At 61.8% G+C, this 111073-nt stretch carries 113 protein-coding genes, 2 tRNA genes and 3 pseudogenes (2 of these 118 running past the window's edge); 57 read left to right on the top strand and 61 right to left on the bottom strand.

Annotation, left to right across the window (positions count from 1 at the left end; genetic code table 11):
• On the bottom strand, nt 1-374 hold the start of the coding sequence (locus ACZ5TH_RS09570) for a class I SAM-dependent methyltransferase (RefSeq protein ID WP_464793748.1). 913 nt of this gene lie to the left of the window's left edge; 374 of the gene's 1287 nt are visible here — the first part of the coding sequence; the start codon lies at nt 372-374; the stop codon falls past the left edge of the window.
• A 103-nt stretch (nt 375-477) separates the two neighbouring features.
• Between ACZ5TH_RS09570 and dgcA the strand changes: the two genes are divergently transcribed.
• Nucleotides 478-1455: an N-acetyl-D-Glu racemase DgcA gene (gene dgcA / locus ACZ5TH_RS09565; protein ID WP_464793747.1), complete on the top strand. Its 978-nt coding sequence runs from the start codon at nt 478-480 to the stop codon at nt 1453-1455.
• Here the strand turns inward: dgcA and ACZ5TH_RS09560 are convergent.
• The 5 genes from ACZ5TH_RS09560 to ACZ5TH_RS09540 form a co-directional block, all read right to left on the bottom strand.
• The gene (locus ACZ5TH_RS09560) at nt 1449-1847 is read right to left on the bottom strand and encodes a hypothetical protein (RefSeq protein ID WP_464793746.1); all 399 of its coding nucleotides are present in this window, start codon (nt 1845-1847) and stop codon (nt 1449-1451) included. The genes dgcA and ACZ5TH_RS09560 overlap by 7 nt on opposite strands.
• Before the next feature lie 88 nt (nt 1848-1935).
• The gene (locus tag ACZ5TH_RS09555) at nt 1936-3099 is read right to left on the bottom strand and encodes a mechanosensitive ion channel family protein (RefSeq protein WP_464793745.1); all 1164 of its coding nucleotides are present in this window, start codon (nt 3097-3099) and stop codon (nt 1936-1938) included.
• A gap of 25 nt (nt 3100-3124) precedes the next feature.
• Nucleotides 3125-4129 (bottom strand): DNA topoisomerase IB, encoded by a 1005-nt coding sequence (locus ACZ5TH_RS09550; protein ID WP_464793744.1) that lies wholly within the window; start codon nt 4127-4129, stop codon nt 3125-3127.
• A gap of 68 nt (nt 4130-4197) precedes the next feature.
• Nucleotides 4198-4917, bottom strand: a complete 720-nt coding sequence (locus ACZ5TH_RS09545) for a hypothetical protein (protein ID WP_449474180.1) — start codon at nt 4915-4917, stop codon at nt 4198-4200.
• Nucleotides 4917-6284, bottom strand: coding sequence for a putative O-glycosylation ligase, exosortase A system-associated (locus ACZ5TH_RS09540; RefSeq protein WP_464793743.1), 1368 nt, complete (start codon nt 6282-6284; stop codon nt 4917-4919). Before ACZ5TH_RS09540 ends, ACZ5TH_RS09545 begins: the two co-directional genes overlap by 1 nt.
• Nucleotides 6285-6484: 200 nt before the next feature.
• On the opposite strand from ACZ5TH_RS09540, the gene ACZ5TH_RS09535 reads away from it, so the two are divergent.
• Nucleotides 6485-7714 carry a TIGR04063 family PEP-CTERM/XrtA system glycosyltransferase gene (locus tag ACZ5TH_RS09535; RefSeq protein ID WP_464793742.1) on the top strand — a complete coding sequence of 410 codons (1230 nt, stop codon included), beginning with the start codon at nt 6485-6487 and terminating at the stop codon, nt 7712-7714.
• Between the two features lie 8 nt (nt 7715-7722).
• Nucleotides 7723-8580 (top strand): hypothetical protein, encoded by an 858-nt coding sequence (locus tag ACZ5TH_RS09530; protein WP_464793741.1) that lies wholly within the window; start codon nt 7723-7725, stop codon nt 8578-8580.
• A gap of 10 nt (nt 8581-8590) precedes the next feature.
• Here the strand turns inward: ACZ5TH_RS09530 and ACZ5TH_RS09525 are convergent, their stop codons facing one another.
• Nucleotides 8591-8962, bottom strand: coding sequence for a hypothetical protein (locus tag ACZ5TH_RS09525; protein WP_464793740.1), 372 nt, complete (start codon nt 8960-8962; stop codon nt 8591-8593).
• Nucleotides 8959-9144: a hypothetical protein gene (locus ACZ5TH_RS09520; RefSeq protein WP_097092364.1), complete on the bottom strand. Its 186-nt coding sequence runs from the start codon at nt 9142-9144 to the stop codon at nt 8959-8961. Before ACZ5TH_RS09520 ends, ACZ5TH_RS09525 begins: the two co-directional genes overlap by 4 nt.
• A gap of 115 nt (nt 9145-9259) precedes the next feature.
• On the opposite strand from ACZ5TH_RS09520, the gene ACZ5TH_RS09515 reads away from it, so the two are divergent.
• Nucleotides 9260-9931, top strand: a complete 672-nt coding sequence (locus ACZ5TH_RS09515; RefSeq protein WP_464793739.1) for a S24 family peptidase — start codon at nt 9260-9262, stop codon at nt 9929-9931.
• 51 nt (nt 9932-9982) lie between these two features.
• On the top strand, nt 9983-10900 hold the full coding sequence (locus ACZ5TH_RS09510) for an XdhC family protein (RefSeq protein WP_464793738.1): 918 nt from the start codon (nt 9983-9985) through the stop codon (nt 10898-10900).
• Between the two features lie 9 nt (nt 10901-10909).
• Here the strand turns inward: ACZ5TH_RS09510 and ACZ5TH_RS09505 are convergent, their stop codons facing one another.
• The 4 genes from ACZ5TH_RS09505 to ACZ5TH_RS09490 all read right to left on the bottom strand — a co-directional run bounded on the left by ACZ5TH_RS09505 (nt 10910) and on the right by ACZ5TH_RS09490 (nt 14075).
• Entirely contained in the window at nt 10910-11095 is a 186-nt protein-coding gene (locus ACZ5TH_RS09505; protein WP_464793737.1) for a YbdD/YjiX family protein, read from the bottom strand.
• Nucleotides 11092-13140 (bottom strand): carbon starvation CstA family protein, encoded by a 2049-nt coding sequence (locus ACZ5TH_RS09500; RefSeq protein WP_464793736.1) that lies wholly within the window; start codon nt 13138-13140, stop codon nt 11092-11094. The genes ACZ5TH_RS09505 and ACZ5TH_RS09500 overlap by 4 nt, the downstream gene beginning before the upstream one ends.
• A gap of 64 nt (nt 13141-13204) precedes the next feature.
• Nucleotides 13205-13663 carry a DoxX family protein gene (locus ACZ5TH_RS09495; protein WP_464793735.1) on the bottom strand — a complete coding sequence of 153 codons (459 nt, stop codon included), beginning with the start codon at nt 13661-13663 and terminating at the stop codon, nt 13205-13207.
• Nucleotides 13641-14075: a pyridoxamine 5'-phosphate oxidase family protein gene (locus ACZ5TH_RS09490; protein ID WP_464793734.1), complete on the bottom strand. Its 435-nt coding sequence runs from the start codon at nt 14073-14075 to the stop codon at nt 13641-13643. The genes ACZ5TH_RS09495 and ACZ5TH_RS09490 overlap by 23 nt, the downstream gene beginning before the upstream one ends.
• Before the next feature lie 115 nt (nt 14076-14190).
• Here ACZ5TH_RS09490 and ACZ5TH_RS09485 point away from each other — a divergent pair, with 115 nt between their 5' ends.
• Nucleotides 14191-14748, top strand: coding sequence for a 2'-5' RNA ligase family protein (locus ACZ5TH_RS09485; RefSeq protein ID WP_464793733.1), 558 nt, complete (start codon nt 14191-14193; stop codon nt 14746-14748).
• Nucleotides 14749-14832: 84 nt separating this feature from the next.
• On the opposite strand, the gene yihA is transcribed toward ACZ5TH_RS09485, so the two are convergent.
• From yihA to ACZ5TH_RS09440, 9 genes are all read right to left on the bottom strand, one after another.
• The gene (yihA, locus tag ACZ5TH_RS09480) at nt 14833-15480 is read right to left on the bottom strand and encodes a ribosome biogenesis GTP-binding protein YihA/YsxC (protein WP_460986789.1); all 648 of its coding nucleotides are present in this window, start codon (nt 15478-15480) and stop codon (nt 14833-14835) included.
• Nucleotides 15481-15493: 13 nt separating this feature from the next.
• Nucleotides 15494-17194, bottom strand: a complete 1701-nt coding sequence (gene yidC / locus ACZ5TH_RS09475) for a membrane protein insertase YidC (protein WP_464793732.1) — start codon at nt 17192-17194, stop codon at nt 15494-15496.
• A gap of 36 nt (nt 17195-17230) precedes the next feature.
• Nucleotides 17231-17443: a membrane protein insertion efficiency factor YidD gene (gene yidD, locus ACZ5TH_RS09470; protein WP_066526720.1), complete on the bottom strand. Its 213-nt coding sequence runs from the start codon at nt 17441-17443 to the stop codon at nt 17231-17233.
• Nucleotides 17444-17445: 2 nt separating this feature from the next.
• A complete protein-coding gene (rnpA, locus tag ACZ5TH_RS09465) occupies nt 17446-17826 on the bottom strand; it encodes a ribonuclease P protein component (RefSeq protein ID WP_464793731.1) in 381 nt (126 codons plus the stop codon).
• 32 nt (nt 17827-17858) lie between these two features.
• Nucleotides 17859-17993 carry a 50S ribosomal protein L34 gene (gene rpmH, locus ACZ5TH_RS09460; RefSeq protein WP_013848777.1) on the bottom strand — a complete coding sequence of 45 codons (135 nt, stop codon included), beginning with the start codon at nt 17991-17993 and terminating at the stop codon, nt 17859-17861.
• Between the two features lie 266 nt (nt 17994-18259).
• Nucleotides 18260-19030 (bottom strand): DsbA family protein, encoded by a 771-nt coding sequence (locus ACZ5TH_RS09455; protein ID WP_449474159.1) that lies wholly within the window; start codon nt 19028-19030, stop codon nt 18260-18262.
• Nucleotides 19027-20376: a M48 family metalloprotease gene (locus tag ACZ5TH_RS09450; RefSeq protein ID WP_464795087.1), complete on the bottom strand. Its 1350-nt coding sequence runs from the start codon at nt 20374-20376 to the stop codon at nt 19027-19029. Before ACZ5TH_RS09450 ends, ACZ5TH_RS09455 begins: the two co-directional genes overlap by 4 nt.
• Nucleotides 20376-20507, bottom strand: coding sequence for a hypothetical protein (locus ACZ5TH_RS09445; RefSeq protein ID WP_464793730.1), 132 nt, complete (start codon nt 20505-20507; stop codon nt 20376-20378). Before ACZ5TH_RS09445 ends, ACZ5TH_RS09450 begins: the two co-directional genes overlap by 1 nt.
• A gap of 13 nt (nt 20508-20520) precedes the next feature.
• Complete coding sequence (locus ACZ5TH_RS09440; RefSeq protein WP_464793729.1) at nt 20521-23148, bottom strand: Rne/Rng family ribonuclease; 2628 nt, start codon at nt 23146-23148, stop codon at nt 20521-20523.
• 593 nt (nt 23149-23741) lie between these two features.
• Between ACZ5TH_RS09440 and ACZ5TH_RS09435 the strand changes: the two are divergent.
• A pseudogene (locus ACZ5TH_RS09435) lies at nt 23742-24560 on the top strand (N-acetylmuramoyl-L-alanine amidase family protein); the annotation flags it as partial.
• Between the two features lie 66 nt (nt 24561-24626).
• Nucleotides 24627-27164, top strand: a complete 2538-nt coding sequence (locus ACZ5TH_RS09430) for a penicillin-binding protein 1A (RefSeq protein ID WP_464793728.1) — start codon at nt 24627-24629, stop codon at nt 27162-27164.
• 21 nt (nt 27165-27185) lie between these two features.
• Here the strand turns inward: ACZ5TH_RS09430 and ACZ5TH_RS09425 are convergent, their stop codons facing one another.
• On the bottom strand, nt 27186-27695 hold the full coding sequence (locus ACZ5TH_RS09425) for a hypothetical protein (protein WP_464793727.1): 510 nt from the start codon (nt 27693-27695) through the stop codon (nt 27186-27188).
• 215 nt (nt 27696-27910) lie between these two features.
• Here ACZ5TH_RS09425 and prfB point away from each other — a divergent pair, with 215 nt between their 5' ends.
• From prfB to ACZ5TH_RS09410, 3 genes are all read left to right on the top strand, one after another.
• Nucleotides 27911-29038 carry a peptide chain release factor 2 gene (gene prfB, locus ACZ5TH_RS09420; RefSeq protein ID WP_196224571.1) on the top strand — a complete coding sequence of 376 codons (1128 nt, stop codon included), beginning with the start codon at nt 27911-27913 and terminating at the stop codon, nt 29036-29038.
• Complete coding sequence (locus tag ACZ5TH_RS09415; RefSeq protein WP_464793726.1) at nt 29038-29772, top strand: class I SAM-dependent methyltransferase; 735 nt, start codon at nt 29038-29040, stop codon at nt 29770-29772. The genes prfB and ACZ5TH_RS09415 overlap by 1 nt, the downstream gene beginning before the upstream one ends.
• Before the next feature lie 101 nt (nt 29773-29873).
• Nucleotides 29874-30185, top strand: a complete 312-nt coding sequence (locus tag ACZ5TH_RS09410; RefSeq protein ID WP_449474147.1) for a PilZ domain-containing protein — start codon at nt 29874-29876, stop codon at nt 30183-30185.
• 3 nt (nt 30186-30188) lie between these two features.
• On the opposite strand, the gene ACZ5TH_RS09405 is transcribed toward ACZ5TH_RS09410, so the two are convergent.
• From ACZ5TH_RS09405 to ACZ5TH_RS09395, 3 genes are read right to left on the bottom strand one after another with little or no spacing between them, the layout of a single operon-like run.
• Nucleotides 30189-30344, bottom strand: coding sequence for a hypothetical protein (locus ACZ5TH_RS09405; RefSeq protein WP_449474146.1), 156 nt, complete (start codon nt 30342-30344; stop codon nt 30189-30191).
• An 18-nt stretch (nt 30345-30362) separates the two neighbouring features.
• Nucleotides 30363-31073 carry a hypothetical protein gene (locus ACZ5TH_RS09400; RefSeq protein WP_464793725.1) on the bottom strand — a complete coding sequence of 237 codons (711 nt, stop codon included), beginning with the start codon at nt 31071-31073 and terminating at the stop codon, nt 30363-30365.
• A gap of 4 nt (nt 31074-31077) precedes the next feature.
• Nucleotides 31078-32292 (bottom strand): toxic anion resistance protein, encoded by a 1215-nt coding sequence (locus tag ACZ5TH_RS09395; RefSeq protein ID WP_464793724.1) that lies wholly within the window; start codon nt 32290-32292, stop codon nt 31078-31080.
• A gap of 191 nt (nt 32293-32483) precedes the next feature.
• Here ACZ5TH_RS09395 and typA point away from each other — a divergent pair, with 191 nt between their 5' ends.
• Together typA and ACZ5TH_RS09385 are read left to right on the top strand one after the other, a co-directional pair.
• Nucleotides 32484-34301, top strand: a complete 1818-nt coding sequence (typA, locus tag ACZ5TH_RS09390; protein WP_449474141.1) for a translational GTPase TypA — start codon at nt 32484-32486, stop codon at nt 34299-34301.
• A 125-nt stretch (nt 34302-34426) separates the two neighbouring features.
• Nucleotides 34427-35479 carry a DUF1176 domain-containing protein gene (locus ACZ5TH_RS09385; RefSeq protein WP_464793723.1) on the top strand — a complete coding sequence of 351 codons (1053 nt, stop codon included), beginning with the start codon at nt 34427-34429 and terminating at the stop codon, nt 35477-35479.
• Between the two features lie 26 nt (nt 35480-35505).
• On the opposite strand, the gene ACZ5TH_RS09380 is transcribed toward ACZ5TH_RS09385, so the two are convergent.
• The 3 genes from ACZ5TH_RS09380 to gluQRS are packed head-to-tail and all read right to left on the bottom strand — an operon-like array spanning nt 35506 to nt 37234.
• Nucleotides 35506-36075 (bottom strand): cob(I)yrinic acid a,c-diamide adenosyltransferase, encoded by a 570-nt coding sequence (locus ACZ5TH_RS09380; RefSeq protein ID WP_464793722.1) that lies wholly within the window; start codon nt 36073-36075, stop codon nt 35506-35508.
• A gap of 7 nt (nt 36076-36082) precedes the next feature.
• Entirely contained in the window at nt 36083-36316 is a 234-nt protein-coding gene (locus ACZ5TH_RS09375) for a twin transmembrane helix small protein (RefSeq protein WP_449474136.1), read from the bottom strand.
• A gap of 9 nt (nt 36317-36325) precedes the next feature.
• Nucleotides 36326-37234 (bottom strand): tRNA glutamyl-Q(34) synthetase GluQRS, encoded by a 909-nt coding sequence (gluQRS, locus tag ACZ5TH_RS09370; protein WP_464793721.1) that lies wholly within the window; start codon nt 37232-37234, stop codon nt 36326-36328.
• Between the two features lie 96 nt (nt 37235-37330).
• Here gluQRS and ACZ5TH_RS09365 point away from each other — a divergent pair, with 96 nt between their 5' ends.
• Complete coding sequence (locus tag ACZ5TH_RS09365; protein WP_449474132.1) at nt 37331-37897, top strand: HNH endonuclease; 567 nt, start codon at nt 37331-37333, stop codon at nt 37895-37897.
• Nucleotides 37898-37912: 15 nt separating this feature from the next.
• On the opposite strand, the gene ACZ5TH_RS09360 is transcribed toward ACZ5TH_RS09365, so the two are convergent.
• Nucleotides 37913-38647 (bottom strand): Crp/Fnr family transcriptional regulator, encoded by a 735-nt coding sequence (locus tag ACZ5TH_RS09360; protein ID WP_449474130.1) that lies wholly within the window; start codon nt 38645-38647, stop codon nt 37913-37915.
• A 212-nt stretch (nt 38648-38859) separates the two neighbouring features.
• Between ACZ5TH_RS09360 and murA the strand changes: the two genes are divergently transcribed.
• The gene (murA, locus tag ACZ5TH_RS09355; RefSeq protein ID WP_449474129.1) at nt 38860-40143 is read left to right on the top strand and encodes a UDP-N-acetylglucosamine 1-carboxyvinyltransferase; all 1284 of its coding nucleotides are present in this window, start codon (nt 38860-38862) and stop codon (nt 40141-40143) included.
• Nucleotides 40136-41659 (top strand): PAS domain-containing protein, encoded by a 1524-nt coding sequence (locus ACZ5TH_RS09350; protein WP_464793720.1) that lies wholly within the window; start codon nt 40136-40138, stop codon nt 41657-41659. Before murA ends, ACZ5TH_RS09350 begins: the two co-directional genes overlap by 8 nt.
• Here ACZ5TH_RS09350 and ACZ5TH_RS09345 read toward each other — a convergent pair.
• The 3 genes from ACZ5TH_RS09345 to ACZ5TH_RS09335 form a co-directional block, all read right to left on the bottom strand.
• Nucleotides 41604-42041: a response regulator gene (locus ACZ5TH_RS09345; protein WP_460986767.1), complete on the bottom strand. Its 438-nt coding sequence runs from the start codon at nt 42039-42041 to the stop codon at nt 41604-41606. The two genes, ACZ5TH_RS09350 and ACZ5TH_RS09345, sit on opposite strands and share 56 nt — an antisense overlap.
• 69 nt (nt 42042-42110) lie before the next feature.
• Entirely contained in the window at nt 42111-42341 is a 231-nt protein-coding gene (locus ACZ5TH_RS09340; RefSeq protein WP_460986765.1) for a DUF2188 domain-containing protein, read from the bottom strand.
• 4 nt (nt 42342-42345) lie between these two features.
• A complete protein-coding gene (locus tag ACZ5TH_RS09335) occupies nt 42346-42963 on the bottom strand; it encodes a DNA-3-methyladenine glycosylase family protein (RefSeq protein ID WP_464793719.1) in 618 nt (205 codons plus the stop codon).
• A gap of 76 nt (nt 42964-43039) precedes the next feature.
• On the opposite strand from ACZ5TH_RS09335, the gene ACZ5TH_RS09330 reads away from it, so the two are divergent.
• On the top strand, nt 43040-43357 hold the full coding sequence (locus tag ACZ5TH_RS09330; protein ID WP_464793718.1) for a 2Fe-2S iron-sulfur cluster-binding protein: 318 nt from the start codon (nt 43040-43042) through the stop codon (nt 43355-43357).
• A gap of 21 nt (nt 43358-43378) precedes the next feature.
• On the opposite strand, the gene ACZ5TH_RS09325 is transcribed toward ACZ5TH_RS09330, so the two are convergent.
• Nucleotides 43379-44113 carry a hypothetical protein gene (locus ACZ5TH_RS09325; protein ID WP_464793717.1) on the bottom strand — a complete coding sequence of 245 codons (735 nt, stop codon included), beginning with the start codon at nt 44111-44113 and terminating at the stop codon, nt 43379-43381.
• 51 nt (nt 44114-44164) lie between these two features.
• Nucleotides 44165-44905 (bottom strand): TrmH family RNA methyltransferase, encoded by a 741-nt coding sequence (locus ACZ5TH_RS09320; RefSeq protein WP_464787388.1) that lies wholly within the window; start codon nt 44903-44905, stop codon nt 44165-44167.
• 107 nt (nt 44906-45012) lie between these two features.
• Between ACZ5TH_RS09320 and ACZ5TH_RS09315 the strand changes: the two genes are divergently transcribed.
• The 4 genes from ACZ5TH_RS09315 (at nt 45013) to ACZ5TH_RS09300 (ending at nt 49894) form a co-directional block, all read left to right on the top strand.
• Nucleotides 45013-45099: transfer RNA gene (locus ACZ5TH_RS09315), tRNA-Tyr, on the top strand.
• An 82-nt stretch (nt 45100-45181) separates the two neighbouring features.
• On the top strand, nt 45182-45502 hold the full coding sequence (locus tag ACZ5TH_RS09310) for a DMT family transporter (protein ID WP_464793716.1): 321 nt from the start codon (nt 45182-45184) through the stop codon (nt 45500-45502).
• A 70-nt stretch (nt 45503-45572) separates the two neighbouring features.
• Nucleotides 45573-47837 carry a glycoside hydrolase family 3 N-terminal domain-containing protein gene (locus ACZ5TH_RS09305; RefSeq protein ID WP_464793715.1) on the top strand — a complete coding sequence of 755 codons (2265 nt, stop codon included), beginning with the start codon at nt 45573-45575 and terminating at the stop codon, nt 47835-47837.
• 191 nt (nt 47838-48028) lie between these two features.
• The gene (locus ACZ5TH_RS09300) at nt 48029-49894 is read left to right on the top strand and encodes an ABC-F family ATP-binding cassette domain-containing protein (RefSeq protein ID WP_464793714.1); all 1866 of its coding nucleotides are present in this window, start codon (nt 48029-48031) and stop codon (nt 49892-49894) included.
• Nucleotides 49895-49900: 6 nt separating this feature from the next.
• Here the strand turns inward: ACZ5TH_RS09300 and ACZ5TH_RS09295 are convergent, their stop codons facing one another.
• The 3 genes from ACZ5TH_RS09295 to ACZ5TH_RS09285 form a co-directional block, all read right to left on the bottom strand.
• Complete coding sequence (locus tag ACZ5TH_RS09295; protein WP_464793713.1) at nt 49901-50347, bottom strand: nuclear transport factor 2 family protein; 447 nt, start codon at nt 50345-50347, stop codon at nt 49901-49903.
• Nucleotides 50348-50589: 242 nt separating this feature from the next.
• Nucleotides 50590-51894 carry an NtaA/DmoA family FMN-dependent monooxygenase gene (locus ACZ5TH_RS09290; protein ID WP_449474109.1) on the bottom strand — a complete coding sequence of 435 codons (1305 nt, stop codon included), beginning with the start codon at nt 51892-51894 and terminating at the stop codon, nt 50590-50592.
• A gap of 133 nt (nt 51895-52027) precedes the next feature.
• Nucleotides 52028-52186 (bottom strand): hypothetical protein, encoded by a 159-nt coding sequence (locus tag ACZ5TH_RS09285; RefSeq protein ID WP_464793712.1) that lies wholly within the window; start codon nt 52184-52186, stop codon nt 52028-52030.
• Nucleotides 52187-52200: 14 nt separating this feature from the next.
• Here ACZ5TH_RS09285 and ACZ5TH_RS09280 point away from each other — a divergent pair, with 14 nt between their 5' ends.
• A complete protein-coding gene (locus ACZ5TH_RS09280; RefSeq protein ID WP_464793711.1) occupies nt 52201-53046 on the top strand; it encodes an SDR family NAD(P)-dependent oxidoreductase in 846 nt (281 codons plus the stop codon).
• A gap of 133 nt (nt 53047-53179) precedes the next feature.
• Here ACZ5TH_RS09280 and ACZ5TH_RS09275 read toward each other — a convergent pair whose 3' ends face one another.
• Entirely contained in the window at nt 53180-53374 is a 195-nt protein-coding gene (locus ACZ5TH_RS09275) for a hypothetical protein (protein ID WP_464793710.1), read from the bottom strand.
• 159 nt (nt 53375-53533) lie between these two features.
• On the opposite strand from ACZ5TH_RS09275, the gene ACZ5TH_RS09270 reads away from it, so the two are divergent.
• The 11 genes and pseudogenes from ACZ5TH_RS09270 (at nt 53534) to ACZ5TH_RS09220 (ending at nt 64986) form a co-directional block, all read left to right on the top strand.
• Complete coding sequence (locus tag ACZ5TH_RS09270) at nt 53534-54205, top strand: TadE/TadG family type IV pilus assembly protein (RefSeq protein ID WP_464793709.1); 672 nt, start codon at nt 53534-53536, stop codon at nt 54203-54205.
• The gene (locus ACZ5TH_RS09265) at nt 54178-54873 is read left to right on the top strand and encodes a TadE/TadG family type IV pilus assembly protein (RefSeq protein ID WP_464793708.1); all 696 of its coding nucleotides are present in this window, start codon (nt 54178-54180) and stop codon (nt 54871-54873) included. The genes ACZ5TH_RS09270 and ACZ5TH_RS09265 overlap by 28 nt, the downstream gene beginning before the upstream one ends.
• A gap of 47 nt (nt 54874-54920) precedes the next feature.
• On the top strand, nt 54921-56753 hold the full coding sequence (locus ACZ5TH_RS09260; protein ID WP_464793707.1) for a pilus assembly protein TadG-related protein: 1833 nt from the start codon (nt 54921-54923) through the stop codon (nt 56751-56753).
• A gap of 277 nt (nt 56754-57030) precedes the next feature.
• Nucleotides 57031-58179, top strand: a complete 1149-nt coding sequence (locus tag ACZ5TH_RS09255) for an HlyD family secretion protein (RefSeq protein ID WP_464793706.1) — start codon at nt 57031-57033, stop codon at nt 58177-58179.
• Nucleotides 58180-58185: 6 nt separating this feature from the next.
• The gene (locus ACZ5TH_RS09250) at nt 58186-60303 is read left to right on the top strand and encodes a glycosyltransferase (protein WP_464793705.1); all 2118 of its coding nucleotides are present in this window, start codon (nt 58186-58188) and stop codon (nt 60301-60303) included.
• 134 nt (nt 60304-60437) lie between these two features.
• Nucleotides 60438-60605 (top strand): annotated as a pseudogene (locus tag ACZ5TH_RS09245) (transposase); the annotation flags it as partial.
• Nucleotides 60606-60858: 253 nt separating this feature from the next.
• Complete coding sequence (locus ACZ5TH_RS09240) at nt 60859-61380, top strand: VOC family protein (RefSeq protein ID WP_464793704.1); 522 nt, start codon at nt 60859-60861, stop codon at nt 61378-61380.
• Nucleotides 61381-61432: 52 nt separating this feature from the next.
• Nucleotides 61433-62224 (top strand): glucose 1-dehydrogenase, encoded by a 792-nt coding sequence (locus ACZ5TH_RS09235; protein WP_449474096.1) that lies wholly within the window; start codon nt 61433-61435, stop codon nt 62222-62224.
• 68 nt (nt 62225-62292) lie between these two features.
• Nucleotides 62293-63693 carry an aromatic ring-hydroxylating oxygenase subunit alpha gene (locus tag ACZ5TH_RS09230; RefSeq protein ID WP_464793703.1) on the top strand — a complete coding sequence of 467 codons (1401 nt, stop codon included), beginning with the start codon at nt 62293-62295 and terminating at the stop codon, nt 63691-63693.
• Between the two features lie 270 nt (nt 63694-63963).
• Nucleotides 63964-64086 carry a hypothetical protein gene (locus tag ACZ5TH_RS09225; protein ID WP_464791923.1) on the top strand — a complete coding sequence of 41 codons (123 nt, stop codon included), beginning with the start codon at nt 63964-63966 and terminating at the stop codon, nt 64084-64086.
• 390 nt (nt 64087-64476) lie between these two features.
• Nucleotides 64477-64986, top strand: a complete 510-nt coding sequence (locus ACZ5TH_RS09220) for a MarR family winged helix-turn-helix transcriptional regulator (RefSeq protein ID WP_449474091.1) — start codon at nt 64477-64479, stop codon at nt 64984-64986.
• Nucleotides 64987-65097: 111 nt separating this feature from the next.
• On the opposite strand, the gene ACZ5TH_RS09215 is transcribed toward ACZ5TH_RS09220, so the two are convergent.
• Nucleotides 65098-65280, bottom strand: a complete 183-nt coding sequence (locus ACZ5TH_RS09215; protein WP_464793702.1) for a transposase — start codon at nt 65278-65280, stop codon at nt 65098-65100.
• A 141-nt stretch (nt 65281-65421) separates the two neighbouring features.
• Nucleotides 65422-66054, bottom strand: coding sequence for a VOC family protein (locus ACZ5TH_RS09210; RefSeq protein ID WP_464793701.1), 633 nt, complete (start codon nt 66052-66054; stop codon nt 65422-65424).
• 931 nt (nt 66055-66985) lie between these two features.
• Here ACZ5TH_RS09210 and ACZ5TH_RS09205 point away from each other — a divergent pair.
• A complete protein-coding gene (locus ACZ5TH_RS09205) occupies nt 66986-68140 on the top strand; it encodes an alpha/beta hydrolase (RefSeq protein ID WP_464793700.1) in 1155 nt (384 codons plus the stop codon).
• 122 nt (nt 68141-68262) lie between these two features.
• Here ACZ5TH_RS09205 and ACZ5TH_RS09200 read toward each other — a convergent pair.
• Nucleotides 68263-68391, bottom strand: a pseudogene (locus ACZ5TH_RS09200) (IS3 family transposase); the annotation flags it as partial.
• Between ACZ5TH_RS09200 and ACZ5TH_RS09195 the strand changes: the two are divergent.
• The gene (locus ACZ5TH_RS09195; RefSeq protein WP_464793699.1) at nt 68356-68925 is read left to right on the top strand and encodes a ParB/Srx family N-terminal domain-containing protein; all 570 of its coding nucleotides are present in this window, start codon (nt 68356-68358) and stop codon (nt 68923-68925) included. The pseudogene ACZ5TH_RS09200 and the gene ACZ5TH_RS09195 sit on opposite strands and share 36 nt — an antisense overlap.
• Before the next feature lie 21 nt (nt 68926-68946).
• On the top strand, nt 68947-69213 hold the full coding sequence (locus ACZ5TH_RS09190) for a hypothetical protein (protein WP_464793698.1): 267 nt from the start codon (nt 68947-68949) through the stop codon (nt 69211-69213).
• 467 nt (nt 69214-69680) lie between these two features.
• On the opposite strand, the gene ACZ5TH_RS09185 is transcribed toward ACZ5TH_RS09190, so the two are convergent.
• Nucleotides 69681-69771: transfer RNA gene (locus ACZ5TH_RS09185), tRNA-Ser, on the bottom strand.
• A gap of 225 nt (nt 69772-69996) precedes the next feature.
• Here ACZ5TH_RS09185 and ald point away from each other — a divergent pair.
• Nucleotides 69997-71112: an alanine dehydrogenase gene (gene ald, locus ACZ5TH_RS09180; RefSeq protein ID WP_464795086.1), complete on the top strand. Its 1116-nt coding sequence runs from the start codon at nt 69997-69999 to the stop codon at nt 71110-71112.
• Nucleotides 71113-71133: 21 nt separating this feature from the next.
• On the opposite strand, the gene ACZ5TH_RS09175 is transcribed toward ald, so the two are convergent.
• The gene (locus ACZ5TH_RS09175; protein ID WP_464793697.1) at nt 71134-72336 is read right to left on the bottom strand and encodes a phospholipase D-like domain-containing protein; all 1203 of its coding nucleotides are present in this window, start codon (nt 72334-72336) and stop codon (nt 71134-71136) included.
• Between the two features lie 123 nt (nt 72337-72459).
• Here ACZ5TH_RS09175 and rpoZ point away from each other — a divergent pair, with 123 nt between their 5' ends.
• Complete coding sequence (rpoZ, locus tag ACZ5TH_RS09170) at nt 72460-72804, top strand: DNA-directed RNA polymerase subunit omega (protein ID WP_449474068.1); 345 nt, start codon at nt 72460-72462, stop codon at nt 72802-72804.
• Nucleotides 72805-73104: 300 nt separating this feature from the next.
• On the opposite strand, the gene ACZ5TH_RS09165 is transcribed toward rpoZ, so the two are convergent.
• Nucleotides 73105-73551, bottom strand: coding sequence for a hypothetical protein (locus ACZ5TH_RS09165; protein WP_449474674.1), 447 nt, complete (start codon nt 73549-73551; stop codon nt 73105-73107).
• Nucleotides 73552-73690: 139 nt separating this feature from the next.
• On the opposite strand from ACZ5TH_RS09165, the gene ACZ5TH_RS09160 reads away from it, so the two are divergent.
• Entirely contained in the window at nt 73691-74362 is a 672-nt protein-coding gene (locus ACZ5TH_RS09160; protein ID WP_464793696.1) for a spermidine synthase, read from the top strand.
• A 260-nt stretch (nt 74363-74622) separates the two neighbouring features.
• Here the strand turns inward: ACZ5TH_RS09160 and ung are convergent, their stop codons facing one another.
• Nucleotides 74623-75315 (bottom strand): uracil-DNA glycosylase, encoded by a 693-nt coding sequence (gene ung, locus ACZ5TH_RS09155; RefSeq protein ID WP_464793695.1) that lies wholly within the window; start codon nt 75313-75315, stop codon nt 74623-74625.
• An 84-nt stretch (nt 75316-75399) separates the two neighbouring features.
• Here ung and ACZ5TH_RS09150 point away from each other — a divergent pair, with 84 nt between their 5' ends.
• From ACZ5TH_RS09150 to ACZ5TH_RS09140, 3 genes are all read left to right on the top strand, one after another.
• A complete protein-coding gene (locus tag ACZ5TH_RS09150) occupies nt 75400-76371 on the top strand; it encodes a serine hydrolase (RefSeq protein WP_464793694.1) in 972 nt (323 codons plus the stop codon).
• Between the two features lie 63 nt (nt 76372-76434).
• The gene (locus ACZ5TH_RS09145) at nt 76435-76800 is read left to right on the top strand and encodes an Mpo1-like protein (protein ID WP_460986623.1); all 366 of its coding nucleotides are present in this window, start codon (nt 76435-76437) and stop codon (nt 76798-76800) included.
• 57 nt (nt 76801-76857) lie between these two features.
• Nucleotides 76858-77925, top strand: a complete 1068-nt coding sequence (locus ACZ5TH_RS09140; protein WP_464793693.1) for a GNAT family N-acetyltransferase — start codon at nt 76858-76860, stop codon at nt 77923-77925.
• On the opposite strand, the gene ACZ5TH_RS09135 is transcribed toward ACZ5TH_RS09140, so the two are convergent.
• Complete coding sequence (locus ACZ5TH_RS09135) at nt 77903-78763, bottom strand: cupin-like domain-containing protein (protein ID WP_464793692.1); 861 nt, start codon at nt 78761-78763, stop codon at nt 77903-77905. The two genes, ACZ5TH_RS09140 and ACZ5TH_RS09135, sit on opposite strands and share 23 nt — an antisense overlap.
• Nucleotides 78760-79890 (bottom strand): GNAT family N-acetyltransferase, encoded by a 1131-nt coding sequence (locus ACZ5TH_RS09130; protein ID WP_464795085.1) that lies wholly within the window; start codon nt 79888-79890, stop codon nt 78760-78762. Before ACZ5TH_RS09130 ends, ACZ5TH_RS09135 begins: the two co-directional genes overlap by 4 nt.
• Nucleotides 79891-80082: 192 nt before the next feature.
• Here ACZ5TH_RS09130 and ACZ5TH_RS09125 point away from each other — a divergent pair, with 192 nt between their 5' ends.
• The 4 genes from ACZ5TH_RS09125 (at nt 80083) to ACZ5TH_RS09110 (ending at nt 83775) form a co-directional block, all read left to right on the top strand.
• Complete coding sequence (locus tag ACZ5TH_RS09125; protein WP_449474054.1) at nt 80083-81081, top strand: NAD-dependent epimerase/dehydratase family protein; 999 nt, start codon at nt 80083-80085, stop codon at nt 81079-81081.
• A 288-nt stretch (nt 81082-81369) separates the two neighbouring features.
• On the top strand, nt 81370-82377 hold the full coding sequence (locus ACZ5TH_RS09120; protein WP_449474053.1) for a KpsF/GutQ family sugar-phosphate isomerase: 1008 nt from the start codon (nt 81370-81372) through the stop codon (nt 82375-82377).
• A 41-nt stretch (nt 82378-82418) separates the two neighbouring features.
• Nucleotides 82419-83180 (top strand): cytidylyltransferase domain-containing protein, encoded by a 762-nt coding sequence (locus tag ACZ5TH_RS09115; protein WP_464793691.1) that lies wholly within the window; start codon nt 82419-82421, stop codon nt 83178-83180.
• Between the two features lie 4 nt (nt 83181-83184).
• Entirely contained in the window at nt 83185-83775 is a 591-nt protein-coding gene (locus tag ACZ5TH_RS09110; RefSeq protein WP_464795084.1) for a histidine phosphatase family protein, read from the top strand.
• Nucleotides 83776-83893: 118 nt separating this feature from the next.
• Here ACZ5TH_RS09110 and ACZ5TH_RS09105 read toward each other — a convergent pair whose 3' ends face one another.
• The 4 genes from ACZ5TH_RS09105 to ACZ5TH_RS09090 form a co-directional block, all read right to left on the bottom strand.
• A complete protein-coding gene (locus tag ACZ5TH_RS09105; RefSeq protein WP_464793690.1) occupies nt 83894-84709 on the bottom strand; it encodes a hypothetical protein in 816 nt (271 codons plus the stop codon).
• 149 nt (nt 84710-84858) lie between these two features.
• Complete coding sequence (locus ACZ5TH_RS09100; RefSeq protein ID WP_464793689.1) at nt 84859-85404, bottom strand: LptA/OstA family protein; 546 nt, start codon at nt 85402-85404, stop codon at nt 84859-84861.
• Nucleotides 85404-86051 carry an LPS export ABC transporter periplasmic protein LptC gene (locus tag ACZ5TH_RS09095; RefSeq protein ID WP_449474048.1) on the bottom strand — a complete coding sequence of 216 codons (648 nt, stop codon included), beginning with the start codon at nt 86049-86051 and terminating at the stop codon, nt 85404-85406. The genes ACZ5TH_RS09100 and ACZ5TH_RS09095 overlap by 1 nt, the downstream gene beginning before the upstream one ends.
• A gap of 21 nt (nt 86052-86072) precedes the next feature.
• Nucleotides 86073-86690 (bottom strand): ribonuclease D, encoded by a 618-nt coding sequence (locus ACZ5TH_RS09090; protein ID WP_464793688.1) that lies wholly within the window; start codon nt 86688-86690, stop codon nt 86073-86075.
• A gap of 242 nt (nt 86691-86932) precedes the next feature.
• On the opposite strand from ACZ5TH_RS09090, the gene ACZ5TH_RS09085 reads away from it, so the two are divergent.
• The gene (locus tag ACZ5TH_RS09085) at nt 86933-87778 is read left to right on the top strand and encodes a cold-shock protein (protein WP_460986614.1); all 846 of its coding nucleotides are present in this window, start codon (nt 86933-86935) and stop codon (nt 87776-87778) included.
• 266 nt (nt 87779-88044) lie between these two features.
• Nucleotides 88045-89766: an ATP-dependent nuclease gene (locus ACZ5TH_RS09080; RefSeq protein ID WP_464793687.1), complete on the top strand. Its 1722-nt coding sequence runs from the start codon at nt 88045-88047 to the stop codon at nt 89764-89766.
• 340 nt (nt 89767-90106) lie between these two features.
• Here ACZ5TH_RS09080 and ACZ5TH_RS09075 read toward each other — a convergent pair whose 3' ends face one another.
• The 8 genes from ACZ5TH_RS09075 to hflK all read right to left on the bottom strand — a co-directional run bounded on the left by ACZ5TH_RS09075 (nt 90107) and on the right by hflK (nt 99566).
• Nucleotides 90107-91420 (bottom strand): cell wall hydrolase, encoded by a 1314-nt coding sequence (locus ACZ5TH_RS09075; protein WP_464793686.1) that lies wholly within the window; start codon nt 91418-91420, stop codon nt 90107-90109.
• 18 nt (nt 91421-91438) lie between these two features.
• The gene (gene cysK / locus ACZ5TH_RS09070; protein WP_464793685.1) at nt 91439-92368 is read right to left on the bottom strand and encodes a cysteine synthase A; all 930 of its coding nucleotides are present in this window, start codon (nt 92366-92368) and stop codon (nt 91439-91441) included.
• Nucleotides 92365-93669 (bottom strand): MFS transporter, encoded by a 1305-nt coding sequence (locus ACZ5TH_RS09065; protein WP_464793684.1) that lies wholly within the window; start codon nt 93667-93669, stop codon nt 92365-92367. Before ACZ5TH_RS09065 ends, cysK begins: the two co-directional genes overlap by 4 nt.
• Before the next feature lie 106 nt (nt 93670-93775).
• Nucleotides 93776-94180, bottom strand: coding sequence for a hypothetical protein (locus ACZ5TH_RS09060; protein ID WP_464793683.1), 405 nt, complete (start codon nt 94178-94180; stop codon nt 93776-93778).
• Nucleotides 94181-94205: 25 nt separating this feature from the next.
• Nucleotides 94206-95837 carry a helicase HerA-like domain-containing protein gene (locus ACZ5TH_RS09055; RefSeq protein WP_464793682.1) on the bottom strand — a complete coding sequence of 544 codons (1632 nt, stop codon included), beginning with the start codon at nt 95835-95837 and terminating at the stop codon, nt 94206-94208.
• Between the two features lie 123 nt (nt 95838-95960).
• Nucleotides 95961-97472, bottom strand: a complete 1512-nt coding sequence (locus tag ACZ5TH_RS09050) for a Do family serine endopeptidase (protein WP_449474036.1) — start codon at nt 97470-97472, stop codon at nt 95961-95963.
• 136 nt (nt 97473-97608) lie between these two features.
• Entirely contained in the window at nt 97609-98460 is an 852-nt protein-coding gene (gene hflC / locus ACZ5TH_RS09045; RefSeq protein ID WP_196224459.1) for a protease modulator HflC, read from the bottom strand.
• Complete coding sequence (gene hflK, locus ACZ5TH_RS09040; RefSeq protein ID WP_464771247.1) at nt 98460-99566, bottom strand: FtsH protease activity modulator HflK; 1107 nt, start codon at nt 99564-99566, stop codon at nt 98460-98462. Before hflK ends, hflC begins: the two co-directional genes overlap by 1 nt.
• Before the next feature lie 94 nt (nt 99567-99660).
• On the opposite strand from hflK, the gene ACZ5TH_RS09035 reads away from it, so the two are divergent.
• From ACZ5TH_RS09035 to ACZ5TH_RS08995, 9 genes are all read left to right on the top strand, one after another.
• Complete coding sequence (locus ACZ5TH_RS09035) at nt 99661-100620, top strand: Mrp/NBP35 family ATP-binding protein (RefSeq protein ID WP_464771246.1); 960 nt, start codon at nt 99661-99663, stop codon at nt 100618-100620.
• 65 nt (nt 100621-100685) lie between these two features.
• Entirely contained in the window at nt 100686-101120 is a 435-nt protein-coding gene (locus ACZ5TH_RS09030) for a CoA-binding protein (protein ID WP_464793681.1), read from the top strand.
• 39 nt (nt 101121-101159) lie between these two features.
• A complete protein-coding gene (locus ACZ5TH_RS09025) occupies nt 101160-103436 on the top strand; it encodes a molybdopterin cofactor-binding domain-containing protein (protein WP_464793680.1) in 2277 nt (758 codons plus the stop codon).
• An 8-nt stretch (nt 103437-103444) separates the two neighbouring features.
• Nucleotides 103445-104467 carry a ferrochelatase gene (gene hemH, locus ACZ5TH_RS09020; protein ID WP_464795083.1) on the top strand — a complete coding sequence of 341 codons (1023 nt, stop codon included), beginning with the start codon at nt 103445-103447 and terminating at the stop codon, nt 104465-104467.
• Nucleotides 104446-105168 (top strand): acetoacetyl-CoA reductase, encoded by a 723-nt coding sequence (gene phbB, locus ACZ5TH_RS09015; RefSeq protein ID WP_464793679.1) that lies wholly within the window; start codon nt 104446-104448, stop codon nt 105166-105168. Before hemH ends, phbB begins: the two co-directional genes overlap by 22 nt.
• Nucleotides 105168-105461 (top strand): ribbon-helix-helix domain-containing protein, encoded by a 294-nt coding sequence (locus ACZ5TH_RS09010; RefSeq protein ID WP_464793678.1) that lies wholly within the window; start codon nt 105168-105170, stop codon nt 105459-105461. The genes phbB and ACZ5TH_RS09010 overlap by 1 nt, the downstream gene beginning before the upstream one ends.
• Before the next feature lie 68 nt (nt 105462-105529).
• Nucleotides 105530-108115: a TonB-dependent receptor gene (locus ACZ5TH_RS09005; RefSeq protein WP_464793677.1), complete on the top strand. Its 2586-nt coding sequence runs from the start codon at nt 105530-105532 to the stop codon at nt 108113-108115.
• A gap of 175 nt (nt 108116-108290) precedes the next feature.
• A complete protein-coding gene (locus tag ACZ5TH_RS09000) occupies nt 108291-109058 on the top strand; it encodes an energy transducer TonB (protein ID WP_464793676.1) in 768 nt (255 codons plus the stop codon).
• A 27-nt stretch (nt 109059-109085) separates the two neighbouring features.
• Nucleotides 109086-109769, top strand: a complete 684-nt coding sequence (locus tag ACZ5TH_RS08995; protein WP_464793675.1) for a Fe2+-dependent dioxygenase — start codon at nt 109086-109088, stop codon at nt 109767-109769.
• Between the two features lie 14 nt (nt 109770-109783).
• On the opposite strand, the gene ACZ5TH_RS08990 is transcribed toward ACZ5TH_RS08995, so the two are convergent.
• Nucleotides 109784-110656, bottom strand: coding sequence for an FAD:protein FMN transferase (locus ACZ5TH_RS08990; protein WP_464793674.1), 873 nt, complete (start codon nt 110654-110656; stop codon nt 109784-109786).
• A 98-nt stretch (nt 110657-110754) separates the two neighbouring features.
• Nucleotides 110755-111073: the final stretch of a DUF4198 domain-containing protein gene (locus ACZ5TH_RS08985; RefSeq protein ID WP_464793673.1), read on the bottom strand. 521 nt of this gene lie beyond the right edge of the window; only the last 319 of its 840 coding nucleotides appear in the window; its start codon lies off the right edge, out of view — the gene reads right to left on this strand; its stop codon occupies nt 110755-110757.

The following is a 111073-nucleotide window of genomic DNA, read 5'->3' as shown; positions in this document are numbered from 1 at the left end:
TGCTGATCAAAGCTGGTCAGGCGGCCACCACCATGCATCGCTAAGGCCTTAGCCGCAACCAATGTGGAAGCGCCAGCGCCCAGTTCCACGACCTGCGCAGGTCGCAAGCGAGCAATCTCCCGCACGATATGGCGCAGGAAACCGACATCCGCCTTCCAGCTGCCAAGATGGGGAAGCGCATCATGAGGCAGGTTCAACTCATCCATCAGGGCGCGTTTGTCGGCTTTGCGCCCACCCGAAAGGCTGGCGAGCAGCCACGGCCAACTGATCGCCCCGAAACCGATGCGCCATGCCAGATCGGACATCCGGCGTTGTGCCGCACCGTCCTCCTGTTCGGCCAGGGAAAGAAAGCCGGTCAATTCGCGGGAAGTCACGATGCACCCATCCTTATATAAGATCTGGCGGGACTATGCGGCGGCCCGCGATTTTCGCATAGAGCCTGTGTCCGCTCCTTAACTTGCCGCTCAGGAAACGTCGATGACACGTATAATTTCCGCCACTATCGAACGCTGGCCGGTAGCGGGCGCCTTCATCATCAGCCGGGGCGCCAAAACCTCTGTGGACGTCGTGGTCTGTACCGTGAGCGATGGCGTACATGTGGGCAGGGGCGAAGGCACGCCGATCTATTATGAGGGAGAAGCCGCCGAAGGCTGTGCCGCCGCCATCAACGCCTATCAGGGGCCGCTGGATCGCGAGGCACTGCTGGAAGCGATGCCCCGAGGCGCGGCGCGCAACGCGCTTGACTGCGCGTTGTGGGACCTGGAGGCCAGGCAGGCGGGCATTCCCGTTTGGCAACTGGCCGACGTTCACCCCCCCGCACCGCTGCCTACTGCCTTCACCATCAGCCTGAATGACCCCGACCAGATGGAAGCCGACGCCCGTGCCGCGGCGGGCAGGGGCTTTGCCCTGTTGAAATGCAAGCTGACGGGTGAGGGGGACAGGGAACGGATCGCGGCGGTTCGCGTCGGGGCGCCCAGTGCGCGGCTGATCGTCGATGCCAATGAAAGCTGGCATGATCTCGACATTGCGGCCGAAGCGGGCGCTCTCGCTGAACTCGGCGTGGAAATGGTGGAGCAGCCGGTTTTTCACGGGCGTGAGGACAGGCTGGCGGGCGTTAAGGCGCCGCTCCCGCTCTGCGCGGACGAAAGTTGCCACACTCGCGCGGATCTTGATCGACTGGGGGACTTTGACGCGGTCAATATCAAGCTGGACAAGGCGGGCGGGTTGACCGAGGCGCTGGCTCTTGCCCGTGCCGCAAGGGAGCGGGGCTTCCGCATCATGGTTGGTTGCATGCTCGGCACGTCGCTCGGGATTGCCCCTGCGGCGCTGGTCGCGCAGGGCGCCGACTGGATAGACCTGGATGGCGCCCTGCTGCTGGCCAAGGACAGGGATTGTGCCCTCGCCTTGCGGGACGGCATGCTGCAGCCGGGCACGCTCTGGGGCACGGGTCAGTAACCGAGCGTCAGGCCCACGGCATAATATTTGGGACCGACATTGCCTTTCACGCGCAGCTTCGGAACGATCGGCATCGCGATGGTGGCATAGGGTCGGCTGTTGTCACCGCTGAACCGAATGCCCGCGCCGATCGTCGCAAAGGCTGGCAGGTGGTAGGTCGCCTCGACCCGGCCATAAAGCTTCGCCTCGCCATCGCGCAGGTAAACGCCCGCACCGGGGGTCAGGCTGAAACCCGCCACGTCCAGTGCGTAGCCAGCGCCGATTTCGGTGCCCCAATGACCATTCGCCCGGCCGTAATTGACTTCGGCTCCAAGCCCTTCGGCATGCGCCGCAGGAGCCATGGCGAGAGAGCCCATCAATGCAGCGGCGGCGATTTTGGCGCGTGAAATCATCTTAAATCCCCAATCAGCGATGCTGCTGCCTGACCGGCTGACAGGGCCGAGGCAAGCAAGGGGAAGGTGAAGCGAATCGAAAACCCGCTCAGGTGAGCCGCGCAGCTCCCCCATGCTCGATGTGGATGGGATCGGGATAGGGCATGATCGTCCGCCCGTCCGGCGCTGCGGTAAAGCTCGTCTGGGTGGGATAGGCAAATTCAATGCCTTCCGCCTTGAATCGCTTCCAGATCGCAATGCCGATGCGGTGGCGCGACTGAAAATAATCATGCGTGTCGGGGTAGGGCACATCGAAATTGAGTTCGTAATCCAGCGAGCTCGCGCCAAAGCGCACCAACCCCGCATTAACGAAGTGCATGCCTTCGTCCGTCACGATCTCTTCCAGCAAGGCCGGGATGGCGTCGGCCTTTTCATCCGGCGTCTGGTAGATGATGCCGATGGCAAAGGTGACGCGGCGCTGCTCCAGCGTTTGAAGGCTGGTAATCTCCTTTTGCAGGAGGTTGGCGTTGGAGATGACCTTCTTCTCGCCAGTCATGGCGCGCAGGCGTGTGCTCTTGAGGCCAATGCGTTCGACCCGTGCGGTGGTCTGGTCATAGGTAATCACCTCGCCCCGGCGGAAGGGCTTGTCGAAGATGATCGACAGGGCAGCGAACAGGTCCGAGAAGATGCCCTGCGCCGCGAGGCCGATGGCGATGCCGCCGATGCCAAGGCCCGCGACCAGACCCGTTACGTTGACGCCCAGATTGTCGAGTACGACGATCAAGGCGATGGCGAACAGGCCGAAGGTCACGAGGACGCGGATCAAGCCCATGGCGTTGGCCAGGGTTTCGCCATGAGCGTCTTCGCCAACGGTCTTGCGTTCAACGAGGCCCAGGATGATCTCGCGCGCCCAGATGGCGGCCTGGAAAACGGCGGCGATGGTGAAGAGGAACGCTACCGTCTTCAGCACCATCTGCGGAGGATTGGCGTAGCTGACCACCAGCCGCGCGGCGACCAGGGCCATGAAGAAGTGGGTGGTCCGGGCGATGGCACGGCCAACGACGTTGGAAACGCCAAGCGTGCTGCCCGGCTTGCCCCTGAACCGCTTGCCGAATTGCCGCAGCGCGGCGAGGGCGAGATAGATGGCGATGCCTGCCCCGACGGCCATCACTATCTGCAAAGAGTGAATGGCAAACCAGTTCGTCGTGGCGTGCCACATTTCCGAAAGGTTGGGAGCGCGAACCGTGAAGGCCGGGTCATTCTTTGCAGCCATGGGGATCCCTGAAAAATCTAAGCGGTCAGGCCGCCAGAGGAAGAGAGGAGCTTGCCCCGCATTCTTCCAGAAAGGCGATCAGTCCGCGTTCGTAGCGGGTGAGATAGCGCGTACTGCGCGGCAAGCGAAGCCCTGCCCGCCATTCATCCTGTCCCGACTTGCACAATTCGATCAGCGCTGGATGAATATAGCTTTTACGGCTGATGGCGGGGGTGTTGCCGAGGGCTTCGGCCACTGGCGCGACCATCTGCGCGAGCGATACAGGGCCGGAGGCTAAAGCCTCGAAGGCGACGGCCGATGCGCCCCATGTGCGGAAATGCTTGGCGGTGAAGTCATGCCGCATGGCTTCCGCTATATAGGCGTTCACGTCTCCGGAAGTGATCGGCCGGGCGATCCCTTCCTCGTCCAGATATTGGAACAGATGCTGCCCCGGCAGGTCCTGCATCGCGCGCACAAAGCGGAGCAGCCGCCGGTCGCTGATCGTCAGGTCATGTTCGCGCCCCGACTTGGCACGATAGCGCAACCGCAGCTTCTGCCCGCTAAGGTCGACATGGCGGCGGCGCAGCGTCGTGGCGCCGAAGCTTTTGTTCGCTGCGGCATATTGTTCATTGCCCACGCGTACTTTCGCAAGGTCCAGCAGGCGGACAACCGCGGCAAGGGTCCGTTCCTTCCGCAAGCCCCGGATCGACAGGTCCGCCTCTATGCGCGCGCGCAGGCGGGGCAGCGCGCGGCCGAACAAGGCGCAGCCGCCATATTTCTTGGCTTCGCGCGCGGCGCGGAACTCCGGATGATAGCGATATTGCTTTCGGCCCCGGTCGTCATAGCCGGTGGCTTGGATATGGCCATGCGGCAGCGGGCAGAACCAGCAATCACGGTAAGCGGGCGGCATACCGATGGCGTTCAGCCTGTCGATTTCGTCCCGGTCGGTGATCCGCGTGCCGTCGGCAAGGAAATAGGCCCATCCCCGTTTCAAAGCGCGACGCGCTATTCCCGGCATGCTGTCATTGGCGTGGACGAGGCGTTGCGGCATTTGGCTCCTTCTCAAGAGCCATTAACCCGTCTTACCGCGCTTGCGTTCCCCGGCCTCGACGCGTGGGGTCAGGATCGGCCGGGCTGTGAGCCGGTCAAGCGCCAACGAAGCGCTCCGCTGCTGCGCAAGCGCCAATGCTCAGGATGGCGGCGGATGACCGATAGATGTGCGAGGGTCAGGGTCGCCGCCAATATCGCGGCGGGCATGGCGATCATCGCCATATTGGGCAGCAGCAGCGCGATCGCGAAGAAGCCCAAGGCTGTGGCTGCGGCGATCATGGTGGACCGTGCTTCACCGTCCGGCCCGCGCATCCAGAATATGCATCCGCTCACCCCCAGCGCGAAAGCCATGGCGAGTCGGGCAGGCTGACCCTGCCCCGCAAGGCCGCAGCCGATGAGCAGAAGAAGGATAAGGAGCGCGATCCCGGCACGAGGCAGACGGCCAAGCAGATAGGCTCCGGCAGGATAAAGCAGCAGCTCCGCCATCAGCACCGCTGCCAAGATCGATCCGGCAAGTGCCGCCTGCTCTGGCCCGGCGATGACCGCCACCACTGCCGTGGCAGCCCAGGGAACGAGGCGTTCGGGCGCCATGCGAATATGGCTGACCCAGCCGCGCAGGCCCGCGCGGGTTTCCCATCGCCGGTCCGCAAGGCGCAGTTGGAAAGCCGCGATAATGAACAGCGCTTCCACGCCCCATGGCAGGAATTCCCTGCCGATCATGGGCGACGCCAGCACCAGTCCGAGCAACAAGCCATGGGCGATGCCCAGAATGCGGAGTTCTCCGCTCATCATACTCCCCCTGTGATCGGCTTTGAGGGCCGGAACGGAATGGCCGGGGCTCGCGCACCTTCCCGCTGCTTGCGCGTGAGATAGGTGTCGAGGCCGATTTGCAGCGATAGCATCATGAAGATGAAGGGTTGGTAAGCGATGCCGACGAACAGCGACCCTATCATGTAGATGACATGGCCTTGCTGAAGCGCGAGTGCGAATGGCGCGATCCACGCCTCGCCCGGACCATCGCAGCCCCGATGGCGCCGCCGGATCGCCTCGGTGCGAATGAAGCAGATGACGTGGATCAGCAGCCACAGCGCGAAGCCGAAATAGCCCTGCTCGCCCAGCATCTCGAAATAGGCGCTGTGGTAGGCGCGGCCCTTGTCAGTAACGAGCCGCCGCTCCATGCGCGACCCGCCGCTGTCGGTCACCCGTTCCTGCATGAAATAGGTGAAGCTGTTCTGAAGGTAATTGTCGAAGCCGCCGCCGCCGGGATGCTCTTTCACATAGTCCAGCGTCCATTTCCAAACGGCGAGGCGGGTGGAAGCGCTTTCGTCGCCCTGATGATTCTCGATGGTGGACATGCGCTGGGTGAAGCTGGCGGGCAAGAAGGGGATGGCGGCAAGCGCGGCCACAGCCAGCAATGGGCCATAGACGAACCGCCGCTTCGACCGCATCAGCATCATGCCAGCAAGGATGACAATGCAGACGAGGCCCGTGCGGGCTTCGGTGCCGATCGGCATCAACAGGCAGGCGAAGCACAGCGCATAGGCGAAGGTTCGCACCCGCCAGTCCGGCGGAAAGATGGTGCCGTGTTTCGCCAGCCAAAGGATGAGCGGGATCAGCGAGATGGCGACGCAGCTGATGATGCTGCCTTCGTACAGGCCGCTATTATTATCGACCATCAGGTTGAGGACGCCATAGCCCCCGCCCGACAGCGCCGTCTTCATGCCGCCATTGATGATGATGGTGCTCGCACACAGCACCATGAACAGCGCCAGCGCTTCCAGCCGCAGCCGGGTGCGCAGGGTCAGCGGCAGGAAGATCGCGAAGATCATCGCCTTCCACACCCATTCCCACTTGGTATGGGCGTTGAGCGGGAAGTCGGCCGTCGCGGTCGTATAGCCGCACCAGGCCAGCAAGATCAGCAGCAGCAATTGCCGCATGGAAAAGCGGCAGTCCGTCTTCTTGTCCACCAGCAGCCATGCGCCAACCGCCAATGCGAAGGCAATCGCGGAGATCGGGATGCGATTCAGAAGAAAGTAGGACAGCCGCTGCGGCGAGACGATGTCGATATAGGCGTAGACGGCGACCAGCAGGAAAGGACGCCGCAGCCCCAGCAGAAAGAAGGCGCCAAGGAAGGCGAGGAAGAACAGGTCACGCATCGCGCGATTGCTCCACCTGCGATTCGTCATCCAGATCGGCGCGCGGCAGCAGGCGCCAGGCCGCCAGCATGATGACGCCATGGCTGATCAGCAGGGAAAGGGCGTCAATCATCGCGCGAAGAGTTCTTCCATGGCCACGGCCTTTCCCTAGCGTGGCAGAGTTGACGGGCCGTTAAACCTTTTCCGGCACAAGAAGCGTCATGACTCGGATACTCCATGTGCTCGATCACAGCCTGCCGATGCATAGCGGCTACACCTTCCGCACGCGTGCGATCCTGCGAGCGCAAATGGCGCAGGGCTGGGATGTGCGGGGAATCACCGGATTGCGTCACGGCGCCAAAGGCCCAGCAGAAGAGGTCGTGGACGGCCTTCATTTTCATCGCACGCCGGGCACACCGGCAACCGGCAATCCGTTGCTGCGCGAATGGCGAGACATCGCGGCGCATGCGGACGCGATCGATTCGCTGATCGCTCGGTGGCGGCCGGACGTAATCCACGCCCACTCGCCCGTGCTGAACGCCATGGCGGCGCAACGCGCGGCCAAGCGGCATGACATTCCGATGATCTACGAAATCCGCGCCTTCTGGGAGGATGCAGCCGTCGGAAACGGCACCGGCACGGAGGGCAGCCCACGCTATTGGCTGACGCGGCAACTGGAAACGCATGCGGTGCGCGCGGCTGATGCCGTCGCGGTAATCTGCGAAGGGCTGCGGAGCGACCTGGTCGCGCGCGGGATAGACCAGGCCAAGATCATCGTCTCGCCCAACGGCGTGGACATGGAGCAATTCGGAACGCCGGTGCGCCGCGATCCGGCGCTTACCGCAAGGCTGGGGCTTGAGGGCGCCGACGTGGTCGGCTTCATCGGCAGCTTCTATGATTATGAAGGTCTGGATGACCTCATCGCCGCGATGCCCCGGCTGGTGCGCGCGCGGCCCAAGGTCAAGCTGCTGCTGGTAGGCGGCGGCCCGCGCGAACAGGCGCTGCGGGATCAGGCGACGGCCTCGCCCTTCGCCGACCATATCGTCTTCGTAGGGCGCGTCCCTCATGATGAGGTCGAGGATTATTATGCGCAAGTCGATGTCCTCGCTTATCCGCGCAAGGCGATGCGGCTCACCGACCTTGTGACCCCGCTCAAACCGCTGGAGGCGATGGCGCAGGGGCGGCTGGTGGCTGCCTCTAATGTCGGCGGTCATCGCGAGTTGATTGAGCATGGGGTGACCGGCACGCTGTTCGCGCCCGGCGATCCGGCGGCGATTGCGGCCGCTTTGGCAGAGATGTTCGCTGATCGTGGTTTCTGGGACGATCGGCGGGCAACGGCCCGCGCCTTTGTCGAGCGGGAGCGTAACTGGTCGTCAAATATTCTTCGTTATGGGCCTGTCTATGAGCGGTTGCTGGCGCAGCGGATCGCGCGCGTTCGCGCCGCCGCCTGAACTGCAACATGGCGGCGGTTCGACTTCATAGGGCGATGACCCCGGCCGTGCTGGCAGGGCTGGCGTTCGCGCTGATCCTGTTGGCGATGCCCGTGGGACTGGTCGAGACAATCGTCGCGTCGAGCGGGCTAAGCGAAGCCTTGCCTGCCGCCGCGCCGCCATTGGGGTTGAAAGCGCGCCTGCTCGTCGCAGGCTTCGGCGCGCTGATGGCGATGGGCTTCGTAAGTTTCAACGTGGCGCCCGTGCCGATGAAAAAGGATCGACGCTCTCGCAGCGTTACAGGAGTGAGTGAAATGGGTTTTGCATTGCCGAAGCTGAACTGGCTGTCTCGCGGCCGGACCTCGGGAGCCTCCAGAATATCGCGCCCGCTGATGCGCCGCGCCGACGCGCATCCCGACGCCCCGGCGCGTGCCCCCATCTTTGCGAGCCGCGACTTTGGCGGCTTGGAGATTTTCCCCCGGATTGGCCCCGCGCGCGGTGAACAGTTCGAATCGGCTCAACCGGAAGCGGAGGCGGTAATCTTGCCGGGCGCGCCGACGCCAGCAGAGGCCCCGGACATTCATTCAGCGGTCGATGCCGCGTTTGAAGCGGTGAGCGTCATTGCCACCGATCCCGCCCCCGCCGATCTGTCCAACGACATCCCGCCAGCTCCCAGCTTGCCTTCGCTGGCTGAACTCACCGCGCGGTTCGAGAAAGGCCTAACCGATCGTGTGCGCGGCACCAGGACTGCTGCCGCCGACGGTGTCATCGCTGACATGCCGACCGAACAGCGGGTCCCGGTGCGGGATCGAGTCGAAGATGATGTCGATCAGGCGCTGCGCGCTGCGCTTGGCACATTGCGAGCCATGGCGGATCGGACGCGCTGAGGACTGCCGCTCACCAATCTTCGATCGTCAGCGCCGACAGTTCGATCCACTCCTCTTCCAAAGCCGACCTGCCGCCATCAATTATGATGTCGGCGACGAAATGTCTGGGCAGCGTCCATTCGGCCTCCTCCAGCCCCTCGGCAAACCGGGCTCGTCGATCTTTGGCGTCCGGTCCCTTTATCCGCAGGGTGATGACGTGCCGCCTCCCCTGGAACAATGCGCTGGCCCAGGGACGGCTCATGGCGCGTTCGATGCTCGCGGGTTCGCCTGCACGCTCGATCAATTGGGCCAGCAGTCGGGGCAGGGGGTCCTGTCCACTTAGGCGCCTTCCTTCATTTTCGACCAGTTTCCGGCCTTGGCGGAGATGATCCAGACTTGTCATTGACCCGCGCTCCTGCGATATGTGTTCATGAAATGTTCTATACGTCTCTTGATCCGTTCCCCCGGTTCGCGACCTTGACGCAGGTCGAACACCAGACGGGGATCGCGAACGCTTTCACGGCCAAAGCGTGTCGCCGGAATGCCGTTGTCCCGCAGGAACTTCTCTACGGCGCGAATCAGCATGCGGTTCAATCTCCCTCATCAACGCGATTCGCCCCCTGCGAATCCCTAAGTGTTTTCCTATTTCTCCCCCTATTTCCTACTTGTCTAGGAAAATTCCTATCATTATGGATGAATCATGATCGGTAATGGAGAAGATCCGCGCGTGGTGCTGGAACGGCTGATTGCCGAGAGGGGGGAGAATTATGCTGATCTATCCCGCCTGCTGAAGCGTAATCCGGCCTATGTTCAGCAATTCATCAAGCGCGGCACGCCCCGCAAACTGGATGAGGAGGACCGGCGGGTGCTGGCCCGCTATTTTGGCGTTGCCGAAGACCTGCTGGGTGGGCCGGGGCGCCAGGCCCCGGTGGAAAGGAAATCGCGGCCTCTGCCCGCAGTGGTGCCTGTGCCGCGCCTGTCGCTCGGGGCGTCGGCCGGACCCGGTTCGCTTGACGATGATGAGCGGGCGGCGGGCGTCATGGCTTTCGACGCGAACTGGTTGCGCCATCTGGGCGTGAAGCCTCAACGAGTCTCCATCATCCGGGTGGATGGCGAATCGATGGCGCCGACGCTTAATGATGGTGACGAGATCATGGTCGACCATGATGACGACGCGATGCGGCTGCGCGATGGGGTATATGTGCTGCGACTGGACGGCGTGCTGATGGTGAAGCGTATCGCGATGGGGCCACGCAGAGGACTGTTCAGTGTGCGCAGCGACAATGTCCATTATCCCGATTGGGTGGACATCGATCCATCGCTGGTGGCGATCGTCGGCCGGGTCGTGTGGACGGGGCGGCGGCTGGTCTAGCTTGGCGACGCATCGGCGACCTCCTATGTGCGATGGGCAAGGAGGCCCGGATTGAACGACAATGACGCGGTGATACGCAAGGCGATCGAGTGGCGTGGCGCGCCCATGGCGCTGGCAACGGTCGTATCGACATGGGGATCGGCCCCCCGGCCGCGCGGCAGCCACATGATCGTCCATCGCGACGGCCGCTTCGAAGGCAGCATTTCAGGCGGTTGTGTTGAGGCCGACGTCCTGCAACGGGCGGAGGAGGTCATTGCGGGCCGCCCGGCGCATCTCGAACGTTATGGCGTTGCCGATGATGACGCCTGGTCCGTGGGCCTTCCCTGCGGAGGCGAGATCAGCGTGCTGGTCCAGCCGGTGGAGGACGGGAGCTTCGCGCCTACGCTGTTCGACCGGATTGCTGATGCCCGCGATGAGGGGCGGTCCCTCATCCTTTCCACCGACCTTGGTACAGGCATCACCCGTGAAGCAGTGATCGAGGGCCAGTTTCACAACCGCTACGATCCGCCGCGCCAGTTGCTGATCGTGGGCGCGGTGCAGATCGCCCAGTCCTTATGCGCGCTTGCCCAGGCAATGGGCGTCAGACCCGTGGTGATCGATCCGCGCGGCCGCTTCCTGACAGAGGAACGTTTCCCCGGCGTCGAGCTGGACGACCGGTGGCCCGACGAGGCGATCGCGGCGCGCCGCCCCGGCGAAGCGACGGCAATTGTGACGCTCAGCCATGATATCAAGATCGACGATCCGGCTCTGGTCGCTGCCCTGCGCGCGCCGACCGGCTATGTCGCTGCGCTGGGGTCGCGAAAGAGCCATGCCGCGCGGTTGGAGCGCCTGTCGGCAATGGGCTTTTCCGCAGAGAAACTTGAGCGAATAGACGGCCCGGCGGGGCTCGACATCGGGGCCGTAGGGGCGGCTGAGATCGCCCTGTCCATCGCAGCGGGCATGATCGCAGGCTTCAACGCGCGTAGCTGACCGGCGTCGTCAACAGCATTTGCCGCCATTTTTCCCGCCATAGCGGGCCTCCTGCCGCTCGCGGAAAAACTCGGTAGGCGTCATGACCGGCTCGCCGGGGTGGTGCATGTGCATGTGGCGGGCATAGCCCTCATAGTCGGGAACGCCTACCATCATCATCGCCATCCGCCGCACCCTGTCGAACAAGCCGATCATTCCGCTGGCACCAGAGAGGCGGGGATTTCGCGCGCCGTCGGCGCATCGGCCCGACGTGCGGCGAGGCAGGTGCGGACGGTGAAGAACAGCAGCGAAAGCACCACCATCAGGAAGATGGCGACCAGTCCGGCGTCCACCCGGTCGTTGAAGACGATCTGCTGCATTTCGGCCATCGACTTGGCAGGGCTAAGCAACTTGCCCTCGTTCGCCGCTGCCGAGAATTTCGCCGCATGCGCCAGGAAGCCGACCTTCGCATCGGCCGAAAACAGCTTCAGCAGTCCGGCCGACAATGTGCAGACCAGCAGCCAGGCGGTCGGGATCATCGTCACCCAGGCATAGCGGTTCCGCTTCATCCGGAACAATACCACCGTCGCCAGCATCAGCGCGATCGCCGCCAGCATCTGGTTGGAGATGCCAAACACTGGCCATAGCGTGTTCACGCCGCCCAGCGGGTCCGTGACGCCCTGATAAAGGAAGAAGCCCCAGGCCGAAACCGTCAGCGCGGTGGCCACCAGCCCCGGCACGATACCCGCTGAATCCTTGAAGCGGGGCATGGCCAGCCCGATCAGGTCCTGCAACATGAAACGGCCCGCGCGCGTGCCTGCGTCAACCGCCGTCAGGATGAACAGCGCCTCGAACAATATGGCGAAATGATACCAGAAGGCTTTCATCGCTGGGCCGCCGATCACATGGGAAAAGATTTCCGCCATGGCTACGGCCAGCGTTGGCGCGCCGCCTGTGCGCGAAATGATCGTATGTTCGCCTACATCCTTGGCGGTTTGCGCGATCAGGTCGGGGGTAATAGGGAAGCCCATCGCGGTGACGGCGGCGGCCGCGCTGCTCGCGTCGGCGCCAATCACCGCCGCCGGGCTGTTCATCGTGAAATAAATGCCGGGATCGAGGATCGACGCGCCCACCAGCGCCATGATCGCGACGAACGCCTCCATCAGCATCGCGCCATAGCCGATCAGCGGCGCATCGCCCTCGCTCGCGATCAGCTTGGGTGTCGTGCCGCTGGCGATCAGGGCGTGAAATCCCGATACCGCGCCACAGGCGATGGTGATGAACAGGAAGGGGAAGAGCCCGCCCGACCAGACCGGGCCATTGCCGTTCACGAACTGCGTCACGGCATGCATTTTGAGCGGCGGCGCCATGATGACGATGCCGATGGCAAGTGCGGCGATCGCCCCGATCTTGAGAAAGGTCGACAGATAGTCGCGCGGCGCCAGCAGCAGCCAGACCGGCAACACCGATGCCACCGCGCCATAGCCGATCAGTATCCAGCACAATTGCACCGGCGTGAAGGTGAAGACCGGCCCCCATAGCGGCGATTGCGCGATGGATTGCCCATAAATGATCGCCGCCAGCAGGCCGATGAGGCCGATCAGCGACACCTCGCCAATCCGCCCCGGCCGTATCCAGCGTGTATAGGCGCCCATCAGCAGGGCAAGCGGCATCGTGGCGGCAACGGTGAACATGCCCCAAGGGCTTTCCGCTAGCGCCTTCACCACGATCAGCGCCAGCACGGCCAGGATGATCACCATGATCATGAAGGCGCCGAACAGCGCGATCGTCCCTGCGGCCTGCCCCATTTCCATGCGGATAAGCTCGCCCAGCGACTTGCCGTCGCGGCGCATGGAAATGAACAGGACCATGAAATCCTGCACCGCGCCCGCCAGCACCACGCCCGCGATGATCCAGATGGTGCCGGGCAGATACCCCATCTGCGCGGCAAGGACTGGCCCCACCAGAGGACCAGCACCCGCGATCGCCGCGAAATGATGGCCGAACAGGACCACGCGGTCGGTCGCGACATAATCAAGCCCGTCCGCTCGCCTTAGCGCGGGCGTGGGCCGTGCAGGATCGAGCCGCATCACATGCCGCGCAATGTAGAGCGCGTAATAGCGATAGGCGACCAGGAAGCTGCTGACCGCTGCAACGACGATCCAGAGCGCATTGACCGCCTCGCCCCGGGATATCGCAACCACTGACAGAGCGATCGCCCCGACTATGGCCGTCAGGATCCAGGGGATGTGCCGGGTCATCACTCTCTCTATCTTTGTTCGTGGAACGCGGCCGCCACAGTAGGGCCGCCCATTTCAAAGACAATCATTGATATGGGACGTCATGTTTCCGCCCGAACGGCCATTCGATTGCCGTGCTGGACCACAAGGCCCACCATATGATCAACGGCTGCAACAGCAGGCGCGGGCCGTGATACCACCAGCTCAAATGCACGCCGCTCAATGGAATATCGTTGAGCGCATGGTTCAGATTGGCTGGCCACACGCAAAGGGCGTAAAGGGCAAGGCCGATCCCGGCGGCCCTACGCAGTCTAGGGATATGCAATCCCGCAGCGCCCGCAATTTCCGCCACGCCGGTCAGCGCGATGATGTCAGCAGGGTGGGGGACCCAATTTGGCGTGATGGCGATGAAGCCGCCGGGCCGGGTCAGATGGGCGACGCCCGCGATCAGATAAAATAGGGACAATATCCAGCGTGACGCCGTCCTGAAGCGATCTCGCTTGCCCGTCCATCCGTCAAGATCAGAGCTGGACCTCCCCTTCATCCTCTCCATCCCAATAATGCGCCCGTTCCGCGCCGACCTTGATCATCACGAGCCCCGGCGTGTCGATGCCTTCATCGAACCAGCGGTCAAGATCGCTGTTCCAATGCGCCTTGAATGCCGCCTTGTCACGGACAAGATCGGCGCGTCCTTCTATCGCCACGAATAGTGGCCGCTGCTTCAACAACCCGGCCGAACCCTGAAACGCCAAGCCAACCTTCGGGTCGCGCTCGATATCGTGGACCATGACGGTGTTGTCGGTGGTGAAATAATAGCTGTCACCATCATAATCGACGTCGCGATTGTTGCTCATCGGCCGTGCGGCGATCTGGCCACCTTCAGCGCGAGTGGAAAGCATGGCGAAGTCGATATCCTTCATCTTCTTCGCGAGCTGCGGCAGCGAGAGGTGGGCCATCGGACACTCCTTGGTTGAGACCATGCCCAACGTCCCAATGGCGGATCGGCTCCCAGGACTCGCTATCAGCGCCATAGGAACATATAGTGAACATACCGACTCGAAAGGATCAGCCATGCGCCATGACATGCGCGCCGACATCAAATATCGTCTCTTTTTCGCGCTGAAGCCGTCCACCATCATCGCGCGGCAGACCGATCATTTGGCCGAGACACTGGGCGGCGGGGAGCGCCGCATCCGGCCGGAGCATCAGCATGTCACGCTGGCCGTGACCGCCGACTATGTCGAATATCCCTATGCGGTGATCAAGGCGTTGTTGCGGGCAGGGACTACGGTTGAAGCTGAACCTTTTGACATGAGGCTCGACCGACTAAGCTTCAGCAATCGCTCCGCCGCCCTGCGCCCTTCGCGATCCCTGCCGCTGCTCAATCAATTACAGAAGTCGATCATCGACGCGATACGGGGGGCAGGCGTGGCCTTGCGCCCCGGCTGGACCTTCAGCCCGCACCAGACGCTATTCTACAGGGATGGCCCTCCGGCGCAGCAAAGTATCGACGGCTTCCTGTGGTCGCTCGACCAGTTTGTCCTGGTTTGCAGCCATGTGGGCCGCACCCGGCACGATATTCTTGGCACCTGGACGCTTAAAGGAGACGGGCAATATGAACTGTTCTGATCCCGGCCTTGGCTGTTTGGCGAATGGGATAGCTTAATGCGTCAGCGGAAGGGGGGCGCCTGCTGCTCCGCTTTAACAGAGACCTCACCCTTCGGTGACACTCGCTAGAACGGCCGCCCGAAGTTCCGCTATGCCCATGCCCTTTTCGCTTGAGGTCGGGATAATCTCGGGATGGGCAGCGGGCCGTTTCCGGACGGCATCGCCAGTCGCCTGGATCACTTCGGCGAGATGGCTGGCCTTTACCTTGTCCGCTTTGGTCAGGACGATGCGATAACTGACGGCCGCCGCGTCCAGCATGTCGAAAATCTCATTATCGACATCCTTGATGCCATGCCGACTGTCGATCAGGACGAGTGCGCGCTTCAGCTTCGCCCGCCCGCGCAGATAGTCGTTCACCAGGAAACGCCACTGGCGCACCATATCCTTGGGCGCGCGGGCATAGCCATAACCAGGCATGTCGACGAGGCGAAAGCGCAGCGGGTCGCCGACATCGAAAAAGTTCAGTTCCTGCGTCCGTCCCGGCGTGTTCGACGTGCGGGCAAGCCCGTTGCGGCCCGTCAGCGCGTTCAGCAGGGACGATTTGCCGACGTTCGATCGGCCCGCGAACGCCACTTCATTGACCGACATGTCGGGCAGGAACTTCAAATCCGGCGCTGACTTGAGAAAGGTGATCGGCCCGGCGAACACCTTGCGCGCTTCTTCGATCAACTCTGCCTGTTCCTGCTCGTCCACTGGGATATCCGCCTTATTTCGCCGGAGCCGCGTTCAGCACGGGGTGGCGCTTGTAGAGCCACCACTGCTGCAGCATCGACAGGCAATTGTTGGTGATCCAGTAGACCAGCAGGCCCGCAGCAAACGGCGCCATGATGAACATCATCATCCACGGCATGATTGAGAAGATCTGCTGCTGCATCGGGTCCATCTGAGCCGGATTCAGCTTGAACTGCAGCCACATCGAAATGCCCAGCAGCAGCGCCAGCACGCCGATCGCCAGGAAGGACGGCGGGGTGAAGGGCAGCAGGCCGAACAGGTTGAGAATATGCAGCGGATCGGGCGCGGACAGATCCTTGATCCACAGCACGAAGGGCTGATGACGCATTTCGATCGTCAGCTGCAACACCTTGTACAGCGCGAAGAAGATCGGGATCTGGATGAAGATGGGCAGACAGCCGGCGAGCGGGTTCACCTTCTCGCGCTTGTACAGCTCCATCATCTCCTGCTGGAGCTTGGGCTTGTCGTCCTTATACTTCTCCTGCAACGCCTTCATCTTGGGCTGCACCGCGCGCATCGCCGCCATGCTGGCGAACTGGCGCTGGGCGACGGGGAACATCAGCGCGCGGACCACGAAGGTCAGGCAGATGATGGCCACGCCGAAATTGCCGATATGTTCGAACAGCCAGTGCAGCAGCGCGAAGATCGGCTTTTCGAACCAGTAGAACCAGCCCCAGTCGATAGCCCGGTCGAACAGCGGAATGCCCGCATCCTGATAGGCTTCGAGCGTCTTCACTTCCTTCGCGCCCACGAACAGGCGCACCGTCTGGGTGACGGCCTTGCCCGGCGCCAGCATGGTCGGAGCCAGGCTGTAGTCGGCCTGATATTGCGTGCCGGCACCCTTACGGAATTGACCCTCAAATGCTGCCTTCTGGTCGGGGACCAGTGCCGACAGCCAATATTTGTCGGTGAAGCCCAGCCAGCCGCCTGTGGACTGGAAGCTCTGGCTGGAAGGACCCTTGTTCAGGTCTTTGTAGTTCACATCATAGTTGGCAGCGCCGTTGAACACGCCCATCGGGCCGACATGGATGGTCCAGGTGTCCGGGTCCTTGGGGATGCCGGTGCGGTTGATGTAACCATAAGGCTTCACCCCGACCACGCCAGTGCCGCTGTTCACGACCTTCTGCTGCGCGGTGATCATGTAATTATCATCCACCGACAGGCGGATTTCGAAGGCCTGGCCCGCACCATTGTCCCACCGCAGGGTCACGGGGTTGGTCGGGGTCAGTTCCTTCGCATCGGACGTCCATACGGTGTTCGCGTCAGGGGCCTTCAACCCTTCGCCTTGCCAGCCGAAGCCAGCAAAAAAGGCGTCGCTCGTGCCCGAAGGGCTGTAGAGCCGGATCGCGGGCGAATTTTTCGCTATCGTTTCGCCATAGGTAGGCAGCACGATATCGTCGATGCGCGCGCCCTTCAGGTTGATGGAGCCGATCAGCTTGGGCGTGCGGATCGCGACGCGCGGGCTTTCTTTCAGAACCAGCGTGCGATCACGAGTCGCGGATGGACTGCTCGCTACCGGGCTTGATCCCTGCGCCACCGGCGTGGTCTTGCCCCCTTCGATCTTCGTCGCGGGCGGGTTCGCGGCAGGGAAGAAATGCTTGGCAATATAGGGCCAGCCGAACAGGATCGCTGCGGTCAGTAGCACCGCCAGAACAATATTCTTCTTGTCGTCCACGCTTGTCGGCTCCGCCGTGTCTTGTGAAAATTCGTATCAGGGGACCGGGTCGTAGCCCGAACCGCCCCAAGGATGGCATCGCATTAGCCGCTTCGTGGCGAGCCAGCTACCCTTCACCGCACCATATTTGCGGATGGCTTCTATGGCATATTGCGAACAGGACGGCGCATAACGGCAGCTGGGGGGCAATATGCGCGAAGGGCCAAGCTGCCAGAAGCGCGCAATCAGGATAAGCAGACGAGCGATCATTGCTACTGAGCGCCCTGTTCGCGGGAAGGTTTCTTTCGCGGAGGCCCTCGATGGGTGCCAGCAGGGCGGCTCATCACCTTGCCCAGAGCCTTTTCCAGTTCCGACCGGAGCAACGCAAAGTCGCGCTCGATACCTTCGGAACGGCCGATCAGCACATGGTCCGCGCCCGCGACTCCGTGGATAGGCAACAAATCCCGCGCCAAGACGCGAAAACGGCGCTTCATCCGGTTGCGGATGACAGCGCCGCCAATCTTTTTCGTAACCGTGATGCCGATACGCATCGCCGGATCGCCATCGCCACGTTCGCGCACCAGCAGGACAAAGCCCGGCATCGGCGCGCGCCGCCCACGATTCGCCGCCAGAAAATCAGCGCGCCGCCTCATCATGGCTGGCGCGCGATCCGGCGGCGCGTCGTTCAGGCGCTCAGGCTCTTGCGGCCCCGCGAACGGCGGGCGCGGATCACATTGCGGCCGCCGGGGGTCGCCATGCGAGCGCGGAAACCGTGACGGCGCTTCCGAACCAGATTGCTCGGCTGATAGGTGCGCTTCATCGTTCATTCCTCAAGCAAAACGTCAAAATCGGGCGTGACAAAAAAGGGCCGCCGATGGGCGACCGCATGTCAGGGGGCGTCCGATAGGCAAAAGCTGTAGATGAGTCAATGGCGGAGGAGGAGGGATATGCTCAACATGTTCCCTCTCCCCTTCAGGGGAGAGGGCTAGGGAGAGGGGGGCAACGGATGTGCTGTGCGTTCCCCTCTCCCGCCTTCGCTACGCTCGGCACCCTCTCCCCTGAAGGGGAGAGGGAGAAGGTCGCCCACTACTTCGCCCGTACCGCCGCTACCGCTTGCTTGAGCGCATCATAACCGACCGCGCCGTTCAGCACCTGATCACCTACGACGAAGGTCGGCGTCCCCGTAGCGCGCAGCTTTTGCGCCAGCGCGATGTTCGACTGGATTTCACCATCATATTTGCTGTTGGCCATGGCCGCCTCCGCAGCCTTGCCGTCTATCCCGACCTTGGCGGCGGCGCCCAATATGGTGTCTCGCGTGACCTTCCCGCTCGCATACAGCGCCCGATGGAAAGGCATATACTGGCCCTTTTCCGCCGCCAGCAGCGACACCTTGGCCGCATCGGCGCTCTCGTCGGACAGGATCGGCAATTCACGATAGACGACCTTCACCCCCTTGTCCTCGCCCACCAGCTTGGCGAGGTCGGGCAGGGACGCGCGGCAATAGCCGCATGCGTAATCGAAGAATTCGACCACCGTGACATCCCCGTTGGCCGCGCCTTCCCACGCGCCCGCATAGGGTGTTTCGATCGCCTTGCGGCTTTCGCCGATGCTGTCCGACACGCGTTTCGCCTGCAGCCGCTCGACCGCTTCGGGAATGATTTCCGGATGCTCCAGAATATAGTCGCGCACGATCTTCTCGATCGCGGCCTTGTCTCCGGCGGCGACGCTGCCGCTACTCTGCATGCCTAGAGCCGCGCCAGCGGCAGTGGCCGCGATGAAGGCGAGGGCGCCAATGGTCATCTGGATGGTCCTGTTGGAAAGAGCGGCGCGAATGCCGGGTCGAGAGGTTTCGGTCATTTCTTCTTTCGCTTCTGCTCGACGGCTGCGCGGGAGACCATGGCGATATCCTGTGCCCGCAGATAGTCAACCGTGCCGGGCTTCAATCCCTGCATGGCCGCGTCCGCGCTGCGCAGCGCCATCTGGTCGTCGCCCATCAGGGCATAGCGTTCCGCCGTGGCCAGCGCCGCGCGGGGCGTGTCACCACGCCGTTCATAGACGACGCCGAGCTGATACCAGGCGAAGGGATTTTCCCGGTCGCGCGCCACAGCATTACGCAGCACCTGTTCGGCTTCGGCGAAGTTCTTGTCATCCTCCGTAGCGATGAGCGCATGGCCCAGCATCGTGGCGATCAAGGGCTGCTGCGTCAGTTGCACGGCCTCGCGCAGCGGGGGGATGGCGTCGGCGGGCTTGCCGCTTTCCAGCAGCACCTGACCCTTGAGTTCCAGGAAATAAGGGTCATGCGGCTGCGCTGTCAGAAGGGCGTTCACCTCGGCGATCGACTTGTCGGGATAGGCGCTTTTATGCCACGCGTAAGCGCGCGCATAATGCGCAGGGAGAGACTGATCACTCTCGGGATATTTGATCAGCGTTTGCGTGGGTTCGGAAACGAAGCCGACCAGCTTGGCCTTGATGCGTTCGAACCGGGCTTCCAGCTTCGGATCGATCGGTTTGTCCCAAGCGGGATCGACCGTATACACTTCCCGCAGAACATTGATGCGTTCGCCGGACAGCGGATGCGTGCGGCCGTAGCTATCCTCCTGCGGGATCGCGAGACGATATTCCTGGTTCTGTAACTTCTTGAAGAATTCCAGGCTGCCCTTGCCCGATAAGCCCGCCTTGCTCAAATAGCGCGCACCGGCAAGGTCGGCCGAGCTTTCCTGCGCGCGCGAAAAGGCGAGATATTTGCCCATCGCCGCTTGCTGGCCCATGCCCAATATGCCCATGCCCGCTTCCGCGCCGCCTGCCGCAATCGCAGCGGCGCCCAGGACAAGGCTGAGCAGGGTGATGCCGGTCGCCGCCTTCATGCCTTCCGAGGACCGGATGATATGGCCGCCCTCGATATGGCCGAGTTCGTGCGCGACGACCCCTTGCAGCTGGTTCACATTGTCTGCGGCGGCGATCAGGCCGCTATGAACCCAGACATATTGTCCGCCCGCGACGAAGGCGTTGATTTCCGGATCGTTGAGAACCAGCACCTGGACATTGCGCGGTTCCATCCCCGCCGCGCTGACGAGCGGCCCCGACATGTCCGCCATGAAAGCTTCGGTTTCGGCGTCGCGCAGAATCTGTTGCGCCAGCGCGGGCTGGACGATGAATGCCAGCGACGCAGCAGCAATCGCGGCGGCGCGCAGCCAGCGGCGCATCATGGCCGATCACCATGGAGCAGGTAAGAACGCAGCATGTCCGCCCGCCTGCCAGCATCGCCATGAACTTCGCCTGAAGCGAGAACGCCGCCACCTTTCCGGAAAACCGGCAAGGCGGCGGCGTTGCTCATCGGGCGGACGTCCTTACTGACCGAAGGTGCGCTGCCACCATCCACGGCGCGGTGCGCTCTCGTCGTCGTTCGTCTCTTCGCCATCAGCCGTCGAGACCGCGCTCTCACCAGCAGGAGCTGCTGCTGGTGCGCCAGCTTCCGGCGCGACGGCTCCTGCGATCGCGGGAGCCTCCGCCGCGTCCTGGGCAATGGCCTCAACCTTCTTGCGCCGCGTGCGCTTGGGCTTGGCGGGTGCCTCGGCTTCCGGTTCCACGCTCACAACCGGTTCGGCAGGCGCTTCGGGAGCGGCCTCTGCCTTCTTGCGCCGCGTGCGCTTGGGCTTGGCGGGCGCTTCCTCGGCCGCCGCTTCGACCGGAGCCTCGGGGGCCTCCACGGGCGCTTCTACGGCTTCCTTTGCCTTGCGAGCACGGGGGCGACGGCGCGTCTTTGGCGCCTCTTCCTCCGCGGGCGCTTCAGGCGCTGCTTCTGCTACCGTCTCGGCCACAGCCTCAACAGCGGTGGGCTCGGAAGCCTCGACGGCTTCGTTCGCAGCCTCGTCGGCAACCGCTTCGCCCTCGCGACGACGGCGTCCGCCCCGGCGACCGCGACGGCCACGACGGCGACCGGCCTCTTCGCCTTCGCCATGGGTGTCGACAGCCTGTTCTTCGCTCTCTTCGTCAGCCGATTCGGCTTCTTCGCCAGTTTCGTCGCCGGAACCAGCGGCAGCTTCCGCTTCACCCTCGGCGTGATGCTCATCACGCTGGCCGCCACGACGGCGACGACGGCGACGACGACGGCGGCCGCCTTCGCGATCCTCGCCCCGGTCGCCGCGCTCTTCGCGCTCAGCGGCCTCGACTTCCTCGATTTCCTCTTCTTCCAGCTCCTCGACGATATCGAGGTCGTCCTCTTCCTCGACGATCGGAGCATAGCTCACCACCCGTTCCGGACGCGGGCCGCTGGCTTCCACCGACATGCGCGCGCCTTCGACCTCGCCATCGGGCAGGATGGCGATCGTCACGCCATAGCGCTGCTCGATCTCGTCCAGCTCGCGGCGCTTGTTGTTGAGGACATAGAAGGCTGCTTCCTGGCTTGCGCGCAGCGTGACCAGGTTGCCGCGACCACGCGCCGCTTCCTCTTCCAGCATGCGCAGTGCCGATAGGCCCGCCGACGACGCCGTGCGGACAAGGCCGGTGCCTTCGCAATGCGGGCACTGGCGGGTCGATGCTTCCAGCACGCCGGTGCGCAGGCGCTGGCGGCTCATTTCCATCAGGCCAAAGCCGGAGATGCGGCCGACCTGAATACGGGCGCGATCGTCCTTCAGCGCCTCCTTCATCGCCTTCTCGACCTTACGGATGTTGGAGTTCATCTCCATGTCGATAAAGTCGATGACGACTAGACCTGCCATGTCGCGCAGGCGCAACTGGCGAGCGATTTCGCGCGCCGCCTCAAGGTTGGTGGCGACGGCGGTCTGCTCGATGCCATGCTCACGCGTCGACCGGCCGGAGTTGATGTCGATCGATACCAAGGCTTCGGTCGGGTTGATGACGAGGTAGCCACCCGATTTCAGCTGCACGACCGGATTGTACATCGCCGCCAGCTGATCCTCGACGCCTGCCCGCTGGAACAACGACACGGCGTCGGCATATTGCTGCACCCGGCGCGCATGGCTGGGCATCAGCAGCTTCATGAAGTCCTTGGCGGCCTTATAGCCATATTCGCCCTCAACGATGACCTCTTCGATATCCTTGTTGTAGATATCGCGGATCGCGCGCTTGATGAGGTCGCTGTCATTGTGGATCAGCGCGGGCGCTTCGGACTTCAGCGTCTTTTCGCGAATCTCGTCCCACAGGCGGGCCAGATAGTCGAAGTCGCGCTTGATCTCCGGCTTGGTGCGCTGAAGGCCAGCGGTGCGGACGATGCAGCCCATGGTCGAGGGCAGGTTCATCTCCGCGACGATCGTCTTCAGCCGCTTGCGATCGGCGGCGTTGCTGATCTTGCGCGAAATCCCGCCGCCATGCGATGTGTTGGGCATCAACACGCAATAGCGACCGGCCAGCGACAGATAGGTGGTAAGGGCCGCGCCCTTGTTGCCGCGCTCTTCCTTGACGACCTGCACCAGCAGCACCTGACGGCGCTTGATGACGTCCTGAATCTTGTAGCGGCGGCGCAGAGCCATGCGCTTGCGGCGCAGTTCGTCGGCGGCTTCATCGCCACCGCGTTTCCGACGGCCACCCTTTGCAGCGCCTTCACCGCTTTCGGCGGCTTCGCCCTCATCCTCTTCATGATGCGTGGCTTCGACCAGCTCCAGCCCATCATCGCCATGATGATCATCGTCATCCTCGAAATCGGCACGCAGCGCGGCCTCTTCCTCGGCATGCTCGCGCTCTTCGCGCAGCAGCGCCTCGCGGTCTTCGCGCGGAATCTGGTAATAATCGGGATGGATTTCGCTGAACGCCAGGAAGCCGTGGCGATTGCCGCCATAATCGACGAACGCCGCCTGGAGCGAGGGTTCTACACGAGTAACCTTGGCGAGGTAGATATTGCCTTTGAGCTGCTTGTGCTCGGCCGATTCGAAATCAAACTCCTCGATCCGGTTACCTTTGACGACCGCGACCCGGGTCTCTTCCCGGTGGCGCGCATCGATCAGCATACGCATTGTCATTTATTATTCTCCGGCGAAGGCGGCCTGCGGCACTGGGCCGGGCTGCCACGCGATAGTGAAGGGACGAATGCAGTCGCGCCGCCAGCGGCGCGGGTGTTGCTATCGTCCGGTTTGACAGGAAAAACTGCGCTTCTGCTGCATCGGCAGGGCCGGGCAAATCGCCGGTCCGCTCCATCCACGCCGCATCGCCCGCTATCGGGCTCAGCGTGGAATGGAAATCATGCCTCATGCAGCGTCAACCTGTTCGTCGCATCGGGTCTCAAGCGCCTTGGCGCCCGCCGATGCTGCCGTGAAAGTTCCTGATGAAGAAACGGGCCTAATGTGGGCGTTTCTTTCAGGAATGTGAATGGGTAGCAGCCTAAGGCCAGCCTAGCAACGTCCCCCGCAAAATTGTTTGGTCCAGGACGAATGCTGCCATTCCTGCGTTTAATCGCCCAACATGGTGAAGCAAAGGTAAACGCAGGGTCGAATGGCCGCCGCAGAAATGGGGCTGGACGGCATGGGGCGGTGCGGGGCACAAGCGCGCCATGCTGCACGCCCTTGCCCTGGCAACTGCTTTTCTGGCCGGTCCTCAGGGGACGGAGCGCATCAGCTACGACAAGCCAGCGTCTATGGCGCCCCGTCCGGCCAAGCGACTGCACAGCATCACCGTGCCGATCCCGCCGGTTGCGCGCGGTCTCTCGCTGCCAAGGGTGGAAGGATCAGCCGACGCGTCACGCCCGTTGATCGTCATAGATGCGGGGCATGGCGGGCATGATCCCGGCGCGATCAACGCGGAAACCGGCGAGCGCGAAAAGGATCTGACGCTCGCGATCGCGCAGGCGATCCGGGATCAGCTGGTGAAGTCGGGCCGTCTCCGCGTCGCGCTGACAAGGGATGACGACCGCTTTCTGGTCCTGCAGGAACGTTATGGCATCGCGCGGAAGATGAATGCGGACCTTTTCATTTCCGTCCATGCCGATTCGGCGGACAATCATGAGGCGCGGGGCGCGACGGTCTACACCCTGTCGGAAGTGGCATCGGATCGGGAAGCGGCGCGGCTGGCGGCGCGGGAGAACAGGGCGGACGTTCTGAACGGCGTTAATCTGGGCGGGCAGACTGATCAGGTGTCGTCAATCCTGATCGACCTGACGCAGCGCGAAACAATGAAGGAATCGGCGAATTTCGCCCGCCTTCTTCACCGGGAGGGGGCGCCGTTCCTGCCCTTCCGCACTACGTTCCACCGCTATGCTTCACTCATGGTTTTGAAGGCGCCGGACACGCCGTCGGTCCTGTTCGAAACCGGCTATCTCAGCAATGCCGAGGATGCCGCCTTCCTGGCCTCACCGGAGGGCCGCAGCCGCATCGCGAAGGGCGTTGCCAAGGCCGTCGAGATATATTTCGCCCGCAAGCTGCCCCTCGGCGGCGGCTGACCGCGGCGCGGCCCGACGATCCGCACTGGCGCTGGCCGCATTTTGACCTTAGAGCCTCCTCTCGTCATGGAAGAGGCCCGTCCCCACACCGCCCGCTTGTCCTTTGCCGACCGTTTGCGCGGGGGTGGACGCGCGTTCCGGGAAAGGCTTTCCCCGCTTTGGCAGCGGCGCTGGTTCCGCTGGGCGGCGATCGCGCTGGGCGGACTTTTCCTCGCCTATCTGCTGTTCTGGATCATCTTCGCGCGCGGCCTGCCCGACGCCGGAACGCTGCTGGAATATGAGCCGCCGCTGCCCACGATCGTGCGCGACATCGATGGCCAGCCGGTGCACAGCTATGCGCGCGAGCGCCGCGTCCAGCTGCAATATAGCGACTATCCCCCTCTGCTGATCCGCGCTTATCTGGCGGCGGAGGACAAGACTTTCTTCGAACATCATGGCGTTGATATTCCCGGCTTCTTCGGCGCCGTGTTCGACTATGTGACGAAGATCGGATCCGGCCAGCGCGCCAAGGGTGGGTCGACCATCACCCAGCAGGTCGCCAAGAACCTGCTGATCGGCGATGAATATTCCCCGACGCGCAAGGTGAAGGAAATGATCCTCGCCTATCGCATGGAAGGCGTGCTGACAAAGCAGCAGATCCTCGAACTCTATTTCAATCAGATATTCCTCGGCCGGAACGCCTATGGCGTGCAGGCGGCGGCGCGCGCCTATTTCGATAAGGATGTGGGCGACCTGAAGCTGCACGAGATGGCTTATCTCGCCATCCTGCCCAAGGGGCCGGCAAATTACCGCCCCGAAAGCCAAACCGGCCACGAGCGCGCGCTCGACCGGCGCAACTGGGCGCTGGGCGAAATGTACAAGAATGGCTGGATCAGTCAGGCGCAATTGAACGAAGCACAGGCACAACCGCTCGGCACGGTGCCACCGCATGGCTCCAGCTTCGACGCGCGCGCGGGCGGCTATTATATGGAAGAGGTCCGCCGGCGGCTTATCGAACGGTTTGGTGAAAAGGCGGAGGACGGCCCTAACAGCGTCTATGCAGGCGGCCTGTGGGTGCGCAGCCCCTATGATCCCAAGTTGCAGGAAGGCGTCGCGACGGCATTGCGCAACGGCCTGATCCGTTTCGACGCGGGCAAGGGCTGGTCCGGCCCGTTGGGCAAGATCGACATGGCCCGTGGATGGAAGCGCGAACTGGCGGCAAGCTATATCGGGATCGATTATGCCGACTGGCGCATAGCGGCGGTTATCGACCGAAATTCTTCGGGCGCCGAAATCGGCTTTTCCGACGGATCGACCGGAACGCTGCCCGCCAGCGCCGCGCAGATGCCCTATCGCCGCGTGGGCGGCCCCGCATTCAACGGCATGAAGGCGGGAGACCTGATCGCGGTAGCCCGCAACGGATCGACCTGGGCGCTACGCAACGTGCCCGAAGTGTCCGGCGGGATGATGGCCGAACAGGTCCATTCCGGGCGCGTCCTGGCGATGCAGGGCGGCTTCGACAGTCGCTTGTCCTCCTATAATCGCGCGACGCAGGCGATGCGTCAGCCCGGTTCGACCATCAAGCCGTTCGTCTATGCCGCCGCGCTCGACGGTGGGATGACGCCAGCCTCCATCATCGTCGATGGGCCACTATGCGTTTATCAGGGCGCGGGCCTTGGCCAGAAATGCTTCCGCAACTTTTCCGGCGGCAGCGCCGGGCCGCAGACGATGCGCTGGGGCGTGGAGCAGTCGCGCAACCTGATGACGGTGCGCGCCGCCAGCCAGACCGGCATGGATCGTGTCGTCCGCACGATCAAGGCGATGGGGATCGGCGATTATCAGCCCTATCTCTCCTTCGCTCTGGGCGCGGGCGAAACCACGGTCGAGCGGATGGTGAACGCCTATGCGATGCTCGCCAATCAGGGCCGCCAGCTTTCGCCCAAGGTGATGGATTATGTGCAGGACCGGCGCGGCAAGGTGATCTGGCCGCTGCGCTGGCGCGCCTGCGACGGCTGCAACATGGCGAACTGGGATGGAAAACCCATGCCACGCTTCGGCTTTGAAGGGCGGCAGGTGATGAACCCGATGACCGCCTATCAGGTGGTGCATATCGCCGAAGGCGTGATCCAGCGCGGCACTGCGACGGTCCTTGCCGACCTCAAGCGGCCGCTGTTCGGCAAGACGGGTACGACCAACGGGCCGACCAATGTGTGGTTCGTCGGCGGGTCGCCCGACATCGTGGCGGGCGTCTATATGGGCTATGACCAGCCGCGCAGCCTGGGCGGCTGGGCGCAGGGTGGCCGCATCGCCGCGCCGATCTGGAAGGCGGCGATGGCGCCCGTGCTGGAAACGATGCCCAAGACGCCCTTCGTCGCCCCCGCGGGCATCCGCATGGTCACGATCGATCGCCGGTCGGGCAAGCGCGTCTATGGCGTCTGGCCCACCGACGAGCCCAAGCCCGCCGTGATCTGGGAAGCGTTCAAGCCCGAGACGGAACCGCGCCGATCGATCCGCAAGGAAGAGGTGGCCGCTCAGGAACAGGCAGCCGCCCGGCGCGAGGCGGGGTCGCAGACGCGGCAGCGGACCGACAGCGACTTCCTGCAGGATCAAGGCGGGATTTACTAACCTCCCGCCTTTGCTGGCCCGTTATTGCGTCTTTGCGCGCAACCCGCCGGAGAAGCGTTTCATCAGAAATGCGAGCCCCCCGACATAGGCTGCCGCTGCCACGATCGCGACTGCCGCAGCGGCGAAATCCGCGTCCTTTTCAAATATCATGGGGTTGCCGAGCGTCAGCAGCAGCATGAAGGCATTGTTGACGATCAGGCTGGCCTGGCCGCGAATGAGTAGGTAGATCGCGACGACCACGCCAACCAATCCGATAGCCATTCCGGCCATGCCCAGAACAGTTGGCAGGCTGTGCAGCAGAAATGCCAGGCCCAATCCGCCAAGGGAACCGCACAGCGCGGGTGCGAACTCCGCAGGATTCATGCCCTTGATACCAGCCCAATAAAGCACGAATATGAAACCGAAGAAAAGGAAGCTTGCCACGCCCAAGGCGGATCCGATGGCGTAGAAAATCCCGATGATCGGTACGAGCGCGAGTATCACGAGCACCGCCTGCGCCGGTGCGGGATGGGTAGATTGTCGTTCAGCCAAGATGTCGTTCCTCTCCTTGCGCCTCTTTTGGGCGTGGTCGAGGTGTATGGCATAGCTTCTGGAGGGACAAGGTTTGCCTGGCCTGTTGGGAGACTGCGCGGACATGGCTTGGAGGATTGAACCTTCCCAAATCCCCTGCCCTCGGATAGGGGCAGGCGTTTAGTGCGTTTCCTGCCCGATGCCGGGGAGCGCCCCGAATTGTCTGGAGAGTTCCCATGCGCGCCGAAGCGCAGCAATATATCGACCGTATCGACGCCGCGCTGGACCTGCTGCGCCGCTTCCTCGACTGGGATCGCGCGCTGCGCCGTCTCGACGAGTTGAACGCTCGCGTCGAGGACCCGACGTTGTGGGACAATCAGAAGATGGCGCAGGAAGTCATGCGCGAACGCACGCGGCTGGAAGCCGCGATCGGCGCGACCCGGGCGATCGACAGCGAAAAGACCGACACCGCCGAGCTCATCGAAATGGCCGAGGCCGAGGGCGATGAGGACATGGTCAATGAGGGCGTTGCATCCTTGAAGGCGCTCGCCGACCGCGCCGACGAGGACAAGATCAAGGCGCTGTTGGCGGGCGAAGCCGATGCGAGCGACACATATCTGGAAATCCATGCGGGCGCAGGTGGCACGGAAAGCCAGGACTGGGCCGAAATGCTGTCCCGCATGTACCGCCGCTGGGCGGAACGGCGCGGCTACAAGGTGGAACTGGTCGACTATCAGGCGGGCGACCAGGCGGGCATCAAGTCCGCGACCTTCCTGTTCAAGGGCGAGAACGCCTATGGCTATGCCAAGACCGAAAGTGGCGTGCACCGGCTGGTGCGCATAAGCCCCTATGACAGCTCGGCGCGGCGGCACACCAGCTTCTCGTCCGTCTGGGTCTATCCGGTGATCGACGACAATATCGAGATTGAGGTCAATGAAGGCGACCTCAAGATCGACACCTATCGAGCATCAGGCGCGGGCGGGCAGCACGTCAACACCACCGACTCCGCCGTTCGTATTACCCACATCCCCTCGGGCATCATCGTCGCGTCGCAGAATGACCGGTCGCAGCACAAGAACCGCGCGACGGCGATGAACATGCTGAAGGCCCGGTTGTACGAGGCCGAGTTGCAGAAGCGCGAGGCGGCGGCTTCGGGCGAATATCAGGCGAAGACCGAGATCGGCTGGGGCCACCAGATCCGTTCCTATGTGCTCCAGCCCTATCAGCTGGTGAAGGACCTGCGCACCGGCGTTACCTCAACCTCTCCTGACGATGTGCTGGATGGCGCGCTCGATCCGTTCATGGCGGCTGCCCTGTCGCAGAAGGTGACGGGCGAGAAGGTCGATGTGGAGGATGTCGACTGATGATGCGGGGCGCGCTGGCGGGATCATTGTTCCTGCTGGCAGGCTGCGGCCTGTTGTCATCCGCCAAGCAGGATGACCGGCCCTCTGCCGCGCGTGACTTTCCGCGAGCCGACAGGCCGGTCGCGCCCATCGTCTCGACCCGCTGGTCCAGCGAAGAAGCGCGCGATCGCGTTAACGAAGCCGACGATATCATGGACCGCGCGGGCATTCGGCCGGGCATGACGGTCGCGGATATCGGCGCTGGCGAAGGCTATTATACTGTCCGCCTTGCAAACCGGGTGGGTGCCAAGGGTCGCGTGCTGGCCGAAGACATCATGCCGGAAGTGATCGAGGCCCTGTCCCGCCGCATCACGCGCGAGGACTGGCGCAACGTCAGCGTGCGGCTGGGCGCGCCGGAAGACCCGAAGCTGCCGGAGAACAGCTTCGACCGCATCCTCATGGTCCATATGTATCATGAGATTGCGGAACCCTATGCTTTTCTGTGGAACCTCAGTCCGGCGCTCAAGAAGGATGGCGAGTTGATCGTCGTCGACGCGGATCGCCCGACCGGGCAGCATGGCACGCCGCCGCGCCTACTGATCTGTGAACTCGCATCGGTTGGTTTCCGGCTGGAGGAACTGGTGCCCAAGCCAACGGCGGGAGGCTATTTCGCCCGCTTTCGCAGAATCACGGCCCGGCCGTCCCCCCAAAGCATCGTGCCCTGTGCCATCAAAAGCACGGCTGATACAAATTAGCGGTTTCCCTAGGGGAAAAGGTAGCTAATGGCGAGTTAACCATGATTCTGTGGATCGCCTTGACCTTTTTGTGATTGAGTGGCCGGGGGGAGAAGCTCGGTATGATCGACCAAAGCAAATTCCTGACGGGTAATGCCGAACAGCGGCGGCACACTGCACGACACAAGATGTTCGGCCCTGTCACTCTATGCGTCGGCAATGCGGAGATGCGCGGTCATTTCCTCGACCTATCCACATCGGGAGCGTTGGCGCACTGCGAAACGCCGCCTGCTACGGGAAGTTATGTGGCAATAAAGGCCATCGGCGTGGAAACAAGCGGCCGGGTCATGTGGGCGCGGGGCAAGCGCTTCGGCATTCAGTTTAGCCAACTCCTGGCCGATGAGGCGATCGACACCCTTATTCGCGGAAGTTGAGGTTCAGCCCCGCTTGCGCCATCTTCGGAACAGGGATGCGCTGACCAATCCGCCGCCCAGCAGCGCGGCGATGACGCCCCCGGCGGATGCAAGCGCCCACGCACCGGCGGCGAGCAGGCCGGTCAGAAAATCGACGATGATCAGCGTCAGGTGGATCATGACAGAAGGACCGCTGGCCTAGCGGCCAAGTTCCTTTGCTTCCTGATATTTGAGTTCGAGGAAACGGTTCTGTACCGCCAGCTTGTCGATATCGCCGCTGGCAAGCGTCTCGCTGATCCGGGCGAGTTCGGTGTCGATGACGTTCAAACCTTCGACCAGTTGCTGCTCCGGGACGCGGCCGTTGCGTTCCTGTCGGCGCAGCGGGACGGGGATGGATTCATAGCCCGTGACCAGTTCGGGCAGGTGATCCGACAGCAGCTTGCGGATTTCCTGCGCGGCGGGTTCCTGATCGGTGAGGCGTTCAAGCTGGGGGGCGAGCGTTTCCAGCTTGACGCCGATGCTGTCCGCCAGAGCGACGGCGGGGGCGGGGAGGGCCTTGCGCTGATTGTCGAGCCAGATTTCGGTCTGGAGCGGCAGGGCGGAAATGGGGGCGGCTGCAAGCGCCTGCGTCCGGACGCGCGGTTCGGAGGGGAGGGCGGCGATCAGCAGCAGCGCCGCCATGATAAGCCCCAGCGCGACCATGACGCCGGTCGTGCCAAGTGGGATGAAGAAGCCCGCGACCATGCTGCCGATGAGGATGGCAAGCACTGACCAGAAGGCCCACTTCGCTTTCCGCATCAGGGCAGCGCCGCGCCTCTGCCGCGCCCGTGCCGAAAGGCTGCGCCCGCGTTCGCCGTGACGGTGAAGCACTGCCTCCGCATCGGCAAGGACCCGGTCGGACCTGCTCACTTCTCTATGCCTCGATCGCGCTCAGCAGCGGATTGTCGGCGCGCGCCTGTTGCGCGGCCTGCGCCTGACCTTCTGCGCGGGCGATGTAGCCTTTCGACTTTTCCACCTCGGTCGTCAGCGTGTTCACTGTCGTCTTCATATTCTCCAGCGCCTTGGCCTTGAACGTGTCGATATTATCCATCGTGTCGTAGATATTCTGGAAAGCGCGTTGCAGCGTTGCGATCGGGATCGTGCTGGATGCCGCCTGCTCATGGATTTGCGCGGTCTGGTTCTTCAGCATCTCGCCGGTCGAATCGATCATGTTCGCGGTGGTCGTGTTGAGCGCGGTGATCTGTTCGAGCACCAGTTTCTGGCCCGCCAGCGCCTGCGCCACGGTGACGGCGGTGCGCAACGCGGCGACGGTCGTGGTGCTGGCGCGGTCCACGCCCTTCACCAGTTCGACATTGTTCTTCTTGACGAGGTCGAGCGCGAGATAGCCCTGCACCGTGACCGCCATCTGCGTCAGCAGATCCTGCGTGCGCTGGCGGATGTAGAAGAGCGCGCTTTCCCGGATCGCCTTGGCCTTGGCTGGATCGGCAGAGTCGAGTTCCAGCGCTTTCGCCTCCAGCCGCGCGTCGAGCGTGTTGGAGATGTGGATCATCTGCTCCAGACGGCCCATGGTCGCCCACATATTCTGCCGCTCGACATCGATGGCGGCATTGTCCTTGATCAGCACGTCCTTGCCGCTCGCCAGTGAGCCAAGGATCGAATTGATGTGGCCCTGCGCGCTTTTGTAGCCGTCGAAATAGTCGCGCAGCTTGTTGCCGAAGGGGATGATGCCGAAAAGCTTCTTGGGCGCTAGCAGACTGCCGCGCTTGCCGGGATCGAGATCCTCGACAGTGCGGCGCAACTCGGCAAGGTCCGCGCCCACCTTATTGTCGCTGTCCATCGCGCGGACGGGCCGGTCGAGGAAGCGGTTGGAATGGCCCGCCGCTTCGGCGATTTCCTTGCGGCCCATATTGGTCAGCTGGTCCACCCGCTGTCCGAATTCAGGGGAATTGGCGTCCTGCGCGACAAGGTCGTCGATAAAGGCATCGACCTTCTCGTCCAGCTTGGACCGCTTTTCCTCATCGATCGGAACGAGGCCCGCAGCTTTCTCCGGCGCGACGGGCGGCACCGGATCGGGCGGCGTCAGGTTGAGCGTGTCGGCGGTCGCCGTCGTGGGCGCTGTGCTGGCCATAACGTCTCCTTCAAGCTGTTATATGTAACTATAACAGTGGTGCTTCAATGTGGAATATGGTCCTGCGTTCCGGCCGATGCAAATGCGGCCCTCGCCCTTGCCGCAACGCGTCATTTCCTGTAGGGGCGCGCGCGATACATCTGGTCAGGCGTGGTGCCGGCCGGGAAAACCAAAATCCCAAAGGCACATGCATGTCCCTGCGTAATATCGCGATCATCGCGCACGTTGACCATGGCAAGACGACACTCGTCGACCAGCTATTCCGCCAGTCCGGCACCTTCCGCGATAATCAGCGGGTCGAAGAACGGGCGATGGATTCGAACGACCTCGAAAAAGAACGCGGCATCACCATTCTGGCGAAGCCGACCTCGGTCGAATGGAACGGCACCCGCATCAACATCGTCGACACCCCCGGTCACGCCGACTTCGGCGGCGAGGTGGAGCGCATCCTCTCCATGGTCGACGGCGTCATCCTGCTGGTCGATTCGTCCGAAGGCGCGATGCCGCAGACCAAGTTCGTGACCGGCAAGGCGCTGGCGCTGGGCCTGCGTCCCATCGTCGTCGTCAACAAGGTTGATCGTCCCGACGAGCGCATCCAGGAAGTGCTGGACGAAGTGTTCGACCTGTTCGTGACGCTCGAAGCCAATGACGAACAGCTCGACTTCCCCGTCCTCTACGCTTCGGGCCGCAACGGCTATGCCAGCGAAGACCCGCAGCGCCGCGAAGGCACTCTGGAGCCGCTGTTCCAGAAGATCGTCGACCATGTGCCGCCGCCGTCGCTGGAGCAGGACGCGCCGTTCAGCTTCCTCGTGACGCTGCTCGACCGCGACAACTTCCTCGGCCGTATCCTGACTGGCCGCGTCCAGTCCGGCACGGTCAAGGTGAACCAGGCGATCCACGCGCTCGACATGGACGGTAAGGTCATCGAAACCGGCCGCGCGTCGAAGATCATGTCGTTCCAGGGCCTCGACCGCGTACCGGTCGACGAAGCCAAGGCGGGTGACATCATCAGCCTCGCAGGCCTCACCGTCGCGACCGTCGCCAACACCATCTGCGACACCTCGGTCAGCGAGCCGATCCAGGCGCAGCCGATCGATCCGCCGACCCTGTCGATGCGTTTTGCCGTCAACGATTCGCCGATGGCGGGCCGTGAAGGCAGCAAGGTGACGAGCCGCATGATCCGCGACCGTCTGGCCCGCGAAGCGGAATCGAACGTCGCGATCAAGGTGACGGAATCGGACGACAAGGACAGCTTCGAAGTCGCTGGCCGTGGCGAATTGCAGCTGGGCGTCCTTATCGAAACTATGCGCCGCGAAGGCTTTGAACTCGGCATCTCGCGTCCGCGCGTGCTGTTCGGCGAAGACGAAAATGGCAACAAGACCGAGCCTTATGAAACCGTCGTCATCGACGTGGACGATGAATTTTCCGGCACGGTCGTCGACAAGATGAACATCCGCAAGGCCGAGATGACCGACATGCGCCCCTCGGGCGGCGGCAAGACCCGCATCACCTTCTCAGCCCCCTCCCGTGGCCTGATCGGCTATCATGGTGAATTCCTGTCCGACACGCGCGGCACCGGCATCATGAACCGCCTGTTCGAGAAGTACGGCCCCCACAAGGGCAAGATCGAAGGCCGCAAGAACGGCGTCCTCATCTCGAATGGTGCGGGCGAAGCCAATGCCTATGCGCTGGGTCCGCTGGAAGAGCGCGGCATCCTGTTCGTTGGCGTGGGCGAAGCGCTCTACGAAGGCATGGTGATCGGTGAGAATGCCAAGCCCGAAGACCTTGAAGTCAATCCGATGAAGTCGAAGGCGCTCACCAACTTCCGCGCCAGCGGCAAGGATGACGCCGTCCGCCTGACCCCGCCCAAGAAGATGACGCTGGAACAGGCGATCGCCTATATCGACGATGATGAAATGGTCGAAGTGACGCCCAAGAATATCCGTCTGCGTAAGCGCTACCTCGATCCGAACGAGCGCAAGCGCATGTCGCGCGCCAAGGCGGCTTGATCGAAGAGGCCGGTGTCGAAGGACACCGGCCTTTTTCATTATGGGGTTCCCGTTGGCCAACGGCTCCTCGGGTCGCGCGAAGGAAGCTACTACCGTCCGCCTATGAATTAAGTTATACTTAACCCATGGGGGACACACGCTTAATCGCGCTGGCAGCTATGCTGTCCGCGTTCATCGCATCGGCGCCGCTTTCTGCTCAGACGCCTCGGCCCGGCACTTTGGAAACCTACAAGGATTGGACCATCGGTTGCGACAATCGCGGCCGGTGCGAAGCCGTGTCCCTGTTGCCGGAAGGGGCCGACTGGCCGGACAAGCCGGTCATGCTGAGCATTCAGCGGGATGCCGGTGGCGGGTCTGGGCCGGAAATCTCGATAAGCCGCGACGCAAAGGGACAGGAAGATGTCAGTTTCCTGGTCGACGGCCGGAAAATCGCGACGACGGTCAGTAGGGATGGGGAAGCCCGGCTGCAAGGACCGCAGGCGTCGGCGCTCGCCATCGCCATGGCGCGGGGGTCGAAGCTGGAGCTGCGGTCGGCTGGCACGCTGATCGCGCGTCCTTCTCTGGCCGGAGCCGCTGCCGCCATGCGCTATATGGATGCAAGGCAGGGGCGCGCGGGCACGATGGCGGCGCTGGTCGCCACAGGTCCGCTGGCCGCCAACGCCGTGCGTGCCGCGCCGCCGATGCTTTCGATACGCCGGGCGCTCATCCCCGCAGGCGCCGCTCCGGTGACGCTGTGGCGCGAGGAACTGGCGGCGCTCGGCAAGTTCACCGCCTGCGCCGACGAGATGCGCGACGCATCCCCGCCGGAACTTTACCGCCTCTCCCGAACCGAGACGCTGGTGCTGGTTCCTTGCGGTGCGGGTGCTTATAATTTTTCCGCTGTTCCGGTGATCGCGACCGGCATTCCGGGACGGCGCAGCTTCCGCTACGCGTCCTTCGACTATCAACCGGGATGGAGCGAGAATGCGGCCAAGCCCATGCTGGTCAACGCATCCTGGACGCCCGAAAGCGCGTCGCTGGAAAGCTATGCCAAGGGCCGGGGCCTGGGCGATTGCGGCAGCAGCGAAAGCTATGTCTGGGACGGCGTCAGGTTCCGGCTGGTATCCGCAAGCGCCATGGGCGAGTGCCGTGGCGCGTGGCATTGGATCACCACCTGGTCGGCTAAGGTCGTGCAATAGGACTGCGGCGCCTTTGACCCGCCGCCTTAACGCGAGGCGCCGGGAACCCATTTGATGTCGTCCGCCCCATTGCCATTCAGGCGTCGGGCCAGGACGAAGAGCAGGTCGGACAGCCGATTGAGATAGGCGAGAGCCTGAGGATTGAGCGCAACTTCCGTAGCCGCTGCCGTAGCGCTGCGTTCGGCCCGGCGCGTGATGGCGCGGGCGAGATGGACGGCGGCTGCGGCGGGCGACCCGCCGGGCAGGATGAAGCTGTCCAGCGGATGCAGATCGGCGTTCATGGCGTCGATCTGGTCTTCCAGCCGCTTGACCTGCGTGGCGATGATGCGCAGCGCCCAGGGTTCATCCTGCCCCTCCGGCACGGGCGTCGCCAGGTCGGCGCCCAGATCGAACAGATCATTCTGGATCGTCGTCAGCCAGCCCGCTTCGGGCCGTTCGCCGATGGCCAGGATGGCAAGGCCGATAGCGCTGTTCGCTTCATCGACATCGCCCACCGCCTGCATGCGCGGCGCATGTTTGGGCAGGCGCGATCCGTCCACAAGGCCGGTCGAGCCCGCATCGCCAGTGCGGGTGTAGATCTTGTTGAGCTTCACCATCCGCGGATCAGCCGTTGCCCTTCATCAGCAGCAGGATTGCGACAATGATGACGGCCGCCGCCTGAAACAGGATGCGGTTCATCATCATCTTGTTCTGTTTCAGGCTGGAAGGGCTGGGCGTGCCATCTGGCGCGTTCAGTTGCTCCTTCGTCGTCTGAAGAAAGGCGATGATGCCCCGGATCAACGCAAAGAGCGTCGCGGCCATGGCAAGGATGAGGGCGATGACAAGAACGGTGTTCATGGGCTGAATCTATGACTTCGCCAGTGAAATGCCAACCGGAAAGCGCGCCCCGCGTAGATCGGCGGCGAGGGCGGCGGGATCGACGCCTTGCGCGCGCAAATCCGCAAGGGCGATCGAGCCATCGCGCTTGGCAAGGCGCTTGCCATCCGCGCCGACGAGCAGGGGATGGTGACAATAGATGGGCGATGGCAGGTCGAGCAGCGCCTGAAGCAGTCGATGCACATGTGTGGCGGCAAACAGGTCTTCCCCGCGCAGCACATGGGTCACGCCCATCGCGGCATCATCGAGGGTGCAGGAAAGATGGTAGCTCGCAGGCGCATCCTTGCGGGCGAGGACCACGTCGCCTGCGCTCTGGGGCTTTGCTTCTATCATCTGTTCGCAGAGGGGCAGCGCGGAGGTGAGGAGAGGGGCAGGCTTCCAGTGGAGTTCCCCTGCGGCCGCAACCGCCTTCGCCATATCCAATCGCCATGCATGGGGTTCGCCCGCCGCGATCCGCCGTTCGCGCTCGGACGGAGGCAATGCGCGACAGGTCCCGGGATAAACAGGCCCCTCTGGCCCGTGGGGCGCACTCGTGCTGGCCGCGATGTCGGCGCGGGTGCAAAAACAGGGGTAGAGAAGGTCCATCTGCCGCAATCTTTGCAGCGCGGCTTCATAATCATCGAGCCGGTCGGACTGGAATATGATCTCGCCGTCCCACGCCACCCCCAACCAGTTGAGGTCTTCGACTATGCCCGCGACATGCTCCGGGCGGCTGCGGGTGCCGTCGATATCCTCGATGCGAAGGTGAAACGAGCCGCCATTCGCGCGGGCAAAGTCCATCGCCATCAGCGCGGACCAGCCATGGCCGATATGCAGCCTGCCGGTAGGGCTGGGGGCGAAGCGGGTTACCATATGCTGTGGCGGGGAGGATTGGATCATACAGGCCCTTGACGGGTCGGGGTGGTTAATGCTGTCATGTTGCCGTCACGTTCCTGATCAATCAGAAACCTGGCAAATGGGGTTTCGAGGGTTCTTATGTACCATCCCGACCTGATACGACATCCGGAAAACTGTCCGGCGCTGGTTCTGAACGCGGACTATACGCCGTTAAGCTATTATCCGCTCAGCCTTTGGCCCTGGCAAACCGCTATCAAGGCGGTTTTTTTGGAACGTGTGGACATCGTCGCCAGCTATGAGCGGGAGGTGCACAGCCCCAGCTTGCAGATGAAGATTCCCTCGGTCATCGCGCTCAAACAATATGTGAAGCCGTCCGAACATCCCGCCTTCACCCGGTTCAACCTGTTCCTGCGCGACCGTTTCACCTGCCAATATTGCGGATCGCCCAGTGACCTGACCTTCGATCATGTCGTCCCCCGCCGCGCCGGTGGCCGGACGACCTGGGAGAATGTGGCCACGGCATGCTCCCCCTGCAATCTGCGGAAGGGCGGGCGCACGCCGAAGGAAGCGGGCATGCGACTGCACGTCACGCCGATCCGGCCGACAAGCTGGCAGTTACAGGAACATGGCCGCGCCTTTCCGCCCAACTATCTGCATGAAAGCTGGCGCGACTGGCTGTACTGGGATGTCGAACTGCTGGCCTGACGCTCGCCCAGCCCGTCAGCTAAGGGCGGGAATCCAGTCCAGATCCATATCCTTGTGCCGATTGGTGTAATGGCCAATTTCTTCCAGCCTCGCCATGTTCAGCAGGGTGATGCGGCCGTTCGCCCGGCTGATCAGCCCTTCCTGTTCCATCTGCCGCACCATGCGGTTCACATGGACGGACGTCAGCCCGATCGCGTCGCCGATCTCCTCCTGCGTCAGCTTCAGGTCGAAACTGTCGGTAACGCCGTCATCCGTGACGCGCAGCCGGTCGAAAATGTCGAGCAGGAACGACGCCACGCGCGCCTTGGCCGATGTGCGGCCCAGCGATGCGAGCCGATCGGTGAGGGCGACCTTTTCCGAACTGGACAGCAGGAATAGCAGCGCCGCGACCCTGGGATATTCCTCCAGCAACCGGCGCAAGGCGTGCTTGTCGAACGGGCAGACAATGGCGTCGGACAGCGCGACGAGCGATTCGGGCGCCTTGTTGTAGATCGTGCTGGCGGAACCGATGAAATCGCCAGGGAAATAGACGCGCAGAATCTGGCGGCTGCCATCGGGCAGGATGACGAAGCTCATCACCCGCCCCTCGCGCAGCACGAACAATTCCGTCACGGTATCATTGACGCGCTGGATCATGGCCCCGCGCTTTACCTTGCGCGGATTTTCCTCCAGTCTGGTCAGCGCGTTCCTCTCCTCGTCGGACAAGGGCACGTGCTTTGCGAGCCTGTCCGCGAAACAACCTGTCGCCACCCACAGCACCTTTAATCAAGTTTGTCGTTACGGTGGCAAAACGCCCCTTTCGCCTTTTGGCTGCATTTGCGGGCCGCGCACTAAACTCGATCAATTTCAGCGACCCGAAAGTGTAAATGTTTCGCGAGCGTATCCCGGGAAGCACGGTAGCGTTAACCGCAATGATCGCTCGTGCCTTGCGCCTGACGCATTTAGCGTTAAGAACCCAGTCGATGGACCGCATTCAAATACGCGGCGGCAAAAAGCTCAGCGGCCGCCTTCCCATCTCCGGCGCCAAGAACGCCGCGCTGACCCTGCTGCCTTGCGCGCTGCTCACGGATGAGCCGGTCACGTTGCGCAACCTGCCGCGCCTGGCCGACGTCGACAGCTTTGGTCACCTGCTGAACCAGCTAGGCGTATCGACCATGATCGAAGGCGCGCGGCCGGAGGATTTCGGCCGTGTCATGACGCTGCGCGCGGGCCGGGTCACTTCGACCGAGGCGCCCTATGACATCGTGCGCAAGATGCGGGCGTCGATCCTGGTGCTCGGCCCCTTGCTCGCGCGCGCAGGGGAAGCGCGGGTTTCGCTGCCCGGCGGCTGCGCCATCGGCAACCGGCCGATCGACCTGCACCTGAAGGCGCTGGAGGCGTTTGGCGCGGTGATTGAGATCAACGCGGGCTATGTGCGCGCCTCTGCTCCCGATGGCGGGCTGCCGGGCGGCATCTACACATTCCCCGTGGTGTCCGTGGGCGCGACGGAAAATGCCCTGATGGCTGCCGTTCTCGCAAAGGGCACCTGCATTCTGGAAAATGCCGCGCGTGAGCCGGAGATTGTCGATCTGTGCAAATTGCTCATCGCGATGGGCGCGGATATCGAGGGCGTTGGCACCGACAAGCTGATCATCCACGGCCGGGACCGTCTGCATGGCGCCACCTACAGCGTCATGCCCGACCGGATCGAGGCAGGCAGCTACGCATGCGCGGCGGCGATCACCGGCGGCTCGCTCGAACTGGCGGGTGCCTGCGCCGATGACATGCATGCAATCCTTGCGGCCCTTCGCGAAGCGGGTGTGCAGGTGGATGAGCTGAAGGACGGGATCAGGGTAACGGCGGATGGCAAGCTGAAGCCGCTGACATTGTCCACCGCGCCTTTCCCGGCATTCCCGACGGACATGCAGGCGCAGTTCATGGCTATGCTGACGAAGGCCGATGGCGCATCCGTGCTGACCGAAACCATCTTCGAAAACCGCTACATGCACGTGCCCGAATTGGCGCGCATGGGGGCGGACATCGGGGTCAATGGCCGCACCGCCGTCGTGCGGGGCGTCGACCGTCTGGTGGGCGCGCCCGTGATGGCGACCGACCTGCGCGCCTCGATGAGCCTTATCCTGGCCGGGCTTGCCGCCGAAGGGGAGACGCAGGTCAACCGCGTCTACCATCTCGACCGGGGCTATGAGCGGCTGGAGGAAAAACTGTCGGCCGTGGGCGCGGACATCGAACGGGTCAGCGATGGCTGACGGCAGGGGGCTGGAGACGGATCGCGCGGCTGTACTGGCGCGCTATGATCTGGATGCCGGCGGCTTTCGCACGCTGGACCAGATAACCGAATTCGCCTCCGCGCTTTGCGAAGCGCCGATCGCTCTGGTCAGCATTGTCGAGGACGAACGCCAGCGCTTTTTGGCGCGCACCGGGCTGGATGCGGAAGAAACGCCGCGTGACCTCTCCTTTTGCGCGCATGCCATGCAGGATGGTGCGATCTTCGTCGTGCGGGACGCCAGCGCCGATCCACGCTTTGCCACAAATGCCCTGGTGACCGGCCCGCCGCATATCCGTTTCTATGCCGGGGCGCCGTTGCTCAATGGCGAAGGCGTGCCGCTGGGCGCCCTTTGCATCATCGATGACAAACCGCGCGACGACCTTACATCGCTTCAACGTCAGGGCCTTTCCCTGCTCGCGCGCCAGGTGATGATGGAACTGGAGGGCCGCCGTCGCGACCAGGATATCATTGCCCAGCAGGTCAAGGATGCCGAGGCGGTGGCGGAAAGCGACCGGCTGTTCCGCACATTGGCCGACACCATGCCGCAAATGGTCTGGTCCACGCTGCCCGACGGCTATCATGATTATTATAACGCGCGCTGGTACGAATATACCGGCGCGGCCGAACATTCGACGGATGGCGATGGCTGGAACGGCAACTTTCACCCGGACGACCGCGAACGCGCGTGGCAGTGCTGGCGCCATTCGCTGCAAACCGGTGATCCTTATGAGATAGAATATCGGCTGCTCCATCACAGCGGCGAATATCGCTGGACGCTGGGCCGCGCTCTGCCCATCCGCGACGATGAAGGCCGCATCACCCGGTGGATCGGCACCTGCACGGAAATTCACGAGCAGAAGCTCATGATGGAAGAGCGCGAGATCATCGCGCACGAACTGTCGCACCGGATCAAGAATATCTTTTCGGTGATCACGGGTCTGATTGGGCTATCGGCGCGTGAAGACCCGGCGATCCGGCCGGTGGCAGATGATCTGCGCGACCGGATCATGGCGCTGGGCCGCGCGCATGACTTCATTCGTCCGCACAGCGCTGAGGGTGACGAATATCTGCGGCAAGGTCGCCTGCGCGGCATATTGGAGCAAATCTTCGCGCCCTATACCGATGCGGGGGAAAGCCGCATCGTATTCTCCGGCGAAGATCCCGCGATCGATGACCGCTCGGCGACGCCGCTCGCGCTGCTTTTCCATGAGCTGGCGACCAATGCGGCCAAATATGGGGCGCTTTCCGCGCCTTCGGGGCGTGTCCATATCGACGTCCGGCGCGAGGACGCGGACATCTGCATCGAATGGCGGGAAGAAGGCGGGCCACCCGTGAAGCCGTCGAACCGGGAAGGCTTTGGCAGCCGCCTCATGGCGCTAAGTGCAGAGCGGCAACTGGGTGGAAGGATGCAACGTGACTGGCGGCCTGAAGGGCTGGTGATCAGCCTGTGGATTCCATGCCGTTCCATGAGCCGGGCTTTGACTGAAATGGCGTAAAGCCGTAAATATCGGCTGTCTCCAAGTCCCTTTGTTCACACGCTGCGAGGCGAAGCGTCTGGGCGATGCTGTGCGGTCGGAAGGGCTTGGTTATGACGCCTAGCGCGGCTTCGGCCGCGACGCCGATCTGCGCGGGATTGGCGGTCACATAGATTACCCGGACGCCATATCGGGCGGCAAGCTCCATGCCGATGCCCGGCCCGGTAGGCCCGTCGCGCAGGTTCAGATCCACCAAAGCGATATCGCAGTCATTAGCGGCCATAAGGGCGCTTTCACGGTCGGCGGCAATGGCGCTGACCGCGAAACCCGCGTCCTCCACGATCTGCTCGATCTCCAGTGCGACGAAAATTTCGTCTTCGACGATTAGAACCTTCTTATTCATGCCTCTGCCCGCGAAACTGGAGCCGATAATGTCCAGTCCGCCATCTGGTTCCGCAACAATCGAAAAAAGTCAGGAAGACGCAGCGTCTTCCTGGTTGGTCCAGAGCGTATCGAACTTGGTTCCCTGCATCAGCAGGACGCTCGCGGGGTAGCCACCATCCCCGGCCTTGCGCGCCGTCTCGGTCGCGTTCTCGACAGCGGCTTCGCGGGTGGCGAAGGGGCCATAATATCGGTTGTCCAGATTGATCTTCCAGACGCCCTCATGTTCCAGGACGATGTAGCGTGCATGGGGCAGGGACATGGGTTTAGAGTACCTCCGTATTATAATGATGCCAGGCCATGATCGCGGCAGCACCCCTATGGGGCCGCCACCGTTCGGCAAGCGCTCGCGTCTCGCGCTCGCTGGGCCGTTCGGGAAGCCCAAGGATGCGGCCCACCTCGATCTGGACGGCGAGGTCGCCCGCAGGCCAGACGTCGGGCCGCCCTTCGGCGAACAGCAGGTAGATTTCGGCTGACCAGCGGCCAATGCCCTTGATCTGCGTGAGAAGGGTGATCGCCTCCTCGTCATCCTGGGGCAGGGCGTGAAGGTCGACCTGCCCGCTTGTGACCAGTTCGGCGAGGCTCCGGGCATAGCCCTGCTTCTGACGGGACAGGCCGCAGGCCCGCAGTGCGTCGAAATCGCGGGAGAGCAACTGGCCGGGCGCGCATCCTTCGCCCAGTTCCGCCTCCAGCTTGCGCCAGACGGCGGCGGCCGAAGCGACGCTTACTTGCTGACCGACGATAGTGCGGAGCAGTGTCTCGTATCCAGGCTCCCGCACGCGCGGCAGGGGATAGCCGACACGCGCCAACGCAGCGGCAAAACCGGGTTCGAGGACGGCGATCGCGTCTAGGCTGTTTCGCAGCTGCTCGGAGGTGGTGACCATGCTCTGCTTGCTTCCGGCTTGATTTATCGGCTCCCCCGCCTATGAGCGGCGGTGGAAAATCTTGGGATCGAGGTACATGCCTAAACTGATAGTGGTCAACCGTGCGGGTGAAGAGCAGGCCGTCGAGGGCGACAGCGGCCTGTCCGTGATGGAAGTTATTCGTGACAACGGTTTCGACGAGCTTTTGGCGCTGTGCGGCGGTTGCTGCTCCTGCGCTACCTGCCATGTCTATGTCGATCCCGCCTTCGCCGGAAAGCTGCCTTCGCTGAGCGAAGACGAAAACGACCTGCTTGACAGCTCCGATCATCGCAATGAGAGCAGCCGCCTGTCGTGCCAGCTGGTGATGAACGACGATCTGGACGGCCTGCGCGTTACCATCGCGCCGGAAGACTGATCCTCCCGATCGGGGCGCCCTTTACCGGCTGACGCGCAGCGTCGCCATGGGCGCCTCGCTCGTCAGCGGGGTGATCCGCCAGACGATCCGCTTGCCCTCCGCGGTGCTTTGCGCGCCCTCCTCCTGATTCTGACTGACGATTTCCCCGTTGGTAGTCAGTGTGAAGTGGCCGTCGAGCGCCTTTGACGCGTCCTCTCCAGAACCGCTTTGCCCCATCGGCTCACGGCTCTTGTCGAACCCGTTGGAATAGCCCGGAGCCTTCACCCGCACCCGATCGTCGCCGCGCAGCTCGATCGCGACGAACGGCAGGACGATTTCCGCGTCGCTGTTGAAGGGGAAGAGGAAGCTGTGGGTCAGCCGTCCGCTGATCGCATAGTCGATCTCAAACCGATGGTTGCCCATATAGCGGGCCGAGCGAAATCCCTTCTCCTTTGAAAGCGCGGCAGCCATTGCCTGCATTTGCGCCTCGTCACCGGCAGCGCTGCCACCGCCAAATCCTTCTTCATGGCCCTTCTGCATCGCGGTTTTGTGAAGGGCGCTGTCCTTCTTCTCTGGCGAACCATCGCCGACAGGGTCATTGCCGGGAGCGCCAAGCCCCTTCATCTCGGACGAGATTATCTCGCCCTTATAGGTGAAGCTGAACTGCCGATCCGCCCGGATATCGAGGGTCGATTCGAACTTGCCCGGCGTCACCAGGCAAGCGCCCAGCATCAGGCAGCAGGCCAATGCGCTGGCGGCGCGAAGAATAACAGCCATATCGTCCCCCGTTCCCCTGCGCCGATGGAAGGCGGCGCGCCTTGTGCCCCGTTACCGGCTCGCGGCGGCGTACAGGGCGATCGCAGCCGCGTTGGAGACGTTCAGGCTCTCCATGCGCGGGCTGATCGGCAGTTTAGCCAAAATATCGCAATGGGCCATGCTGTTGTGGCGAAGGCCTTCACCCTCCGCGCCCAGCACCAGCGCAACACGCGATTCGCCGATTGCCTCGCCCAATATCGTATCCGCCTCACCATCCAGGCCAATGCGCCAATATCCCGCCTCGGCAATCTCATCGAGCGCGCGGGCAAGGTTCACCACGCGCACCCATGGCACGATTTCCAGCGCGCCGGATGCAGAACGGGCGAGCACACCCGATTCAGGCGGCGCGTGCCTGTCCTGCGTCACGATGCACAGCGCATCGAACGCCGCCGCCGACCGAAGGATCGCGCCCACATTATGCGGGTCGGTCACCTGGTCGAGCACCAGCACGGGCCGCCTGTCGTCCTGCCCCGCTTCCAGCGCGTCGCCAAGCCATACGTCATCCAGCGGCTCAACCTCCGCGACGATGCCCTGATGGGGAGCATCGGATGGCACCATGCGGCCAAGGTCCGCCACATCGGCATAGACGATGGGCAGCACTGGCGGCAGGTCCAGCGCATTGAGCGCGTCGCGCGTGCCCCATATTTTCCGGACCACCCGGTTCGGATTGGCGAGAGCCGCGATGACGGCATGCCGCCCGTAGAAGCGGGGGAAGTTGCCCTTGGGCTTTGCGCTGCGATGTCCTTTTTTCATGGAAGCGCTCTTTTCACATACCACCATTGACAGGCAAGCCTCCATTCGCCATTGAGCGCGCCTCCAGCGCGGTAAAAGGCAGTTTTTGCTTGCCGCGTCAGGGCACTGGACAGGTGGCCGAGTGGTTAAAGGCAGCAGACTGTAAATCTGCCCGGGTTTCCCGTACGCTGGTTCGAATCCAGCCCTGTCCACCACCCTTTGCGGGCGCGCCGCCTCTTTCGGGTTTCCGGCCTGCGCGCTTTCCATCGGAGCCCGTCTGAAAAAGGACCGCTCGTCATGGCGTGGCTCGTGCTTGGCATTGCTATATTCACTGAAATCTGTTGGGCGCTCAGCCTCAAATGGGCGGCGACCATCGGCAGTTGGCAGGCTTCGTCCGTGCCTATCGCCTTGAGCTTCCTCAACATGGGCCTGCTGGCCCTTGCGATGAGGGGTATTCCTGCCGGGACGGCCTATGCGATCTGGACCGGCCTTGGCGCTGTTGGCGTCATCATCGGCGGCATGATCCTGTTCGGCGACCGCATTGCGCCTGTGCAGGCCGGGTTCATGGCGCTGATCGTCATCGGCGTCGTCGGCACGAAGCTGTTCGCGCCCGCCTGACCGCGCGGCGGCAACATATGGCGGAGCGGGGCGTTGGCCCGGCAACAATCATCCGTTACGCTGTCGTCCAATGACCATCGACCGTCGCGCCTTCCTGGCTGCCGCCATGTCCGGCTCCTTCGCATTCCCTTTTGCGCGCCGGGCGTTCGCTGCGTCCGAAGTCGAGCGCGTCGATGCGCTGATCGCCCGCATGACGATCGAGGAAAAGGCGGGGCAGATGACCTGCCTCACCGACAGCTTCCGTCCCTATAATCCGCCCAATCCGCAAGTCGGCATTCAGGATGAAAAGCGGCTTGCCGAAGAGGTGCGCAAGGGCCGGGTAGGCTGCCTGTTCAACGGCATCGGCGTGGCAGGCGCGCGCCGCGCGCAGGATATCGCCGTCAAGGAAAGCCGCCTCGGCATTCCGCTGCTGCTGGCGGGCGACGTGATCCATGGGCTGAAGACCATTTTCCCCGTACCATTGGCGGAGGCCGCGAGCTTCGATCCTGTCCTGGCCGAACGCACGGCCCGCGCCATGGCGCAGGAGGCGAGCGCCGCTGGCCTGCACCTGACTTTCGCCCCCATGGTCGATCTCGCGCGCGACCAGCGCTGGGGCCGGGTGGTCGAAGGGGCGGGGGAGGATGTCTATCTCGGCAGCCTGTTCGCCGCCGCTCGCGTCAGGGGATTTCAGGGACGCGACCTGCGGCGAGACGATTCGCTCCTCGCCTGCCCGAAACATTTTGCCGCCTATGGCGCGGTCGCAGCGGGCCTTGAATATGGCAGCGTCGATATTTCCGATGAAACGCTGCGCGAAACGCACCTGCCGCCCTTCGGCTCGGCCTTTGCGGCAGGCGCGCTCACCACCATGGCGGCGTTCAGCGAAATCAATGGCGTCCCCGCCACCGCCGACCGCGAACTGCTGACCGACCTGCTGCGCGGCGAGATGAAGTTTCGCGGCTTCGTCTTCTCCGACTATACGGCGGACGAGGAGCTGATCGCCCATGGCTTTGCGGAGGATGAGCGCGATGCCACCCGCCTTGCCGTGCTGGCCGGTGTCGACATGTCGATGCAGAGCGGTCTCTATATCCGCCACCTGCCCGATCTGGTGAAGAGTGGCGCGGTGCCTATGGAGACGATCGACGTCGCCGTGCGCCGCATCCTCTATGTGAAGATGGCGATCGGCCTGTTCGACAATCCCTATCGCTCCATCAGCGAGGAGGCGGAACGGACCCGCATCGCCACGCCCGCCCATCGCGCCCTGGCGCGGGAGGCGGCTGGGCGCTCGATCGTGCTGCTCCAGAATAGCGGCGTCCTGCCGATCGATCCTGCCAAGCGCCAGAAGATCGCGCTGATCGGCCCGTTCGGTGAGGATCGCGCCAATATCTACGGCCCCTGGGCATTTTACGGTGACAAGGGGAAGGGCGTGGACATTGCCGCCGGTCTGCGCGCCGCTATGCCAGACCCCGCCTTGCTGAGCATAGCCAAGGGCTGCGAGATCATGACGCCGATCGACGGCGGCATCGCGCAGGCGGTCGAGGCGGCGAAGGCGGCGGACATCATACTGCTCGCGCTTGGCGAATCGCAGGACATGTCGGGGGAGGCGCAGTCGCGCACCGTGATCGAATTGCCGCCGCCCCAGCAGATGCTGGCCGATGCGGTGGCGGCCACCGGCAAGCCGGTGATCGTCCTGCTGCGTCACGGCCGCGCTCTTGCGCTGCATGGCTCCGTCGCGAGCGCGCAGGCTGTCCTCGCCACCTGGTTTCTGGGATCGGAAGCGGGCCATGCCATCGCCGACATCCTGTTCGGCCGGGTCGATCCTTCCGCCAAGCTGCCGGTCAGCTTCCCGTGGGAATCGGGTCAGGAACCCTTCTTCTACGACCGCAAGTCCACAGGCCGCCCGGTGATCGACAATCGCACCGAATATCGCGCGCGCTACATGACCACGGACAACAGCGCCCGCTATCCCTTCGGCCATGGCCTCAGCTACACGACATTCGCGCTCGACAATCTGAAGCTGTCAGACACCGCCTTGCGCTGGGACCGGGCGATCGAGGTGACGGCCCGGCTCACCAACAAGGGGGACCGGCGCGGCAGCGAAGTGGTGCAGCTTTATATCCGCGATCGCGTGGCCAGCCGCACCCGTCCCGTCCGCGAGCTGAAGCGAATCGAACGTGTCCCGCTCGGGCCGGGAGAGAGCAAGACCGTGCGCTTCTCCCTGTCCCGCACCGACCTGCAATTTGTCGGATCGGGCAACCGCATCATTGCGGAACCCGGCCTGTTCGACCTGTGGCTCGGGCAATCATCCGAGGGTGGCCTCCACAGCCAGTTCACGCTTTATGCGGAAGAACAGCGATAGAAGATTAGGGCTTCGTCCCGTTACCGTTCGCCCTGAGCCTGTCGAAGGGCTCTACTTCTTTTAAGAAGAGGGCTTCGACAAGCTCAGCCCGAACGGGGTTGTGCAATCCAGATAACTGGCACGATGTCTCTGCCCATCCGATTGCGTCTGCACCGCTGACAAACCCCGCGACAACTGCTAGGGGCGCGGCCATGCTGAATATCAGGGATATCACCGTGCGGCTGGGTGGCCGTACCATCATCGACCGCGCCAGTGCCGCGCTGCCGCCGCGCAGTCGCGTGGGTTTGATCGGTCGCAACGGCGCGGGCAAGTCCACGCTGATGAAGGTCATGATCGGCCAGCTCGACCCCGACGATGGCGGTTGCGACATGCCGCGCGACACGCGCCTTGGCTATATCGCGCAGGAAGCGCCCACCGGCACAGCGACGCCCTTCGAAACCGTGCTGGCCGCCGACAAGGAACGCGCCGCCCTGATGGCGGAGAGTGAAGCGACCCATGACCCCGATCGCCTCGGCCATATTTACGAGCGGCTGATGGCGATCGACGCCTATACCGCCCCTGCTCGTGCCGCCCGCATTCTGGTTGGTCTGGGCTTTGACGATGAAATGCAGGGGCGGCCGCTCGACAGCTATTCGGGCGGCTGGAAAATGCGCGTCGCGCTCGCCGCGCTGCTCTTTTCCGAACCCGATCTGCTGCTGCTCGACGAACCCAGCAACCACCTCGATCTCGAAGCGACGATGTGGCTGGAAAGCTTCCTCAAAAATTATCGCGGCACCGTGGTGGTCATCAGCCATGAACGCGACCTGCTCAACAATGTGGTCGACTATATCCTGCATCTGGAAGGCGGGAAGATCACCCTTTACCCCGGCGGCTACGATGCGTTCGAACGGCAGCGAGCCGAACGCCTCGCCCAGCAGGAGGCGGCGCGCGTAAAGCAGCAGGCCGAGCGCGAGAAGTTGCAGGACTATGTCGCCCGCAACTCCGCCCGCGCCTCGACCGCCAAGCAGGCCCAGTCGCGCGCCAAGGCGCTGGCGAAGATGCAGCCCATCGCCGCCGCGATCGAGGACCCGTCGCTGTCCTTCGGTTTCCCCAGCCCGCCAGAACTGCGCCCGCCGCTCATCACCATGGACATGGCGGCGGTCGGCTATGGCGACACGCCGGTGCTGCGCCGCGTGAACCTGCGCATCGATCCCGATGACCGGCTGGCGCTGCTCGGCCGCAACGGCAACGGCAAGACCACGCTCGCCCGGCTAATCGCCGCGCAGCTGGCGCCGATGGAAGGGTCGATGAACAGCTCGGCCAAGATGAATGTCGGCTATTTCACCCAATATCAGGTGGAGGAGCTCGACATTGCCGACACGCCGCTCCAGCATATGACGCGCGTCATGAAGGGCGCGACGCCGGGCGCCGTCCGCGCGCAGCTTGGCCGCTTCGGCTTTTCCGGCGAGCGCGCGACGCAGCAGGTCGGCTCCATGTCGGGTGGCGAGCGTGCGCGGCTGGCGCTTGCGCTCATCACCCGTGACGCGCCGCACCTCCTGATCCTCGACGAACCGACCAACCACTTGGACGTCGATAGCCGCGAAGCGCTGGTGCAGGCCCTTAACGAATATTCGGGCGCTGTCGTGATCGTCAGCCACGATCGCCACATGATCGAACTGGTGGCCGATCGCCTCGTCCTGGTGGATGGGGGCACGGCCCAGCCGTTCGACGGCAGCCTGGAAGACTATACCGACATCATTTTGCGCAAGGCCGACAGCGGTGGCAGCGGAGGCGACGCGCCGAAGGATCGCAAGGCAGAGAAGCGCAATGCAGCCGAATGGCGCGAAAAGCAGAAGAGCCTAAAGTCGGCAATCAGCAAGGCGGAAAAGGAGATGGCGACGCTCTCGGCCGAACGCAGCCGCATCGACCAGGCGCTGTTCGATCCCAAGGCAGCTACCGGTGCCGAGGCGAAGATGACCACGACCGACCTCATGGTCCGCCGCGCCTCGGTCGAAAAGAAGCTGGGTACGATCGAAGAAAGCTGGATCGAAGCGAGCGCGGCGCTGGAGGAGCTTTAAGGGGCGTTAGCCTGCGTCGATGCGCAGGCGTGTCAGGCGGATTTCACTGATGCGCCAGCCGTCGGCCAGCCGCACATAGCGTTCATGATAATGGCCATAGCCATGCATCCAGCGGAAGGGCAGGGATGAGCCTTCCTGCACCCACAGCTTGTCCTCCATCGCCCAGATGCCGCTGGCTTGGCTGTCCGTTTCGATGTGAATCTCGGGCATATGACCGTGATGAACGGTTGTGACCTGCTCCAGCATCGGCGTCAGGCGTGCCATATAAGGCGCGGCGCCGTGGATCAGCATGCTCTCGTCCCGTTCCCCGGCGGCATCGCGGAAATCTGCGACCAGGTCGGGCGCAAAGACCGCCTCCAGTGCGGCCCAATCCTTATTGTCCATGGACCGGAAGTAGCGCGCTTTCAGGGCATATATCGCCAAAGTCGCAGCGATCTTGTCGGTTTCAGTCAAACGTTCCTCTCCCATCTGCCGACGACTTCCTGGCCGTCTGCAAGGACCCTAACGCAGGGGATGCCGCGTTCCAAGCGAGCCTTTTTGCGGCCGCGCTAACAGCGGCTCGCGGCTGTGGCTCCGCGTGAACCAACGCGGTCGGGGATGCCAAAACAACTGGAGCGCGCCGCTATGTGCGGGCGCGCTCCAGCTTCAAGATTGAGGAGGGCGCGGAGCAGCGCAATCGCTCCACGCCAATCGCGTCAGAATTCGCGCAGGATTTCGCGCAGCGTCGTGCCCTCATATTCGGTGCGCACGGCGCCTGCCTTCTGAAGGGTAGGGATGACGCCGTTGACCAGATCGGCAAGCTGATGGTTATAACCCGATCCTTCGATCAGGAACCCGTCACCGCCCACTTCGTCCATCACCGCCATCATCTTTTCGGCAACCTGTTCGACGGTGCCGCTGAAGTCCATGCCGCTCGCACCCTTCCCGACGGAGAACAGGTCGCGGAGGGATTTACCCTCTTCCCGGCCCGCCTTCTTCATATACTCAAGGGCGCTGGTGTGGCCGCCTGCCACGATGTCCTGGGGAACGGGCGCGTCCACGTCATAAAGCGAGAAGTCGACGTCCAGCGACGACGAAGCCATGACGATATTATGCTCGAACGAAGCCTGCTTTTCGGCCTCGCTCATTTCGGGCCGCTCGCCGCCTTCGGGGAAGATTTCCACCGGCGTCAGGAAGAAGACCTTGATATCGTCAGGATTGCGGCCCTGCGCTTCGGCGCGGTCCCGAATGTCCTGGCGATAGGCTTTCATGCCCGGAACGCCGCCGGTCATCATGCCTAGCACGACTTCGGCATTCTTGGACGAAAACTGCCGTCCACGCTCGGACGCGCCCGCCTGCGCCAGAACCGGATAGCCCTGCGGCGAGCGCAGCGTGTTCAACGGCCCGCGCGAACGGAAATGCTTGCCCTCGAAATTGACGGTGTGGACCTTGGTGTGATCGACATAGACGCCGGTTTCCGTGTTCGCGACCAGCGCGCCCTCTTCCCAGCTATCCCACAGCTTCTTGACCAACTCGACGAACTCGTCGGCAATGTCGTACCGCTCGTTCGGCGGCAGCAGCTTTTCCATGCCGAAGTTCAGCGCGGCGTTCTTCTCGCTCGACGTCACCATGTTCCAGCCTGCACGCCCCTTGGTCAGGGAGTCGATCGTCGAAAGCAGGCGCGCGAGGATATAGGGCGGATAGAAGGTGGTCGAAGCCGTCGCGATCAGGCCGATGTGCGATGTTTCCTGCGCCATCACCGGCAGCAGCGGCATGGGGTCGAGCTTGGGCGACAGCGTCGCATTTTTGAGGTCCAGCTCCATCGAGCCGCCGTAACGATCGCCGACGATCAGGCTGTCTTCGAAGAAGACGAAGTCGAACTTCGCCGCCTCCAACATCTTGGCCAGTTCCTTGTGATAGGAACCATCCGCCCACTGCGAGCCAAACTCCTTGCCATCGCCCGGCCAGGAAGTCGCGCCGAACTTCGTGAAATAGCCAAGGTGGAACTTCGTGTGGGCCATAGCCTGATACTCTCTCTAAGGTTTATCTCATTAGCATTTTCAAACGGTGGCCAGCGGCGCCCACGGCAGATCATCTGCTGAGGCGCAACTACACGGCCATCTGCTCCTAATAGTTGACGAATATCAACCTTTGTCAAGTGGTAGAAGCAATTCCGGTTAGAGGCGTTTCAAAAAAGCAGCGTTTCGAGCATCCCTCGATGCCGAAAGACATCATGATCTGGCTTGCGGCGGAATGGATTTCCCGGAACAAGAGCGGCTGGCGATCGGCAAAAACCGGACGTCCTACGATCATCAGGAGCTTTGGGTATGCGCAAGGTGGCAATAGTAACTGGCGCGACGCGCGGGATCGGCAAGGCAACCGCACTCGAACTCGCAAAGTGTGGATTCGCCGTCGCGGTTACCGGTCGTACCCGGCGGGAAGGCGAAGGACGACTGGCGAGTTCCGTCGCGTCGGAGGCTATTGCCGTACCCGGCAGCATCGAAGCCACCGTAGATGAGGTCGAAGCCGCTGGCGGCGAGGCTTTGGGTATTCCGATGGACATATTGGACCGCGCATCCATTGATGCCGCGGTGGATGCGGTGCTTGCCAAATGGGGCAGGATCGACGGCCTGTTCAACAACGCCATCTATCAGTCACCCGCCATCATGGCGCCCATCTCCGCAATCGATGCGCATGCTGCGGAAGCGGCCATGCGTGGGATGATGGTCAATCAACTGCACATCACGCAGCGCGCGCTTGAACCCATGTTGAAACAGGGCGGCGGACGTATCGTCTTCATCACCAGTGGCGCGGGCAGCATGCTCTGCGAACGAAAGCTGACCGAGGGCGGCTGGGGCCTGCTATACGCGGCGGGAAAAGCCGCTTTCAGCAAACTCGCGGAATTTGTCGATCTGGAATATCGGGATCAGGGGATTGCGAGCTTCCACATACAGCCCGGCCTGACCATCACCGAAGCCATGACGGCGCAATATGGCGAAGCCGCCAAGGGGTTTGGCGGCGGACTGCCGTCCTATACGCCCGCTGATACCGGACGCACGGTCGCCTGGATGATGGCTTCTCCGGACGCGCCAGCCTATGCCGGACCCACGCTGTACCAGGCATCCACCTTCTTCGAGGATGTTGGCATCGTTCCGCGCTTCCCCGGCGACTGAGCCTGGCCTGCCCGGCTGACGCACCCATGGAATGCCCGCGCGAACTGGTCTCTCAAAGGCTTTGTCAGGTAGGAAATCATCGTCCGATTTCCGGTTTCAATGAACAGTTCCGCAGGCATGCCGGGCTTCAGCCTCAGTTCGGGATGTTCCGCGAGTTGCGCCCCCGCACCGGGTAGAAACTCACCTTGCCCTCGGGGTCAGCCGTCCGGTCGGCAGCCGCTCCGGCAACTCGATCGTCGAAGCGCATCAGCACCTGCACATGGGTGGCGCGAAAGAATCGTCCCTCCGTGAAGGGCGGGCCATGCAGGACTGCTGCCCGCCCACACAATGCTCGTGAGGCGAAGCGTTACAAAAGCAATATCCGGAACTGGCGTCGATGACCGCCCAGAGTGCGGATCTCGATCACGCCCATCCGTCTAGGCCGTTTACGAAATCTGAACGCCGATCGGTGATATAGCCTTTGATATAGCTTTAAGGATGCCCTCGCGTGGCGATTTTACGCAGTATCTATTACCCACTGAAAGCGGTTCGCCGCTTCGGTACGAACCTGTCGAAAGACAGGAAGGGTACGGCTGCCCTGGAATTCGCCATCGTCGCACCGGCTTTGCTCGCGCTGCTATTCGCGATCCTATACACGATGATGATATATTTGGCGCAACAGATGCTGGAGACGGCGGCTCAAAGCGCAGGGCGCCTGCTGTTGACTGGCTCAGCCCAAACCACCCAGATGGCCAATGGCCACATGGGCATGACATCCGATGACTTCAAAGACGCCATCTGCAATGGGTATTCCGGCACCAATTCGAGCGGGCAGGCCGTCAGCGTTCCGTCGCTCCTGCCAGCGATGCTCACCTGCTCTCGGCTAACGGTCAACGTTGCCACCGCAAGTGGCTATAATGTGGGCAGCACGTCTGCGCCCACATTCACGTATGACAGCAATGGCGTGCTGACCTCGACGGGGACGGGCTATATCTACCAGTCGGGCGGTAGCGGCAAAAACCGCATCGTCGTTCTTCAGCTGGTGTATTTGTGGCCGACAGGAAAAGGGCCGCTCGGCTTGAACCTGATAAATCAGCCCAATGCCAATCGGAAGCTTGTGGCAACGTCGGTGTTCACGACGGAAGATTATTCATGCAACGCATCGCAAAGCTCATGCTGAAGCGCTTCAGGCAGGATGCGCGCGGCGCAGTCATCGTGGAATTCGCGATCTGTCTGCCGGTTCTTGTGCTCATGTACACGGGCGGCGTTTGCCTGTCGGACATGATCGCCTGCAACCGCAAGGTTACGATAGCGACCCGTTCGCTGGTCGATCTTACCAGCCGAACCATGTCCCCCACCGTCATCTATAACGCGCCGCAGAGCGCCAATGCGAAAACCTATCTCAGCGCCAGTGCGGTTGTCCTGTCGCCTTATAAGCTCAACAATGCGACCGAGCAGATTTCGCTGCTTCGGATTTGCGACGCCACGCATGCCTATGTCGTATGGACCCAGGCACAGACGCAGAATGTCGATGGCAGCGTCGTCACGCCCACAACTTCAGAACACACTGCCGGTACGCTTCCAACTGTCGAGACGCAGTCGGCTAATGCCGTCATCTCGATCCCGGCCGATATGATCAATTCCACTATGGTGCCGACCTCACCGGACGGATCGAATGTTTGTCAAAATCTTGTTCCCGGCGTCGCCAATAAGACCCAGGTCGGCACGGCCGGCGGCTGGCTGTACATGGGCAAGATCACTTACAATTTCACGCCATCGGTCAGTTATATACCTATCCGGACCACGGCGCTCACCCATACCATCTACATGACTCCTCGTCTTTACTAGGTGCTTGACCGATGACAAAACTCTCTTGTCTCCGTTCTTCGGCAGCGATGGCCAGCCTCGCTGCTCGTCTAAAGGCCGATCAGCAAGGCGGGGCCATGATGATCATGGCATTTTCGCTCATCCCGCTGACCTTCGTCACCGGGTTTGGCATCGATTATTCTCGCGCCATGAGCCTCCAGACGCACCTGAACGCCGCCGCCGACGCAGCGGCGCTCGCGGCTGTCGGACCCTCGATGATCCTTCAGTCGAACAGCGAGGCGACTGCTGCCGCGCGTACTATGTTCAGTGCACAGGCAAGTCTCCTGAGCGGTTACCAGAACCTTCAGGTGACCCCCACGATTACGGACGGGACCTCCGGCGGCAGCGGCGCACTGGGGTATCTTCGCAAGGCTACCGTCAGTTATACGGCCAAGTCGGTCAATGTATTCGGTGGCATTCTGGGGGCTGGCACCCTGACGGTGAGCGGAACGTCCTCGGCAAGCGCTGCGCAACCGCCCAATGTCGATTTTTACCTTGCGATGGACAATTCGCCATCAATGCTCCTGCCTGCGACTTCGGATGGAGTGAGCAAGATAATCGCGGCCACCAAGACGAGCGAAAATGCGAACGGCTGCGCCTTTGCATGCCATGCGATGCTTCCGAAAACCGACAATATTTACGTCAAGGATCAGCAAGCCCGCCACATATTGCTATCGGCAGGATATTATACGTCTGGTTCCACCACCCAGAATGTCTTCTACAGGTGGGATTCATCTGCCAACCTGGTCTATGACAGCGCGGGTAATCTCATGACGTCATCCACGACACCGACGGTGACGGGGCCTACGCGGACGACATCCGGATCGAACGGCAATACGCGGAACATCGACACCACTGTCAGTACTTATAACGTGACCACTTATACAGTTACCTCCAGTTCCAGCGGTGCGTCTACCGTCTACAAGGTGGTTACGCCGACCACGACTACAACAAAGGTTTCCACGCCCACTAACGGGGGTGCCTCGACCACAACTACAACCACGACTACGGGCACTGCAACGAGTACCGTCTACGACACCGGATATTGGGCTGACGGCTATTGGCTTACACATAATTACGGCAGAATCTATGGTAGCCCTTCCAGCATTACTCTGCGCAAGGACGACATGGTTTTGGCCGCATCGCAGTTGATCCCTTTCGCGGCCAACCAGGCATCGCAATATCAGGTCACCTATCGGGCACAGATGTTTTCGTTCGACTGGACGCGATCCGGCAATACTACACCTGTCAGGACGCTCAATAGTTTGAACAATGTCGCGTCCTACGGCAGCGCATTTTCGGCAACATCCCTGTTTCCGGCGGATGATTATTGGTGGAAGAACTCTATGCCGACGAGTGGGAGCAATATAGACGATAAAGCCACTGAAGTAACGAACATGCTCACTACGATGAAAAACCTCATTCCCAATGCGGGAACGGGTGCCCCCGGAGCGACACCACAAAAGATATTGTTCATCATTACGGACGGCATGTTGGATCAGCCAAATGGCGGCGGCCGATATTTCGGACCAATGCGGAGCAGCGACCTGACCGAATGCACGGCTATCAAGGCCAAGGGTATCAAGATCGCGATCCTCTATACGCAATATCTGCCGGAATCTCTTTCCGGCGACAGCTGGTCGCAGACGAATATTGCGCCGTTTTTGCCGCCTCCTCCTTCGCCCTATCCGGCAGGAAAGGCCGGGAGCTCCGATCAGGTTCTCACCGCGCTGCAAAGTTGCGCGTCATCTGGCGTCAATGGTTCTCCGTTGGTGCAGACCGTGACAGCCGATGACAGTATCACTACGGCCCTGCTGCAACTCTTCTCCACAGCGCTCCAGACGGCTCGACTGGTTCAATAGCGATCGCAAATCGATGGTGCTGAGAGCCTGGTTGAAAATGGATCGAATGCAAATTGGATGCAGTCGATCCATTTTCGAACCGGCTCTGGCTGGCGGGTCCTGATCAACTCATATTGGTATAATACCCCGCGTGCCGAATGGAACCGGCACAAGAGGGCGCTGGCGAGACGTCATTAACGCGCTGCTAACTATCCGATGTTACGTTTCGGAAGATTGGAAAAAGGCAGCGGGTCAGCGGCGAAAAATGATTGATATTCAAAATCTTTTGCGCGCGCGAATGACGCGTATCATATTGGCGGCCGCCCTGATCGGTGGCGGGGCCATGGGTTTCGCCCCCTATGTGTTGAACGACGTTTCCACCCAGGCGGCGATCAATGCTCCGCTGATCAGGCTGACGGCCGCCGCCGATGGAACAGTCGCCGATCTCCCGGCGAACGGCCACTATTTCGACAAAGCCACCGGAATACATTTGTTGGACCTGTCGCAGGATACGGGCGAGGTCGCCGAATTGAAGGCTCAAGCCGAGATGGCGCAGACGGAAATGGCGCTCAGCGAACGGCAACTGGCCGAACTGAATGGCCAAAGTCAGCGATTGGAGCAGCGCGCGACGCTTTTTTCCGGCGCGATGGCAACGCGCCTTACCGCTGATCGCGACTCCGCGCAGGCAGATCTCGCCGGATGCCAGGCCGAACGCGCAGAGCAAGCCGCTAATCTTGCCCGCACGCGCGTTCTGGCGGCGCGGGGCTTCATATCGCCCGCCGGGGTGCAGAAGGCGGAAGCCGCCGCATCGCTCAAGAGCAGCAATTGCAGCAGCGCTGCCGCCAGGCTGCGGGCCATTCAGGTTACGCGTAGTGCCGCGCAATCCGGGGTGTTTATCGGCGACAGCTATAATGACGCGCCCTATGCGGTGCAGCAGGGCGATCGCCTGCTCTTGCAGAAGCAGGCGGTCGAAAAGACGTTGAGCGACGCGACAGCTCGTTACCGTCAGGCCAGTCTGAGATTGAAGGACGCGTTGGCCCGGGCGAGTTATCGTGCCCCGGCGGGAACTTTGGTATGGGCGGCGGCCGCCAGTCCCGGCGCCGCCATTCGCGCAGGTGAGCCGGTGCTCGACCTGATCGATTGCCGTCGACGCTTCGTCCAGGTCGCCCTTCCAGAACGTAAGGCTGAAGTGATTGGTCCCGGCACGCCCGCAGACGTTCGCATGATCGGTTCCGATCAGTGGCTGAAGGGGCAGGTCGTGAACATCACCGGCGCGGCGGGGCGGCGCCGGGAGGAATTGCTGGCCGCATCCACCTATTCCTTGCCGGAGGATCGAGAAATTCTGATCGATGTCGCATTGCCGGCGCCCGAACCCCGTGGGGTCGATGCCGCGCGCAAATGCGATGTTGGGCGTTTGGCCGAGGTCCGGTTCAGCCGCAGGCTCTGACGGCACATGTCCAGCATCGCCACCACCGCGCCCTTCGCGCCGCTGGCGTTGCTGGTGGGCTTCTTGCTGCTTTTCGGCAAGATATGGCCGTGGCGTGCCGGGCTGGTCGCGACGATTGGGTGCACCATTGTCTATTATCTGCAGTGGCGGATCTCACAGACGATTCCCTGGGGCGAGGGGGCGGGCAAGCTATGGTGGCCGCTGACCTGTCTGCTGGTGGAAAGTGCCGCGCTGTTCGATGGCGCGATCTTGCTGGCGATCCTTTCCCGGCCGCGAGACCGGTCGGCGGAGGCTGATGCGGGCGAGGCACGACTGCGCGCTGCATGGGAAGAAGGACCGCTGAATTTACCCCCGGTGGATGTTTTCATAGCCACCTATAATGAACCGCGCGAAGTGCTGGAAAAAACCATCCTCGGCTGTCTCGCTCTCGACTGGCCGGACGCGCGCATATGGGTGCTGGACGATGGCCGACGCCCCTGGGTGCGCGATCTGTGCATGGCGAAGGGGGCTGGCTATATTAACCGGCCGGACAACAAAGGCGCAAAGGCCGGCAATATCAATCACGGGCTGACGGTGACCGACGCGCCGTTCGTGGCGGTGTTTGACGCGGACTTCGTGCCACGCCGAGACTTCCTGCTGCGGACCATGGGCTTTTTCGAGTCTGAGCGGATCGGCATCGTCCAGGTCCCGCACAGCTTCTACAATCATGATCCCATGCAGACCAATCTGGGCCTGCAACAGGCCATGCCGGACGATCAGCGATTTTTCTTCGAAGCGATCATGCCGGGACGAGACGGTTGGGACGCCGCGTTTTGCTGCGGATCGAACTCCGTGACGCGCAGGACCTTGTTTGAATCGATCGGCGGAGGGCTGCCCGAAGGATCGATCACCGAAGACATGTTGCTGACGCTGGCCAGCTTGCGGCAGGGTTATGTCACCCGCTATCTGAATGAGCCTCTGGCCTTTGGCCTCGCTCCGGAAAGCACGACCGCCTTCTTTGTTCAGCGTCAGCGCTGGGCGCAGGGTGCGATCCAGATCCTGTACCTGAACGAAGGTCCTTTGGGGCCAGGATTGAAACTGCGCTATCGCCTGTTGTTCCTGCCCAGCGCATGGATCACGCAGGGCTTCCAATCCATGTTCACCGTGCTGACGCCCATTTGCTTCATGCTGTTCAATCTGGCTCCGATGGTCAGCATCGATCTGGAGGCGGTCATTCACTATGTCCTGCCGCTGATCGTCGCAATGTTGAGCGGCATCACGCTCCTGGCGCCGGGGCGCTATTACCCGCTTGCCGCGCAAATTTTGTCGCTGTTCCAGTCCTTCCGCATTCTGCCGGTTGCCCTGCAAACATTGTTCCGTCCAAAAGGCCTTGTCTTCAAGGTCACGCCCAAAGGGTCCGACGCGGGCGGAAATCCATGGGAAAGAACGATATTGTTCGTAGCGCTCGGCCTACTCGCGCTCAGTTTCGCTGGTCTGATGATCAATGTTACGCCGGAATATCGGGTCGTGTCGCAGGTCGGCCTGCTGCCCATGGTGACTTTCTGGACGATCGTGAACATGTTCATCCTGCTGCTGGTTGCCATGATGTGCCTGGAAAAACCGCGTGTCCGGGGTGAGGAGCGCTTCGCGCTCCGACAGGCCGTGACGATCCTGAGCGCGCAGGGGCAGATGATCCGGTCAGATAAGGGCGACATTTCCATCTCCGGTCTTGGGCTGGAGCTTGCTGAACCGGCGGACCTGAGTGTCGGCGAGCGCGTCGATGTCGTGTTGCCGGACGTCGGCCTGTTGCGCGGATTTGTCCGCCGTTCGGGCAGGCGCCTCGGCATTGAATTCGACTTTCATTCAGAGGAAATCCGTGACCGGCTGATCGTCGCGCTGTTCACGAACGAAATCCGGATCAATGCCGTTCGCCCCTCTGCGGCTGCCGCTGCTCTGGCTGTCGCCAAACGCCTCTGGCTGGCGGATCTTCGGACCACTGAAGTGGATTCCCGTATCGCCAACAGCGATCTGGCACCCGAGAAATTAAGCGCAACGACGCGTGTCGTCCCATCTGCGGTCCAAGCCCTTAAAAAAGCGCCTGAGCGCGATATGTCCGGCAACGACAGGGTAACTCGGGCAGCCTGATAGATCCACGCGAAAACGGGTTGTCCAACAGGATCACATCCGGCGGTACAACCTACGCTAAGCCTGACTCCCGCGCCGAACGTCGCCCGCGAAGACCGGTGCGTTTCTAACAGCACCATTTTAACCGCTTATGGCGGATTTCCGCCGCCGTCGATGCGATCGGCTTGCCGCTGCGCATTCATCCAACGCCAGGACAATATGGCGATTGCCCACAGGCCCAAGCCCTCCTGTCCGGCTTGCAGGGCGTCGGCCATGTCATTGCAGACGCCGCCTACGATGCCGATCCGCTACGCACCTTCATTTTAACGGCCACAGATTGATCAGCACCACAGGGCGATCGGTCAGGTTAATATTATGTCGCCTAAATATATTGACGGGCGAGCCGTTGTCGAGTTAGGATGCATGCTAACAATAAGGAGGGGATCTAGATGCGGTTTGATGGAAAAGTGGCCATCGTGCTTGGCGCCGCCACCGGTTGCAATATCGGCCAGGTGATCGCCCCCTCCCTGCCTGATCGTGCTTGCAGGAGTATCCCTAATGTTCACTAAGATGTTCATGCGCTATCCGATCCGGCAGGTCGCATTTTATGTGCCAGACGTGCGCGAAGCTGCCCGTCAGCATGCGGAGGCTTTCGGTTCAGGCCCTTACTTCGTCATGGAGCATATTCCCATGAGTTTGGCGCGTTACCGCGGCAAGCCTGGCGTTTTCGATCATTCCTCCGCCTACGGACAATGGGGTGACGTCATGATCGAAATGGTTCAAGTCCACAGTTCCGAGCCATCGGTCTTTTCAGACCTGTTTCCGAATGGCGGGACAGGTTTCCATCACATCGCGCTGATCGTCGACGACTTGCCCGCGATCATGAAGGAATTCGAAGCTGCGGGATTTCCGGAGGGCTTTTACGGCGAAGTCCAACCGGGGTCCGGATTTGCGATGATGGATGCGACCAAACAATTCGGCCACTTCGTCGAATTGTACGAACCGTCGATACCGCTCCTGTCGGTTTATCACCGGGTCGAGAGCGCGTCCGTGAATTTCGACGGCGCCGATCCGGTCCGCGATTTTTCCCTCATGTAAAAGCGATCGAAAACAAGTTCCCGACCGAAAAAAATACGAGGATTCTGAGTATATGGCCGATTTGACCTATAATTTCGCGGGCAAAACAGCGTTGGTCACAGGAGCAGCCGGTGGTATCGGTCGGGCGACGGCAATCGCTTACGCTTCTTCTGGTGCGAATGTGGTTGTCACTGATATCCAAGCGGAAGGTGGTGAGGAAACGACACACGCCATCACGGCGGCTGGTGGCACGGCCATTTTCGTCCGCTCCAATGTGACGTCATCCGAAGACGTCGATTCACTGATCGACACTTGCATTGCCACCTACGGACGTCTCGATTTCGCCTGCAATAACGCGGCAGTGGAACTGGAGGATACTGCGCTTGCCGATGTGCAGGATGAGCAGGCCCGCCGCGTTGTCGATATCAACTTCATGGGCGTATTTTTGTGCATGAAACGCCAGATCGCCAAAATGCTCGATCAGGGTGGCGGCTCGATCGTGAATGTCGCCTCAATGAATGCACTCAGGTCGCGGCCGGACAGTGCTGTTTACGATGGCACGAAAGCCGCTGTTCTTGCCATGACGCGAAGCGCGGCTTTGGCTTACACGTCGCGCAAGATCCGCATCAACGCGGTATGCCCTGGCGTGACTGACACACCGATGTTGGCGTTTAAAATGGATCTTGTGGGGGCGAAGCGGTCCATGATCGAACAGGTCGCCAATCTGGAAAAACGTCTCGGACGCCCCGACGAGTTGGCTGCTGCCATTCTTTGGTTGAGTTCGGACGCAGCTTCATTGGTCACCGGTCACGCGCTTCCTGTTGAAGGCGGCTATTTGCTGACGGGTGCGATCCCAGCGGGGTGATGTGGCCCGCGAGAGCTACGCTGGATAGCCAGCTTGGATTGACCCAGCCCAAGATGGGAGATTGAACCATGACTCATTTCGATACCAACGGCGCACCCGATTACCGGGACAGCCCTGCTCCGACATATCAGCAAGTGATTGCGCGCGACCCCATTGAGGCACCCGCGAGTTTACGCCAAATCCATCCCACGCATATCGAAATGCCGCGCGTCCCTCGCGAGCGTTATACCAGCCAGACTTTCTTTGACTTGGAAAAGGAACGGATGTGGTCGCGCACGTGGCAAGTCGCCTGCCGTGTCGAAGAAGTAAGGGAAGTTGGTGATTGCGTATTGTATGACTCGCCCGGTGCGTCGCTGATCATCATGCGCAGTGCTCCGGACGTGATCAAAGCTTTCTATAATGGATGTCTGCATCGCGGCATGAAATTATGCGCGTCGGACACGAGCGTAAACAAGATACGCTGTCCCTATCATGGCATGACTTGGAACCTCGACGGCTCCCTTCAGAATTTACCTGCGCGCTGGGATTTCGATCCGGTCGAAGATTCCGAACTCGCTTTACCAGAAGCGCGCGTTGGCCTCTGGGGAGGTTTCGTATTCGTCAACCGCGATCCCGCATCACCATCGCTGGAAACATATTTGGGTCCGCTGATCGCGGAATTTGCCGACTGGTCCCGGGACGACGTCTATCTGGACACCCGCGTAACCAAGGTCATGGAGGCGAATTGGAAGTGTTGCATGGAAGGGTTTGTCGAAGCATTCCATGTCGCCGAACTTCACTCGCAAGCTCTTCCTTTTGGGGGCGACGCCAGCACGCAATATGACGTCTGGGCCGACAATGGTCATGTTAGTCGTTTCTGTGCTCCCACCGGAATTCCCAGCGACCAATACCCCCAGCCGATTACCGAAGCCGAGATATGGAAAGCAACGTTCGGCGCCGTCACTGGCAATACTGATAACGCTCCGCCACTGCCGGAAGGCCAAACTGCGCGGGGCTATCTGGCAGAGATGAACCGCACTGAACTGGGCAAGGTCTACGGACGGGACTTCAGCCATCTGACGGACGCAGAAGCATGTGATCCCATTCAATATTCGCTGTTCCCCAACTTCCTCCTATTCAAGGGATTGCCTTATCCATTCGCCTATCGGTTCGTTCCGATCGACAATAGTCCAGATCGTACACGCTTCGATTTCATGATCTTCCGGCCAAAACCGCAAGACGGATCGGATTTTCCAGAGGTCAATCAAATCGACCTTGGCCCTGACGATACTTATGCGGCCAGCGGCGCTTTTCAGCCGTGGCACGGGCTAATCTATGATCAGGACTGCCAAAATCTGGCGCTGCAACAGCAGGGCCTGAAGGCAGGTGGGGTGAAGGACGTCATGTTAAGCCGTTATCAGGAAGTCCGCATTCGTTTCCTTCATAAAACTTTGATGGAATATCTGGACGGGGACTCTTGCCTTAAATAGCTGGAGCCTCAGCGCGGTACGCAACCAATAGATTGTGGAAGCGCGATGCACATCTCTCCATCGTTGACACCAACACACATTGACCAAAACCCATGCGCCCAATGCCGCGCCTGGTGAGACGGCGCAATGGCAGGTGGACGAATTCATGCGAGGCGAAGCAACAATGGTAAACGATGTCGTCGGCGGTTGTTGACGATGAGAACGAACAGACATCTTGCGCCATATTGAGGTGGTCACGTAGTTCATATCAAACGTGAATGACCACAAGGGATGAAGAACATCACGGGTGAAAAGTTCAACATCAATTATTATGCTCAAGACTCCGGCTCGGCCTTTTCGAGCGCTCCGGGCACACCGCGCACCTATGGTGGTGAACTGATATTCAAGTTCTGAACTTCAGATATATGATGACGGTGGCGGTCGACAGTGTCGGCCGTCCATACCTTGAAATATCCTGCAAGCGAACGGAACAAGCCGGTCGAATCATGGCACTGTTTCGACTTACCGTTACCCCCGGATGCGAGTCCGACGCGGCCCCTTCTCATCCATAGGGAGTCGGTCGCTCGACGACCTTAGCGGCGCACGGGGAAGGTGATCTACCTATGGATGTGGATGACACCAAAGACTGGGGAAAACAGGCCTCAAGCTTTGTGCCTCACGGCTTTAGACAGGAGAGCCGCAAGCGGGCGCCGTAAGCGCCTGGCGACCCCTCGTTGTGTTGTTGCGGAATGACAAATGCTGTTTTTATGTGGCTTTATGACGACTCTCCCATAAGGACAGCGGATGAAGCAAGCACCCAGACATCGCGCGCGGCCCCCGGTTCGGACAGGATTCGACGAGAAGTGGGTTGCGCCCTCGGAATTCGACGCCAAGCTCACAACACCTTATCTCATCACGATGGTGGCGCGCCTCCAGTCTCATCTTTATGCCGTCAGGACCGCCGAAGCCGATGTGAGTCAGGCTGCGGCCTTTCTTCTCCTTGAACTGTATCAGGAGGAGCCTCTTTCGCATTCCGAACTGACCAAGCGGCTCTCGATAGCGCATGCGACAGTATCACAGACACTCAAGCGGTTGGAGCAGCGAGGTCTCGTTGAGCGAAGCATTTTTGAGGTTGACGCGCGGCAGGTGCGCGTGAGGCTTACTGGTAAAGGCCGCGAAGTGTGCGCGCCGCTACGTGCGGAAGGTGATGTCCTCAATGACGAAATCCGGTCAGTTTTGGGTGCCGAGAGGGAAGAGGCATTGCGAAAGAGTTTAGCGGACCTTGCCGAACACTTCCGTTTTGGCCAGCGGTAGGCCGGGTCCGACCCGTCTTTCGCTCAACGTGCTTTGCTTACCCCATCATCGCATTCGCGGGCTCAACAAAGTCCTAGCGAAACACTCCCATCACTTAGGCCGCATCGACATTCAGCGTAGCCAGATCATGGCAGCGGCGAGATGTACGAAGTCGGCAAAGTGAGCGGTGCGCCGATCGTAGCGGGTAGCGAAGCGTCTGAAATGCTTGAGGCGACCAAAGCATCGCTCGATCCGGTTGCGGTGCTTGGCTATGACGCCATTACGAAGGTATTGGCGGAGATGAGCATGTCCCATGATGTCAACATCGTTGAATCGATCAGGCTACGCCAAATCTTCGGCACCGATCCCAATGGCGTCCGTGTGGAGCTGAACTTCACCGGCGACTGATCTGTCGGATGGCTGACTCGCTTGTCAGTGCCACCCGCCCAATAATCCTCAGCCCGCCGTCGGGTTGAAGATCTTTGCCTTGCCATCCCAGTTGGCGCCAGCCTGCTGAATCATGTCGAAAAGGCTCTGGACCTCGGGCTTCAACACGCCGATCTCCAGGATATTGTTTTCCTCAGCATCCATCGCGAAATAGGCGATCTGGGACCCGTCTGCGAACTCAGCTCCTTGCAGTCGCGTGCCGCCGTGTTCAGCGACCCAGGCTTCCGCATCTTCCATGCTGTCGGAGAAAGCGCATAGATGATGGACGCCTTTACGGCCCGCATCCAGAAACTCTTGGAAGATCGACGGGCCTCGCGGTTCGATAAGTTCGACCATCAGGTCCCCGGAAAATGCGATCGCCGCGCCGTACTGTGCGAAATGCTCTTTACCGCGATAATCGCCTCGAACCATCTCGAAAGCGGGAAAGACGAAAAAGGGACCCACGCCCATCACCTCGGTCCACCAATCGATCGCCTTGTTTAAGTTGGGCACCATATAGGCGATTTGGTTGAGCCGCCCCCAAGGCTTGAGCACCATAATAGTATTGACCTTCCATCTATCTTGATAAGTCAGGTAATCATATGCAAGCATCCTATCAGGAAGCTCGGGATGAACCAACTTATAAAATATGGCGATGAGCATGCGTAGGACGAAAAGCCCCGGGCCGCCCGGCCGGACTGTTCTGGTGCATCTGGCCACAGATTTAGCTTGGTGGTGGCGAGCTGTGGCAGACCAAATGGGAAGACAATGACAGCGACATCCGCCGTAATGACTCGCTGCCGCCCACGGCTTATCGGCGGCTGAAAATACCAGCTAGAAGGAGTGTCTCAGGCCCGAATTGCAACGGCGGCGGGCGCTTGTTCCGCGGCGGTGCAGGCATCGGCAGAGGTGCGCGCCCGGCATCGCGCTGTTCGCTGGCTATGGGACGGCCTTCCGCGCGTCCTTTGGCTTGTCGTGTGCAGGAGCCAAAGCCGGAATCTCCTTTAATATCGAGGCCGGAATCAATCTCGCCATACCGAAGAGAGGTCTTTCGGGCACGATCGCAGCATTTCGGCACACGCACGAAACGTCATCTTTGCCATCCTCGCTGATTTGGGCTTCCATATCCAGAGCGCGCATGCGGGGTGGAGGCCGATCTGCTGTGGTAACCGAGATCTGCCTTCTCGCTCCTCGCCAATTATGCTTATACCGACACGGCCGACGATGGCGCGGCGCAGGGCGACAGGATCGCACGCGTGCCCGAGAACAGCGGACGTATCGCCACGCGCTATCGCGTTCTCCAAGGCCCTGCGGGGGCCTATTTTCGCGCAGGGCTCACCGCCTTCGCCTCACGCAAACTGACGTTGCCCATCCATGATCCGAAAATCACAAGTTTTGCATCAAGCCAAAAATCGCAGAAATCTGCCCCTCCCCGTGATACAAAAATCTGATGCACATTTGGCGCGCTTCTGACCGCCGAAATCACTGTTTCTGCCTCGATCGCCCCTGATGCAAAAGTTTTGGACTCCCGATTAGTTGTCCCGATTGGGATCGTTGAATAGGAAAGCCGGATCACCTTGGCGACCTTGACAATATGGACGAAAAAGGAAGAATGATGCCTAAGCTGCTTCTCAAATGCGCGGTTCTTGTAGTTCCACTGATCATGCCCTTTGCCGCAGTGACCGCCCAAGTCGCAACAAAGGCAGAAAAAGGCTCCGCACCATCTCGCGGATCGTGGCAAGCTGCTGCTAATCCTTCTTCGCGACCAATCGAAGCAGATGGGTCGGTGAACGTGCCCTCATTTCGCCTGCCTCCTTCCGAGTATATGAGTCCCGAGGCGAAAGCGGCCTTACCACGTGTGCCCTCCGACATGTTCGAGGTGCTCCGTCAGTCGCCAAAGGATGTCACCGCCTTGCGCACGAATTTGCCAAGGCTCGTCGCGGGCCGCGTTGCCCAACTGAAGCAGATGTACAAGGTAGAGACGGAGGAGCGTGCGATCGCCGGTGTCCCGGCCGTCTGGACGCGGCCGGTGGCAGGCATCACGCCCGCAAAGTCTGGCAAGATACTGCTGAACCTTCCGGGCGGGGGCTTCATGATTGCCAACGCGGGGGCCAATGGCATGTTTGAGACGATCCCCCTGTCGGGCCTCATGGGCGTGGAGGGCGTAAGCATCACTTATCGGCAAGGCCCAGAAGCGCATTATCCCGCCGCAACCGAGGACGTGATAAAGGTCTATCGTGAATTACTCAAAACGCATAAGTCGCAAGATGTGGTGATATATGGCTGCTCGGCGGGCGGCCAACTTACCGCCCAGACTACCGCCGCGCTGATCCGCGATAAGCTGCCTCTTCCAGCCGCCATCGGCCTTTTGTGTGCATCTGCTGACATGCGCCTCTTAGGTGACAGCGCTGCCTTCACCTCCCCCTTCCAGGCAATACCAAATAAAGAGATACGCCTATCGTATTTTGAGGGGACCAAACTCGACGATCCCGCTGTCTCGCCTCTCCGGTCGCCTGAAGTACTGAGGCACTTTCCGCCAACTCTCATTGTAACGGGAAGCCGTGCTCTGGAAATGAGCAGCGCCGTTGCAACCAACAATGCGTTGCAGAAGAGCGGAGCCGTTAGCCAACTCAACATCTGGGATGGTATGGGACATGCCTTCTTCTACGATATCGCGCTACCCGAATCGCGGGAGGCGTTTGATACGATGGCGCGCTTCTTCACCAAATACCTTCACCTTAAGCCTTAGTGGTCATTTGCGGACATCTAGGCTTCCCTCGCGGAAGCCTAAATTAGATGATCTCCAAAGTTATCCCTGTCACGAAAACGGTTTGAACCGCGCCGGGTTTGCCGGAGGCATAGGGTTGTGAGTCACGCTGCCATACCGATGTTGTCTGCGGCAGCATAATATTGATCTTCGGCTTCGGCAGGCGGGATGTTGCCGATGAGCTCCAGCAGTCGGCGATGGTTGAACCAATCGACCCACTCGAGCGTGGCATACCCATGAATGACAATGCTGGTATCCGGGGGGACGGACTGATCCGTTCCCTCAAGGTGGAACTGCGTCCGCTCGCGGCGGTCCGGCCCGCGAAACGCAATGCCCGTACACACAGTGAGAAGCAGATCGAGCAGATCGCCTCCTCGATCCGCCAGTTCGGCTTCACCAATCCGATCATAGTCAATGACGAGGGGATGATCGTCGCCGGTCATGGCCGCCATGCCGCGGCGAAGCTGCTCGGCATGGCAAACGTGCCGGTCATCCCGATCCATGACCTCGATCCTGCCGAGCTGCGCACCTACGCCTTTGCGGACAATCGAATCGCGCAGAACGCCGGCTGGGATGCAGAGGTGCTGCGAATCGAGTTCGAGGAACTCAATGCCCTCGAGCTCAGCTTCGATCTGGAGATCACCGGCTTTTCCACGACCGAGATGGACCAGTTGCTGGTGATCACCCCGGAAGAAGAGAAGCTGGAGAAGCTGCCCGAGGGCACCATGTCGCGCAGCCAGCGCATCGCGCAGGAGAAGCTGCCTTGAAATCGTGGGCTGGGGAAGCTGATGGGCGCGAACCTTTTTCGGGAGGGATCGGTGGTCCGGCCCGCGTTTACCGACGGCCTCGAAGATCGCTATCGTGAGGTGCTCGATCTTGCGAACAGGCGGGTCAGGATGATCTGCCCTGACGGCAGGCGCCGAACCGTCAGTCTGTTCCAAGCCCGTCTGATCGAACTGGCTTCTCCACGCTGCCGCAGGCGTCTGATGTGCGAAGATTTCATCAGGCAGGTGCGGTGGGCAGCAGGTTTGCTGGCTGAGAGAAAAATTTCGTGACGAGGGTCTGAAAACCCCCGGATTTACGGGGTTTCATCCAGGGGATAAGGCAGAATTTCGGATGGCGGTGAAACAGGTGGTATCTGCCTGTTTCACCGCCATTTTTATGCTTTGATCCAGAAATTAGCACCTGTTTTCACCTGTTATTGTCACGGCACGTTTGCCGACGAGCTCTATGGATTATGATGTAAATCCAATAACATGATCAGGAAAATCGCAGAAAAGGCCCCCCTTGGACGTGCCATTTTTTTTAGGAGCGTCGCTTGGGCGACAGATGTCTGAGATGAAGGGGGACGCATGCATTCGGTAGTGACGGGGATGTTCCAGCAGCGTAGCAGCAGAGAAAGCGGCGCAGAATTGCGTATCTTTGGCTCGCATCTGACTCTCTGCAGTACCGAACTGAACGCGCGCGAATTTGCGCCGCTTTTCGGCAAATTCTCTAATGTTTGCAATATGTTGAGACTGGGTGGCGGAGCGGGAGGGATTCGAACCCTCGATACGCTTTTGACGTATACTCACTTTCCAGGCGAGCGCCTTCGACCACTCGGCCACCGCTCCGCATGCACTGGAAGGCGGCTCCCTATCGTGCGGCGCGGCGGGTGGCAAGGGGATGCCGCGACTTTCCTGCTTCAATTTCGCGGCGGTACTTCACCCGCCGTCGCGCTACGTAGACCGTGACGGATAGGCAAATGTTCGGCCGCAACCTACATTCAGGAACAATAGCTACATTTCCGGCGATACCCTATCCAGATGCGGCATCTCTCCGGAACGGAAAGGCTGAACATGATTGTAGGCACGGTCAGGGAGATCAAGAATCACGAATATCGCGTCGGCCTGACGCCTGAGAGCGTGCATGAACTGACCGCGCATGGCCATCGGGTGCTGGTGGAAAGCGGCGCGGGGGAGGGGATCGGCGCGCATGATGCGCTGTACGCCCGTGCCGGGGGCGAGATCGTCCCGACCGCGCGCGACGTGTTCGAAGCGGCCGAAATGATCGTGAAGGTGAAGGAGCCGCAGCCCGAGGAACGCGCCATGCTGCGCCCGGGCCAGATACTCTACACCTACCTTCATCTCGCTCCCGACCCGGACCAGACCCGAGACCTCATGGCGTCGGGCGCTGTCTGCATCGCCTATGAAACCGTCACCGACGCAGGCGGCGGCCTCCCGCTGCTAAAGCCGATGAGCCAGGTAGCCGGACGCATGTCGATTCAGGCGGGCGCGACGGCGCTGGAAAAGGCGAATGGCGGCCGGGGCGTGCTGCTGGGCGGCGTGCCCGGCGTGCTCCCGGCCAAGGTCTGCGTGATCGGCGGTGGCGTCGTCGGTTTCAACGCGGCGCAGATGGCGGCGGGCCTGGGCGCGGACGTCACCATCCTCGACCGCAGCCCCGAAGTGCTCGAACGGCTCGGCATCTATTTCGAGGCGCGGGCCAAGACCCGCTTTTCCAATCGCGCCAATCTGGCCGAATGCGTGGCGGAAGCGGACCTCGTCATCGGCGCCGTGCTGATCCCCGGAGCCGCCGCGCCCAAGCTGGTCAGCGCCGACATGCTCAAGACCATGAAGAAAGGCTCCGTGCTGGTCGACGTCGCGATCGATCAAGGCGGCTGTTTCGAAACCAGCCATCCCACGACCCATGCCGATCCCACCTATATCGTCGATGGCATTGTCCATTATTGCGTCGCCAACATGCCCGGCGCGGTCGCGCGCACCAGCACCTACGCGCTCAACAACGTCACCCTGCCGCATGCGCTGCGCATCGCCGATCTGGGGTGGAAGAAGGCGCTGCAAACCGACCCGCATCTGCTCGCGGGGCTCAACGTCTGGGACGGCAAGGTGACCTATCAGGCCGTCGCGCAGGCGCTGGACCTGCCCTTTACCCCGGCGGAGGAAGCGCTGGCCTGATGGTCGTCCCGGCGCGCGCCCCTAATCCGCGTCCGGATTGCGGAAGTTCAACCGCCGGGTGACGGTGTAATCCACCACCCCCACCAGAAAATAGCTGATCCACTGCTTCACCAAAGTCAGCACACCGCGCTGGGCCTTGTAGCGTTCCAGCGTGATCTGTCGGCTTTCCTCTGCGCGACGGCTGATGAAGTCCCTCGCTTCGTCCGCCAGCGCCTTGTCCTCGATCCGCAGCATGATCTCCAGATTCAGGAACAGGCTGCGCATGTCGAAATTGGCTGATCCGATGAAGACTGCGTCATCGATGACGATCAGCTTCATGTGCAGCTTGCGCTTCTGATATTCCCATATCTCCACCCCGCGCCGCAACAGTGGTCCGTACAGCAGCCGCGCCGCCGCCACCGTCGCGCCATTGTCCGACCGGGACGGCAGGATCAGCCGCGCACCCTCCCGCCGCGCCGCGAGCGCAATGCGCTTCAGCATGCCGCGTCCGGGCGAAAAATAGGCGGCCACCATGTCCACCCGCCGCGCATGTTCCAGGTCATGCTTTACCACCTGTGCCCAGGGGCTTAAGCGCCGGGTCGGCCCACCGATCAGCCATCGCATCGGATCATCGGGATCATGGTGCAGCGACGGGTGCCAGTGCCGCACCATCCGCCGCATTGTGCGGAAACTCTGCTTGCTGGTCGATACCCACCGCCACAGCTGCCCATACCAGTTGGTCATCGCCGCGACCTGCGGCCCGTCGATCAAAAGGCCCAGGTCCACCCAGGCATCCTCTTCGGGCAATCCGAAATAGGCATCCTCCACATTGAACCCGCCCAGCAGCAGCCGCCGGTCGTCCGCGATCGTCATCTTCTGATGGTTGCGGATCAGATAGCGGGTCGACCGCCGCGCGCCGAATCGGCCAAACCGTCCCCCCGCCTTGATTAGAGGGTCGAAGAAAGTAACCGGCGTGTCGGCCGATCCGAACGCATCGATCATCAACGTCACGGCAACGCCGCGCCCTCGGGCCGCGATCAGCCGGTCCAGCACCATCCGTCCGCTCTCATCGGCGGCGAAGATATAATAATAGAGCTTCAGGCTGTCCCGCGCGCCATCGATCAGGCCGATCAGCGTCTCTCGCAGGGCGGGACCATGTTCGATCACGTCCAGCCGGTGACCCCGGATGGACAGGCCGATCCCGGCCTCGTCGCTCTTTGCTGGGGACTGCCGGTTGGTCGCCATGTCCCGTTCATGCGCCTAATTGCCGCTATGCGCCACGGCTTTATGGGCTTTTCATTGACTCCCCACCCGCCCGCTGGTAGGCGCTGCCCTCACGATTTCCATCATTTTGCCAGGAGCGCCCGTTTGGCCCGCGTTACCGTCGAAGATTGCGTCGACAAGGTTACCAACCGTTTTGACCTCGTCCTGCTTGCGGCGCAGCGCGCCCGTGAGATTTCCGGTGGCGCTGAACTGACGTTGGACCGCGACCGCGATAAAAACCCTGTCGTCGCCCTGCGCGAGATCGCTGAAGAAACCGTTTTCCCGGCCGAATTGCATGATTCGCTCGTTGGGTCGCTGCAAAAGGTGCAGATCGACGACGACGACACGCCGGACGAAATCGGATCGATCGCCCAATCGGCAGAGGCCCTGCGCCTCACCGCCGCAGCCCCGCCGCGCAACCAGAATGTCGGCGGCGACTACGACGGCTGATCCGTTCATCGGTTCGGAGAGGGAATGAGGCTCGGCCTGCGCAAGCAGGACCGGGCCTCGATCCGTTTTGGGGCGGCATGCCGAAGAGCGCGCCCCAGCCTCACTAGATCCCAGCTTTCGCTGTGAGCACGAGGTGTCTAAATTCCCCTCTCCCCTTCAGGGGAGAGGGTGCCGAGCGAAGCGAAGGCGGGAGAGGGGATCGCAACGTGGACGCAAGCACCCTCATCCAACTCCGCCTAGCCAGCAAGCTGGCAAGGCTGCGTATCCTTCTCCCGCCCGCGGGAGAAGGCACAGCGGCAGTTAATTCCCCAAACAAAAATCCCGCAAAGCCCGCGCATCATGCAGCGCATTATGCGGTATCCTGCTATTCGCCGCCGCACTAAATCCCGCTGCATTGACCAGCTGCAACTGCAACCCGTTCATATCCACCATCTGCCCCGGCCCGGTCACCAGCAGCGCACAGAAATGCGCCAGATCCTCCGGCCAGTCGGCGACGATCACCGGCTCCGGATCGCCCGCCAGATAATCGGCCAGATGATGCGCGGCCTCGACCCGGCCCAACTCCATGTCGATCCCCGGCGGCACATGGCGCAGATAGGGGATGACGTTGCGCTGTACCCAGCCATGCGGCTCCTCCGCCAAGGGCAGCGACACGTAAAATTCATCGTCGCCAAATTCCGGCACCAGCGCGACGCTGATCAGCGCGCCTGCAAATCCGTTGAATTCAGTGTCGAGGAAATAGCGCATGAAAAACGGACTGCCTGCTGGAAAGGGGGGAAGGGGCTGTCCGCGAGATAGGGGCAGGGCGCCTCTTGCGCCAGCCTTTGATGATTTGCGTCGGCTGGGGCAAGCTGCCATGCGGGGCCATCGACACAAGGACCTGCCAGTGACCCCTCGCATACTCATCGACACCGCCGCCGTGCCGGGCGGACAGGAACTGAAGCTCTATAGCCGGGGCAGCGATCACATGATCGTGCTCGACCGCAACGAGCTGATGAGCAGCCGCATGAGCGGTTCGGAAAAGGCGCTAGCCGTCATGTCGCTTGAGCGCCTGAAGGGGCGGAAGGCGCCGCATCTCCTGATCGGCGGTTACGGCATGGGCTTCACCCTGCGCGCAGCGCTGGCGGGAATGGGGCAGGACGGCCGCGCCACGGTCGTCGAACTAGTGCCCAAGATCATCGAATGGGCACGGGGTCCGATGGTGGAACTGGCGGCAGGCTGCCTCGACGATCCGCGTGTCACCCTGATCGAAGGCGATGTCGCGGCAGAGATCGCCGCTAGCCAGCAACGCTATGACGCCATCCTCCTCGACGTAGACAACGGCCCCGACGGCCTGACCGCGCCCGCCAACGACCGGCTCTATTCCTCCGCTGGCCTCTCCACAGCCAAGGCCGCTCTGAAGCCCGGCGGCATCCTCGCCATCTGGTCCGCCGCCCCCGACGCAGCCTTCACCCGCCGCCTCCGTGACGCGGGCTTTCTGGTCGATGAGGTAGCGGTCAAAGCCCGCGACAACGGCAAAGGCCCCCGCCACGTCATCTGGTTCGCCCAGAAACGATAAGACCAAAATCCTCCCTGCGCGGAGCGTGGGGAGGGGGACCGCTCGCGAAGCGAGTGGTGGAGGGGAAATGGCACAACCTGCGCATTCCCCCTCCACCAGCCTGTGGCTGGTCCCCCTCCCATCTCCCGATGGGGAGGACAACCCCTTCCCAAAAACTCCGTCATCCCAGCGAACGCTGGGATCTCCGGCCACCAGACCGAACGCTACCACCCGAGATGCCAGCCTCCGCTGGCATGACGATCAGTGGCGCTCAATGCCCATCAAACCTCACATTCCGGCAAAGCCCAATCAATCCCCCCACGCCCCTTCTCCTCCAAAAACGCATTAGCCTGGGAGAAATGCCGACACCCCAAAAACCCGTTATGCGCCGACAGCGGTGAAGGATGCGCCGCCTTCAAAACCAGATGCCGCGTCTGATCCACAAACGCCGCCTTCCTCTGCGCATAAGCGCCCCACAGCAGGAACACGACCGGCTCCTCCTGTCGGTTCACCAGCCGAATGATCGCATCGGTAAACTCTTCCCAGCCGCATTTCTGGTGTGAAGCGGCGCGCCCCATCTCGACGGACAGCACACTGTTCAACAACAGCACGCCCTGCCGCGCCCAATGCTCCAGAAACCCATGACGCGGCGCGTCGATGCCAAGGTCGCTCTTCAGCTCCTTATAGATATTCTTGAGCGAAGGCGGCGTCCGCACCCCCGGCTGCACGCTGAAGCACAGTCCATGCGCCTGCCCCTCGCCATGATAGGGGTCCTGCCCCAATATCACCGCCTTCACATGGCCCAGCGGCGTCAGGTCCAGAGCGCGGAAATATTCGCTCCCCTTGGGGAATATGCGTTTGCCCTGCCGCTTCTCCTCTTCCAGAAATGTTTTGAGCGCCTGCATATAGGGGCGGTCGAATTCCTCGCGCAGCGGCGCGCGCCAGCTTTCGTCGAGCTTGATCGTTGCGGTCATGATCGCCTGATGACCTGCCCGGCAACGGCCTGTCAACCGCACGGCGGCCTTGCTCCGCGCCTGAAAATGAGGGAAAGGAAAATCATGCCGCGCCTTTCCTTCACCACCGCCCTTTTGGCGGGCCTCGGCCTGTTTCTAGCACCGCTGCCCACGGCGGACGCCTTCGGCCCCCAGCCCAATGTGGTGCATCAAAGCGCGCAATCGCGTCTGCTCGGCGAGTTCACCCGTTTCGCCGCGCTCAGCGACGGCACGGTCGGCATAGCGGTGCGCGACCTGCGCAATGGCGAGACGCTGGAACTGAATGGCGATACGCTTTTCCCCATGGCCAGCACCTACAAGGTCGCGGTGGCGGGCAAGATATTGTCGCTCGCCGATGCGGGCACGCTGCGTTTCGATGAAAAGCTCCCGCGCCTCGGCACGCCGATGCCGGTCACGACCTTGCTCGACCTCATGCTCACCCGCAGCGACAATGAAGCAACCGACGCGCTCGTCGCCCGCGCTGGCGGTCCGCAGGCAGTCAATGGCTGGCTCCAGTCGCTCGGCATTCGCGGCCAGCGGGTGGACAGCAACACCGCCCAACTGCTCGCCCGCGCAAAGGTGGGGGCAGGCGGGGCAGGGGACGAGGTCGAAACCTCCCTGTCGTCGCGCGCGCGGGATGCGCGAGACATGCCCAACATCGCCTTCGCCGCCGATCCCCGCGACACCTCCACGCCCCGCGCGATGAACGATCTCCTCTCGACGATCCAACATGGCAGGGCGTTGAAGAAGGGCAGCACGGCCATGCTGCTCGGCATCATGGCGCGCTGCAAGACGGGCAAGGCGCGCCTCGTCGCCATGCTCCCACCCGGCACGCCGATCGCGCACAAGACAGGCACGCTCAATGGTTTGGGCAATGACACCGGCATCATCACCCTGCCTGATGGCCGCCCGATCGCCATTTCCGTCTTCGTCATGAAGGATCATCGCGGCCACGCCGCGCGCGACCGCATCATGGCCGAAGTGGCCCGCGCGGCCTACGACTATTTCCTCTTTGCCCCTGAATCGCGCACGGCCTGACGCATCGCTCTTAACATGGATTGAACTTGGCTCTAGCCCGGTCGTCCGCAGCGGGAGGATGGCATGCGCGATGTCGCGGCGTTCAGCGATTTCTGGCCCTATTATCTTCAGGAACATGCACGCCCCGCGACAAGGGCGATGCACTATGCGGGGACCAGCACCGTCGTCCTGCTGCTCGGCGTGATGCCCTTGACCGGCCGCTGGTGGCTGCTTCCGGCCCTGCCTGTCGCCGGTTACGGCTTTGCCTGGGCCGCCCACGCCCTGATCGAACGCAACCAGCCCGCCACTCTCCGCCATCCCCTCTGGTCCCTGCGCGCCGATTTCCGCATGTGGTTCCGCTTCCTCACCGGGCGCATGCGCCGCGATCTCGCCTGTGCAGGCGTCCGCCCCGACGGATCGGTCGATCCCGCCAAGCGCCTCAACCTCTAAGGCATCCCCTCACGCCAGTGCTTGACCGCCCCCGCCGCTCTGCCACAAGGGGCGGCGATGGCCCTTACCGCCCACTTCTCCCCCTTGCCCGATCTCGCCGCGCTGGCCCCACGTTGGCAGGCGTTGGAGGCGGCATCGGACGCCTCCTTCTTCCTGGGCTGGACCTGGACCAGCAGCTGGCTCGAAAGCTACGCCGTCCGCCCCGACCTGCTGACCATCACCGACGAAGAGGGCAGGGACATCGCCCTCGCACTCACCGGCCGCGCGCACCAGCCGCGCCTGCTCGGTCGCTGCGCCACCCTCTCGCTCAACCAGTCGGGCGATCCCGCCGCCGACCGGCCCTATGTCGAATATAACGGCCTCCTCGCCAAACGCGGCCTGGAAGCCGAATCCGCCCAAGCCTTCCACACGGCGCTCCAACGCCGCACCGACTGGCGCGCCCTGCGCCTCAGCGGCATCACGCCCGGCTCTCCTTTGTTCGGCCTGCGCACCCACCGCGCCACCCGCCTCGACCGCTCACCCGTCTACCAAGCCGATCTCGAAGCCGTCCGCGCCGTCAGTGGCGACTACCTCTCCCTGCTAAGCGCCAACACCCGCAGCCAGATCCGCCGCGCGATCAAGGACCACAACGGCCTCCCCACCGTCACCGCCGCCACCACAGACGAAGCCGCCACATGGCTCGACGAAATGCGCGCCCTCAACGAAGGCCGCCACGACGACAATGCTTGGGAAGCCCCAGCCTTCCGCCGCTTCCTCTTCACCCTCGCGCGTAAGGGCATCCCCAGCGGCGAAGTCGAACTCCTCCGCTTCACCGATGAAGGCGGCCCCGTCGGCCTGCTGGTCAATTTCATCCATAGGGGCCAAGCGTTGAACTATCAGTCCGCCTTCGCCGCCCCGCGCACGGCCAAGGACAAGCCCGGCCTCCTCTGCCACACCGCCGCCGTCGCGCATTATGTGAATAAAGGCCTAACCCTCTACTCCCTCCTCGCAGGGAAGGACCGCTACAAGCAAAGCCTCGCCACCCGCGAAGAGGCGCTCGAATGGTGGCTCCTCGAACGCTTCTCGCCCCGCCTGGAAGCCGAAGCGCTGCTCCGCCGGTTGCTTAAACGCCCAGCTTCCGCATGATCCGATAGGCCAGCCGCCGCGCGCCCTGCCGCTCCGGCGCAGCGCCAATCCGCCCCACCGGCAATCCCCGCCGTCGCAGCAGCGCATTGAGCCCATGCAACTCGCTTTCCGCAACGCTACGCTCCGACCGCCAAGTCACCGACAGGCTGATCGACACGCCCGCGCCATTCTCCACGAAATGCGGCGCCTTCACCGGCACATGGATCGCGTCACCGGGAAGCAGCTTCACCGCCGTCCCACGTCCGCGAAAATCATCCCGCCAGTTCAGGTTGCGATGCCCACCCGCATGAAAAGCCTCGCTCTGCACCGCAGGCACCAATTCCTCGTCGCGCGCCGGAAAGACCGTCATCACCTTTTCGCCCATGATCTGGAGCAAAATATTATGCTCCGGGTCCATGTGAAACGGCGTCACGCTCCCCGGCGAGGACAGAAAGATAAACGCCTCCCGGTTCAGCATCGGCCCCGTCCGCGTATCCACAATGGGAGCCAATTCCGCCAATGCCGCGTCCAGCAACGCGCCATAGGCCGCATCCCGCTCGACATTCTTCAGCACTGCCCAGCTGCCATTGCTCTCGATCGTCCGGATCGTCTCCCCCAATGTCAGCCCGTTGGACGGCGTATCCTCCGGCCGCACGCCCAAAGGCAGCTTGCCCAGATTATATTCGACCGACGCAGCCGGCATCCGCTCGGCCAATCCGGCCAATGCCTCGATCGCCAGCAGCGGGTGCCCAACAAGCCCATGATGCAACTTCACCGACGCATCCGGATAGGCTCCCGCGAATATCCGCCGCGCCTCATCATCGAAAACCTGCGCGCTGATCGGCAAGTGAGCAGTCATCCCTGTCCCTTCATATGGCTGGCGATCGCCTCCACCCCATTGGCCAGCGCGAAAGCCGCCGCCCGCCCGATCCGGTCGATCCCGCTCCCATGCAGCGCCACGCGATATTGCACGATCGTCCGCCGCTCGGCCCACAGGCTGTCGATCATTGGATGATCCGGCGCAGCGCAGCTGTCCATCCACCCGATCGCCGGATCACCCTGCACCGCATGCAGGTTTGCAAGTTCGATCAGCACGCCGGGCGAAAAGCGCCCCATCTCTTCGTCAAAGGCGATCTTGAAGGAAAAGGCCCCCTCACCATGGCGGAAATTCGCCAGCATCGCGATCGGCCGCCCATCCAGGTCAATGCGCAGGAAATGCAGCAGCCCCGCATCGAAAGCCGCTGCGCACGCCGCCCGGAAAAAGGCCGCGTCCTGCGGAGAACAGCCAAGCGCCGACCCTTCGCGCCCCTTCCATCCCGAAGCTTCCAATGCCAGAAAATCGGCGCACCAATGCGGCAGTTCCGCCCGGTCCACCAGCAGGTGCTGGCTTACCGTGCCAAGGTCCGCCAGTCGCTTTTGCAGCCGCCTGATCTCCTTGCGCTTCTTGGCGCGCACATGCGTTTCCCAATAGGCATCGGCATCCAGATCGGATCGCAGCATGGCGCGATCATAACGATGCACCTCGCGCCGCCCCCGCCGCTGCTCGACGCACAGCGCCTCCAGCGCGGCCGCATTGGCGCCCGCTGCATCCAGTCCCCGCAGATATAAAAATCCCGCCGCCCAATGCGCGTCATCCAACTGCGCCAGCAATCCGCGCCACGCCGCCACCTCATCACCCCGCCGGATCAACGGAGCGCCAAAGAAGCAATGCTCATGCATCCAGTTGGTGACGCAGGAAAGCGGCAGGCGACCGTGCCGCGCCGCCACCGTCACCGGCAACAACCCGATCAGCTCCCCTCCCGCATGCGCCTCGACCATCCGCACGCCCGGTGTCCCGGCCAGATGATCCAGCGCCGCGCACAGCATGTCCGGCGCGTAAAAGGCGTTCGCCTCGGCCGCCTCCGCCGCCAAAGCGGTCCAGCGGGCGCGCTGCGCGGGGCCATAGGCACGGGTGCCGTTGGGCAGGGGATGCGATGCCATGTCCATGGCAAAGCGCATAAACTTCAATGATTAGGGAAAGACTAAACTGCCTCATTTGGGGCAGCAGGCCGCCTCTTTGGGGGAAAGCCCTTTACATCGCGCGCCGGATTGTCTGTTAACGATGGGGCTAACCCGCGACGGCTGAAAGAGATTCCCCATGGCGACCCACCTGATCCTGTCACTTAGCGTGGTGGCCGCATGACCATTCTCGTCACTGGCGCTGCCGGCTTCATTGGCATGGCCGTCGCCGACCAGCTGCTCGCCGCCGGGCGCGCGGTGATCGGCATCGACAATATGAACGACTATTATCAGGTCTCGTTGAAGCGCGACCGGATAGCCGCGCTGCAACAGCGGCATGGAAAGCTGTTCACCTTCGCCGAACTGGATTTTGCCGACATGGACGCGCTTCATGCCGCGCTCGCGGGGCAGACGGTGGAGGCGATCGTGCATCTGGGCGCGCAGGCGGGCGTGCGGTATTCGCTCATCAATCCGCATGCCTATGTCCGCTCCAATCTCGCGGGCCATGTCAACATGCTCGAACTGGCGCGCGAACGGCGGGTGCGGCATTTGGTCTATGCCTCATCCTCCTCGGTCTATGGCGGCAATGACAGCCTGCCTTTCCGCGTGGAGGATCGCGCCGACCATCCCGTCTCGCTCTACGCCGCGACCAAGCGCGCCGATGAATTGATGAGCGAGACTTACGCTCATCTCTTCCGCATTCCGATGACGGGCCTGCGCTTCTTCACCGTCTATGGCCCCTGGGGTCGCCCGGACATGGCGATGTGGATCTTCACGAAAAAGATCCTGGCGGGGGAGCCGATCCCCGTGTTCAACCATGGCCGGATGCAGCGCGACTTTACCTATATCGACGACATCGTGACCGGGGTGATCGGCTGCCTCGATCACGCGCCTGCGGATGATGGATCGCTAAAGGCGGGCGGCAGCCGTTCGCCGCACCGGCTTTATAATATCGGCAACAATCGGCCCGAAGAGCTGATGCATCTCATATCGGTGCTGGAACAGGCGATCGGGCGCAAGGCAGAGATAGATTTTCAGCCCATGCAGCCGGGCGACGTGCCCGCCACCTTCGCGGACATCAGCGCGATTGCCCAGGATATCGGCTTCGCGCCGACCACCGGCATAGAGGTCGGCGTGCCGCGCTTCGTGTCCTGGTATCGCGACTATCACGCAGGATAACCGACAAAAGCACGGCACTACGCGCGCCTCGGGGGAAAGTTCCGGCCCTCAACATATAAGCAATAATTTGCGGGATATGTGGCAATAAAGGCGCGCAAATCTTCGCTCATGCTGGCAAATTGAATTGCCATTCTGCCGTTAACGGTTCTATTCCCGTCACCGGGACGGCTTCGAGCCGAAATGGGTCGCTTATAACGAGGTTTAGGGCGGAGCGCCGGAATGGCGGCTGCCGCCATGCCGCATCGATCAGGAAAACCTGCCGTGCGTCATGGAAAAAAGGGCGAACTTGTGTCGACACTATCAAAAATTGTGCCTTTTGGTTCTGGCAGCCGGATCGTGGAAACCGCCTGTAGAACCTTGTCCGTCGCTTCCCAGGGACTGAACGCGCTGGAGGCGAAATTCTCCGATCGTGATTTCGCCGCGATATTCCTTCGCGTCGCTGGCATGATCATGAGCGCGCGTGGACGCCTGATCGTCACCGGCATGGGGAAAAGCGGTATCGTCGCGCGCAAGATGACGGCGACCCTGACCTCGACCGGCACGCCCGCGCTCTTCATGCATCCGGCTGACGCTGGTCATGGCGACCTTGGCATGGTGACGCCTGACGACATCGTCCTGATGCTGTCCCATTCCGGCGAATCCAACGAACTTGGCCCCATCATCCAATATTGCAAGCGGTTCGGCATCCCGCTGCTCGGCCTCACGGCGCGTGCAGACAGCACCGTCGCCAGCGCTTCCGACGTCTGCGTGCTGTTGCCCGCCGTTCGGGAAGCCTGTCCCAACGAACTGGCGCCCACCACGTCCACCACGGTCCAGATGGCCTTTGGCGATGCGCTTGCGATCGCGCTCATGGAAATGCGCGGCTTTTCGGCCGATGACTTCCACAAATTTCATCCCAATGGCCGCCTTGGCGCGCAGTTGCTGAAGGTTCGCGACTTGATGGCGGCCGGTGACAATGTCCCGCGCGTGGCCGAAGATGCGTCGTTGCTCGACGCCACCATCGAAATGACGCGCGCGCGCCTGGGCGGCACGGCGGTCGTCAACAGCGCTGGCGAACTGATCGGTGCCTTCACCGATGGGGACTTGCGGCGAACCCTGACCGATACGCGGCAACTGACCGAAACCGTCGGCCAGTTCATGACCGTGCCCCCTCTGTCCGTGGGGCCTGACGATCTGGCCTCCGAAGCGCTGCGCCTGATGCACATGCATAACATCACGCTGCTCTTCGTCTGCGAAGGCGGGCGGCTGGCGGGCGCCGTCCATATGCACGACCTGCTGCACGCCGGGGTCGCCTGAACAGCATCATCGTCATTCCGGCGCGGGCGGGCTCGTCCCGGTTGCCGCGCAAGCCCCTGCGCCTGATCGCCGGGCGCACCCTGCTGCACCGGACCATCGCCATGGCGCGCGCCGCCATCTCCGGCCTCGCCGACGCGGAGCTGGTGGTGGCGACTGACGACCGCGAAATCGCCGATCATGCTCACGCCGTTGGCTGCGCCGCCGCCATGACGGACAGCGCCATCGCGACAGGTTCCGGCCGCGCACTCGCTGCCGCCCTCCAGCGCCCGGAGCCCCCGTGCTTTATCGTCAACCTGCAAGGCGACTCTCCCTTCCAGCCCCAAGGCGCCCTGCGCGCCGTCCTCGCCGCGCTGCACGCAGGCGCTGAAGTCGCGACCCCCGTCATCGCCCTCGACTGGCAGGCACTCGACGCGCTGCGCGATCATAAGCTCCGCTCGCCCTTCAGCGGCACCACCTGCGCCCGCGCGCCCGATGGCCGCGCCCTCTGGTTCTCAAAAACCATCATCCCCGCCATCCGCGACGAACAGGCCCTGCGCGACAGCCAGCCAACCTCGCCCGTCTGGCGCCATGTTGGCCTCTATGGCTACACGCTCGAAGCCCTGACCCGCTTCGAGGCTGCACCCCCGACCAGGCTCGAACAGCTGGAGGGCCTGGAACAGCTCCGCCTCCTCGAACTCGGCATCCCGGTCACCACCGTCGCCGTCGACCCGCCCATCTTCGACAGCTCCGGCATAGACACAGAGGCCGACATCCAGCGCGTAGAGGCCCTCATCGCCACCCATGGCGACCCCACGCCCGCCTGACCTCATGCGCCGCATCTTCATCATCCGCCACGGCAACACCTTCGAAAGCAGCGCCACCGCCTGCCGCATCGGCGCGGGTACGGACCTGCCCCTCGTAGAAAGCGGCCGCGCCCAGGCCGACCGCCTCGGCCAATGGTTCGCCGCGCAAGGTCTCGCCCCCTGCCACATCCACAGCGGCCCCCTCAGCCGCGCCCGCGACACCGCAAGCCGCATCGCCGCCGCGCTCCACCAGCCCGTCACCGGCCCGCTCCCCTGGCTAGACGAAATCGACCACGGCCCCGACGAAGGCCGCCCCGAAGCCGAAGTCCTCGCCCGCATCGGCCAACAGGCGCTCGCGGCGTGGGACGAACAAGCCATCCCGCCCCCCGGCTGGATCGTGAACGCGCCAACCCGCATCGCCGCCTGGCAAAGCTATTTCGCGCAAAGCGGGGAGGGGACAGACCTGCTCGTCACCAGCAACGGCGCCGCCCGCTTCGCCCTGCTCGCCCTCGGCCTCTCACCCGCCTCGCTCAAGCTGCGCACCGGAGCCTATGGCGAGTTGACCGTCGCGCCTGACGGCGCCGTTACCCTCTGCAACTGGGACCGACGGCCCTAAACGTCATCACAACCCAAAAAGCCTCTCCCCTTCAGGTTCAAACGAGACACGTGACTCGTTTGAAGGGTTGGGGCGGGCGCTCTCCCCGATTCCGATTGCTCCTGTCAAACCACGCCGCTCACCCCACGGGCGTTGAGCTGGCCGTCACAGGTTGCAGCACGGCAGGCTTCCCCTCGGGCGCTGCAACAGATTTGTCCGCCGCCGCTTCCGGAGCCGCAGCCTGCGCCTTCAGGCTCGCCGCCGCATTTTGCAAAGCGACCGCTGCCGCTTCCAGCGCTGCCGCCGCGGAATTTGATTGCCTCGCCGGTTCCCCAGTCTTCGCGACAGTCACTCCCGCAGCTGTGATCGCCTCATGCGGAGCATCGACCTGCCTCGTCCCTCCAGCTTCCGCCGCACCCACCGCCGGAGCCGCTACCGCTGCCGGGGTTGCCACCGCCGCCGCCGCCACCGGCTGTGCCTCACACACCGCATCAATCCCCAGCGCGCTTTCAGAAAAATTCGTCGCCAGCTGCGGCAGTTCCCGATCCTGTGCCTCGGTCGCCAAAGTCAGCAGCGTCTCGGTCATCGGGCAATAGCTTCCGGCCTGCACCAGTCCGGAATGGCCGTTGCCCAGCTTCGTGTTGAACTGTTCATAGGCGCGCTGCCCATCAGCAATGCCGTTCACCCGCATGAAGCGCGTCTTCAGCACATTATTATAGCTGCTCAGCAGCCCGATCTTCTTATCGACAAAGGCGGAATATTTCGCCTCTATCTCCTTGTTCACCCCCTTGCACCGCAGAGCGCCCAGCATCAGCATCACGTGCAGATCCCGGACCTTCGCCGCTTCAATCTCATAGGGCTGCCAGCATTGATTTGGACCGGAAGCGGCTACCTGGCCGGAAGAAAGCGCAACGAAACCACAGGCGGCAACCGCCGCCATCTGCAACCGTGACATGATGGACCTCGCAGAATCGAAAGAGGCGACCCGCTGATCCCGATGATAGCATTTTGCCCTAAAAATGCCATATTTATTAATGGACATAAGCCAGCCCGAGCGCCCGAAAAAGCACCCCGCCACGCCCGCATTCAGCGCTGCTAAAAGCGTCAGTTCTTCCGCTGCGGCACGGTAAAGGTGCCCGAAACCCGGCCCCCCGATCCGCCCGAAACCCCCGGCGCGCCGCCCGAAGCGCGTCCGTCCACAGTCGACCGCCCGCTGGTCAGGTCAATCACCAACCGCCCGCCGGTCAGCCGGTTGCTGCCCTGCGTCAACGTCACATTGCCCAGCATCGTGATCAGGCGGCTGTTAAGGTCATAGATCGCCACATTGCCTCGCGCCGTCTCGTTCCCCTTGGTCACGACGACATTGCCCGAAGCGTCGATCCGGTCGACCTCCACGCCGTTCCCGCCCGTACCATTGCGGTAAGCGACGGTCATCCGTGCGGCGTTCAGAGTCATGCCCGCCTGCGTCACCTGGACATTGCCGGAAACCACCACCCGGTCGGCGCGGTCCTGCACCTCGATCCGGTCGGCGGTGAAGTTCACCGGCGCGTTGCTGTCATGATTCTTCAGCACCTGCGCCCCGGCGCCCGCGAAAACCATCGCCGCGCCCATGGCGCCAGCGCTCGACAGCAGGATCAGCGATCTTTTCATCACTTTTGCCCTTTGATGCCATTTTGTTCGATGCGCAAGCTCGCCCTGCCATTGAGCGTAACCGTCCGCGCGTTCAGGTCGGCGTCCAGATGGTCGCCGCTGAACGTGCCGATGGGTATCCGGCCATCGACGCGCCCCGCGCTGCGCATGCGCCGGGTCTTGAGGTCGATGCCCACGTCCCGCGTCGTCAGCCTGTATCCGCCCGCCGCCTCGAACTGCACCGGCCCGTCCACCGCAACGCGCTCCTTGTCCATGTCATAGCGCCCCTTGCGCGCGTTCAGCACCGCTGGCCCTTCGGACAACAGGATGCGCGCCGACATGTCGTTCAGGTCAACGATCGGCTCGCGAGAGCTTTTCTGCACCGCGCTCCCGGCGCGCAGCGAAAAGGGCTGCCCCTTGCTGTCCTCGCCCCGATACAGCGCCTCGCTCACCCGCATCCTCTCCTTCGCCACCTCGACCTTGTTCTTGTCGAGCACGAAGCTCACCTTGTCCCCGCCGGTAAAGGGGGCCATCACCAGCAACGCCGCCAGCACGCCCACCAGCACCGGCAACCAGTTTTTCAGCCGCGCGACCAGCCTGTCATGGCTGCCACCCGGCCGCGCCCAATGGCGCCTGACATGACGTTGCTGATCGGCCTGTATGGACATGGGAAAGCGCTTCTAAGCCCCTTACATATGCGCGAAGATGTCGATCTCCGGCCATCCCGCCAGGTCCAGCTCGGCCCGGTGAGGAAGGAAATCGAAACAGGCCTGCGCCAGTTCCATCCGCCCTTCGCGCACCAGCCGCTTGTCCAGCTCAGCCTTCAACGCATGCAGATAGCGCACGTCCGACGCCGCATAATCCTTCTGCGCGTCCGACAGGGTAGGGGAACCCCAGTCGCTCGACTGCTGCTGCTTGCTGATTTCCTGCCCCAGCAATTCGCGCACCAGTTCCTTCAACCCATGGCGGTCGGTATAGGTGCGGATCAGGCGCGAAGCGATCTTCGTGCAATAGACCGGCGCTGCCACCACGCCCAGATAATGTTTGATCGCCGCGATGTCGAAACGCCCGAAATGATACAGCTTCAATCGTGCCGGATCGGCCAGCACCGCGCGCAGGTTCGGCGCGGCATAATCGCTGCCCGGCATGAATCGCACCAGATGCTCGTCGCCCTTGCCATCGCTGATCTGCACGACACACAGGCGATCGCGCGGCGTGATAAGGCCCATGGTTTCGGTATCGACGGCGACGGGGCCGGGGGCAAGGACGTCTGCGGGCAGGTCCTCTTCGTGGAAATATACTGTCATCCAACCCCTCTATGGCGAAAGCGGCGGTAACTCAATCGACGCTTTTTCGGCGCTGCCAAAATGCCCCACGCTGGTTCATTCGGGCAAATGCGGCGGCAATCGGGCTAAAATCATTCGCGCATGGCTGAAAAGTTGATATAGTGATTCTCAAACCCGCATACGTGCGGTGGATTCTGCATGTCATTTCGCCCGGCATGTTTGTCCGATTTAGTCGGGGGCGAAGCGAAAGTGACCAACAGGGCATGAGTTTTGATAGAGGTCGCCGCGGCGGGCGCGGCAAGGACAAGCGCGACGGTTTTGGCGACGACAATTTTTACGGCGGCGGTAACGATCGTGGCGGCTTCGGCGGTGGTTTTGGAGATCGTGGTGGTTTCGGCGGTGGTGATCGCGGCGGCTTCGGCGGCGGCGGTGATCGCTTCGGCGGTGGCGGCGGCGGCGGTGGCTTCCGCAGCGGCGGTGGCGGCGGCTTCGGCGGCGGCGGCGGTGGTGGCGGCTTCGGCGGCGGCCGTGGCGGCGGCGGCGGCATGCCGGCCCAGGTCGTTGGTGAAGGCACCGGCGTTGTAAAGTTCTTCAACGGTCAAAAGGGCTTCGGCTTCATCGTTCGTGATGACGGCGCGGAAGACGTGTTCGTCCACATCAGCGCCGTTGAGCAGGCGGGCCTCACTGGCCTTGCCGAAGGTCAGCAGCTCGGCTTCACCCTGGTGGACCGTGGCGGCAAGATCTCGGCAACCGACCTCAAGATCGAGGGTGAACCCCTTCCGGTCGTCGATCGTCCGCGTGAACCCCGCGAACCCCGTCCGGGTGGCTTCGGCGGTGACCGTGGCGGCTTCGGCGGCGGCGATCGTGGTGGCCCGCAGCGTCAGCTGACCGGCGAACGCGCCAGTGGCACGGTCAAGTTCTTCAACGCCATGAAGGGCTTCGGCTTCATCCAGCGCGACGACGGCCAGCCCGACGCATTCGTGCACATCAGCGCAGTCGAACGCGCAGGCATGTCCGCCCTCAACGAAGGCGACCGCCTGGACTTCGAACTCGAAGTAGACCGCCGCGGCAAGCACGCAGCCGTCAACCTTCAGTCGAAGGCCGACTGACACATAACTCTGCCCGCATAAGCGGAGAGGATAGAAGGGGTCGCCTGCCCGGCGGCCCCTTTTTTGTTGTGGGGAGGGGGTGCGGTGGCTTTGCGCCATTTGCGGTCGCTTGGCGTCCCAATCACCACTCCCATAAACGGACATTCCCGAGGATGCCATTTGCTGTCGTTGAACTGCCTGCCGCCAACCTCGCAAACTGTCATCTTTTTAAAAATTTGTGATTTGGAAACTTGGAAACCAAGACTGTTGGCGACGCTCTATAGATGATGATCTATGCAAGCCGGATAGTGTGGGAAAGCCAAATGCAAGATACTTTACGGATTGGTCGTCTTCGATTTGCAGCGGGTAGTGCTCCTAGCCAGCCCCCTCTCGAAATTGAATGTCCGAATGTCACTATATTGGTTGGACCGAACAGCGCGGGAAAAAGTCAGACTCTGCGCGAAATTGAGGCTCATTGCTCGGGCTTGGAAGCGCCATCCGCGCTTCTAGAAAAAATTGAAATTACTATGCCTCAGGACGGCGAGGCCGTCGATCGAATGATGAAGATATACCAGACGGAAGCTCCGCAAGGGCAAGGAATGCAGCCCGGAAATATCTGGTTCTTTCGCCCCCGCTCGCGAAATAACGAGCAAGAACTCCGAATTCAGATACCAAAAACAAGTTTCGTTGATTGGCATAACGATGGAAACTTTGACGCTCTTCGTCAGTATTTCGTCCGATTCTTTACAACGCGCCTAGACGGTCGAACTAGATTTGAACTGATTGATCCAAAACCTACAGGAGACCTTGAGAAGACGCCTGAGAATTTACTGTGGCATCTTTTCATGTCCAAGCCTATTCGCGAAGCGGTTCGCAAATTCACCGAACAGGCTTTCGGAAAATTTTTTGTCGTTGATCCAACGGCCATGACTACTTTCCGTGTCCGCTTAAGCAACCGAGCGCCTGCAAACGAAACGGAGGAGCAGGCGGTCGATGATAACGCCCGTCGGTTTCACGGAGATGCACCAGTCATCCAGTCGCTTGGTGACGGCGTCCAAACTTCAGTAGGACTTGTTGCCGCTGTCTTAGCGTTGCCGGATAGAATTATTTTGATCGACGAACCCGAGGCATTTCTGCATCCAACCCTCGCTCGGCGTGTTGGCAAAGTGCTCGCAAAAGCGGCCCGAGATCGCGATGCCTCATTGATCATTGCGAGCCATAGCTCAGAGTTGTTGCTAGGTTGCATGCAATCTGAACCCAATCTTCGGATTGTGAGATTGACCTATACCGGCGGATTGGCAAGCGCGCGTTCCCTCGACCCCGCGGAAATCCGCCAGTTGATGAATGATCCGCTTCTTCGCTCCGCGCACAGTTTAAGGGCGCTTTTTCATCGCGGCGCAATTGTCTGCGAAGCCGATGCGGACCGGGCGTTCTACGAAGAAATCAATTCGCGCATGAGTGCTGCCGAGCGAGGTATCGAAGATTGTATCTTTATGAACGCGCAGAACTGGCAAACGATACCTAGGTTGGTTGAGCCTCTGCGACGTTTAGGCGTGCCCGCGCTCGCAATATTCGATTTCGATGTTCTTATGAGCGACGAATTTGGACCAATTTGGTCTCTAGTGAATCTGGACGTGGCCGACCTGCATATTATGCAAAATGAACGAGCATCAATCAAAGCTGCGATGGAAAATATTGGACGCGCTAATTGCAAAAAACTTGGTGTTAATGCGTTAGATATCGATAAGATCGATGCAATCGCTTTGCTTAAAAAATTTGCATCTTTTGGTATAATGTTTGTGCCAGTTGGTGAATTAGAGTGTTGGCTAAAATCGCAAATGCAAGAACAGGTGTCAAAGAAAAATTGGTTGTTCGCTATGTTTGAAGCAATGGGAGCCGATCCTGACGACGCGTTTTATGTCAATGCGGGAGACGACGACGTATGGGAGTTCATCGAAACAGCCCGTCTCTGGATCGATGACCCTGAACGTCGCGGTATGCCGCACTGACGGATTGAGATCGTCGTAAGAGAGTTTTTGCCAAGGTGAGGCGGAAAGCCGACATTCCGCAATCGGCCATTGGCTGTCGTTCAGCACTGCTCGATCTTCCAGCGTTTGCCGGCCAAAACCCGCGTGGGGCATGGCTTCTGCAACGTAAATATCAGCCTTGACGCCCGCTGCCCGGAGGGCAGCATGCATCCTGACGGTATCGGATAGCAGCCGGTCATGCGTCCCGCTTGTCAGGTGCGTAGGAAGAAAGGCGGCCCCCAATCCCCACCCCACCGCCGAAGGGAGGGTGAGGGAAGGCCCCTCCCAAAATAGGAAAAATAGGAAACCCCCGAAAACGCGTTCAATTCGCCATTTCATTCATGACTTTGACCGGCGGCACGATCGTCACCGTCTCAAACCGCTCCTTCCGCCGCACTCCGTTCAGCGGCGGCGGAACATTCACCTGCTCCACCGGCACCCGCTGCCGCATGCATTCTCCCTTGTCCTCGCGCGCCGTCTGCCCGCAATTCCACAAGGCCCGCTGCAATCCCGTCCCGCTATTGTGAATATAGGCAAAGCTCATGCTTTCCATCTGATCGCCCGACAGCGGAAACCCGGCAGGAGCGCTCCCCGCCCGCCAAGCCATAATCCGACACTCCGGCCGCCCCGCGCAGAAAGTCTGCGCCATCACCGGCCAGTTGTCGGGCGTCGTCCCCTTGCCAAGTTCCACCAGAAAGCTCCGCGCTCCCGGCGCGATCGCGATCAACCTTACGCCGCCCATTATCCGGCCCAGCGAGTCCGCGCCGATCGCCTCTTGCGGCTTGGTCGTCAAAGCCGCCAGACTGCTACCCGGCGCCAGAACGCCCGACCCCTCGCTGTTCCCGTCCTGATGCGCCATCGACAGTCGGGCGATCCGCGCAATCACCGGCTCCACACTATCCCGCGCCAACCGGAAAGCAGGCGGCGTTCCCCACCATCCCCGCCAGCGGAAGAAAAGGTGCGTCCCCACCGCCGTGATCTTGTCCAGGCTGCCGCTCCAGTAGGGCACGACCCAATCCGTATGATAGTGGGTGGCATAGCCGACCGGCTTGAACACCTTGCCCGCCAGCGCGGCCTTTGCGATGTCTCGCGCTCTGTTCCATGCCTCTTCCCCCGGCGTCCGCGCCAGCGCGCCATCGCAGGTGAAAGTGAACTGACAGCCGGTCGATCGTTCCTGCCCCTGAAACACGACCCCGCACACCGTTTTGGGGAAAGCGGGATGCCGAACCCGGTTCAGCACCACCTGCGCCACCGCGCGCTCGCCCACCGCGTCATCGCCCGCTTCGTAAAGCTGCGCGGCCGCCAGGCAGTCCGTGGCCCGCGCCAGGTCGCTTTCCGAGCCAGTGAACACAAACGGCCGCGCTGCCGGATTGGGGAGCCGCGAGAAAGGCACAGCCCCGTTGAACGCCCGCGCCTGATCCTGATCCAACGTATAAAGCTCCACCGGCTGCACAACGGGTGCCGCTGTGGTCGGGCGCTTCATCAGCCCACGCTGCACCAGCGCCGACCGTGCCGCACCGGCAGCAGGCGCCCGTGCATCCCACCGCGCTACCAGCGCAGGCAAACCGGCAAATAGCAGGAGCCAGATCAGCCACATCGCGCGATGTGGCTGGCTGCTGGTAGAAGCGTCGATCATTCCTGACCCTGCGCCATCCTATTCGGGCAGAAAGTCAGGCACCGACAGATAGCGTTCGCCAGTGTCATAGTTGAAACCCAGAACGCGGCTGCCGGACGGAAGCTCCTTCAGCTTCTGCGCGATTGCGGCCAAGGTTGCGCCGGAAGATATGCCCACAAGCATGCCCTCCTCCCGCGCCGCGCGGCGGGCATATTCCTTGGCATCGGCCGGATCGACCTGGATCACGCCGTCGAGCAACTGCGTGTGCAGGTTCGCGGGGATGAAGCCAGCGCCGATACCTTGAATGGGGTGGGGACCCGGCTGTCCACCGCTGATGACTGGCGAAAGGGTAGGCTCGACTGCATAGACCTTCAGGTTGGGCCACAGTTTCTTGAGTACCTCGGCAACACCCGTGATGTGACCGCCCGTGCCGACCCCGGTAATCAGAGCATCAAGCGGGCTGTCCGCAAAATCAGTCGCGATCTCCTGCGCGGTCGTGCGAGCATGCACATCGATATTCGCGGCATTTTCAAACTGTTGCGGCATCCAGGAATTGGGCGTTTGCTCGATCAGTTCCAGCGCGCGTTCAATTGCGCCCTTCATGCCCTTCTCGCGAGGAGTCAGATCAAAGGATGCGCCATAAGCCAGCATCAACCGGCGCCGCTCCACCGACATGCTTTCCGGCATGACGAGGATCAGCTTGTAACCCTTCACCGCCGCGACCATAGCCAGGCCAACGCCCGTATTGCCAGACGTCGGCTCGATGATGGTTCCGCCGGGTTTCAGATCGCCCGACTCCTCGGCAGCTTCGATCATCGCAAGCGCGATACGGTCCTTGATCGATCCGCCCGGGTTGGAGCGTTCCGATTTGATCCAGACTTCGGTGCCCTCAGGCGCGTCTGCAAACAGGCGGCTCACCTGAATATGCGGTGTGTTGCCGATGGTTTCGAGAATATTGGCAGCTTTCATTTGGCCTTCTCCTGGCTGATCTCGGCCTCCCTTAGGTCGGGTGGGTCAAAGGTACGTGCAAGGCGCAATTCGGGAAAGAGCCGCGCCCATAAAATTGTGATGACTATAGCGCCTATCCCGCCGCCAATCACGGCCGCAACGGGACCAACCAGCGCGGCGAGGAAGCCTGACTCCGCTTCACCCAATTCGTTCGACGCCGAAATGGTGAGTTGTGAAAGGCTGGATACCCGGCCACGCATCGCATCGGGCGTGTGAAGCTGGATCAGCGACTGGCGCACGTAAACAGACACCATGTCCGCAGCGCCTAACAGCACCAACGCGCCGATGCCTATCTCCATCGCAATATTGCGGGGAATGAAGGCAGTGGCGCCGAACAGGATCGTCGACAGCCCGAAGATCATGACCGCGCCCAGCATCTTCAACCCTACCTCCGATCGCATCGGTCGGAAGGAGAAGAAAAGCGCGACGATGGCTGCTCCGATAGCGGGAGACGCGGCCAGATGCCCCAGTCCCGCCGATCCAACCTTCAATATGTCACGTGCATAGACTGGCAGCAGCGCCGTCGCTCCTGCCAGCAGCACCGCGAACAGGTCCAGAGTGATGGTGGCCATCACGAGCCGGTTCGATCGCACATAGGTCCAGCCGTCAAGCATCTGCCGGACTGGATGACGGCTTGTGTCGCGGGGCGGCTGTTTGACTGGGCCGATCAGCAACATGCCCCAAAGGGCAATCGCGAACAGTAGCGATGTAAGAGCATAAGCGCCCCAGGGCGTCATGGCGTAGACATAACCACCCAAGGCGGGACCGATGATCATCCCTGCCTGCCATGCAACGCTGGACAGCGCGATCGCATTGGGCAGCACGTCGCGCGGCACTAGGTTGGGCGCCAAGGCGCTGTAGGCAGGCCCATTGAACGCGCGCGTAATTCCCACCACGCCGGCGATGCCAAAAATCAGGGGCAGGCTCACCCAGCCTTCATAGGTTGCAAAAGCCAGCAATCCCGACGCTGCCATGAGCAGTGCCAAGGTCAGGCGCGCAATGGCGCGGCGGTCGAAATGATCCGCGACCCAACCGGTAAGCGGGGTCAGAAAGAAAAGAGGCACGAACTGCGCCAACCCGATCAGGCCGAGCTGAGCGGCGGCGCCCGACGTGCTCATGCTTTCGCGTGCGATATTGTACGCCTGCCACCCAAGCACGGTCATCATGCCATATTGGGCCAGTACGCCCGCCAGCCGCCCCATCAGATAGGCGCGGAAATCGCCGAAGCGCAGCGGGTGACGGGAGTCGGCGGGGGCCTTCATATGATTTCCTTACCGCCTGCACCGCATTACGCAATTACAGCGGTAGAGAATGGCAAAAGCAGTTTTTGCAGCCGCGAAACTCTCGCTTTCGTCCCCCCTCGTTATTTTAGCGGTCGGGGTCGAGCAGGATGCCGCTCACCGACCCATTGCGAACCGAGCAAACAAAGGGAACAGACCGGCGGTCATCAGCCGTGCCGACCGCTCCTTCGACCTCCCATCCAGTCGACATGGATCTCGCTTCGACGCGACCCAATATGCGTGCACCCGGACCTGCTTCCTGACGGGCCTTGGCCGCGCAGGCATTGCGCGCTGCGGCTGCGCTATGGATGGAGCCATATCGAGGAGAGGCATAAGGTTGCCGCCTCGCGTCACGTTCCTCCTGCCGGTCACGAACGATATCGCTGACAATTGCTGCATCGGCCGCACGGTGCAGATCGCGATAATCCTGCGCGTGGGCAGGCAAGGTAATTGTCAGGCTGATGGCGCAAATAGCCATGTTACCGATATGCATATCATGCCTCCTCTGCGGCTGGCCTTTATTTGAAAAGGCTACCCAATATGCCGCGCACAAGTTGTCCCGCCAAGCCGCCTGACGAGGAGCGGCGGCTGGTTCCTCCAAATACCGCCCGGCCGAGCTCATTGGCAACCTGCCGCCCGACCGAAGAGGCAGCCGAACGGGTGGCTGACTGAACGGCTCGGTCGAGGGCAGAGGGCTTGGCCGCCTCACGCGCGGAGGCCGCGTCGCGCCTTGCCTGCTCCTTGAGTTCTGCTTCCCGCTGTTTGGCCTCCAATTTTGCTTGCACGGCGGCGGCCTTGTCTGCTTCAGCATTCGCCTTGGCGGCCTGCGAGGCAGCAGCGGCGGCTTGACCGCGGGCGGCCAATATCTCCTCAGCGGACTCGCGATCGATCGCGTCATCATATTTGCCCGCGCAAGGGGAGATGGATTGAATGATCGCCCGTTCCTTTGCGTCTACCGGCCCCAAACGTGAACGGGGCGGGGCGATCAGGGTGCGCTGGACGATGCCGGGCGAGCCATCCTCCTGAAGCAGCGAGACTAGCGCTTCGCCGACTTTCAATTCCGTAATCGCCGTTTCAACGTCCAAGTCCGGATTGACGCGGAATGTCTCGGCTGCGGCCTTTATGGCCTTTTGATCACGCGGGGTGAACGCGCGCAGTGCATGCTGAACGCGGTTGCCGAGCTGTCCTGCCACGTCTTCGGGAATGTCGATCGGGTTCTGGGTCACGAAATAGACGCCCACGCCCTTGGAACGGATCAGCCGGACGACCTGCTCGATCTTGTCCGTCAGGGCCTTGGGGGCGTCGTCAAAAAGCAAATGCGCTTCGTCAAAGAAGAAAACCAGAACAGGCTTTTCCGGGTCTCCGACCTCGGGAAGCGTCTCGAAAAGCTCGCTCAGGAGCCAGAGCAGGAAGGTCGCGTAGAGCTTGGGGCTCTGCATCAGTTTGTCGGCGGCCAGAATGTTGACATAGCCGCGCCCTTGATCATCCACTTTCAGGAAGTCGTGAATGTCGAGCGCCGGTTCCCCAAAGAAATGGCCGCCGCCCTGGCTGTCCAGTTGCAGCAACTGGCGTTGGATGGTGCCGACACTTGCCTTGGTCACATTGCCATAGCGGCTGGACAGTTCGTCGGCATTTTCTGCGCAATAGGCCAGCATGGATTGGAGGTCGCCGAGATCAAGTAGCAACAGCCCTTCATCATCGGCATATCTGAACGCGATGGAGAGTACACCCTCCTGGGTTTCGTTCAGGCCCATAAGCCGGGCCAGCAACAGTGGACCCATTTCGCTGACCGTGGTGCGGATCGGATGCCCCTGCTCGCCATACAGGTCCCAGAAGATCGCTGGATTGTCGGCATAGCTATAATTTTCGAGGCCGATCTCCTTTGCGCGAGCGACCAGCTTGTCGGCGTTCTTCGCGGTCGGCGAACCGGCCATTGCGATGCCCGACAGATCACCCTTCACGTCGGCGAGAAAGATCGGGACACCCAGTGCGGAAAAGCTCTCGGCGATGCCCTGCAGCGTTACCGTTTTGCCAGTTCCGGTAGCGCCTGCAATCAGTCCATGACGATTGGCACGGCGCAGGTTGAGCGTCTGTGGAATGCCGCCATCCTTGTCCGCCGCGCCAAGACCGATGAAAATGCCGTCGCTCATGCGTCATGCTCCCCAAAAGCGGCGGGCCGCGCCCGTCGGAAGTGCTGTCTTGCCATCTTAAAGGCGAGACAGGACTTCCGGCAAGCGCGACCCGCTATGGTTGTCCGATGCGCTGTTGCCGGGTTATTTGTCCCGCAGGCGCACAGGCAAGAATACGGCAGGCTGGCCGCGACGTAGAACCTGCAACAGGATGGCGTTACGTCCTTGCGACGACACCTGACGCACGGCTGCGTCCAGTTCTGCCTGGCTAGCCACGGGCCGGTTGTTGGCGGTGATGATCACATCGCCCCGGCGCAGGCCCTTTGCTCCTGCGTCAGTCGAAGAATCCACTGCGGTGATCACGATTCCACGCGTATCCGCCGCAATGCCCAACTGGCGAACGATGTTGGGCGTGAGCGGAATGGCCGAAATGCCCAACGACTGCTGCGTCGCCTGTCCGCCGCTAGATTGGTCATCCTGCTGTTGATTGAAGTCATCATCTTGCTGCTGGGCGAAGCTATTGAGTTCATCCTCTGACGGACGCTGGCCGACGATGGCGGTTACGGTCTGACGTTGACCATTGCGGAGCAGAACGATCGACACGCGGGAGCCAATCGGCTGCGATGCAACGATGGATGACAGGTTCTGGTCCGGCGTCACTTCCTGCCCAGCCACGCTGACGATGACGTCGCCCGCCTTGATACCGGCGCGGTCGGCGCCCTTGCCCGGTTCCACGCCCTGAACGAATTCACCGCGATTTTTCGCAAGACCCAGGGAATCGGCGAGGTCTTCGCCCAGCGGACTGATCTGGATCCCCAGATAACCGCGCTTGACGCTCTGCCCTCTCCGCAGCGTGTCAACAATCGGCGCCGCCTGTTCGGACGGAATGGCAAAGCCGATGCCAACGTTGCCGCCAGAGGGCGAAAGTATCTGGCTGTTGATACCGATCACGTTGCCGCGCATGTCGAACATCGGGCCGCCGCTATTGCCCTGATTGATCGACGCATCGGTCTGGATGAACTTGTCATAGGTGCCGCCGGTGCCGCGATGTACCGCCGAGATGATCCCCGCCGTGACAGTGCCGGACAAGGCGAACGGGTTGCCGATGGCGATGACCCAGTCACCGACGCGCGCTTTCGTGCTGTCGCCGAACTTGACGAACGGCAACGCCTTTTTCGGCTCTATCTTCAGCACCGCGATGTCGGTCGCCGGGTCACGGCCGATCAGCTTCGCCGAATATTCCTCGCGATTGGTGAGGGTAACCGTGATCGCATCCACCGACGCGCCTTCGGCGCCTGCGGACACCACGTGATTGTTGGTGACGATATAGCCATCGGCCGAGATGATGAACCCCGAACCGAGAGATTGGGCCTGGCGGGTCTGCGGCTTGCCGCTTTGGCCCTGGCCGAACAGATCGCCAAAGGGGGTGCCAGCGAATGGGTTTTGAACCTGAACGCGCTGTCGTGTGGAAATATTGACGACGGCAGGCTGCAACTTTTCGACCATGTCAGCCAGGCTGGCAGGGGCACCTGCTGGCGCGGCGGCCTGCATGCCCTCATTTTGCGCGACTTGCGCGCCGACATTCGGGCTGGAGGTTACGGCGATGGCGGTGCCACCAAGCAGCAGGGCGCCGGTAAGGGCATAAGCGTAACGCACTCGTGACGGTCCTCTCGTGAACTTTGGCGAAGGAAAGGCGGGACTCTGGGTAGAGTCGGATGCGCCGCCCAGCCTTAACCCTCATTGAATGAAGCTGGTTCCGAAATGATCTACAACCCTCTTCCGCATTCCACGGTTATCGATCCTTGCCTTGAAACTGTTTCAGGAACTCATTGTCGCGCGACAGCACCATCGTCGTCGAGCCCGGCCGATCGGGCGCAAAGGTCAGCCTATAGGCCTGCATAGCGCGATAGAAATCGTAGAATTGCGGATCCTTGCCAAAGCTTTCCGAATAAATGCGCGCCGCATTCGCATCGGCTTCGGCGCGGATGATCTGCGCCTGCTTCGCGCCCTGAGCCCTGATCGTCAGCGCTTCCTGCTCACGGGCGGTTCGCATCCGGGTGAAAGCGCTTTCCAGCGGAGCGCCGTCGGGCAGGTCTGCCCGCTTGATCCGTACATCGACGATCTGCGCCCCATATTGACGTGCCACGCGATTGAGACCGGCCTCAATATTGTCCATGACCTGACCGCGCTCGGGCGACAGCAACGCAGCGAAAGGACGTTTGCCAAGCTCGTTCCGGAGCGCCGAACCCAGGATCGGCCGCAGGGCATCGGAAACGCGCTCCTCATTCCCTGCCGCAATATACATGCGCAATGGATCGACGATCCGATAACGCGCGAAGGCGTCGACCTGCAACCGAAGCTGATCCGTCGACAGCACTTGCTGTCTTTCCATTTCGACCGACAGGACGCGCTTGTCGATCCAGACAATCTGATCGATGAACGGCCAGCGCAATATGACGCCCGCACCGGTCTTGCCGAACTCTTCGTTGGCACGATAGCGGTTCACGATCTTCTTCGGATCGCCAAAGCGCACGATCACGCCCTGCTTGGTTTCGGGCACGATGGCAACGGTGCTGCCGATAAGCAGTAGCAGAGCTATGACGGATAGCGCCAAAGCGACGGGATGGCGGATAAGCGTCGGCATTATTGGCCCCCTTCCGCAGCGGCGGAGCCGGAAGAAGCGGACGCTCCCTGCGCGCGCCGCTTCAATTCCGGTAGCGGCAGGAACGGGGTGACATTGCCGCTTTCGACGATCGTCTTATCGACGTTGGACAGGACGCCCTCCATGGTTTCGTAATACATGCGGCGGCGCGTCACGTCGGGCGACAGCCTATATTGCTCATACACCTTGTCGAACGCCGCAGCCTCGCCTTGGGCCTTGGCGGTAACCTGCTGCGCGGCGGCACGCGCTTCGTTCAGATATGTTTGGGCCGTCTGCTGCGCCGCAGAAACCGCCTTGAACGCGTCGTTGACCGCAGTCGGCGGATCGGCCTGCTTGATCGCGACGCCCTGGACACGGATACCGGACCTGTATCCGTCCAATATCGCCTGCATCCGCTGTTCGACCTGCTGCTCGATTTCAGTGCGCCCAGCACCCAGCGCGTCGTCCAGGCTGGCGCTGGCGACAACCGATCGCATGGCGCTTTCGGCGACTTCCCTAACCGTTGCGTCAGGGTCGGACAGCTGGAACAGATAAAGCTCAGGACTGCGGATATTCCAGCGAACCGAGTAAGCAAGGTCGATGATATTCTGGTCGCCGGTCAGTACCAGATTTTCGCTCTGGGCGCTGGGTGAACCGATATCAATGGCCCGGATTTCCTCCACATCGACCGTAGTTACATTTTCGAAAGGCGCAGGCAGGGTCAAGCTGATCCCCGGCGACAAGGTCCGGCTATATTTGCCGAGCAGCGTCACGACACCGCGCTCCTGCGGGCCGACGCGGTGAAAGCAAGTGAGCACGAGCCACAGCAAGATGAGGATGCCGACTGCAGCGGGCCAAAGCGTCTTTCCGGTTGGTCGAGGCGGGAGGTTGCCAAACCCGCCGCCGCCGCCCTGGCCGAAACTTTCCCGGCTGCGGCGCAGCAGTTCTTCAATCGCGGAAGGCCCCTTGCCGCCCGGGGCCTTCCCCGGTTGCGTCCAAGGATTCCGGGGGCCGCCATCGCTTCCCTTGCCCGGACCTTCATCGCCACCCGGGCCGTCGCTTTTGCCGCCCCAAGGGCCTTGGACCATTGCGCTAGCGATGCCAGGCATCCACCCGAAAAATCTCTTCATTCCGTCTCTATAGGAAGGGTGGGTCGCGAAAAACAGTGCCCTTCGCAACGATTATTGCCTAGGAGGCGCTGTCATGACCGATCTTGAGAGTTTCGCCGCCCGCCTGAAGACCTTGACCGATGGCCGCGCCAGCACGCCCCGGATCAAGGATGGAATCATGAGCCTGGCGCTGGATGTCGGCGGCCTTTCCCCCGAACGGCGGGATGCCGTCGCTGCGGCGATCAGGGAAGGAGGGCTGTCGGTGGCAGGTGTGCAGGATGTGCGGATCGCCATGACAGCAGAAAGAAAGGCTCTCCGCATCATTGCCGTTGCATCCGGCAAGGGCGGAGTGGGCAAATCCACCCTCTCGGCAAATCTTGCCGTTGGCCTCAAACGAATGGGTTTTGCGGTAGGTCTGGTGGACGCCGATATTTACGGACCGTCGCAGGCCAGGCTAATGGCCAGCGAAGATAAAAAGCCCCAAGCGCGCGACAAGCATTTGATCCCCGTCGAAAGCCCATTAGGCATTCCGATGCTGTCGATGGCGCACCTGGTCGAACCCGGCAAGGCGCTGGCCTGGCGCGGGCCTATGGCGGGCAATGCGCTTTCGCAGCTGATCGATGCCGATTGGGGCGAGACTGAGGTGCTGGTCGTGGACATGCCGCCGGGGACCGGGGATGTGCAACTTTCGATGGTGCAAAAGCATAAGCCTGCGGGAGCGGTGATCGTATCGACGCCTCAAGACCTGGCTTTGCTCGATGCCACGCGCGCGGTCAGCCTTTTCGAGCAGACGCAGGTGCCCTTGATCGGGCTGGTGGAGAATATGGCCGGGTATAGCTGTCCGCATTGCGGTGAGATATCCGATCCTTTCGGCGCGGGTGGGGCGGAAGCGGCTGGCTCAGCCATGGGCATGCCCTTCCTCGGGCGTATTCCTTTGGCGATAGACATTCGGCGCCGGTCGGACGCGGGCGACCCTCCAGCAGCGACGGAAGATGCCTCTGGCGAGGCTTTCCTTGCAATCGCGAGTAAAGTGGCGGCCTGGCTGCGGGGCTAAAGGCGGCGTTGGGGACGGTTCATCGCATGCCGCGTCTTTAGGATGGCCGAGAAGGAAACAAGGACATGCCGCTGACGCTGCCGCACGAAATTGCCGACCTTTTAAGGGAAACGCGAACCATCGCTTTGGTTGGCATCTCTGATCGACCCGGCCGTCCAAGCTATGGCGTCATGAAGTTCCTGCAGGACCATGGTTATCGCGTGTTGCCGGTCAATCCGCAGATTGCGGGAGAGCATGTGCATGGGGAGTTTGTCTGGGCACGCCTAGCCGACATCGGCGTTCCAATCGACATGGTGGATATCTTCCGTCGCAGTGAAGCAGCGGGGGAGGCTGTGGACGATGCGATCGCCGCAGGGGCCAAGGCGGTGTGGATGCAGTTGGGGGTAATTGATGAGGCCGCCGCTCGGCGCGCGGAGGCTGCCGGATTGAAGGTCGTCATGGATCGCTGCCCCGCTATCGACATTCCTCGTTTCAATATCCCGCAGGTCCACACGCTTTAGCGCTTTCCAGCTGCCGCAAGCCTCTTTATCAACGTCCTCATGACGCGCGCACTGCGGAGGCAGGCAAATCATAACGGCACGGCAAGGAGGCTTGATCGGCGTACGCTTTTAGTAGGCGCTGGAGCGTCGGCTGGCCTGCTGCTGGCCTGGGGCGCATGGCCGCGCAGCTACCGCCCAAATCTGAATACCGCGCCCGGCGAAACCGTCTTCAATGCCTTTCTGAAGATCGATAAGGCAGGCAGGGTACTCGTGGTCGTGCCGCAAGCCGAGACGGGGCAGGGCGTGACGACACTGCTGCCACAGATACTGGCGGATGAACTGGGTGCGGACTGGCGCACCGTGGGTGTGCAAAGCGCGCCCATCAGTCCGCTCTATGCAAACACGTTGCTAGCCAGCGAGTGGCTTGCGAGCGACTGGTCGAGGCTGGCGGGTGGCGCCGGCAATTGGGCGATCGAGCAATATGCGACGCGGCGTGCTTTGATGTTGACCGGCGCGGGGACGTCCGTGCCGATGTTCCACAGAGCCTATAAGGAAGCGGGTGCCGCCGCGCGCGTGCTCTTGTGTCAGGCTGCTGCGGCGCGCTGGGATGTGTCATGGGAAAGTTGCGACATTCAGAACGGCATCATTTCTGATGGCGGCCAGCGCACGTTAAAGATCGGCGAGGTAGCGGCTGAAGCAGCGGAATTCGAGCTGCCCGAGATATTGCCGTTCCGCCAAAATCAGGTTGACCGACTCTTCGGACAGGATTTGCCGCGCCTCGACACGCCTTCGAAGATTGATGGCAGCCATAACTTCGCTGCTGATGTCCGGCTGCCGGACATGGTTTTCGCTTCCATCCGGCAGGGGCCAATCGGCGATGCTGTGCTCACAAGGGTGAACAAGCAGGCTGCAAAGTCCGTTACCGGCTTTATCAAGCTGGTGCGCGCCGAACGGTGGGTGGCCGCTGTCGCAACCAACTGGTGGGCCGCCAATAAGGCGCTTGATCTTAGCGATCCGGTTTTTGAATTATCGAGCACGCCAGTCAGCAGCGCCAGCATAGATGCTTCGCTTGAAGAGGCCTTTTCGGGTTCGGATGGCCGACGGCTGTATTCGCGCGGCGATCTCAAGCCGCTTTTCGACAACGCCACCATCCTGGCCAGCGAGTTTACCGTTGCCCCGGGGCTGCATCTGGCGCTGGAGCCTCCCTGCGCGACCGCGCGCGTGACCGACGGCCTCGCCGAGATATGGATGCCCGCGCAAGCACCTGCACTCGCGCGTAGCGCGATAGCGGATGCTCTCGATCTGCCTGAGCAACAGGTGGTGCTATACCCCCTGCATGCCGGGGGCTCTTTCGGCCGGAAGATGGATTTTGAGGTTGGCGTCCAGGCTGCGTCGATAGCGAAAGACGTTGGGCGGCCCGTCCAACTGCTCTGGTCAAGGCTGGAAGATGTGATCCAGGATCGCCCCAGTGCTCCTGCCCATGCCCGTATGGCGGCAAAGCTCGGCCGCAACGGCGCGATTGAAGGATGGCTTGCGAAAGTGGCGGCTCCCTGTGCCATGACCCAGACATGGAAACGGATTGCCGATCGAAAATTGCCGCATGAAGCGAGCCATGACACTGCCAACGCATCCAGCCGCCTCGCTGTGGCGGGGATGGAACTGCCATATGCGTTGCCGAATTGGGCGGTCGATCATTTCCCCGCCGATGTTGGACTGCCGCTAGGCTTTGCACGCGGCAATGCTCATCTTCATGGCGCCTTCTTTACGGAAAGCTTCATTGATGAACTGGCTCATCTTGCCGGGATGGAGGCGCTCTCTTTCCGCATTCAGATGCTGGGCGGCAACCCGCGACTGGCTCACTGCCTGACGACCGTCGGATCGATGGGGGGATGGCAGGGAGGTATCGAGGGGAGCGGTCAAGGTCTGGCGGCGCATGTCATAGACGGCGCTTATATCGCCGTCATGGTCGAGGCAGCGATCGAGGGTGGCAGGCTCAAGGTTGGGCGGATCATCGCTGCGGTAGATGGCGGGGAGCAGGTCAATCCGGACATCGCACGTCAACAAGTGGAAAGTGGCATAATTTATGGCCTGGCTTCCGCAATGGGTGCTTCGGTGCCTTATGCGAAGGGAATGCCCACGCGCTCGATCATCTCCCGGATGGGCCTTCCTCAGTTGCAGGATATAGGTGAGGTCACGGTGGAACTGATCCGAAGCACTGCACCCCCGGCCGGGCTCAGCGAGATTGGGGCGCCTGCGATTGCTCCGGCCATAGCGAACGCTCTTTTTACTGTTACAGGGCAGCGATTCCGACAGCTGCCGATCTTGGCGCGGACATGACATTGAATATGGAAAATATCGGCGTCCTTATCATCAATCTCGGTACGCCCGACGCACCAGACGCGGCGTCCGTGCGGCGTTATCTGGGTGAGTTTCTGTCCGACCCGCGGGTGGTGGAAATCCCTCAGCTTCTGTGGCAGCCGATATTACGCGGCCCGATCCTTCTTACGCGCCCGGCCAAGTCCGCGAAGGCTTACCAGGAAGTGTGGACAGACAAGGGGTCGCCGCTCGCCGTTTATACTTGTGAAACTGCTGCCGCACTCCAGAAAATTACCGGGTCGGAGGTTAGGGTGGATTGGGCCATGCGCTATGGATCACCGTCCATCGCCGAACGGCTGAATGCGATGATCGCCGCCGGATGCGACCGCGTCCTGCTGGCTCCGCTTTACCCGCAATATTGCGCGGCGACGACGGCCACCGCTCTGGACGCCTGCTATGCCACTTTGGCTGACCTGCGAGCCCAGCCAGCCATCCGCACATTGCCTCCATATTTTGCGGAAGCAGCCTATATCGAGGCGCTGCGCAGTTCGACCGAAAGCCAACTGGCTAAACTGGACTTCAAACCGGATCTGCTCGTGGCCAGCTTCCATGGAATGCCTGAACGAACGCGCGATTTGGGTGATCCCTATTATGATCAGTGCCGTGCCACCGCTAATCTGCTGCAGGAAGCGCTTGGCAGAGAAGTAAGGCTGTCGTTCCAATCACGATTCGGGCGAGCGAAATGGCTCGGTCCAGCAACGGATGAGACGTTGCGGGAGCTTCCCGGGCAGGGCGTTCGATCCGTTGCTGTGCTTACCCCCGGTTTTTCGGCCGATTGTCTGGAGACGTTGGAGGAAATCGCTATCCGGGGGCAGGAAGAATTTTTGGCGGCTGGAGGCCAGGCGTTCACCCATTTGCGCTGTTTGAACGCATCGCCAGAAGCTATCATTCTTTACCGCGAATTGATCGGCCGCGAACTGGCCGGTTGGGTTCAGGAAGCGTTTCGTCCAGTTCAACATGGGAGGGGATTATGGACAGAGTTGCCATCGTAACGGGCGGAACACGCGGCATTGGGGAAGCGATTAGCCTCGCGCTTAAACAATTGGGCTGCAAAGTCGCGGCCAATTATGCCGGAAACAATGAAAAGGCGCGGGACTTCACCGAGAGGACAGGTATCGAAGCCTTCCGCTGGGATGTGGGAGATCATCAGGCTTGTCTGGATGGTTGTGCAGCGGTTGCCGAAAGGCTGGGGCCCGTCGATATCGTCGTCAATAACGCGGGCATCACCCGCGACGGCGTGCTCGCCAAGATGAATTTCGACGACTGGAATGAGGTGATGCGCATCAACCTTGGCGGTTGTTTCAACATGGCCAAGGCGACCTTCGGGGGCATGCGGGAAAGAGCATGGGGGCGGATCGTCAATATCGGTTCCATCAACGGTCAGGCTGGCCAATATGGGCAGGTAAACTATGCCGCCGCCAAGTCCGGCATCCATGGTTTTACCAAGGCGCTGGCGCAGGAAGGGGCGAAGTTCGGCGTTACCGTCAACGCGATCGCGCCGGGTTATATCGACACCGACATGGTGGCGGCGGTGCCTGCTCCGGTCCTGGAGAAGATCGTTGCCAAAATCCCGGTTGGCCGCCTTGGTCAAGCGGAAGAGATCGCACGCGGCGTAGCCTTTTTGTGCAGCGAAGAGGCGGGCTTCGTCACCGGGAGCACGATGTCGATCAACGGCGGGCAGCATATGTATTGATGGCGCAGGGCGACCACAGCGACGGCGCGGTGCCGCCAACCGGGTCGCCCTTCTCGCCTCCCGTCAAGCGAAGCGTGACGATCGCAGGGCACCAGACTGCAATCAGTCTTGAACCCATATTCTGGCAGGCTCTCCGCTCGGTCGCCGTGCGAGAGAGTTTGCCTCTCAATGCCTTGATCGCGAAGATCGATCTTGCGCGGCTGGCGGCTCCCAGTCCGCCCAATTTGGCCAGCGCCATACGATGCTGGCTCTTCGCCAACGCGCTGCCCGGCAATAATAATTATTCGCAATAGCGTTGACTCTGCGAACAATTCGCAATAGCTGACCCCGGACGATTAGTGAGAAAAGGGGTTTTCGTTTGATGTCCAGCAGTTCCAAATCGATCCCGTCCTTCCTGGCGCTTGGCTGCGTGAGCGCAATTGCCTTTGCTTCGGCCGCCCACGCGCAAGACGGTACACCCGCACCCAAGCTTGGCGGGATGACTGTGACGGACACCGCGATCGATGCCTCGGAGATCAAGGTCGAACGCGCGGAGTCCCCCAAATATGTGCGTCCGTTGCTGGACACGCCACAGACGATCACAGTGATCAACAAGGAAACGATTCAACAGCAGAATCTGCTCACCCTGCGTGACGTGCTGTCGACCGTGCCAGGCATCACCTTCGGTGCTGGCGAGGGTGGTTTCGGTTATGGCGACCGCATCATCATGCGCGGTCAGGACGCGAAGAACGACGTTACCGTCGACGGCGTCCGATCGGGCGCATTCCTGAACCGCAACGAAGTCTATAATATCGAGCAGGTCGAAGTCACCAACGGAGCGAACTCCGTGATGAACGGCGGCGGTTCGGTTGCGGGTACGATTAACCTCGTGACCAAGCGGCCGCTGGCGGATGACCAGACGATCCTGAACGCGGGGATCGGCACCGACTTTTATTACCGTGCGACGGTGGATGCGAACAAGCGCATCAACGACCTGATCGCGGTGCGCATCAACGCGGTGTATCATGAAAATGACGTGCCTGGCCGCGACGTCGAAAATTACAAGCGCTGGGGCATCGCGCCTGCGATCACGATCGGCATCGACGGCCCCACCAGCCTGACGTTGCAATATGAGCATCTGGATGACGATGCGATGCCGCAATATGGCATTCGGTATTTCCCGGCGCTGGGTGGGATAGCGGCTGGCTTTGATCGTTCGGCCTATTATGGTTTCGCCAATCTGGACAAGCAGGATAGCAAGACCGACACGCTACAGGCGATCTTCAGCCATCAGTTCAACGACACGCTAAAGTTGCGCAACCTGACGCGTTATGAGAATATTCGTCAGAACACCGTGACGAGCCAGCCGAACGGCGTGTTCTGTCTCGACAACGGCACCGCAGGCGGTTTCAATCCGGATGCCGCTAATGGTTCGTGCACAACCACCATCTACACCAGCCAAGCCGGTGAAACGCTGACGATCCCGGTTGGCTACTATCTGCCAACGGGCGGGCGGGGCAATCAGCGCTTCATCCGCAATGAAACGGCTTACACCCAGTTCGACCTCAGTGCAGATTTCGACACGGGTGGGATTGAGCATAGCATGGTCATAGGCGCTTCAGCATTGTGGGAGCGCTATAGTCAGCGTCAGGGCAGCATTGGCCGCACGGCCGACGGCTTTGACCCCTATGCCACGCCTTTCACGCTTCCTCGCGGTCAGACCACAGCCATACCCAACACGCTTTACAACGCCGCGGCTAGCCTGGGCTTCTACAATCCGCTGGTGAGCATCGCCGATCCCAGCAGCACGATTGTCGGCCCTGCTGCGACATCCGGTCTGCAGCGTTTCTATGGCAGCAATGCCTATAGCGGTCCGACGAACTTCAGCCTGAGTGCCCTCAACATCGGTCAGCAGACCAGCTATGCTGCATATCTGTTCGATGCCATGAAGGTCACGGACTGGTTCGAACTGAACGGTGGCCTTCGGTATGAAAACGTCAAGGGCTGGAACCGCACCTTCAGCTATGAGGTGAATGGGCCGAACAGGGGATTGTTGAGCGTTCCCACCACTGTGGGGGTCACGAATCCGACCTACACCTCGATCGACGACAATCTCTTCTCCTACCGTATCGGCGCAGTGTTCAAGCCGACTCCTAACAGCAGCTTCTATCTCGCATATGGTAACTCCAAGCTGCCATCCAAGGCGTCCGTCGATGGTTCCTGCTCTGCGGCCAATGCAGATGGGGGCAGCGGCACCTGCAATGTGAAGCCCGAAACGACGAAGAACTACGAGATTGGTGCGAAGGTAGATTTGTTCGATGCGAAACTGTTGCTGACGGCTGCTCTTTTCCGCAACGATCGCAATCAGATCAAAGTGCTCTCCGGCGACCCGCTGCTTCCCGATCAGGCGTCTGATGGACATCAACGGGTCGAAGGAATCTCGCTCGGTGCGTCCGGCAACATCACGAGCAACTGGACGATCTCGGCGAATTACATGTATCTGAAAAGCAAGATCAAACAGGGCGTATCCGATTACTGCCTTGCCAATCCGGGCGCGAACGATCCGGCTGCCGGTAACTGCAGTAATAGCGCCGCCTTCCCTGATCCCACTCGCGGATATGCGCTCACCAACACGCCCAAGCATTCGGGCAGCCTGTTCACCACCTATCGCTTCGGCTTCGGCCTAGAGCTGGGTTACGGCATCACATATCAGGGCAAGTTCCTGCTGAACCAACCCACGCTGGCACAGCTGGCGGCGAACAACTACGTTGGCTATTATGTTCCGAGCTACACCATTCATCGGTTCATGGCGAGCTATCCCATCACCCAAAATCTGAAGGCGCAGCTCAACGTTCAGAACTTCACCAACGAAAAATATGTGACGACCGTTCGTAACAACGTCGGCAACAGCTGGGCACAGCCGGCGCCAACCCGGTCCGCAGTGCTGAGCCTGAACTATATTTTCTAACCGTCACCATCCCCCGGCATTTGTCCCTTGCCGGGGGAAAGGCGGATGGCGATGCACTCCTCCTCGGATCGCCATCCGCCCGTTGCTGAAGAAATAAGAGGGGTGCGATTGATTCGCATTAGGACCGGCGTTATGTGCCTGTTCTGCGGGGAATCGCCGTGAAAGGGAAAGTGGCATGTTCGATGCAGCGGAACGGTATATTGCAGATGATGCTGCATCTTCCGTTTCTCCGCCACTTAGCCCGACACCATCTCCCAGCAGCCAGGTGCCGGAGGTTCCGGCAGCCAATGCTTCGCGCTATGGTGAACGACGCCAGATCAATTTACCCACAATCCTGCTCATCATCCTCATTCACGGGGTTTTGATATTCGCGCTCATTCACGCCCGACAACATGTTCAGCACGTCCGCGAAGCCCGCCTGTCGGTCGTAAACTTGATGCCGCCTCCACCGCCGCCCGCTGCGGAGACGCCACCGCCTCCGCCATCTGCGCCTCCGTTAGTGGCGCCTCCGCCGCTGGTTCAAGTGCCAGTTCCGCCGGTGCCGATCGCTACTACGCCTGATCCTTCTCCAGTCCCGGTTCCTCCAACACCTGTTGTAATCCGGGCGCCTGTGCTTGCCGCGCCGACGGTTCCTGCCTCGCCGAGTACCGTTCAGGGGGGCGACCTAGCGACGCAGATGGTGGCGGGCAAGCCGCCGCGCTACCCGATCGAAAGCCGTCGCAAGCGTGAGCAGGGAACTGTCATTCTGTCCCTGACGCTGGGCGTCGATGGGGCTGTGGAAAGCCTGACTATAGCACAGAGCAGCGGCTTTCCCCGTCTGGACGCTGCGGCGCGCGAAGCGGTGCGAAGCTGGCGGTGGAAGCCGATGGTCCGGGACGGCCAGCCGGTGCGGGTTAAGGGCGTCGTTGAAATCCCCTTCGTCCTACGTAGCGCAGAGACTTGAACAAGAGGCGCTGATAGAGTTTCCGACATGCTGACAGTTATCCCCGACTTGCTCGATCCTGCCACTGTGCAGCGCGTCCGGACGCTCATCGACGCTGCGCAATGGATCGATGGCAATGTGACCTCAGGTCATCAGTCGGCACTTGCCAAGCGCAACATGCAGCTTCCCGAGGACTCGCCCGAGGCGCGGCAGGCGGGGCAAATCATTTTGGAAGCATTGGGGCGCTCGCCGCTGTTTATCGCTGCTGCACTCCCGCTCAAGATATTCCCGCCGCTGTTCAACAGTTATGAAGGCGGACAGGCGTTCGGCGTACATGTGGATAATGCCGTCCGGGTGCAGGCAGGCACGGGGCTCAGGATACGATCCGACCTCTCGATGACCGTCTTTCTGGAAGACCCGCAAAGCTATGATGGCGGCGAATTGACCGTCGAGACGAATTTCGGTGTGCAGCGGGTGAAGCTACCGGCGGGCCATGCGGTTTTATACCCTTCCTCGTCGCTTCATCGTGTCGAGCCGGTAACGCGCGGGCGACGGATCGCTAGCTTTTTCTGGTTGCAGTCGATGGTTCGGGACGATGCTGCGCGTCAGATGATGTTCGACCTGGACAGCAGCATACAGGCTCTGGCGGTCGATCTTGGCCATGACAATGCCCAGGTGATCCGCTTGACGGGCGTCTATCACAATCTGCTACGGCGGTGGGCAGACGCCTGAAACGGCTGGCTGGCCTAATCGAGCATCGAGGCTAGAGCAGGCGTCATATATTCCTTGGCGCAGTCTTCGATGCGGAGAATGAGGCGTGCGGCAATATCGTGACGTGTCGCCAACGCCATGCCGCGTTCATGCCCCAAGATCGTGATGGCTGTCGCCCAGGCATCTGCCAGAATCGCGCGTTCGTGCAGGACTGTGACCGACGCGACATCATTGGCAATGGGTCTGCCAGTCGCCGGATCGATGCTGTGAGACAGTTGCGCGCCGTCCTCGGTCTGGAAGCGCACATAATCGCCCGAAGTGGCTACAGACAGGCCGCACAAGGCGATGCGGAGGGTGGGTACTGTGAGGCCCGGCGGCGCCTCGACATCAACCCACCAGGGCTGATGATCGGGCTTGAGGCCATCGCCGCGCAATTCCCCGCCGATCTCGACCAGAAAATGGCGAGCTCCCAGATCGCGGAGAGCTTCTGAAACCGCATCGACTGCGAAACCCTTCGCGATGCCGGAAAAGTCCAACTTCACGTCAGCAAGGCGGCGGGCGCTCTGATCCGCGATCTCGACCATGGTCCAGGGTGCAGGATGCGCAGGCACTATTTCCGGACCTGTTAGGCCCGACGGGCCGAAGCCCCAGCGTTCGACTATCTGTCCGATCGCTGGGTCAAATGCGCCGCCGGATAGGCGAGCCATGGTCAACCCGGCTTTTAGCACCGTCATCATATCGGAGGGAAGCGTTGCCCAAGTCCCGATCGGCAGTGCATTGAAGCGGCTGATGTCGGAATGTGCTTCCCAGTTGCTCATCTGGGCGATGACGCGAGAAAGTGCGTCATCAATTGCGCTCTCGCAACCGGGTGGAGCATCGACGATCCGGGCCGACCAGCTTGTGCCCATGGTCGGTCCGGAAAGCTCTGTAATGTATCCCGTTCCGCCCCGCTGAGCCGATGGGAGCTGGAGGAGCGGTATGTCAGGAATGGCGATGCGAATGCCGGTCAGGGGGCTAGCACCTCCAAGGTGGTGACATAGGATGCGCGGCGTGGTGCCGGAGTAGCGGGCGACGTCGCCTGAGCGCCTTCGCTACCTTCGCGATTTCCGCCGACTGTGGCGTTCAGCCAGTACATGCCAGGCTGCGGCCAGCTGATCGAAACTTTTCCGTCCTTGCCGGTGACCAGATCCTGCTGGCCCAACGTGTCGCGATAGCGGATACCGCCGGGGATCACCGTTACCTTGAGGTCCGCAGCGGGCTTCCCGTCGAGGAGGAACTGGAAGGTCGCCGCTTCGCCTGCCACCAAATCATTCGGATGGGTGACG

Source organism: Sphingobium sp. TomTYG73, assembly GCF_055394245.1.
Note: the sequence above shows the minus strand (reverse complement) of the source record. Positions and strands in the feature narration are given on the sequence as shown.

Coding starts and splice junctions, on each gene's coding strand:
- dgcA (WP_464793747.1), top strand. CDS start 478: ATGACACGTATAATTTCCGCCACTATCGAACGCTGGCCGGTAGCGGGC.
- ACZ5TH_RS09560 (WP_464793746.1), bottom strand. CDS start 1,847: ATGATTTCACGCGCCAAAATCGCCGCCGCTGCATTGATGGGCTCTCTC.
- ACZ5TH_RS09555 (WP_464793745.1), bottom strand. CDS start 3,099: ATGGCTGCAAAGAATGACCCGGCCTTCACGGTTCGCGCTCCCAACCTT.
- ACZ5TH_RS09550 (WP_464793744.1), bottom strand. CDS start 4,129: ATGCCGCAACGCCTCGTCCACGCCAATGACAGCATGCCGGGAATAGCG.
- ACZ5TH_RS09545 (WP_449474180.1), bottom strand. CDS start 4,917: ATGAGCGGAGAACTCCGCATTCTGGGCATCGCCCATGGCTTGTTGCTC.
- ACZ5TH_RS09540 (WP_464793743.1), bottom strand. CDS start 6,284: ATGCGTGACCTGTTCTTCCTCGCCTTCCTTGGCGCCTTCTTTCTGCTG.
- ACZ5TH_RS09535 (WP_464793742.1), top strand. CDS start 6,485: ATGACTCGGATACTCCATGTGCTCGATCACAGCCTGCCGATGCATAGC.
- ACZ5TH_RS09530 (WP_464793741.1), top strand. CDS start 7,723: ATGGCGGCGGTTCGACTTCATAGGGCGATGACCCCGGCCGTGCTGGCA.
- ACZ5TH_RS09525 (WP_464793740.1), bottom strand. CDS start 8,962: ATGACAAGTCTGGATCATCTCCGCCAAGGCCGGAAACTGGTCGAAAAT.
- ACZ5TH_RS09520 (WP_097092364.1), bottom strand. CDS start 9,144: ATGCTGATTCGCGCCGTAGAGAAGTTCCTGCGGGACAACGGCATTCCG.
- ACZ5TH_RS09515 (WP_464793739.1), top strand. CDS start 9,260: ATGATCGGTAATGGAGAAGATCCGCGCGTGGTGCTGGAACGGCTGATT.
- ACZ5TH_RS09505 (WP_464793737.1), bottom strand. CDS start 11,095: ATGATCGGCTTGTTCGACAGGGTGCGGCGGATGGCGATGATGATGGTA.
- ACZ5TH_RS09500 (WP_464793736.1), bottom strand. CDS start 13,140: ATGACCCGGCACATCCCCTGGATCCTGACGGCCATAGTCGGGGCGATC.
- ACZ5TH_RS09495 (WP_464793735.1), bottom strand. CDS start 13,663: ATGAAGGGGAGGTCCAGCTCTGATCTTGACGGATGGACGGGCAAGCGA.
- ACZ5TH_RS09490 (WP_464793734.1), bottom strand. CDS start 14,075: ATGGCCCACCTCTCGCTGCCGCAGCTCGCGAAGAAGATGAAGGATATC.
- ACZ5TH_RS09485 (WP_464793733.1), top strand. CDS start 14,191: ATGCGCCATGACATGCGCGCCGACATCAAATATCGTCTCTTTTTCGCG.
- yidD (WP_066526720.1), bottom strand. CDS start 17,443: ATGATCGCTCGTCTGCTTATCCTGATTGCGCGCTTCTGGCAGCTTGGC.
- rnpA (WP_464793731.1), bottom strand. CDS start 17,826: ATGAGGCGGCGCGCTGATTTTCTGGCGGCGAATCGTGGGCGGCGCGCG.
- rpmH (WP_013848777.1), bottom strand. CDS start 17,993: ATGAAGCGCACCTATCAGCCGAGCAATCTGGTTCGGAAGCGCCGTCAC.
- ACZ5TH_RS09455 (WP_449474159.1), bottom strand. CDS start 19,030: ATGACCGAAACCTCTCGACCCGGCATTCGCGCCGCTCTTTCCAACAGG.
- ACZ5TH_RS09450 (WP_464795087.1), bottom strand. CDS start 20,376: ATGCGCCGCTGGCTGCGCGCCGCCGCGATTGCTGCTGCGTCGCTGGCA.
- ACZ5TH_RS09445 (WP_464793730.1), bottom strand. CDS start 20,507: ATGAGCAACGCCGCCGCCTTGCCGGTTTTCCGGAAAGGTGGCGGCGTT.
- ACZ5TH_RS09440 (WP_464793729.1), bottom strand. CDS start 23,148: ATGACAATGCGTATGCTGATCGATGCGCGCCACCGGGAAGAGACCCGG.
- ACZ5TH_RS09430 (WP_464793728.1), top strand. CDS start 24,627: ATGGAAGAGGCCCGTCCCCACACCGCCCGCTTGTCCTTTGCCGACCGT.
- prfB (WP_196224571.1), top strand. CDS start 27,911: ATGCGCGCCGAAGCGCAGCAATATATCGACCGTATCGACGCCGCGCTG.
- ACZ5TH_RS09415 (WP_464793726.1), top strand. CDS start 29,038: ATGATGCGGGGCGCGCTGGCGGGATCATTGTTCCTGCTGGCAGGCTGC.
- ACZ5TH_RS09410 (WP_449474147.1), top strand. CDS start 29,874: ATGATCGACCAAAGCAAATTCCTGACGGGTAATGCCGAACAGCGGCGG.
- ACZ5TH_RS09405 (WP_449474146.1), bottom strand. CDS start 30,344: ATGATCCACCTGACGCTGATCATCGTCGATTTTCTGACCGGCCTGCTC.
- ACZ5TH_RS09395 (WP_464793724.1), bottom strand. CDS start 32,292: ATGGCCAGCACAGCGCCCACGACGGCGACCGCCGACACGCTCAACCTG.
- typA (WP_449474141.1), top strand. CDS start 32,484: ATGTCCCTGCGTAATATCGCGATCATCGCGCACGTTGACCATGGCAAG.
- ACZ5TH_RS09385 (WP_464793723.1), top strand. CDS start 34,427: ATGGGGGACACACGCTTAATCGCGCTGGCAGCTATGCTGTCCGCGTTC.
- ACZ5TH_RS09380 (WP_464793722.1), bottom strand. CDS start 36,075: ATGGTGAAGCTCAACAAGATCTACACCCGCACTGGCGATGCGGGCTCG.
- ACZ5TH_RS09375 (WP_449474136.1), bottom strand. CDS start 36,316: ATGAACACCGTTCTTGTCATCGCCCTCATCCTTGCCATGGCCGCGACG.
- gluQRS (WP_464793721.1), bottom strand. CDS start 37,234: ATGATCCAATCCTCCCCGCCACAGCATATGGTAACCCGCTTCGCCCCC.
- ACZ5TH_RS09365 (WP_449474132.1), top strand. CDS start 37,331: ATGTACCATCCCGACCTGATACGACATCCGGAAAACTGTCCGGCGCTG.
- murA (WP_449474129.1), top strand. CDS start 38,860: ATGGACCGCATTCAAATACGCGGCGGCAAAAAGCTCAGCGGCCGCCTT.
- ACZ5TH_RS09350 (WP_464793720.1), top strand. CDS start 40,136: ATGGCTGACGGCAGGGGGCTGGAGACGGATCGCGCGGCTGTACTGGCG.
- ACZ5TH_RS09345 (WP_460986767.1), bottom strand. CDS start 42,041: ATGAATAAGAAGGTTCTAATCGTCGAAGACGAAATTTTCGTCGCACTG.
- ACZ5TH_RS09340 (WP_460986765.1), bottom strand. CDS start 42,341: ATGTCCCTGCCCCATGCACGCTACATCGTCCTGGAACATGAGGGCGTC.
- ACZ5TH_RS09335 (WP_464793719.1), bottom strand. CDS start 42,963: ATGGTCACCACCTCCGAGCAGCTGCGAAACAGCCTAGACGCGATCGCC.
- ACZ5TH_RS09330 (WP_464793718.1), top strand. CDS start 43,040: ATGCCTAAACTGATAGTGGTCAACCGTGCGGGTGAAGAGCAGGCCGTC.
- ACZ5TH_RS09325 (WP_464793717.1), bottom strand. CDS start 44,113: ATGGCTGTTATTCTTCGCGCCGCCAGCGCATTGGCCTGCTGCCTGATG.
- ACZ5TH_RS09320 (WP_464787388.1), bottom strand. CDS start 44,905: ATGAAAAAAGGACATCGCAGCGCAAAGCCCAAGGGCAACTTCCCCCGC.
- ACZ5TH_RS09310 (WP_464793716.1), top strand. CDS start 45,182: ATGGCGTGGCTCGTGCTTGGCATTGCTATATTCACTGAAATCTGTTGG.
- ACZ5TH_RS09305 (WP_464793715.1), top strand. CDS start 45,573: ATGACCATCGACCGTCGCGCCTTCCTGGCTGCCGCCATGTCCGGCTCC.
- ACZ5TH_RS09300 (WP_464793714.1), top strand. CDS start 48,029: ATGCTGAATATCAGGGATATCACCGTGCGGCTGGGTGGCCGTACCATC.
- ACZ5TH_RS09290 (WP_449474109.1), bottom strand. CDS start 51,894: ATGGCCCACACGAAGTTCCACCTTGGCTATTTCACGAAGTTCGGCGCG.
- ACZ5TH_RS09285 (WP_464793712.1), bottom strand. CDS start 52,186: ATGATCGTAGGACGTCCGGTTTTTGCCGATCGCCAGCCGCTCTTGTTC.
- ACZ5TH_RS09280 (WP_464793711.1), top strand. CDS start 52,201: ATGCGCAAGGTGGCAATAGTAACTGGCGCGACGCGCGGGATCGGCAAG.
- ACZ5TH_RS09265 (WP_464793708.1), top strand. CDS start 54,178: ATGCAACGCATCGCAAAGCTCATGCTGAAGCGCTTCAGGCAGGATGCG.
- ACZ5TH_RS09260 (WP_464793707.1), top strand. CDS start 54,921: ATGGCCAGCCTCGCTGCTCGTCTAAAGGCCGATCAGCAAGGCGGGGCC.
- ACZ5TH_RS09255 (WP_464793706.1), top strand. CDS start 57,031: ATGACGCGTATCATATTGGCGGCCGCCCTGATCGGTGGCGGGGCCATG.
- ACZ5TH_RS09250 (WP_464793705.1), top strand. CDS start 58,186: ATGTCCAGCATCGCCACCACCGCGCCCTTCGCGCCGCTGGCGTTGCTG.
- ACZ5TH_RS09240 (WP_464793704.1), top strand. CDS start 60,859: ATGCGCTATCCGATCCGGCAGGTCGCATTTTATGTGCCAGACGTGCGC.
- ACZ5TH_RS09235 (WP_449474096.1), top strand. CDS start 61,433: ATGGCCGATTTGACCTATAATTTCGCGGGCAAAACAGCGTTGGTCACA.
- ACZ5TH_RS09230 (WP_464793703.1), top strand. CDS start 62,293: ATGACTCATTTCGATACCAACGGCGCACCCGATTACCGGGACAGCCCT.
- ACZ5TH_RS09225 (WP_464791923.1), top strand. CDS start 63,964: ATGAAGAACATCACGGGTGAAAAGTTCAACATCAATTATTATGCTCAA.
- ACZ5TH_RS09220 (WP_449474091.1), top strand. CDS start 64,477: ATGAAGCAAGCACCCAGACATCGCGCGCGGCCCCCGGTTCGGACAGGA.
- ACZ5TH_RS09215 (WP_464793702.1), bottom strand. CDS start 65,280: ATGGGACATGCTCATCTCCGCCAATACCTTCGTAATGGCGTCATAGCC.
- ACZ5TH_RS09210 (WP_464793701.1), bottom strand. CDS start 66,054: ATGCTCATCGCCATATTTTATAAGTTGGTTCATCCCGAGCTTCCTGAT.
- ACZ5TH_RS09205 (WP_464793700.1), top strand. CDS start 66,986: ATGGACGAAAAAGGAAGAATGATGCCTAAGCTGCTTCTCAAATGCGCG.
- ACZ5TH_RS09195 (WP_464793699.1), top strand. CDS start 68,356: ATGGTTGAACCAATCGACCCACTCGAGCGTGGCATACCCATGAATGAC.
- ACZ5TH_RS09190 (WP_464793698.1), top strand. CDS start 68,947: ATGGGCGCGAACCTTTTTCGGGAGGGATCGGTGGTCCGGCCCGCGTTT.
- ald (WP_464795086.1), top strand. CDS start 69,997: ATGATTGTAGGCACGGTCAGGGAGATCAAGAATCACGAATATCGCGTC.
- ACZ5TH_RS09175 (WP_464793697.1), bottom strand. CDS start 72,336: ATGGCGACCAACCGGCAGTCCCCAGCAAAGAGCGACGAGGCCGGGATC.
- ACZ5TH_RS09165 (WP_449474674.1), bottom strand. CDS start 73,551: ATGCGCTATTTCCTCGACACTGAATTCAACGGATTTGCAGGCGCGCTG.
- ung (WP_464793695.1), bottom strand. CDS start 75,315: ATGACCGCAACGATCAAGCTCGACGAAAGCTGGCGCGCGCCGCTGCGC.
- ACZ5TH_RS09150 (WP_464793694.1), top strand. CDS start 75,400: ATGCCGCGCCTTTCCTTCACCACCGCCCTTTTGGCGGGCCTCGGCCTG.
- ACZ5TH_RS09145 (WP_460986623.1), top strand. CDS start 76,435: ATGCGCGATGTCGCGGCGTTCAGCGATTTCTGGCCCTATTATCTTCAG.
- ACZ5TH_RS09140 (WP_464793693.1), top strand. CDS start 76,858: ATGGCCCTTACCGCCCACTTCTCCCCCTTGCCCGATCTCGCCGCGCTG.
- ACZ5TH_RS09135 (WP_464793692.1), bottom strand. CDS start 78,763: ATGACTGCTCACTTGCCGATCAGCGCGCAGGTTTTCGATGATGAGGCG.
- ACZ5TH_RS09130 (WP_464795085.1), bottom strand. CDS start 79,890: ATGGACATGGCATCGCATCCCCTGCCCAACGGCACCCGTGCCTATGGC.
- ACZ5TH_RS09125 (WP_449474054.1), top strand. CDS start 80,083: ATGACCATTCTCGTCACTGGCGCTGCCGGCTTCATTGGCATGGCCGTC.
- ACZ5TH_RS09110 (WP_464795084.1), top strand. CDS start 83,185: ATGCGCCGCATCTTCATCATCCGCCACGGCAACACCTTCGAAAGCAGC.
- ACZ5TH_RS09105 (WP_464793690.1), bottom strand. CDS start 84,709: ATGTCACGGTTGCAGATGGCGGCGGTTGCCGCCTGTGGTTTCGTTGCG.
- ACZ5TH_RS09100 (WP_464793689.1), bottom strand. CDS start 85,404: ATGAAAAGATCGCTGATCCTGCTGTCGAGCGCTGGCGCCATGGGCGCG.
- ACZ5TH_RS09095 (WP_449474048.1), bottom strand. CDS start 86,051: ATGTCCATACAGGCCGATCAGCAACGTCATGTCAGGCGCCATTGGGCG.
- ACZ5TH_RS09090 (WP_464793688.1), bottom strand. CDS start 86,690: ATGACAGTATATTTCCACGAAGAGGACCTGCCCGCAGACGTCCTTGCC.
- ACZ5TH_RS09085 (WP_460986614.1), top strand. CDS start 86,933: ATGAGTTTTGATAGAGGTCGCCGCGGCGGGCGCGGCAAGGACAAGCGC.
- ACZ5TH_RS09080 (WP_464793687.1), top strand. CDS start 88,045: ATGATCTATGCAAGCCGGATAGTGTGGGAAAGCCAAATGCAAGATACT.
- ACZ5TH_RS09075 (WP_464793686.1), bottom strand. CDS start 91,420: ATGATCGACGCTTCTACCAGCAGCCAGCCACATCGCGCGATGTGGCTG.
- cysK (WP_464793685.1), bottom strand. CDS start 92,368: ATGAAAGCTGCCAATATTCTCGAAACCATCGGCAACACACCGCATATT.
- ACZ5TH_RS09065 (WP_464793684.1), bottom strand. CDS start 93,669: ATGAAGGCCCCCGCCGACTCCCGTCACCCGCTGCGCTTCGGCGATTTC.
- ACZ5TH_RS09060 (WP_464793683.1), bottom strand. CDS start 94,180: ATGCATATCGGTAACATGGCTATTTGCGCCATCAGCCTGACAATTACC.
- ACZ5TH_RS09055 (WP_464793682.1), bottom strand. CDS start 95,837: ATGAGCGACGGCATTTTCATCGGTCTTGGCGCGGCGGACAAGGATGGC.
- hflC (WP_196224459.1), bottom strand. CDS start 98,460: ATGCCGACGCTTATCCGCCATCCCGTCGCTTTGGCGCTATCCGTCATA.
- hflK (WP_464771247.1), bottom strand. CDS start 99,566: ATGCCTGGCATCGCTAGCGCAATGGTCCAAGGCCCTTGGGGCGGCAAA.
- ACZ5TH_RS09035 (WP_464771246.1), top strand. CDS start 99,661: ATGACCGATCTTGAGAGTTTCGCCGCCCGCCTGAAGACCTTGACCGAT.
- ACZ5TH_RS09030 (WP_464793681.1), top strand. CDS start 100,686: ATGCCGCTGACGCTGCCGCACGAAATTGCCGACCTTTTAAGGGAAACG.
- ACZ5TH_RS09025 (WP_464793680.1), top strand. CDS start 101,160: ATGACGCGCGCACTGCGGAGGCAGGCAAATCATAACGGCACGGCAAGG.
- hemH (WP_464795083.1), top strand. CDS start 103,445: ATGGAAAATATCGGCGTCCTTATCATCAATCTCGGTACGCCCGACGCA.
- phbB (WP_464793679.1), top strand. CDS start 104,446: ATGGACAGAGTTGCCATCGTAACGGGCGGAACACGCGGCATTGGGGAA.
- ACZ5TH_RS09010 (WP_464793678.1), top strand. CDS start 105,168: ATGGCGCAGGGCGACCACAGCGACGGCGCGGTGCCGCCAACCGGGTCG.
- ACZ5TH_RS09005 (WP_464793677.1), top strand. CDS start 105,530: ATGTCCAGCAGTTCCAAATCGATCCCGTCCTTCCTGGCGCTTGGCTGC.
- ACZ5TH_RS09000 (WP_464793676.1), top strand. CDS start 108,291: ATGTTCGATGCAGCGGAACGGTATATTGCAGATGATGCTGCATCTTCC.
- ACZ5TH_RS08995 (WP_464793675.1), top strand. CDS start 109,086: ATGCTGACAGTTATCCCCGACTTGCTCGATCCTGCCACTGTGCAGCGC.
- ACZ5TH_RS08990 (WP_464793674.1), bottom strand. CDS start 110,656: ATGGGCACAAGCTGGTCGGCCCGGATCGTCGATGCTCCACCCGGTTGC.